107 protein-coding genes, 4 tRNA genes and 1 pseudogene (2 of these 112 running past the window's edge) are annotated in these 113347 nt (G+C 65.2%); 51 read left to right on the top strand and 61 right to left on the bottom strand.

From position 1 onward, the window contains the following. From G6N55_RS18090 to G6N55_RS18105, 4 genes are all read right to left on the bottom strand, one after another. Positions 1–1483, bottom strand: partial view of an acyl-CoA dehydrogenase family protein gene (locus tag G6N55_RS18090; RefSeq protein ID WP_085224768.1) — the 5' portion only. It extends 290 nt beyond the left edge of the window; 1483 of the gene's 1773 nt are visible here — the first part of the coding sequence; it begins with the start codon at positions 1481–1483; the stop codon falls past the left edge of the window. Between the two features lie 58 nt (positions 1484–1541). After that, on the bottom strand, positions 1542–2048 hold the full coding sequence (locus G6N55_RS18095) for a hypothetical protein (protein WP_085224769.1): 507 nt from the start codon (positions 2046–2048) through the stop codon (positions 1542–1544). A gap of 175 nt (positions 2049–2223) precedes the next feature. After that, positions 2224–5442, bottom strand: coding sequence for an arabinosyltransferase domain-containing protein (locus tag G6N55_RS18100; RefSeq protein ID WP_085224771.1), 3219 nt, complete (start codon positions 5440–5442; stop codon positions 2224–2226). Further along, positions 5439–8756, bottom strand: a complete 3318-nt coding sequence (locus tag G6N55_RS18105) for an arabinosyltransferase domain-containing protein (protein WP_085224773.1) — start codon at positions 8754–8756, stop codon at positions 5439–5441. The genes G6N55_RS18100 and G6N55_RS18105 overlap by 4 nt, the downstream gene beginning before the upstream one ends. A gap of 147 nt (positions 8757–8903) precedes the next feature. Here G6N55_RS18105 and G6N55_RS18110 point away from each other — a divergent pair, with 147 nt between their 5' ends. Further along, a complete protein-coding gene (locus G6N55_RS18110; RefSeq protein ID WP_085224775.1) occupies positions 8904–10037 on the top strand; it encodes a BTAD domain-containing putative transcriptional regulator in 1134 nt (377 codons plus the stop codon). A gap of 3 nt (positions 10038–10040) precedes the next feature. On the opposite strand, the gene G6N55_RS18115 is transcribed toward G6N55_RS18110, so the two are convergent. The 3 genes from G6N55_RS18115 to G6N55_RS18125 are packed head-to-tail and all read right to left on the bottom strand — an operon-like array spanning position 10041 to position 11472. Then, the gene (locus tag G6N55_RS18115; RefSeq protein WP_085224777.1) at positions 10041–10667 is read right to left on the bottom strand and encodes a maleylpyruvate isomerase family mycothiol-dependent enzyme; all 627 of its coding nucleotides are present in this window, start codon (positions 10665–10667) and stop codon (positions 10041–10043) included. After that, positions 10664–11149, bottom strand: coding sequence for an SRPBCC family protein (locus tag G6N55_RS18120; RefSeq protein ID WP_085224779.1), 486 nt, complete (start codon positions 11147–11149; stop codon positions 10664–10666). The genes G6N55_RS18115 and G6N55_RS18120 overlap by 4 nt, the downstream gene beginning before the upstream one ends. Next, positions 11146–11472, bottom strand: coding sequence for an ArsR/SmtB family transcription factor (locus G6N55_RS18125; RefSeq protein WP_085224781.1), 327 nt, complete (start codon positions 11470–11472; stop codon positions 11146–11148). The genes G6N55_RS18120 and G6N55_RS18125 overlap by 4 nt, the downstream gene beginning before the upstream one ends. 194 nt (positions 11473–11666) lie before the next feature. On the opposite strand from G6N55_RS18125, the gene G6N55_RS18130 reads away from it, so the two are divergent. After that, the gene (locus tag G6N55_RS18130) at positions 11667–11906 is read left to right on the top strand and encodes a hypothetical protein (RefSeq protein WP_085224783.1); all 240 of its coding nucleotides are present in this window, start codon (positions 11667–11669) and stop codon (positions 11904–11906) included. Between the two features lie 568 nt (positions 11907–12474). Then, positions 12475–12825: a hypothetical protein gene (locus G6N55_RS18135; RefSeq protein ID WP_085224785.1), complete on the top strand. Its 351-nt coding sequence runs from the start codon at positions 12475–12477 to the stop codon at positions 12823–12825. On the opposite strand, the gene G6N55_RS18140 is transcribed toward G6N55_RS18135, so the two are convergent. Genes G6N55_RS18140 through G6N55_RS18165 form a run of 6 tightly spaced genes read right to left on the bottom strand, consistent with a single transcriptional unit; the run spans position 12826 to position 21186 of the window. Then, a complete protein-coding gene (locus G6N55_RS18140; RefSeq protein ID WP_085224787.1) occupies positions 12826–16083 on the bottom strand; it encodes an arabinosyltransferase domain-containing protein in 3258 nt (1085 codons plus the stop codon). Then, entirely contained in the window at positions 16083–18062 is a 1980-nt protein-coding gene (locus G6N55_RS18145) for a galactan 5-O-arabinofuranosyltransferase (RefSeq protein ID WP_085224788.1), read from the bottom strand. Before G6N55_RS18145 ends, G6N55_RS18140 begins: the two co-directional genes overlap by 1 nt. A gap of 2 nt (positions 18063–18064) precedes the next feature. Next, complete coding sequence (locus G6N55_RS18150) at positions 18065–18829, bottom strand: decaprenylphospho-beta-D-erythro-pentofuranosid-2-ulose 2-reductase (RefSeq protein WP_085224790.1); 765 nt, start codon at positions 18827–18829, stop codon at positions 18065–18067. Then, positions 18830–20212, bottom strand: coding sequence for an FAD-binding oxidoreductase (locus G6N55_RS18155; RefSeq protein ID WP_085224792.1), 1383 nt, complete (start codon positions 20210–20212; stop codon positions 18830–18832). Between the two features lie 32 nt (positions 20213–20244). Beyond that, the gene (locus G6N55_RS18160; RefSeq protein ID WP_085224794.1) at positions 20245–20667 is read right to left on the bottom strand and encodes a GtrA family protein; all 423 of its coding nucleotides are present in this window, start codon (positions 20665–20667) and stop codon (positions 20245–20247) included. A gap of 39 nt (positions 20668–20706) precedes the next feature. Beyond that, the gene (locus tag G6N55_RS18165) at positions 20707–21186 is read right to left on the bottom strand and encodes a GreA/GreB family elongation factor (RefSeq protein ID WP_085222022.1); all 480 of its coding nucleotides are present in this window, start codon (positions 21184–21186) and stop codon (positions 20707–20709) included. 313 nt (positions 21187–21499) lie between these two features. Between G6N55_RS18165 and G6N55_RS18170 the strand changes: the two genes are divergently transcribed. After that, positions 21500–22462, top strand: coding sequence for a hypothetical protein (locus tag G6N55_RS18170; protein ID WP_139826825.1), 963 nt, complete (start codon positions 21500–21502; stop codon positions 22460–22462). Positions 22463–22692: 230 nt separating this feature from the next. Here G6N55_RS18170 and G6N55_RS18175 read toward each other — a convergent pair whose 3' ends face one another. Together G6N55_RS18175 and G6N55_RS18180 are read right to left on the bottom strand one after the other, a co-directional pair. Continuing rightward, positions 22693–23817, bottom strand: a complete 1125-nt coding sequence (locus G6N55_RS18175) for an SPFH domain-containing protein (protein ID WP_085222024.1) — start codon at positions 23815–23817, stop codon at positions 22693–22695. Between the two features lie 42 nt (positions 23818–23859). Continuing rightward, entirely contained in the window at positions 23860–24069 is a 210-nt protein-coding gene (locus G6N55_RS18180; RefSeq protein WP_085222120.1) for a hypothetical protein, read from the bottom strand. Positions 24070–24356: 287 nt separating this feature from the next. Between G6N55_RS18180 and G6N55_RS18185 the strand changes: the two genes are divergently transcribed. After that, a complete protein-coding gene (locus G6N55_RS18185) occupies positions 24357–25088 on the top strand; it encodes a C39 family peptidase (RefSeq protein WP_085222025.1) in 732 nt (243 codons plus the stop codon). On the opposite strand, the gene wzm is transcribed toward G6N55_RS18185, so the two are convergent. From wzm to G6N55_RS18210, 5 genes are read right to left on the bottom strand one after another with little or no spacing between them, the layout of a single operon-like run. After that, positions 25085–25915, bottom strand: a complete 831-nt coding sequence (wzm, locus tag G6N55_RS18190) for a galactan export ABC transporter permease subunit Wzm/RfbD (RefSeq protein ID WP_085222026.1) — start codon at positions 25913–25915, stop codon at positions 25085–25087. The genes G6N55_RS18185 and wzm overlap by 4 nt on opposite strands. After that, positions 25912–26826, bottom strand: coding sequence for a galactofuranosyltransferase GlfT1 (glfT1, locus tag G6N55_RS18195; RefSeq protein WP_085222027.1), 915 nt, complete (start codon positions 26824–26826; stop codon positions 25912–25914). The genes wzm and glfT1 overlap by 4 nt, the downstream gene beginning before the upstream one ends. Then, positions 26819–27667, bottom strand: a complete 849-nt coding sequence (wzt, locus tag G6N55_RS18200) for a galactan export ABC transporter ATP-binding subunit Wzt/RfbE (protein ID WP_085222028.1) — start codon at positions 27665–27667, stop codon at positions 26819–26821. The genes glfT1 and wzt overlap by 8 nt, the downstream gene beginning before the upstream one ends. A gap of 12 nt (positions 27668–27679) precedes the next feature. Beyond that, complete coding sequence (locus G6N55_RS18205; protein ID WP_139826826.1) at positions 27680–28213, bottom strand: bacterial proteasome activator family protein; 534 nt, start codon at positions 28211–28213, stop codon at positions 27680–27682. A 12-nt stretch (positions 28214–28225) separates the two neighbouring features. Then, on the bottom strand, positions 28226–30199 hold the full coding sequence (locus G6N55_RS18210; RefSeq protein ID WP_085222029.1) for a DUF6541 family protein: 1974 nt from the start codon (positions 30197–30199) through the stop codon (positions 28226–28228). Positions 30200–30317: 118 nt separating this feature from the next. On the opposite strand from G6N55_RS18210, the gene G6N55_RS18215 reads away from it, so the two are divergent. Then, positions 30318–31514, top strand: coding sequence for a cysteine desulfurase-like protein (locus G6N55_RS18215; RefSeq protein WP_085222030.1), 1197 nt, complete (start codon positions 30318–30320; stop codon positions 31512–31514). Between the two features lie 158 nt (positions 31515–31672). Here the strand turns inward: G6N55_RS18215 and G6N55_RS18220 are convergent, their stop codons facing one another. Continuing rightward, on the bottom strand, positions 31673–32641 hold the full coding sequence (locus G6N55_RS18220; protein WP_085222031.1) for an NAD(P)H-quinone oxidoreductase: 969 nt from the start codon (positions 32639–32641) through the stop codon (positions 31673–31675). 36 nt (positions 32642–32677) lie between these two features. Between G6N55_RS18220 and G6N55_RS18225 the strand changes: the two genes are divergently transcribed. Next, positions 32678–32764: transfer RNA gene (locus G6N55_RS18225), tRNA-Ser, on the top strand. 6 nt (positions 32765–32770) lie between these two features. Here G6N55_RS18225 and G6N55_RS18230 read toward each other — a convergent pair. From G6N55_RS18230 to G6N55_RS18245, 4 genes are all read right to left on the bottom strand, one after another. Then, positions 32771–33820, bottom strand: coding sequence for a baeRF2 domain-containing protein (locus tag G6N55_RS18230; RefSeq protein ID WP_085222032.1), 1050 nt, complete (start codon positions 33818–33820; stop codon positions 32771–32773). 69 nt (positions 33821–33889) lie between these two features. Then, complete coding sequence (locus G6N55_RS18235) at positions 33890–34912, bottom strand: baeRF2 domain-containing protein (RefSeq protein ID WP_085222033.1); 1023 nt, start codon at positions 34910–34912, stop codon at positions 33890–33892. A gap of 105 nt (positions 34913–35017) precedes the next feature. Then, positions 35018–36253, bottom strand: a complete 1236-nt coding sequence (lipE, locus tag G6N55_RS18240) for a lipase LipE (RefSeq protein ID WP_085222122.1) — start codon at positions 36251–36253, stop codon at positions 35018–35020. A gap of 46 nt (positions 36254–36299) precedes the next feature. Then, entirely contained in the window at positions 36300–37124 is an 825-nt protein-coding gene (locus G6N55_RS18245; RefSeq protein WP_085222034.1) for a crotonase/enoyl-CoA hydratase family protein, read from the bottom strand. Between the two features lie 23 nt (positions 37125–37147). On the opposite strand from G6N55_RS18245, the gene G6N55_RS18250 reads away from it, so the two are divergent. After that, positions 37148–37732, top strand: coding sequence for a TIGR03086 family metal-binding protein (locus tag G6N55_RS18250; protein ID WP_179968084.1), 585 nt, complete (start codon positions 37148–37150; stop codon positions 37730–37732). 1 nt (position 37733) lies between these two features. Here the strand turns inward: G6N55_RS18250 and G6N55_RS18255 are convergent, their stop codons facing one another. The 3 genes from G6N55_RS18255 to G6N55_RS18265 form a co-directional block, all read right to left on the bottom strand. Then, positions 37734–38636: a LysR family transcriptional regulator gene (locus tag G6N55_RS18255; protein WP_085222036.1), complete on the bottom strand. Its 903-nt coding sequence runs from the start codon at positions 38634–38636 to the stop codon at positions 37734–37736. Positions 38637–38797: 161 nt separating this feature from the next. Beyond that, complete coding sequence (locus G6N55_RS18260; protein WP_085222037.1) at positions 38798–39256, bottom strand: DUF4334 domain-containing protein; 459 nt, start codon at positions 39254–39256, stop codon at positions 38798–38800. Then, positions 39253–40326: a pyridoxal phosphate-dependent aminotransferase gene (locus tag G6N55_RS18265; RefSeq protein ID WP_085222038.1), complete on the bottom strand. Its 1074-nt coding sequence runs from the start codon at positions 40324–40326 to the stop codon at positions 39253–39255. The genes G6N55_RS18260 and G6N55_RS18265 overlap by 4 nt, the downstream gene beginning before the upstream one ends. 90 nt (positions 40327–40416) lie before the next feature. On the opposite strand from G6N55_RS18265, the gene G6N55_RS18270 reads away from it, so the two are divergent. Further along, positions 40417–40505, top strand: a tRNA-Ser gene (locus tag G6N55_RS18270). A gap of 34 nt (positions 40506–40539) precedes the next feature. Next, positions 40540–40612, top strand: a tRNA-Arg gene (locus G6N55_RS18275). 20 nt (positions 40613–40632) lie between these two features. On the opposite strand, the gene G6N55_RS18280 is transcribed toward G6N55_RS18275, so the two are convergent. The 5 genes from G6N55_RS18280 to G6N55_RS18300 all read right to left on the bottom strand — a co-directional run bounded on the left by G6N55_RS18280 (position 40633) and on the right by G6N55_RS18300 (position 43284). Beyond that, positions 40633–41040 (bottom strand): hypothetical protein, encoded by a 408-nt coding sequence (locus G6N55_RS18280; RefSeq protein ID WP_085222039.1) that lies wholly within the window; start codon positions 41038–41040, stop codon positions 40633–40635. Between the two features lie 102 nt (positions 41041–41142). Beyond that, positions 41143–41370 (bottom strand): hypothetical protein, encoded by a 228-nt coding sequence (locus G6N55_RS18285; protein ID WP_085222040.1) that lies wholly within the window; start codon positions 41368–41370, stop codon positions 41143–41145. Between the two features lie 21 nt (positions 41371–41391). Beyond that, positions 41392–41868, bottom strand: a complete 477-nt coding sequence (locus G6N55_RS18290; protein WP_085222041.1) for a hypothetical protein — start codon at positions 41866–41868, stop codon at positions 41392–41394. An 11-nt stretch (positions 41869–41879) separates the two neighbouring features. Beyond that, a complete protein-coding gene (locus tag G6N55_RS18295; RefSeq protein WP_232079074.1) occupies positions 41880–42875 on the bottom strand; it encodes a phosphotransferase family protein in 996 nt (331 codons plus the stop codon). 61 nt (positions 42876–42936) lie between these two features. Then, the gene (locus tag G6N55_RS18300) at positions 42937–43284 is read right to left on the bottom strand and encodes a nuclear transport factor 2 family protein (RefSeq protein ID WP_085222043.1); all 348 of its coding nucleotides are present in this window, start codon (positions 43282–43284) and stop codon (positions 42937–42939) included. A gap of 126 nt (positions 43285–43410) precedes the next feature. Between G6N55_RS18300 and G6N55_RS18305 the strand changes: the two genes are divergently transcribed. After that, positions 43411–44352: a class I SAM-dependent methyltransferase gene (locus tag G6N55_RS18305; protein WP_085222044.1), complete on the top strand. Its 942-nt coding sequence runs from the start codon at positions 43411–43413 to the stop codon at positions 44350–44352. Here the strand turns inward: G6N55_RS18305 and G6N55_RS18310 are convergent. Then, positions 44349–45299 carry a quinone oxidoreductase family protein gene (locus tag G6N55_RS18310; RefSeq protein WP_085222045.1) on the bottom strand — a complete coding sequence of 317 codons (951 nt, stop codon included), beginning with the start codon at positions 45297–45299 and terminating at the stop codon, positions 44349–44351. The genes G6N55_RS18305 and G6N55_RS18310 overlap by 4 nt on opposite strands. A 94-nt stretch (positions 45300–45393) precedes the next feature. Here G6N55_RS18310 and G6N55_RS18315 point away from each other — a divergent pair, with 94 nt between their 5' ends. From G6N55_RS18315 to G6N55_RS18335, 6 genes are all read left to right on the top strand, one after another. Continuing rightward, positions 45394–45804, top strand: a complete 411-nt coding sequence (locus G6N55_RS18315) for a MarR family winged helix-turn-helix transcriptional regulator (protein WP_232078778.1) — start codon at positions 45394–45396, stop codon at positions 45802–45804. 10 nt (positions 45805–45814) lie between these two features. Next, positions 45815–46225 carry an MmcQ/YjbR family DNA-binding protein gene (locus G6N55_RS18320; RefSeq protein WP_085222046.1) on the top strand — a complete coding sequence of 137 codons (411 nt, stop codon included), beginning with the start codon at positions 45815–45817 and terminating at the stop codon, positions 46223–46225. Between the two features lie 118 nt (positions 46226–46343). Further along, complete coding sequence (locus tag G6N55_RS29890) at positions 46344–46580, top strand: hypothetical protein (protein ID WP_085222124.1); 237 nt, start codon at positions 46344–46346, stop codon at positions 46578–46580. 10 nt (positions 46581–46590) lie between these two features. After that, positions 46591–46746, top strand: coding sequence for a DUF6131 family protein (locus G6N55_RS29415; protein WP_169718489.1), 156 nt, complete (start codon positions 46591–46593; stop codon positions 46744–46746). A gap of 112 nt (positions 46747–46858) precedes the next feature. Then, positions 46859–47563, top strand: a complete 705-nt coding sequence (tcrX, locus tag G6N55_RS18330) for a two-component system response regulator TcrX (protein ID WP_085222047.1) — start codon at positions 46859–46861, stop codon at positions 47561–47563. Beyond that, positions 47541–49058: a sensor histidine kinase gene (locus G6N55_RS18335; RefSeq protein WP_085222048.1), complete on the top strand. Its 1518-nt coding sequence runs from the start codon at positions 47541–47543 to the stop codon at positions 49056–49058. Before tcrX ends, G6N55_RS18335 begins: the two co-directional genes overlap by 23 nt. On the opposite strand, the gene G6N55_RS18340 is transcribed toward G6N55_RS18335, so the two are convergent. Further along, the gene (locus G6N55_RS18340) at positions 49051–49527 is read right to left on the bottom strand and encodes a lipoprotein LpqH (protein ID WP_085222049.1); all 477 of its coding nucleotides are present in this window, start codon (positions 49525–49527) and stop codon (positions 49051–49053) included. The two genes, G6N55_RS18335 and G6N55_RS18340, sit on opposite strands and share 8 nt — an antisense overlap. A gap of 168 nt (positions 49528–49695) precedes the next feature. Between G6N55_RS18340 and G6N55_RS18345 the strand changes: the two genes are divergently transcribed. Then, entirely contained in the window at positions 49696–51576 is a 1881-nt protein-coding gene (locus G6N55_RS18345; RefSeq protein ID WP_085222050.1) for an alkyl/aryl-sulfatase, read from the top strand. A gap of 3 nt (positions 51577–51579) precedes the next feature. Here G6N55_RS18345 and G6N55_RS18350 read toward each other — a convergent pair whose 3' ends face one another. The 8 genes from G6N55_RS18350 to G6N55_RS18385 form a co-directional block, all read right to left on the bottom strand. After that, positions 51580–52548, bottom strand: coding sequence for an NADPH:quinone oxidoreductase family protein (locus tag G6N55_RS18350; RefSeq protein WP_085222051.1), 969 nt, complete (start codon positions 52546–52548; stop codon positions 51580–51582). Continuing rightward, the gene (locus G6N55_RS18355) at positions 52548–53159 is read right to left on the bottom strand and encodes a TetR/AcrR family transcriptional regulator (RefSeq protein WP_085222052.1); all 612 of its coding nucleotides are present in this window, start codon (positions 53157–53159) and stop codon (positions 52548–52550) included. The genes G6N55_RS18350 and G6N55_RS18355 overlap by 1 nt, the downstream gene beginning before the upstream one ends. Continuing rightward, on the bottom strand, positions 53156–54463 hold the full coding sequence (locus G6N55_RS18360; RefSeq protein WP_085222053.1) for an acyl-CoA dehydrogenase family protein: 1308 nt from the start codon (positions 54461–54463) through the stop codon (positions 53156–53158). The genes G6N55_RS18355 and G6N55_RS18360 overlap by 4 nt, the downstream gene beginning before the upstream one ends. Positions 54464–54481: 18 nt before the next feature. Continuing rightward, positions 54482–55240, bottom strand: coding sequence for an SDR family NAD(P)-dependent oxidoreductase (locus tag G6N55_RS18365; protein ID WP_036465374.1), 759 nt, complete (start codon positions 55238–55240; stop codon positions 54482–54484). Between the two features lies 1 nt (position 55241). Then, a complete protein-coding gene (locus tag G6N55_RS18370) occupies positions 55242–56288 on the bottom strand; it encodes a phosphotransferase family protein (RefSeq protein WP_085222054.1) in 1047 nt (348 codons plus the stop codon). A 174-nt stretch (positions 56289–56462) separates the two neighbouring features. Further along, on the bottom strand, positions 56463–57134 hold the full coding sequence (locus tag G6N55_RS18375; RefSeq protein ID WP_085222055.1) for a class I SAM-dependent methyltransferase: 672 nt from the start codon (positions 57132–57134) through the stop codon (positions 56463–56465). Positions 57135–57207: 73 nt separating this feature from the next. Next, positions 57208–57708, bottom strand: coding sequence for a hypothetical protein (locus G6N55_RS18380; RefSeq protein ID WP_036465371.1), 501 nt, complete (start codon positions 57706–57708; stop codon positions 57208–57210). A 184-nt stretch (positions 57709–57892) separates the two neighbouring features. After that, positions 57893–58372, bottom strand: coding sequence for a hypothetical protein (locus G6N55_RS18385; RefSeq protein ID WP_139826827.1), 480 nt, complete (start codon positions 58370–58372; stop codon positions 57893–57895). A gap of 181 nt (positions 58373–58553) precedes the next feature. Between G6N55_RS18385 and G6N55_RS18390 the strand changes: the two genes are divergently transcribed. After that, positions 58554–59162, top strand: coding sequence for a histidine phosphatase family protein (locus tag G6N55_RS18390; RefSeq protein WP_085222058.1), 609 nt, complete (start codon positions 58554–58556; stop codon positions 59160–59162). 9 nt (positions 59163–59171) lie between these two features. Then, positions 59172–60218: a phosphotransferase family protein gene (locus tag G6N55_RS18395; RefSeq protein ID WP_085222059.1), complete on the top strand. Its 1047-nt coding sequence runs from the start codon at positions 59172–59174 to the stop codon at positions 60216–60218. On the opposite strand, the gene G6N55_RS18400 is transcribed toward G6N55_RS18395, so the two are convergent. Beyond that, on the bottom strand, positions 60211–60630 hold the full coding sequence (locus G6N55_RS18400) for a LapA family protein (RefSeq protein ID WP_085222060.1): 420 nt from the start codon (positions 60628–60630) through the stop codon (positions 60211–60213). The genes G6N55_RS18395 and G6N55_RS18400 overlap by 8 nt on opposite strands. Positions 60631–60732: 102 nt before the next feature. Here G6N55_RS18400 and G6N55_RS18405 point away from each other — a divergent pair, with 102 nt between their 5' ends. The 5 genes from G6N55_RS18405 to G6N55_RS18425 are packed head-to-tail and all read left to right on the top strand — an operon-like array spanning position 60733 to position 64825. Continuing rightward, positions 60733–61680 carry an ABC transporter substrate-binding protein gene (locus G6N55_RS18405; RefSeq protein ID WP_085222061.1) on the top strand — a complete coding sequence of 316 codons (948 nt, stop codon included), beginning with the start codon at positions 60733–60735 and terminating at the stop codon, positions 61678–61680. A 22-nt stretch (positions 61681–61702) separates the two neighbouring features. Continuing rightward, positions 61703–62794: an ABC transporter ATP-binding protein gene (locus G6N55_RS18410; RefSeq protein WP_085222062.1), complete on the top strand. Its 1092-nt coding sequence runs from the start codon at positions 61703–61705 to the stop codon at positions 62792–62794. Positions 62795–62796: 2 nt separating this feature from the next. After that, positions 62797–63483: an ABC transporter permease gene (locus G6N55_RS18415; protein WP_085222063.1), complete on the top strand. Its 687-nt coding sequence runs from the start codon at positions 62797–62799 to the stop codon at positions 63481–63483. Further along, positions 63480–64223, top strand: a complete 744-nt coding sequence (locus G6N55_RS18420; protein ID WP_085222064.1) for an ABC transporter permease — start codon at positions 63480–63482, stop codon at positions 64221–64223. Before G6N55_RS18415 ends, G6N55_RS18420 begins: the two co-directional genes overlap by 4 nt. 47 nt (positions 64224–64270) lie before the next feature. Beyond that, positions 64271–64825, top strand: coding sequence for a putative glycolipid-binding domain-containing protein (locus G6N55_RS18425; RefSeq protein WP_085222065.1), 555 nt, complete (start codon positions 64271–64273; stop codon positions 64823–64825). On the opposite strand, the gene G6N55_RS18430 is transcribed toward G6N55_RS18425, so the two are convergent. Continuing rightward, positions 64788–65732, bottom strand: a complete 945-nt coding sequence (locus tag G6N55_RS18430; protein WP_232079075.1) for a prephenate dehydrogenase — start codon at positions 65730–65732, stop codon at positions 64788–64790. The genes G6N55_RS18425 and G6N55_RS18430 overlap by 38 nt on opposite strands. A 131-nt stretch (positions 65733–65863) precedes the next feature. Between G6N55_RS18430 and G6N55_RS18435 the strand changes: the two genes are divergently transcribed. The 4 genes from G6N55_RS18435 to G6N55_RS18450 all read left to right on the top strand — a co-directional run bounded on the left by G6N55_RS18435 (position 65864) and on the right by G6N55_RS18450 (position 68766). After that, positions 65864–66385 (top strand): tRNA adenosine deaminase-associated protein, encoded by a 522-nt coding sequence (locus G6N55_RS18435; protein WP_085222067.1) that lies wholly within the window; start codon positions 65864–65866, stop codon positions 66383–66385. Between the two features lie 16 nt (positions 66386–66401). Continuing rightward, positions 66402–66860, top strand: coding sequence for a nucleoside deaminase (locus G6N55_RS18440; protein ID WP_085222068.1), 459 nt, complete (start codon positions 66402–66404; stop codon positions 66858–66860). A 29-nt stretch (positions 66861–66889) separates the two neighbouring features. Beyond that, a tRNA-Ser gene (locus G6N55_RS18445) sits at positions 66890–66979 on the top strand. Between the two features lie 332 nt (positions 66980–67311). Next, on the top strand, positions 67312–68766 hold the full coding sequence (locus G6N55_RS18450) for a serine/threonine-protein kinase (RefSeq protein WP_232079076.1): 1455 nt from the start codon (positions 67312–67314) through the stop codon (positions 68764–68766). 101 nt (positions 68767–68867) lie between these two features. On the opposite strand, the gene G6N55_RS18455 is transcribed toward G6N55_RS18450, so the two are convergent. Next, on the bottom strand, positions 68868–69692 hold the full coding sequence (locus tag G6N55_RS18455; protein WP_085222126.1) for a mycofactocin-coupled SDR family oxidoreductase: 825 nt from the start codon (positions 69690–69692) through the stop codon (positions 68868–68870). A gap of 240 nt (positions 69693–69932) precedes the next feature. On the opposite strand from G6N55_RS18455, the gene G6N55_RS18460 reads away from it, so the two are divergent. The 18 genes from G6N55_RS18460 to G6N55_RS18545 all read left to right on the top strand — a co-directional run bounded on the left by G6N55_RS18460 (position 69933) and on the right by G6N55_RS18545 (position 91489). Further along, positions 69933–71057, top strand: a complete 1125-nt coding sequence (locus tag G6N55_RS18460; RefSeq protein WP_085222069.1) for an LLM class flavin-dependent oxidoreductase — start codon at positions 69933–69935, stop codon at positions 71055–71057. Positions 71058–71064: 7 nt separating this feature from the next. Next, on the top strand, positions 71065–72435 hold the full coding sequence (locus tag G6N55_RS18465) for a phenylacetate--CoA ligase family protein (protein ID WP_197747362.1): 1371 nt from the start codon (positions 71065–71067) through the stop codon (positions 72433–72435). Positions 72436–72437: 2 nt separating this feature from the next. Continuing rightward, the gene (locus G6N55_RS18470; RefSeq protein ID WP_085222071.1) at positions 72438–73673 is read left to right on the top strand and encodes a cytochrome P450; all 1236 of its coding nucleotides are present in this window, start codon (positions 72438–72440) and stop codon (positions 73671–73673) included. 188 nt (positions 73674–73861) lie between these two features. Continuing rightward, positions 73862–75310 carry a thiolase C-terminal domain-containing protein gene (locus G6N55_RS18475; RefSeq protein WP_308206486.1) on the top strand — a complete coding sequence of 483 codons (1449 nt, stop codon included), beginning with the start codon at positions 73862–73864 and terminating at the stop codon, positions 75308–75310. Positions 75311–75338: 28 nt separating this feature from the next. Then, positions 75339–76448: a hypothetical protein gene (locus G6N55_RS18480; RefSeq protein WP_085222072.1), complete on the top strand. Its 1110-nt coding sequence runs from the start codon at positions 75339–75341 to the stop codon at positions 76446–76448. Then, positions 76448–77473 (top strand): phosphotransferase family protein, encoded by a 1026-nt coding sequence (locus tag G6N55_RS18485; RefSeq protein WP_085222073.1) that lies wholly within the window; start codon positions 76448–76450, stop codon positions 77471–77473. The genes G6N55_RS18480 and G6N55_RS18485 overlap by 1 nt, the downstream gene beginning before the upstream one ends. Continuing rightward, positions 77470–77970 (top strand): hypothetical protein, encoded by a 501-nt coding sequence (locus G6N55_RS18490; RefSeq protein WP_085222074.1) that lies wholly within the window; start codon positions 77470–77472, stop codon positions 77968–77970. The genes G6N55_RS18485 and G6N55_RS18490 overlap by 4 nt, the downstream gene beginning before the upstream one ends. Continuing rightward, on the top strand, positions 77967–79400 hold the full coding sequence (locus G6N55_RS18495) for an aldehyde dehydrogenase family protein (RefSeq protein ID WP_085222075.1): 1434 nt from the start codon (positions 77967–77969) through the stop codon (positions 79398–79400). The genes G6N55_RS18490 and G6N55_RS18495 overlap by 4 nt, the downstream gene beginning before the upstream one ends. A gap of 17 nt (positions 79401–79417) precedes the next feature. After that, on the top strand, positions 79418–80302 hold the full coding sequence (locus G6N55_RS18500; protein ID WP_085222076.1) for an SMP-30/gluconolactonase/LRE family protein: 885 nt from the start codon (positions 79418–79420) through the stop codon (positions 80300–80302). Beyond that, positions 80302–80835 (top strand): flavin reductase family protein, encoded by a 534-nt coding sequence (locus G6N55_RS18505; RefSeq protein ID WP_085222077.1) that lies wholly within the window; start codon positions 80302–80304, stop codon positions 80833–80835. The genes G6N55_RS18500 and G6N55_RS18505 overlap by 1 nt, the downstream gene beginning before the upstream one ends. A gap of 58 nt (positions 80836–80893) precedes the next feature. Beyond that, the gene (locus G6N55_RS18510) at positions 80894–81985 is read left to right on the top strand and encodes a 3,4-dihydroxy-2-butanone-4-phosphate synthase (protein WP_085222078.1); all 1092 of its coding nucleotides are present in this window, start codon (positions 80894–80896) and stop codon (positions 81983–81985) included. 337 nt (positions 81986–82322) lie between these two features. Next, positions 82323–82952, top strand: coding sequence for a hypothetical protein (locus G6N55_RS18515; protein ID WP_085222079.1), 630 nt, complete (start codon positions 82323–82325; stop codon positions 82950–82952). A 52-nt stretch (positions 82953–83004) separates the two neighbouring features. Next, the gene (locus G6N55_RS18520; RefSeq protein ID WP_085222080.1) at positions 83005–83601 is read left to right on the top strand and encodes a cytochrome c oxidase subunit 3; all 597 of its coding nucleotides are present in this window, start codon (positions 83005–83007) and stop codon (positions 83599–83601) included. 8 nt (positions 83602–83609) lie between these two features. Next, the gene (locus tag G6N55_RS18525; RefSeq protein WP_085222081.1) at positions 83610–83900 is read left to right on the top strand and encodes a cytochrome C oxidase subunit IV family protein; all 291 of its coding nucleotides are present in this window, start codon (positions 83610–83612) and stop codon (positions 83898–83900) included. Positions 83901–84044: 144 nt separating this feature from the next. Next, entirely contained in the window at positions 84045–88628 is a 4584-nt protein-coding gene (locus tag G6N55_RS18530; protein WP_085222082.1) for a protein kinase domain-containing protein, read from the top strand. 8 nt (positions 88629–88636) lie between these two features. Then, on the top strand, positions 88637–89272 hold the full coding sequence (locus G6N55_RS18535; RefSeq protein WP_269474061.1) for a response regulator: 636 nt from the start codon (positions 88637–88639) through the stop codon (positions 89270–89272). Between the two features lie 341 nt (positions 89273–89613). Then, a complete protein-coding gene (locus tag G6N55_RS18540; RefSeq protein ID WP_163667397.1) occupies positions 89614–90660 on the top strand; it encodes a thiolase family protein in 1047 nt (348 codons plus the stop codon). A gap of 67 nt (positions 90661–90727) precedes the next feature. After that, positions 90728–91489: an SDR family NAD(P)-dependent oxidoreductase gene (locus tag G6N55_RS18545; RefSeq protein ID WP_085222085.1), complete on the top strand. Its 762-nt coding sequence runs from the start codon at positions 90728–90730 to the stop codon at positions 91487–91489. 214 nt (positions 91490–91703) lie between these two features. Here G6N55_RS18545 and G6N55_RS18550 read toward each other — a convergent pair. The 14 genes and pseudogenes from G6N55_RS18550 to G6N55_RS18615 form a co-directional block, all read right to left on the bottom strand. Beyond that, positions 91704–92749: pseudogene (locus G6N55_RS18550) on the bottom strand (enoyl-CoA hydratase/isomerase family protein). A gap of 115 nt (positions 92750–92864) precedes the next feature. Then, positions 92865–93554, bottom strand: coding sequence for a CAP domain-containing protein (locus G6N55_RS18555; protein ID WP_085222128.1), 690 nt, complete (start codon positions 93552–93554; stop codon positions 92865–92867). A gap of 204 nt (positions 93555–93758) precedes the next feature. Further along, entirely contained in the window at positions 93759–95198 is a 1440-nt protein-coding gene (locus G6N55_RS18560; RefSeq protein ID WP_085222086.1) for an MCE family protein, read from the bottom strand. Further along, positions 95199–96356 carry a virulence factor Mce family protein gene (locus G6N55_RS18565; protein WP_085222087.1) on the bottom strand — a complete coding sequence of 386 codons (1158 nt, stop codon included), beginning with the start codon at positions 96354–96356 and terminating at the stop codon, positions 95199–95201. It abuts the gene before it with no gap. Continuing rightward, positions 96356–97681 (bottom strand): virulence factor Mce family protein, encoded by a 1326-nt coding sequence (locus G6N55_RS18570; protein WP_085222088.1) that lies wholly within the window; start codon positions 97679–97681, stop codon positions 96356–96358. Before G6N55_RS18570 ends, G6N55_RS18565 begins: the two co-directional genes overlap by 1 nt. After that, positions 97678–99018, bottom strand: coding sequence for an MCE family protein (locus G6N55_RS18575; protein WP_085222129.1), 1341 nt, complete (start codon positions 99016–99018; stop codon positions 97678–97680). Before G6N55_RS18575 ends, G6N55_RS18570 begins: the two co-directional genes overlap by 4 nt. Next, positions 99015–100043 carry a virulence factor Mce family protein gene (locus G6N55_RS18580; RefSeq protein ID WP_085222089.1) on the bottom strand — a complete coding sequence of 343 codons (1029 nt, stop codon included), beginning with the start codon at positions 100041–100043 and terminating at the stop codon, positions 99015–99017. The genes G6N55_RS18575 and G6N55_RS18580 overlap by 4 nt, the downstream gene beginning before the upstream one ends. Before the next feature lie 34 nt (positions 100044–100077). Then, on the bottom strand, positions 100078–101442 hold the full coding sequence (locus tag G6N55_RS18585; protein WP_085222090.1) for an MCE family protein: 1365 nt from the start codon (positions 101440–101442) through the stop codon (positions 100078–100080). A 4-nt stretch (positions 101443–101446) separates the two neighbouring features. Then, a complete protein-coding gene (locus G6N55_RS18590) occupies positions 101447–102322 on the bottom strand; it encodes an ABC transporter permease (protein ID WP_085222091.1) in 876 nt (291 codons plus the stop codon). A 9-nt stretch (positions 102323–102331) separates the two neighbouring features. Then, positions 102332–103045: an MlaE family ABC transporter permease gene (locus G6N55_RS18595; protein ID WP_232078780.1), complete on the bottom strand. Its 714-nt coding sequence runs from the start codon at positions 103043–103045 to the stop codon at positions 102332–102334. 734 nt (positions 103046–103779) lie between these two features. Beyond that, the gene (locus G6N55_RS18600) at positions 103780–104745 is read right to left on the bottom strand and encodes an SMP-30/gluconolactonase/LRE family protein (RefSeq protein WP_085222093.1); all 966 of its coding nucleotides are present in this window, start codon (positions 104743–104745) and stop codon (positions 103780–103782) included. Between the two features lie 133 nt (positions 104746–104878). Next, complete coding sequence (locus G6N55_RS18605; RefSeq protein WP_085222094.1) at positions 104879–105622, bottom strand: SDR family NAD(P)-dependent oxidoreductase; 744 nt, start codon at positions 105620–105622, stop codon at positions 104879–104881. 110 nt (positions 105623–105732) lie between these two features. Further along, positions 105733–107340 carry a flavin-containing monooxygenase gene (locus tag G6N55_RS18610; protein WP_232078781.1) on the bottom strand — a complete coding sequence of 536 codons (1608 nt, stop codon included), beginning with the start codon at positions 107338–107340 and terminating at the stop codon, positions 105733–105735. A 398-nt stretch (positions 107341–107738) separates the two neighbouring features. Next, positions 107739–108875, bottom strand: a complete 1137-nt coding sequence (locus tag G6N55_RS18615) for an acyl-CoA dehydrogenase family protein (protein ID WP_085222096.1) — start codon at positions 108873–108875, stop codon at positions 107739–107741. Positions 108876–109017: 142 nt separating this feature from the next. Here G6N55_RS18615 and G6N55_RS18620 point away from each other — a divergent pair, with 142 nt between their 5' ends. From G6N55_RS18620 to G6N55_RS18630, 3 genes are all read left to right on the top strand, one after another. After that, complete coding sequence (locus G6N55_RS18620; RefSeq protein ID WP_085222097.1) at positions 109018–110205, top strand: CaiB/BaiF CoA transferase family protein; 1188 nt, start codon at positions 109018–109020, stop codon at positions 110203–110205. Then, complete coding sequence (locus tag G6N55_RS18625) at positions 110202–111953, top strand: class I adenylate-forming enzyme family protein (protein WP_232078782.1); 1752 nt, start codon at positions 110202–110204, stop codon at positions 111951–111953. Before G6N55_RS18620 ends, G6N55_RS18625 begins: the two co-directional genes overlap by 4 nt. Before the next feature lie 214 nt (positions 111954–112167). Next, positions 112168–112473, top strand: a complete 306-nt coding sequence (locus G6N55_RS18630; RefSeq protein WP_139826832.1) for a hypothetical protein — start codon at positions 112168–112170, stop codon at positions 112471–112473. Between the two features lie 49 nt (positions 112474–112522). Here the strand turns inward: G6N55_RS18630 and G6N55_RS18635 are convergent, their stop codons facing one another. Then, entirely contained in the window at positions 112523–113122 is a 600-nt protein-coding gene (locus G6N55_RS18635) for a TetR/AcrR family transcriptional regulator (protein ID WP_085222100.1), read from the bottom strand. A 155-nt stretch (positions 113123–113277) separates the two neighbouring features. On the opposite strand from G6N55_RS18635, the gene G6N55_RS18640 reads away from it, so the two are divergent. Then, positions 113278–113347 carry the 5' portion of an enoyl-CoA hydratase/isomerase family protein gene (locus G6N55_RS18640; protein ID WP_085222130.1) on the top strand. 707 nt of this gene lie beyond the right edge of the window, so 70 of the gene's 777 nt are visible here — the first part of the coding sequence; its start codon is at positions 113278–113280; its stop codon lies off the right edge, out of view.

Here is a 113347-nt window from a genome sequence, read left to right on the forward strand (position 1 = left end):
CGATGCGGCGGGCCACCAGGGCGGTGGTCTCGTCGTCGTCGGAAACCGACACCGCATCGTGCAGCCGCGCCAACAACGTCTCGTGCGCCTGGGACTGCTCGATGCCGCGGCGCACATCGAGACACAGGATGTTGTCCGGGCCCTCCCAGATCGTGTTCACTTGCGCGTCGCGCAAAAGCCTTGCCACCGGCCAGGTTTCGATATAGCCGTTGCCGCCGTGGATTTCGATCGCGTCCGACGCCGCGGTGATGCCCAGCCGGCACACCTTGAGTTTGGTGACGGGTACCGCGATGCGCTGCCGGATGCTGCGCGGTTGGCGATGGTTGGCCGCGCCGGTGCCGTCGAAAACCATCGCCTGCGCGGCCTCGACGTCGATGATCAGCTCGGCCAGCTTGCGCCGCATCAGCGGCTTGTCGATCAGCGCCCCGCCGAACGCCTGGCGTTGCCGCGCGTAGCACAGGGATTCGACCAGGGCGCGGCGCGCGTTACCCAGCCCGAACAGTGCGATGCCCAGGCGCGCGGCATTGGTCAGCTCCATCATCCGGCCCAGGCCCTTGCCGTCGGACGGCCCCGCATCGCCGCTCGGTTCGCCGGACAGCAGGAACGCCTCGGCGTCGACGAACTCGACCTCGCCCGAGGCCACCGAGCGGGTACCGAGTTTGTCCTTCAACCGTCGCACTCGCACGCCGTTGCGCGAGCCGTCGCGACGGGTGCGCAGCACCAGAAAATTGGCGATGCCGCGGGTAGAATCGGGCGCCCCCTCGGGCTTGGCCATCACCACGAAGGCCTCACCGGCGCAATTGGACGCAAACCACTTGAAGCCGTTCAGCAGCCAGGCGTCGCCGCTGCGTCGGGCCGTCGTCTCCAGCGCGCCGAGATCGGAGCCGCCGGTGCGCTCGGTCAACAGCTGCGCGGTCTCGCCGGCCCACTCGCCGGAGGCGAACTTGGCCTGCACGTGCTCGGCCACGTCGGGCGGCGCGTACGCGGCCACCAGCGACTGGACCATGCCGCCGCCGGTGCCCAGCGCGCAGCCCATCCCGATGTCGGCCTGGTTGAGCAGATAGTTGGACGCGAACAGCGCCAGCCCGGAGCTCACCTTCGCGGCGCGCGCATCGCTGCGCAGGGCCTGCTGAGCATCGAGCACCGCGCGCTTGGACTGGGTGAACGATGCCGGCATGACGACCTGGCTGATGTCGTGCCCCCACCGGTCGTAGCGCTCCAGCCGTGGCGGGTTGCGGTCGGTCTCGTCGGCCCAGCGGGCCACCGGGCCGCCCATCAGTTCACCGATGCTGGTCAAATGTGGCTCTAGCACCGCCAATTCGTCGGGTTGCAGGTAGTAGGCCATCGTGAACTGCAGCGTCGGGTCGGTCAGGTACCAGTTCCGGCCGACGGCACCGGTGTAGCTGTCCGTTTGGTAGCGCCGCGACTTTTCCGGGGTGGAGAAGGGCAGCCGGTCCACGGCCTCTACGTCGTAGTCGCTCATGCCGCGACGGTATTACAGCCGGGACGTCCGGTGAAGACGCTGCGCCGACCGGTCCGTCTCATACCGGTGCGACAAACTCCGACGTGTAGAACTCGGCCGGGTTTTGGGAATTCGGATTCGGGCGCTGGATAAGTACCCACACGCCCGTCGTGCCCGGCCGAATGGTGTCCGAAACGGTGACCGTTCCGCCGCCGGCCGCGTCGGTGTCCAATCCCGAAAAGGCGGTGCCCGGATCTCCGGGGCCGCAGTTGCCCGCGGCCGGTCGGGGTTCCTGAATCAGGACGACGTCGAAATGGGTTCCCGGGGCGGGCGCGTCCGACAGAGTCACCTCCGCGACCGCTTTGCCCCCGGAGGTATGAACGATGACCTGGCCGGTGCCCAGGGCGGACCGCGGGACCATCGGCACCGTGCTCACCAGGCTGAAATCACAACGCCTGAGCTTGCTATCCAAGACGACGATGGTCCCGCCTTCGGCCCCGGCGGTGGCGATCCCCGCGGTCGCCACCGTGGACATTGATGCGGTGAATGCCGCCCCGCACGCGGCTAGCCGCTTCCAACCGTGCATTGAGTCACCCTTTCCCCCTGTGCTGGGTGCACCACAGCGGAGTAGATATTGACCGTTATTTGCTGGAATTAAACCGATTGGGCCGAATTACTCGATCGTAAATTAATGCGTTTTATTCGACCGGTGACAAATTACTCTTTCCCTCAATTAGTAAACCGTTGCAATACAAGCCAATTTACGGCTTGATGCGGATCTGGCCGGGCGACCACCATCCGGTGCGGGTCGCGGTGCCGAGGTCGAGCTGCGCGGGCGCGGCATCGGCGATCGTTTCGAACCTGCGCAGCGACCCCCAGTCGCGGCCCCAGTCGTGGGACAGGTAGGTCGACATCACGTGGGCGCGCAGCAGCAAGTCGGTGATGCCGAGCAGGCCGCCGTTGACGCCGTCCTGCCAGGTGTCGGTGTCCTGCTTCTTGGCCGTGTAGTCCGGCGTGATGCGGAACTTCGGAATCTCGGTGACACCGTTGACGTGCAGCATCGGCTGCTGGCATGGGAACGCCAGCCCGACCGCCCAGTCCATCAGCACCGGCTGCGTCGAGCCGACGTACTCCTGCAGCGAGCGCAGCTCCGGTACCCGCGGCGGCGTCACCGCGATCCAGTCCTCCGCCGTGAGGGACAGGTCCTCGGCGACCACCCGCACCGCGATCGCGTCGGCGGGCATCTGGGATCGCGGGAAGCGCAGATTGCGCCATACCTTCGGCTGCTCCCCGTAGAGGTCATACGGCACCAGCCGGCCGCCGGGCAGCACGGCGCCGTCCGGGCCGGGCATGCCGAATTCCAGTTCCACGGTCTGCCCGGCGGTGTGGTGGTGCAGGATGCTGTTGCCGGCGATCGCGCCCGCCGCGGTCACCACCACCAGCGGATGCCCGGCATCCGGCTTGGGCAGCTGGTACCACGCCGAGGTGAGCCTGCTCTGCTGTTGTGGGCCGCTGGTGTAGCTTCCGGCCATCGGAACCTGCGCGGGGTTCAGGCCATACGGCAAGGGGAGTAGCGACCCGTTGATGCCCGGCGCCGTCAGCTTGGTCGGCCCGTACCAGTCGTAGTCGGTACCGGGCTGTGGCACCGCAGTCTCGCGGATGGCTTCCGCCAGTGTGCGTTCCGGTATTCCGTTGGGGCTGAAGCCTGTTGGGTTAGTCCCGCCCAGCGCGCCCAGCGCGGTGTAACTGCCGGGATACGGCGTCATGAAGCCGACATTGCTGTCCGGCTCGACGAGCACGTCGTCGGCCAGCCCGCAGCCACCGCTGAACTCACGCAGGTTGTCCCAGGCATTGGAGTAGGTGGGGTACTGACGCACGATGCCGGCCGTCATCGACGCCACGAACACCAGCGCCATGAAGCCGGCCGCGAGTGGTATCGGCGCCGCCGTCAACGCCCGCGCCAGCCGGCCCTGGCCATGGCTCGGGTCGGCGAAGTGCAACCAGGCCGCGTACACCGCCGTGATCACGAACAGCGCGAAAAAGATTGTGCTGATTGAGATTCCATCGATCTTCGGCATGGAGCTGTTGAACGGCACGCCGTAGCTCGAGACGTACCACCAACCGTTGGTGGTGGCGAAGCACAGTGCCAAGATGAACATCAGCGCCGCTAGGAACGCCATCCGGTTGCGCGACCAGCGCAGCACCTTCGGTGACACCAGCACCGTCGTCAGCGCGGCCATCGCCGCACCCACCGCGGCGAAGAGCCCGAAGTGGTGCACCCACTTGGTCGGGGTGAACATCAGGAAGAACATGGTGCCGAAGATGACACCCATCAGCCGCCACGCCGGCCCGCGTGCGACACCCGGAACTCGCTTGCGCCGCAACATGATAAAGACCGCGGTAAACAAGCACAGCGCGGTGATCAGGAAGCCGAACCGGCGCGACAGCGAACCGTCGACGGTGGGCAGGATCAGGTAGTAGTAGCGCAGATTCTCGGTGTACCAGGCCTGGCTGGGCCCGATGGCGGTGCGAATCCTGGTGGCTTCCAACACCGTTGACAGCGTCTGGTCGGCGAACACCACGGTGAGGATGACGGTGCCGGCAGCCAGCATCGGGGCCACCAGCGGCCAGGTCCCGACCAGCCGATGCCGTTTGACCAGAATGCGCAGGATCGGGCGGCCGCCGGCGACCAGCGCGGCCACCGCGATCAGGCCGGTGGGCTGCACGCCCAGGGTGAACGCCGCGGTGATCACCGCCAGCGCCGCCGGGGTCAGCCGCGAGGCGCACATCGAGCGCTCGATCAGCACGTAGGTGATCAGCGAACCCACCGCGATGATCGGCTCGGGACGCAGCCCGTTGTCGAACGGCATCCACGCGGTCAGTAGCACCAGGCCCGCCGCCCAGTTCGCGGCCTTGCTCGACGTCACCGCGGGCCCCAACCGGGGCAGCACCTCACGCGACAGCAGCAGCCAGCACACCAGCCCGGCGATCAAGTCGGGCAGCCGCATCCACAGGCTCGCGTCGCTGACGTGGGTCATCAGTGCCAGCAAGTTGTAGTACCAACCGAAGGGGTCCTCCGGGCTGCCGAACCAGCGGAAGTAGTTGGACATGTAGCCGGCGCGGTCGGCGACCCGGGCCATGCCCAGGATGTAGCCGTCGTCAGACGAGTTCGCCCCGATCACATGCCACAGCAGGAACCCGAAGATCACCGTGGCGTCGGCCAGGGTGAATTTCTTCCAGCGGGTGGGGATCAGCCGGTGCATCCGGCGACCGTCGAGTTGGTCCAGTCGCCACAGCGCGATCAGCGAGACGATGGTGGCCAGGATCGCGCCCACCATCGCCAGCAGCTTCAGTGTTGTCGGGGTGGTGGAGAACCGGGTGTCGATGGTCGACGAGAACCGCAGTCCGGGCGGGGCTGGACCGGTCAGGTCGGTGAACACCCCGACGATCTGCGGACGCAGGTTGGGGTCGTTGAAACCGCCGCCCAGCGGTTTGCCCGCCGGGTCGGTCAACCCGACGAAGGTGGCGAAAGTGCCGGCGCGGGTGGAGGTTATCTCGATGCGCTGGCACTGCGCGGACTCGGTCTGCTCGCGCGACGCACTGGCGATCACCACATTTCGGTCGGTGACGTCCACCCGCTTGGTGTTGACCACGACGAACAGCGCGTTGAGCGCCGCGTCCTTGCCCTTCTTGGGCGCGGTGCTCAGCACCACGCCACCCTCGGGCGCCACGCCGCGCACCGCGTCGCACGGCACGGTGGCCGTCACGTCGACCGGACTCAGCGAAATGAGCGGGGCCGTAACGCTGTTCAGTTGGCCGTTCTGCGGCCAGTTCAGCATCGCGGTGGTCTGTACGACGGGCAGCAGCGGTGTCGCGACCGACAATACGAAGCCGATCAGCCCGGCGATCGTGGCAACCCATCGCGTGACGCGGACGTCGTCGCGGGGGGAGGCCTCGGCTGGTCTGTCGACGACGCTCATGGCAGCGCCCGAATCGGTCCCTGGCGGCTCCAGCCGTTCACGGTCATCACACCCTGTTCGATCACGGCGTTGGGGGCCAGATCACTTGGCACCAGCGGGAAATACTGCTCGACCGATCCCCAGTCGCGATACCAGTCGCCGCGCAGGTAGGTCGAGATCGTCGACGTCCGCAGCATCACTTGGGTGAACAGGAACGGCCCGCCGGTCTCGCTGGCCTCCCACCCGTTCGACGACGAGGCCGTCTGCTTGTGGTCGGGCAGGATCCGGTAGCCGGGGAGTTCGGCAACGCCGAGGTGTTCGGAGAACGGCCGCTGGCACGGGAAGTTCGCCGCGGTGGCGATGTCCATCAGTACGGGCGTCTGCGATCCCATCAATTGCTGCAGGGTCTGCAGCACCGGGACACGCGGCGGCGTGAACGCGAACCACTGATCCTCACTGAGGTTCGGGTCGTAGGCGACGATGCGCGCCACGTTCGCCTCCGGCGGCGCCCACGTCAGCGGAAACCGCAGATTGCGCCACGCCGGCTCGGGCCCGATGTCGATGGGCTGCACCTCCGCGAGCGGCTGGGTGGTCCCATCGGGGCGGGTGACACCCCACTGCAGTTTCAGCGACTGCCCGTAGGTGAAGGTGCCGTCCTCCTTGTACGACCAGATGGCGCCCGCGGCCGAGACCACCACCACCGGCCGGTCCGGGGTGCGCGGCGGCAGCTGGTACCAGGAGGAGGTGGCGGTGGCCGACAGCGAATTCTCCCCGTAGCTGCCCATCACCGGGGTGCGGGCCGGGTCGAGGCCGAAGGGCAGTGCCACGTTCGACCCGTTCACCCCGACCGGGCCTTTCCCGCCGGCGGTGCCCGCGGAGTCACTCATGGCGGCGTTCGGCTTGTTCGGCGACGCGTCGGAATTCACCACGCCCGGTTTGGTCACCACCGGGTACGACCTCAGGTCGTCACCCACCCCGTCGGGTTTGAACCCGACCGGGTTGACGCCGCCGAGCGGGCCGTCAGGCCCGAACGTCTGACCTGGAACCGGTTGCAGCAGACCAAGATTGGGGTCGGGCTCGGTCAGCACGTCGTCGGCCATCGCGCAGCTGGTCTTCGAGAGCCCGGACTCCAGCGCGGCGAGGTTGGCCTTGCCGGTGGTGTAGAGCGGGTAGCGGAACACCGCGCCCTTGGCCAGCGAGCCGACCTCGCCGAGGACCATGATCGTCGCGACGATCAGCAGGGGAGTGGCGGCCAGTACGCGGTTGCGCCGGCTTTCCTTGATCTCGGTGTGCCCGGCGTAGTCCATCCGGAAGTGCAGCCAGGCGGCCAGCAGTCCGGACGCGATCGACAGAGCCAGGAACATCGACGTCACCGGGTGGCTGGCGACGACGGGCTGGATGTCGAACCACGGCACCCCGTAGTTGCCGACGTAGAACCAGCCGTTGATGCCCGAGGTCGCCACCGCCAGCACGAACAGCAGCGCCGTCACGTACAGCGTCAGGTTGCGGCGGCTGTGCAGCCCGATCCGGGCGAAGGCGAACGCGGTGACCGCGCCGAGCGCGCCGGCCAGACTGGCGAACGCGCCGAACTGCACGGCCCACTTCGTCGGCGTGAACGTCAGCAGCAGCAGTCCGAGCGCGGTGGTGCCGATCAACCGCCAGGCCGGACCGCTGGCCAGCCCCGGCACCCGGCCGCGGCGCAGCAGCACCATCAGCATTCCGAACAGGCAGAGGAACAGCACCAGGACCGCGAAGCGCCGCGCCATCGATCCGTCCGGGTTGGACTCGACCGTGAGAAAGTAGTAGCGCAACCAATCCTGGTACCACGCGATCGTCGGCCCGACCTTGTATTTGATGCGGGCCGACTCGGCGATCGTCGCCAGCGTCTGGCTGCGGAACACCACTACCAGGATCAGCGACAGCGACGCCGCCAGCACGGCCAGCGGCGCCAGTACCCCGTCGGTCGCCCGGCGGCGCCGGATGATCGTCGCGATGGCCCGGGCGCCGGTCAGCAGCGCGGCGACGGCGATCAAACCCTGCGGTGCCAGCGTCACGGTGAGCATCGCGACCACGATGGCGACCGCGGCGGGAGCCAGCCGCTGCAGTGCGATCGCGCGCTCCACCAGCATCCAGGTGACGATCACGCCGAGGGCGATCAGCGGCTCGGGGCGCAGGCCGTTGTTGAACGGCAGCCACGCGGCCAGGAACACCATGCCGCCGGTGAGCACCGCCACGGTGTTGGATCCCAGTCCGCCCTTCCCGGGTCCCAGCCGGCGCAGGCCCCAATGGCTCAGGACGAGCCAGCAGGCGATCCCGGCGAGCGTGGCGGGCAGCCGCATCCACACGCCCGCGGTGCTGACCGACGCCAGCTTGGCCAGCACCGAGAGATACCAGTCGAACGGCGCATCGGTGGTCCCGAAGTAGCGGTAGTAGTTGGCCACGTAGCCGGCCTTCGGCGCCACCCGTGCGATGGTCAGGTTGTAGCCGTCGTCGGACGAGGTGGCGCCGATGACGTGCCAGACCAGCAGCGTCGCGATCACGCCGGCGTCGGACAGCCAATTGGCCCAGCCGATCCGCCACCAGCTGGCCCGCCGTTCGTGCGGGCGGTAGCGGGACAGCCAGGCGATCGGGGAGCGCCAGTTGACCAGCGTGCCGCCGCGGCTATGGCGGTCCAGCACGGCCAACGCGAGGATCGCGACCAGCACCGCCAGCGCGCCCGCGATCATCACCAGCCTCTTCAGCGCGGTCGGCGTCGTGATGAACCGGGTGTCGATGTCGACCCGCGCCGACAGCCCCGGCTGGGCGGCCACCTTCAGGTCGGTGAAGATGCCGCCGACCTGCGGCTTCTTCTCGGCGGGCAGGATCCCGGTGGCGCCGGGTATGCCGACGAAGTCCGCGCCGGCCGCACCGGCGTCGGCCCAGACGTGCAGCACGCTGCAGGCGCCCGCGGCGATCGCCGAGCGCTTCGCGACCGCGGCGACCGTGTCCCGGAACGCGACGACGACCACGTCCTTGTCGGCGCGGACGAACAGGCCGTTCTTGCCGGGGTCCACGCCGCCCGTCGGCAGCGTCGAGACCACCAAGCCGCCGCTCTCCGGCAGGGTGGCCATCGCCGGGCAGGGGATGGAGATGTCGAGCGCGCGCGGCGCCCCGGACACCAGGGGAGCGGTGAGCTGGGCGATGTGCCCGTCCACCGTGCCCTGCGGCCACGCGATGGTCGCGGTGGTCTGCTTGACCGGGAGCAACGGAACGATGAGGCACAACAGCAGGCCCGCGAGCCCGGCGACGACGGCGACCAAGCGCAGGATCCGCTGCGGTCGCTCGTCGTGGGGCACGGGGTTCGATGGTAAGCGACGTCCCTTTATCGGGTGAGGACGCGGGGCCGCGCAACCGGCGGGTTAGCGTGCGGATGTCTCGCGGTCCTGCTGGGCGCGGTCAAAGATCCGCACATTTGCCTGCCGGGTCTGAAACCATTCAATGCGATGACGGACTCAGGTCTCGGGTTCGGTGTGTTGGGGCCGTTGCAGGTGACCGCCAACGGCGCCCGGATGAAGTTGGGCGCACCGAAGCAGCGGGCGGTGCTGGCGATGCTGGTGATCAACCGCAACCGGCCGGTGTCCGTCGACTCGTTGATCGGCGCGGTCTGGGATGAGGACCCGGTGCCGGCGGCCCGCATCAGCATCCAGTCCCATGTATCCAACCTGCGGCGGCTGCTGCGCAGCGCCGAGGCGAACCAGGTGCTGGCCAGCGTCCCGCCCGGTTACCAGCTCAGCATCGCCGACGCGGACTGCGACCTCGGCCGCTTCGGCACCGCGAAGGCCGCCGGCTCCCAGGCCGCCGCCGCGGGACGATTCGAAGAGGCCAGCGGCCACCTGTCCGCCGCGCTGAGTGAATGGCGCGGACCGGTCCTCGACGACTTGCGCGAGTTCGCGTTTGTCGACGCGTTCGCCACAGCGCTGGTGGAGGAAAAGGTCGCCGTCCACACCGCTCGCGCGGAGGCCGAGATCGCTTGTGGGCGTGCGGAATCCGTCATCGGTGAACTCGAGGCACTCACCGCCGAACATCCCTACCGCGAACGACTTTGGGCGCAGCTGATGACCGCCTACTACGTGACCGAGCGGCAATCCGACGCCCTCGGTGCGTATCGGCGACTGAAGACGGCGCTGGCCGACGGTCTCGGCATCGATCCCGGGCCGACCGTCACCGAGTTGCATGAGCGGATCCTGCGCCAGGAACCTCCGGCGGTCACCAGGGCGGCGCTGACCACCCTCAAGGTCAGCGTCGACGCGCCCGCCGTCGAGTCCGCGGCGATTCCCGTCGACGGCTCGGCCGTTGTGCTGTTGCGAGACAAGGCCGGACGCCAGTACCGGCTCAACGATTCCACCATCCGGATCGGCCGTTTCATGGACAACGACATCGTGCTCGACGACAACGATGTCAGCCGCTATCACGCCGTGATCACCGACAGCGGAACCGGTTTCGTGATCACCGATCTGCGTTCGACGAACGGCGTCGAGGTGCAGGGCAAGCGCATCCGCGGCAGCGTTGTCCTCGGCGATGGCGATCATATCAAAATCGGCAGCCGCGAGTTCACCGTCGAAATCCGTTCGGAATGAGCATCATTCGGGCATCCTCGCCCCCAGCGTCGCGCATCCCGGCCCGCTGAGGTCGGCCAGCGCCGCGCGGCGCCCGGACATCGCCATCAGCAGGGCTTCACCCGGGCCGGCGACCTCGGACCCGCTGCCGTGTGCCCAATCGATGTCGGTGGCCCGCAATTGCAGTCCCCGGATCCGGCGACCGGCGCCGAGCCGTGGATTGCCCGGCACCAGGCCGAGCACCCGTTCGAGCCGACCGGCCGGCACAGTGCGCGGCCGGCCGAGCGATCGGCGGATGTCCTGGTGATGGATCGTGCCGTCGACGAGGGCGATCATGCCGCCGAAACCCGCTGTCAATCCGCGTGGTTGGAGGTGGTCACCCAGAAATGCCAGCAGCTGTTGCGCGGTCAGTGGCGCGAATTCGTCGACCCCCACCTGGTTCGCCCGGACAACCCAGCCCTTCGCGAACCGCTTCAGCAGCCCGAGCGTGCCCAGCTCTTCATAGCTGATCACATGCGCGACAACGTCTTTGACGGTCCACCTTGAGCAGAGGCTGGGCGCATCCCAATCCTGCGGCCTCAGCGTGGTCAGGAAATCCGCGAGGTCGGCCCGTTCGTCGTGGGCCATGCCCATCAGGGAAGGGGCGGTCATTCCCGCGCTCCGGCGGTGAGGCCGACGTAGCGGTGCAGGTACAGCGGCCAGCCGGCCTCGCCGTCGACCCCGTCGGCAACCGCCTGCCAGCCGGGGCCGTGCCGGTCCAGGTGGCGGTGATCCAGGTCGACGCGCGTGCGCGTTTCGGACTCCGCGGTGAAGCGCACCTCGACCTCGCTGGTTCGCGATGGGTCGGGTTCCAGTTGCCAGGACGGGCTGATGTCCCAGGTGAACAGCAGCCGGTGCGGGGGCTCGTAGGCCAGCACGCGCGCCCACCGGCACTCGCTGCCGTCCACGCCACGGTCGTAAATGTGGCCGCCCGCATGGGTTTCGAAGACCGTCTCGGCGATCGGGACCGCCAGCAAGTTGTGCTCACGCGGCTTGAAGTCGCCGAACTGTTCGGTGAAGACGGCGAACGCGCGCTCGATCGGGGCGTTGACGATGACCTGATGCTGAATTTCGGGACTTCGCGGCGCGGTCATGACGCCTCTCCTTCGATCTCGGTGAACTTGGCCGCGTAGTTGGCCAACGCGTGCGTCCAGAACCGGTCCAGCTCGGTGCGCAACGCCTCGAGGCCGGTCGGGTCGAGCTGGTAGACGCGGCGGGTTCCGGCCGGACGATCGCTCACCAGCCCGGCGCATTTGAGCACCTTGAGGTGTTGGGAAACGGCCGGGCGGCTGACGGGTAGATCGCGAGCCAGTTCCCCGACGGCCGCCGGGCCGTGCGCAAGGCGCTCCATGATGGCCCGCCGGGTGCGATCCGCCAGGGCGCCCCACGCGTCACCGCCGCCTTGGTAAGTCTCCACGAACCGTAAGCCTACGCTTACCGATAGCCCCCGACAATGCCCACCAAGCCCTAAAAGCCCCGGTCAGCGGCGCATGAATTTCGCAAGGATCTCGCAAAGACCCGGCAAGCGACGCGCGTGAGACTACCGGCGTCGGCAACCAAACAAGGAAAGCGTCGCAAGCCGACGGCGACGAAAGCGCGAAGGAATCGATCATGAACCTGACTCAGAACTGGATGCGGCTGATCGCCGCGGCGCTGGTATCGGGCGGCATCGCGGCGGCCGGATGGGGCTTGGGCGCGTTCGCCACGTCCGGCGGACCGCACTACTGGTGCCCCGGGGATGCCTTCCCGGCCTCGAACCCCCCCATCAGCTGGGACATGACCCTCTGCCACCAGTACCACCAGCTATCCGGCGGGCAGATCGCCGAGGGGCCGGCACCCGGGGGCCGCTGAGTGTTCGGGATCGGTAGCGAACCGTCCCCGGTCTGCTGATTCGAGTAACCGATTACTCATGGGATGGGGTTGGTGCCGGTGAATACTGATTGGCAGCATCCAGTGTCCGAGAAGGGACTCGAGACGATGTCACACCATCACACCACCAAGAAGATCCTCGCCGGGCTGCTGATGTCCGGGGTTGCGGTCATCGGACCGGGGCTCATCCTGGGTACCGCACAGGCCCAACCGATATCAGGCCTGTTGCCGGAAGACGGACCGGTACCGCCCGGCGCATCTGGGCCATACACATGTTGCCCGGGGGACGAAGAGACCGGGCTTCACCCACAGACCGGTCGCGGATGTCCTGGGACGGATGTGAATTGGGACAGGAGTCAATGCCACACGTGGTACGGCGTCGTCTGGGGGCACGGGAACGCCGCCCCCGGAATATGGGAGGGATCTGGCCCACCGCCGCCGGAGGCGACGCGCAAGCCGTGGTGCGGCTTTCCTTTCATGTGCTCGGGGACACCGTGATCGGCCGTCGAGTTTGGGATCGGTAGCAATCCTGACCAGGTGCAGTGGTGGCATGAACACTTCTCACAAGATGAAGCGTGTGCTCGCCGGTGCGGTGCTGTCGGGCGGCTTCGCCGCCGTCGGGTTGGGCTTGGCCGCGGGAATCGGGCACGCTCAGCCCGCCCCGATGGTGTGCCAGGATCCCAGCCGCGGGCCAAGCCCCACCAACAGCTGCACCTATCAGTGGTGCCCGGGCTCACCGGTCATGAAGCACATGCCGGATTGGGACCGAAACACTTGCCACCCTTGGTATTTCGACAAGAACAGTCCACCGACCGACTCGATCATCATCGAAGGCTTTCCGCCGCCGTACCCGCCGTCGCCGCCCTGCATCCCGTTCATCAACTGCCTGCCGGGGCTGTAGCTAGCCCCGGCGAAGCGGCGCCGGGTCCCACAGGCCGCTGCGCGTCGCCGTGCCCAGCTGCAGACGGGCCGGCTGGGCGTTGGCGTAGTAGGGCGTCAGCCGTTGCAGCGAGCCCCAATCGCGCGACCAGTCGTCCTTCAGGTAGGTGGAGATCGTGGTCGCTTTCACCAACAACTCGGTGACGCCCAATGGGCCACCGCCGTTGTTGTCCATCACCGGCGAGTTGGCCTCGGCGCCGAACCGGTCCGGCAAGATGCGCCACTTGGGGGTTTCGTCGACCCCGTTTTGATGGCCGAACGGGCGCTGGCACGGGAACGCCAGACCCACCAGCCAGTCCAGGAACACCGGGTCGGCCGAGCCCACCACCTGCTGCAGCGTGCGCAGCTGGGGAATCCGCGGCGGGGTGACCGCGATCCAGTGCTGCGGCGCCAGGTCTTCGTCGTTCACCACCAAGCGAACCTGCGTCGCGTTGTCGGGTATCCAGGACAACGGCATCCGCAGGTTGCGCCACGCGGGCGAGGCGCCGACATCGAAGAACTGGAATGACCCACCCGGATGTCCGCTGGCCGCCTGCTCATCGGTGGCCCATTGCACCTGCACCTCGCGGGGATCGAACCGGCCGGCCGCCGATACCACCAGCAGCGGGCCCGCCTTGTCGCGCGGGGGCAAGCGATACCAGCCCGAACGCAGCATGGCGGGCACCTGGATGCCGGGCCGCCAGCTGCCCAGCACCGGGGTGTGTGCCGGATCGAGGTTGTAGGGCAGCTGGGCGCGCGAGCCGTTGATTCCGGGCGCGGCGCTGGTGCCTCCCTCGGTGCCGGCCTCGCTGGTGGTGGTCTTGCCGTCTTCGTTGACGAAGCTGCGGTCGCCCGGCCGCTCCATCACCGGGTCGGCCGAGACATCGGCGGGAATACCGTTGGGCGTGAAGGCTTCCGAGAGTCCAGCGCCCAGCGCATCGCCCACCGGGGCGGACATCGGCGACAGTATGCCGGGGTTGGGATCCTGCTCCACCATGACGTCCTCGGCCAGCCCGCAGGACTTTCCGGTCAGGGCCTCCAGGTTGGACCGGCCCACCGACCACGCGGGGTATTGCCCGATCATCGCCAGGGTCAGCGAGACGACTTCGAAGGTCACCAGCGCCCACCCCGCAATTGCCAACGGGGACTGGATGATTGCCGTCATCCGCCCACCGCTGCGGGTTCCGTTATCTGGGGCCACGAAGTGGAACCACGCCGACAGCAGCAACACCACCACCGTCAGCCCGAGCAGCGCGGTGGCGAACGCATAGTGCCATGCCGGGAACGAATTCGACCATGGCACACCGAAATTGGAGACATACCACCAGCCGTTGACGCTGGCGAAGGACAACGCCACCAGAAACACCACGGTGGCGGAGAACACCGTGCGGTTGCGGCGCGAGCGCATCGCCGCACTGGTCACCGCGACCGCGGCCAACGCGCCCAGCGAGCCCGCCAGCCCGGCGAACACGCCGAAGTGGTGCGTCCATTTGGTCGGGGTGAACATCATCGCGAGGAACGAGATGATCGTGATGCCGACGATGCGCCGGCTCGGTCCGGCCGCGGCGCCCGGAATTCGCCCCTTGCGCAACGACATTGCCACCGTGATGCCCAGCGCAAGCAGCACCGCCAGCACCGCGAAGCGGCGGGCGACGGATCCGTCGGGGCTGGCCATGAACAGCCGCTCATAGCGGATGTGCTCGTCGAACCAGCTCAGGCTGGGCCCGAGTGCCCGCTTGAGCGCGGTCGCCTGCAGCTCGCCGGCCAACGTCTGGTCGCGGAAGATCAGGATCACGGTGACGGTGGCCGCGGCCAGGATGGGCGCCAGCAGCGGCAGCACTCCGAACTGTCTGGATCGGCGATGGATGATGGTGCGCAGCGGCCCGATCGCGACCAGCAGGGCGCCGATGGACGCAATGCCGGTCGGCCCGGAGAACAGGGTCAGCGCGCCGATGATGCACGCGATCGCCACCGGCAACAGCCGGTTGGTGGCCACCGCCCGCTCCACCGAGCACCAGGTGAGCAGGATGCCGAGGGCGATGATCGGTTCGGGGCGCAGCCCGTTGTCGAGCGGCAACCACGTCGCCAGGAACAGCCCCGCCGCCGTCCAGGCCGCTGCGCGGTTGGTCTTCACCGCGTGGCCCAGCCGCGGGATGACCTCGCGACTGATCACCCACCAGCAGGTCAGCGCCATCGCAAGGGTGGGCAGCCGCATCCAGACGCTGCTGGTACTGACGTGCGCCCACACCGCCAGCAGGTCGTAGTACCAGCCGAACGGCGCCTCGGGGGTGCCCAGCCAGCGGTAGTAGTTGGCCATGTAGCCGGCGTGCTCGGACACCCGGGCCATGGTCAGGATGTAGCCGTCGTCGGAGGTGTTGGCGCCGACGAAGTGCCACCACACCAGCACGGCGATCACGAGCGTGTCCAGCGCGCCGATCGACCACCAGCGCGACGGCAGGAAGCGGCGGTGCCGGGTGCCCTCGGCGGTGTCCAGGATGTGCAACGCGATCAGGGCGACGGCGGTCAGCACGACCCCGAGGATCATCGCGGCCATCTTCAGCGGGGTGGGGCTGCTGCTGTAGCGGGTGTCGACGGTCGCCGAGAAGCTCAGACCCGGTGGTGTCGGCCCGGACAGGTCGGTGAAGACGCCGACGATCTGCGGCCGGAAGTCGTAGCCGCTCTTCTCACCGCGCAATGGCGTGCCGGGATGCTCGGCGTTGGGTCCGAACGTCAGCCCGACGAATTCGGCGGTGACCCGGTCGGCGTGCGCGGTGAACGTCAAGCGTTGGCAGGCCGGGCTCAACACCTGGCTCAGCGGCGCGGTGACCACCGGGACGTTGCGCACCACCAGCACCAGCTCGTCGTTGGCGCGCAGCACCAGCAGCCCGCGGTCGACGGCTTTGGGGGCCTGTTTGGGCACCGTCGACAACAGGACCGTCTTGCCGGCGTTCTGCGGCCCGGCCAGCCCGGCGGCGGCCGTACACGGCACCGAAATGTTGAGCTCGGTCGCCACATAACCGATCAGCGGTGCGTCGACGCTTTCGAAGGTGCCGTTCTGCGGCCAGTTGAGTTGGGCGGTGGTTTGGTTGACCGGCAGCAGCGGCGTGGCGATCGCGAGCAGGGCTCCGAGCAGACCGGCGACGACGGCCACGACGCGAGCGGTCCGCTGCCTTGCTCCCGCGCCCTTCACGGACCTAGATGGTAGTTCTTCGGCCAACTCGCGCGAGGTGTCGGTCGCCATCAGCGGCTAGCCGCCGGTTGCTCCGCCGGCCGGCGGATGGCCAGCACAAACGGGCCGATGCTTTGCACCGCGAACCGCGGGTCGTCGAACAGCGCGGCTCGCAGCTCCACGGTGTAGCGGCGGACGTTGGGCTGGTTGGGGTAGACGTCCTCGGCCAGCCGCAGCGTGTAGGTATTGTTCGCGCCCCGGCGCATCAGGAACACCGTCGGCGCCGGCCACGGGGAGGTGTCCAGCGCGTGGATGAACTCGTCGGGACTCCTGAGGTCCGACCACTTCTTGATCCGCGCGGCCCGCAGGTCGAACTGGGCCAGCGGGTTGGCGTAGTGCGACGTCAATCCCTGAAAACCCCAGTAGGGGTAGTAAGACAGGAAGCTGTAGTCGGCGGTCATCACCACGGTTTGATCGCGCGGTTTGCCGGTGACGCCCGCGATGGCGGCGTCGATAGCGGAGTAGAACTTCTCGGAGCCCGCCGGTCGCCGGTCGCCGCGCTGGCCGTGACCATCCGTGTCGGTGTAGGCGATCGTGAGGTCCGGCCGCAGCACGTCGGGGATGTCCTGGCTGAACGCGATGGCGGCGGCCAGCCCGATCGCCCCGGCCACCGGAACCACGGCCCGACTAGGGTGCCGCAGGGCAAGCGTGGCCTCGATGAAGCCGAATGCCCCGGCGGCGACCAGCAGCACGCTCAGCGTCGGCTGCAGCCGGAACGACAGCAGCGTGGTGCGCGCCAGCGTGGTCAGCATCGACAGCAACGACCACAGGTAGATGGCCAGCACGCCGGTCGTCAGGGCACCGGCTCGCACCGACGAACGCGCGCGCACGACCAGCCACAGCGTGCCCAGCAGGCAGATCGCTCCCAGTAGCGAGAACTGCAGCATCGGGAAGGTCAGCTCGGCGCCGTCGGCCGGCAGGTAGTGGAATGCGCTGCCGGAGTTGCTGACCGGGTTGTTCAGCGCCCGCAGCAGGAACGGCAGCCAGGTGGTGGCTGCGATGGCGGCGGAGATGCCGGCGATGACGGCCAGCCGGCGTAGCGGGTCGAGCGCGGCTTTCCACCCGGCCCGCCGCCAGCGTGACACCACCAGCACCAGCGCCATCAGCGCCATCGTGAATGCGGTGAAGGCGAACAGCAGCGAGTACCAGGTGGCGGTGAAGCCGAGGAACAGCCCGGCGCCGACCACCGCGGCCCAGCCTTGGGCCCGTGGCCGCTCGTCCTCCTCGCCGAGCGCCCGGCTGGCCGCACTTTCGGGCTCGGACGCCCGGCCGGCGGGGCTCTCGGTGCTTGCCGCACGATCGCCGGCGCGCAGGCCCGACCACGTCAGCACCAGCACCGGCGGCAGCAGCACGGTGATCATCGCCGCGTAGGGCTCCGGCGAGCTGTAGGCCAACGTCACCGCGGCGGTCGCGGTCGTGACGATCAGCGCGTACTCGAACCGGATCAGGCGCCACCACAGCACCAGCGCGACCGCGATGGCGATCGTGATCGAGGTGATAGCCCACGGCTTGTACAGCTCCCAGGCCGGCATTCCGGTCAGGGCCGCCGCGCGCCCGCCGATCCAGAACCAGCCCGGCGGATAGAAAGACGGCAGCCCGAGATAGGTCATGTCGTGCAGGGCGGGGCTGTCGGCCAGGCGCGTCAGGTACTCGGTGCGGAACTGTTGGTCGACGGAGATGCCGAACAGATACAGCTTCGTCGCCCCCAGCGGCATGCCCAGCGTGACGACGGAAAACGCGGACACGAACACCACCCCGCCCAGCTGTGCGACCAACTGCCACCGGCCCGAGCGCCGCGACAGCCAGCCGACGCCGAGAAGACCGGTCAGGCAACCGACTTGGCCGACCGTGGTCAGCGCGTGCAGCTGGTTCGACGACGGAAAGGCGGGCCACTGTACCCGGGCGATGGCGATCAGCGAGACCACCGAGACGACGACGGCGACGATCACCGCCGCGAACATCTGGCCGAGGCTGGCCAGTGCGTTACGCATGATCAGATGGGCAGCTTGCGGAAGATGGGCCGCGGGATGTGTCGCAACACCATCATCACGTACTTGAATGCTCCTGGTGCCCAAGCCAATTCCTTACCTTTCGCGGACGCGCTGACCGCGAGGTTGGCAACGTACTCTTTGTCGACGGTCAGCGGCGCTTCCTTGACATGCGCGCTCATCCGGGTACGCACCTGGCCCGGACGGATCACCAGTACGCGAACTCCATACTCACGCAAGGCTTCTCCGAGACCCAGGTAGAAGCCGTCCAGGCCGGCCTTGGTGGAGCCGTAGACGAAGTTGGACCGCCGCACCCGCTCGCCGGCCGCCGAGCTCATCGCGATGATCTGGCCGAAGCCCTGCGCGCGCATCTTCTCACCCAGCAGCACGCCCACCGAAACCGCTGCTGTGTAATTGATCTCGGCGGCGAGCACCGCCTTGTGCTGGTTCTGCCACAGCTCTTCGGCGTCGCCCAGGATCCCGAACGCGACGATGGCCACGTCGACGTCGCCGTCGGCGAAGGCCGCCTCGATCATCTTGGGGTGGCTGTCCGGTTCGGTGGCCTCGAAGTCGAGCAGTTCGACCGAGCGCGCACCGGCTGCCTTCATCTGCGCCACCGCGTCGTCACGTCCGGGGTCGCCGGGCATGGCGGCCAACAGGATTCGCGCGTGCGCGTTCTGCAGATAACGCTCGCAGATCGCGAGCCCGATCTCGGAGGTACCGCCCAGCAGCAGGATCGTCTGCGGGTTTCCCACGGCGTCGAGCACCATCTAGAGCAGCTCCAAACGTCGGGCCATGTCGGAGGCGAAAACCCGTAGCGGGTCGGCCTTGCGGCGCGCGGCGATCCATTCGTCGATGCGCGGGTACATGGCGTGGAAGGTTTCGGCGGTGGTGCGCGAGTCTTTGGCGGTATAGACCCGCCCGCCGAATTCGAGCACCCGGCGGTCGAGTTCGTTGAGGAACTCGTTGACCCCGGGCTTGTTGGGGAAGTCCATCGCGACGTTCCAGCCGGCCATCGGGAAACTCAGCGGTGCGCGGTTGCCCGGGCCGAAGAGCTTGAACACGTTCAGCGCCGAGTAGTGGCCCTGGGTCTGGATCCAGCGGATGATGGCCTTGAATTCGTCCATCGCGTCCGGTGGCACCAAGAACTGATGCTGCGCGAAACCCGTTGGGCCGTAAGCGTTATTCCAACCGCTGACCAGGTCGAGCATGTGGTAGAACTTCGACAGATTCTGGATCTTGCCGGTGTAGGTTCCGCCGAGCCGATAGTAGGTCTCGCCGATCGCCATGAACGACAGCTTGTTCATCGCGCTGATCGGAAAGATGTTGGGCACCGTCAACAGTTGCGGTGCATCGAATTTCAGCGGATTCTTGGCGAGTTTTTTCGGTAGCTGATCCAGCTTCGCCAGGCTGCCCCTGCTGATGGCGGCGCGGCCGAGCTTCGGTGGCGGGCTGATCAGGTCGAACCAGGCGCTGGAGTAGGTGTACCGACTCTCGCTGCCGTCGACGTGCGCGGCGACTGTTTCGTCGAGGTCGTTGGTGGACACGCCGTCGGCGATGAAGTACGCCGTCTCGGTCGGTGTCATCGCGATGGTGGCGCGCAACACGATCCCGGTCAGGCCGTTGCCCCCGACGGTGGCCCAGAACAATTCGGACTCGGGGCCCTCAGGGGTGATCGTGTGTATGGAGCCGTCGGCCATCAGCAGGTCCATCGAGCGCACGTAGCTGCCGAAGCTGCCCGCGCTGTGATGGTTCTTGCCGTGGATGTCGGACGCGATCGCGCCGCCGATGGTCACCTGGCGGGTGCCGGGCAGCACCGGCACCCACAACCCGAACGGCAGCGCCGCCTTCATCAATTGATCCAGACTGACGCCGGCGTCGACGTCGACCAACCGGGTGTCGGCGCTGATCGAGTGGATGCGGTTGAGCACCGTCATGTCGATCACCAGGCCGCCGCCGTTTTGCGCGTTGTCTCCGTAGGAGCGGCCCAGCCCGCGCGCGATTACGCCTCGGCCGCCGGAGTCGGCGATCCGGGCCACTGCCTTGGCGATCACCTCGGGATCGGGCGTCGAGAGCACGTGCGCCACCGACGGCGCGGTGCGGCCGAAGCCCATCAGCCGGGTCGGGGTGGTCGGAAAGTCGGCGCTCAACATCGTCAAAGAGGGTACCGCTTGCACGGTAGGGGTCAGTGAATGCGGAAGATCACGACTCGCTGCACGATGAAGTTGATCACCGTGGCGGTGCCCTGTGCGATCACGAACGCGACGATGGCCGCCCAGCCCGTGTAGTGCATCAACACCAGACACAGATGGTTCAGCCCGACCTGCACGGCGAAGGTGATGCCGTAGAGAACCATGACCGCGATGAAGCGCGCGGTGCTCGGCTGTGCCTGGAAGGTCCATCGCCGGTTGATCAGATAGGCGGTGATGGTGCCCACGATGAAACTGATGGCCTTGGACACGTCGACCTGAACGCCCAGCACCTTCCAGAGCAGCATGTATAGCCCGAAGTCGACGACGGCGGCCATCCCGCCGGTCACCACGAAACGCGTGATCTGCGTGGTCAGACTCAGGCGCGCCGGAGCGGTGTCGGACTCGGGGGGAAGCATTCGGGGAGTTTATCGGGGGCGGGCGGGCCCCAGCGGCGGCTAGCGGGGCAGCTTCAGGGCGATCAGCTCGACCTGGCTTTCGCCCTGGGGGGTCGAGTAGGTGACGGTGTCGCCGGCCTTGTGGCCGGCCAGTGCCTGCCCCAGCGGACTGTGGGAGGTCAGCGTCTCGGCCTCGCGACCGACAGGCGTCTCTTCGACGATGGAGATCACGTGCATCGTGACGACCTCACCGTCGGCGAACTTCAGGGTCACCTCGGTGCCGCTCGGCAGCGAATTGTCCTCTTCGTGGTGGGACGGCCCGGTCCGCAGCCGCCGGTCCAGTTCGTTGATCCGGTCGCCGAGGCCGACCAACTCCTCGGCCCGCTGGATCGCCTCCGCCGCGTCGCCGTGATCGCCGGTCATCCCGCGGTCGCCCTTGACCTCGGCCTCGAGAAGATCGCGCCGCTCCCGCAGCCGTTGCAGCTCGGCGGCAAGACTCTCCCGCGCCGCATCCGCCACTGATTGGACTTTTTTACTCACGTCCGTCGACCTTCCGCGGCGCCCCGTGTTAGTCGCGGGAGCGCACCAATTTGCTTGGTGATGAATTTGTGGTGCCTCAGTGTTGCACCACACGAACTCGGCCGCCACCGATATTCGGCGCGCGCTTCATCGGTTATACACGCGCGCCGCCACCGGACGGCAGCACTTTTGGCACTGCCTGGGAGGCCCCACGCTGCCGAGCACCATCACCAACGGGCAAACCATCACCATCGCGAATGGCTTTGCCTACGACGTCCCCGTAGGCGGAACCACGATCCAAAGCGGTGGCCAAATCATCGTCAACTCCGGCGGAGTGCTCACCGTCGACAACGCCCTGACGATTGACGCGGGCGGTTCCCTGACCGACAACGGCGGCATGATCATCAATGCCGCAACCACCCTGTCCGACAGCGGCAGCCTGAGCGTGACCGGTGGCGGCATGTTGACCGATGGCGGGACGCTCACGGTCAATAGCGGCGGCACACTGACCGTGAGCACTACCACCACCGGTGATACCGGCTTCCTCACCGTGACCGGCGGTGGTGCTTTGTCCGATGCCGGCCACTTGACTGTCAACACTGGCGGCTTGCTGACTGTAAGTCAGGGTGGCACCGACACGGGCACCCTCACCGTGAGCAACGTTTTTACAGACGCGGGCACGGTCACCGTCAACGTCGGTGGCGCCTTCACCGATGCCAACGGGGGCAGCGTTTTCGTCAACGCCGGCGGCACCTTCACCGACGCCGGCACCCTCAACGTGAATGGTGGCCTGCAGGTCTTCGGCACGTTGAACGTCGACGGCGGCGGGGTTGTCAACGATGCCGGCTCATTCTCGGTGGGTCTCAACGGCAGCCTGACGATCGACCACGGCGGCATTTTCACGGTCGAGAACAATGGCTTCCTGCTCAGCAACTCGGGCACCATCACCGACTCCGGCGCGATGTTTGTCGACAATGGCGGCCACGTGGGCTTTGCCAGTGCCGGCTTGAACGTCACCGATGGCGGCGCGCTGACCATTCAGTCCGGCGGCGCGCTCACCCTCAACGGCGACGCCGCCTGGACTCTCAACACAGGCGGCACGTTGACCGTCAACGGCGCCAGCATGGTCACACTTAACGACACCGGCATCTTGACCGTCGGCAACGGAACCACCCTGACGGTCAACGACGGCGGGTTCGTGACGGTGAATGCCGGTGCCACCCTGCCCATCCAAACCGGCGGAAGCTTGATCATCGGACCGGCGGCCCGGGGGGCTCGGCCGGGCCCCAGGGTTTGATCGGCACCGCGTTTATTGCTCCGGCGGTGCCGACGCCTGCCGCGAATCCAGCGCTGAGCGCACTGGCTTCGCCGGGTCTGGCGGGAACCTCGGGACTCTCAGGGCTCTCGGGAATCCAAGTTCAGGCCAATACGGACGTGCTTAGGGACGTGCGCTGGGACGCACTGTGGGATGTGCTGTTCGACGCGGTATAGCGAAATCAGTTGGTGCACTGCATCATTCGCGATGCTCTAGTGTGACGGCGCGTCCGTGGTCTCGGTGACCGTCGCGTTGTCGTCGTACTCGACGATCTCGCCGCGCAGCGCGTCGAAGATCGCCTTGCCCTGCGATACGAGTCCACTGGCCACCTGGCTGAGGCCGTCCGCCCCGTTGAGCACGGTGAGGTTCGCGCCGGCGAGCCCGGCCGCGGCCCGCTCCACGATGTCGGGCAGCTGGTCGATGAGCGCCTTGTCCAAGGCAACCCGGTTGTGCGACGCCGCCGCCTCGGCCAGGATCTTCATTCGCTCCGCATCGGCGACGGCCAGGATCCGGACCCGCTCGGCTTCGGCCTCCGCGGGCTTGACCACCTCGGCGACCAGCTCTTGCTGGCGCAGTTCGGCGGCACGCTGGGCCAGTTCGGTGCGCATTGCCAGCACCTCGCGCTGGGCCTCGGCTTCGGCCAGCGGGCCCGCCTGGGCGGCCTCCGCCTGCGCCTTGTCGACCTCCGCTTTGTATTGGGCCTTGACGACCGCGGTCTGACGGGCGAATTCGGCTTGCTGGCGCTGTGACTCCTGCTCGGCCTCGGCGGCCTTCTGGTTGGCCTGGGCCTGGGCGATCTGTGCCATCTGCTGGATGGCCGCGTTGTGCGGTGCCGACATCGCGTTGATGTAGCCCAGGCCGTCGTCGTCGATGGACTGGATCTGCAGCGCGTCGACGGCCAGGCCGATCCGGGCCATCTCCTCCTTGGAGCCGTCGAGGACCTCGGTGGCGAGCTTCTGGCGTTCCCGGATGATCTGCTCGACGGTCATCGACCCGATGATCGACCGGAGGTGACCGGCGAAGATCCGGCCGGTGAGTACCGACATCTGATCCTGCTCGGACAAAAATCGTTGGGCGGCGCTGATGATGCTCTCGGTGTCGTTGCCGACCTTGAACGCGATCACCGCCCGGACGTTGAGAGTGATTCCCTGTTGGGTGACGCACTTTTCGGCGACCTCGGACTCACACATGGCCAGCGTCAAAAAGCGCGCCTTGCGGAAGAACGGGAGGACGAAGGCGCCGTGGCCGGTGACCACCCGGAACGGGGCGTCGCCCTTGGCTTTGGCACCGGAGATCAGCATCGCCTCGTCCGGCGCGGGCACCCTATAACCGAGCATTTCTTAGACTCCTTAGGTTGTGGTGTTGTGTAGCAGGGGAGTTCACTCGTTCCAAGGCTCGACCACCACCGTCCGTCCGCCCCGGGTCTCGACCACCAGGACCATGCTGCCCTTCGGTAGTGGGTCGTCGGACCAGGCAAGGAAGGTCTCCTTGGACCCCCGCACGGTCACCAACACCTCGCCGGGGCCACGGTCGCCGCGGGTCGCCACGACCAGCTTCCCCACACAACCGATTGCCAAGGCGTCGCTCACGGTCGCATATTCCTCCATCGAGGGAGTTTCGGCACGTTTGCCGCAAGGATAGACGCCGGCGTCGCACTGCCGAACCGGATGCATAGGAAACCTTTCGCTGCGTGCCGACGTCGATCCAAATCACCTGTTATCCAGGGTTTTTCCTATCGACCCAGCGTCTGACCGGAGTCTTGGCGGATTCTCAAAGAATCCTTGGTGCCCCGCTTCCAAGGATTCGTAGAGGGCGATGGTCGAGCCTTTCCTCACGCACCTGAATCGCTAGGCGCAGATGAGCAAAGGAGCCCATCATGATCACGACCAAGCTTGGCGCCGTGGCCGGAAAGGCCGCCCGGACTGTCGGTCTCGCGGTCTTCGCCGCTGGTCTCGCCCTCGGCTTGGCGACGGGGTTGGCCCACGCCGACGACACCACCACCGGTGGGATGTACGGCGACCCGATCACCGCGGCCGCGTTCTGGAAGCCCCAGACCTATGACGACTGCGCGCTGATGGCCGCCGCCGACGTGATCGGCGAGGTGACCGGGCACCCGGTCTCGGAGCAGGAGATCATCGCGGTGGCGCAGAAGCTGCCGAGCCGGTCCCACCCCGGATCGATCTACACCATTCCCAAGGACACCAGCGACCCGAACTCCGGCCAGGGCACCAGCCCCGATGACCTGCCGCTGCTGCTGGCGCACTATGGCGTCACGGCCAAGCTGACCAACACCAGCGATGCGCCCACGACGGGAGTCTCCACCGGGATGGCCGCGCTCAAGCACTACCTGGCCGACGGTCGCAAGGTGATCGTCGAGGTGAACGGCGAAATGATCTGGGGCCAGCCGGTGGACGCCAAGGACCGCAATGGCCAGCCCTCCTCCGACCACGCGGTCGTCGTCACCGGGGTCGATGTCGTCAACGACAAGGTGCACCTCAACGACAGCGGCGCCGACGACGGTGCGAACGAGACGGTTTCCCTCGCACTCTTCACCAAGGCGTGGGCCACCAGCGACGACGAGATGATCGTCACCGACGCGGCCGCCTAAACCCAGTACGGCACCCGGGCGCGGTATTGCCGCATCGCGAACGCCGCCAGGATCCAGCCGACGACGGTCAGCACCAGCACCACCGCCCAGTGCCGCATCTCCTGGTGGGCGCCCAGCAGCGGCGCCCGCACGATGTCGAGATAGTGCAGCAGCGGGTTGAGTTCGACGATCTTCGACCAGCTGCCCGCGCCCTGCTGCCGCAACGTGTCGTCGTTCCAGATGATCGGCGTCATGAAGAACAGCAACTGCACAATCGAGAACAGCAAGGGACCGATGTCGCGGTAACGCGTCGCCAGGATGCCGAAGCACAGCGACACCCAGATGCAGTTGAGCACGATCAGCGCCAGCGCCGGAATCACCGAAAGATCGGCCCACGACCACGGCTTGGGGAAGATGATCGCGACGACGAGATAGATCACGATGTTGTGCGCGAACAGGATCATCTGTCGCCACACCAGCCGGTACACGTGCACGCTCAACGGCGTCGGCAACTGCTTGATCAGACCCTCGTTGGCGACGAACACGTCGGCGCCTTCCAGGATCGCGGCGTTGATCAGGTTCCAGATGATCAGGCCGAGCGTCACATACGGCAGGTGCACCGACAGGTCGAGGTGGAACAGCTTCGAATACAGCCCGCCCATCGCGACGGCCGTCGTGCCGGTCGCGATGGTGATCCAGAACGGGCCCAGCACCGAGCGGCGGTAACGCTGCTTGATGTCCTGCCAGCCCAGGTGCAGCCACAGCTCCCGGCGGCGAAATCCGTCCAGCAGGTCGGTGCGGGCCCGGGTAAAGGTCCGCGACTGTGCCGCGGCGTCGATGAAAGTCATGCCGATCCTCCAGGCTTGCCGAACTGCTCACGACGTCCCAAGCGGCGCAACCGAATCCACTCCATCAGGCCTCGGGGGTCGCGCTGGGATATCAGGAAGAACCAACCGAACCGCACCCACTCCTGGACCAGCAACTTGCGCAGACCCGGCTGAGACAACAGATAGCCGCGGTTGCGGTAGGTGTAGAACCGCTTCGTCGGGTTGTCGGGGTATTGCGTGTGCATGCGGCCGCCCAGGATCGGCCGGAACTCCTCGGATCCGCAGGGATGCAGGTAGATGGTGTCCAGGCAGGTCCCGAACGGCAGCCCGGAGCGCACCAGCCGGCGGTGCAGTTCGACCTCGTCGCCGCGGATGAACAGCCGCATGTCCGGGACGCCGACGGCGTCCAGGGTGGACGCCCGGAACAGCGCGCCGTTGAACAGCGACGCGATCCCGGGCAGTAGGTCTTGTCCCGTTTCGGTGCGTAATTCGCTTGTGCGCCTGCGCCATACCAGGCCACGCCGCAACGGGAAGGCCAGCCGCTCCGGGTCGTCCATATTGCAGACCATCGGCGACACCTCGGCCAGGCCGTGCTTCTCGGCGCAGGCCAGCAGCGTGGCCAGCACCTGTGAGTCCTGTGGGCGGCCGTCGTCGTCGGCCAGCCACACCCAGTCGGCGCCCTGGGCCAGCGCGTGCAGCATGCCCAACGCGAAACCGCCTGCGCCGCCGAGGTTGCGGCGCGACGCCAGGTAGGTGGTCGAGATCGGCTGGGCGGCAACCAGGTCACGGATCCGGCTATCCGCACCACCGTCGTTGTCGACGACGATCAGGTGATCGGGCAGCCGGGTCTGCGCGCTGAGCATGTCCAGCGACTTCGCGAGCTCGTCGGGACGCCGGTGGGTGACCACGACGGCGAAGATGGACTCACTCATCCCCGGAAGCGCTTTGCGCCAGCGGTTTATCGGCCTGAATCTGCAGCCGGGTCTCTTCCAGCACCTCGCGGACGTGCCGGGCCGCATCCTCGCCCTCGTACGCGCGCACCACGTCTTCGATGCCACCTGTCTGGCGGATCACGCCGTGGTCGATCCACATCGCGGTCTTGCACAGCCGGGCCAGGAATTCGTTGGAATGGCTTGCGAAGACCAGGATTCCGGACCGCTCCACCAGCCCTTGCAATCGCGACTGCGCCTTTTTCAAGAAGTCGGCGTCCACGGCGCCGATGCCCTCGTCGAGCAGCAGGATTTCGGGGTCGATGCTGGTGACCACTCCCATCGCCAGCCGGACCCGCATCCCGGTGGAGTAGGTGCGTAGCGGCATCGACAGGTAATCCCCGAGCTCGGTGAACTCGGCGATCTCGTCGACCTTGGCCAGCATCTGCTTTCGGGTCTGCCCGAGAAACAGGCCACGGATGATGATGTTCTCGTAGCCGGAGATCTCGGGGTCCATCCCGACGCCGAGGTCGAACACCGGCGCGACCCGGCCGGTGACCTTGGCCCAGCCCCGGGTGGGCTCGTAGATGCCCGAAAGCAGGCGCAGCAAAGTCGATTTGCCGGCCCCGTTGTGGCCGACCAGGCCGACCCGGTCGCCCAGCTCGAGCGACATCGTGATGTCCCGCAACGCCTCAACGACGACGACGTTGGAGTTGTTGCGGCCGATCGTGCCGCCCGCCTTGCCGAGGAAGGCCTTCTTCAGCGATCGCGACTTCGCGTCGAAGATGGGAAATTCCACCCACGCGTTGCTGGTCTCGATATGCGGACCGCGAGGACCTGACACCGACGCCTGCTCTTACAGGTACTGTCCGGTGCCCGAGCCCGGACCGTGACGCCCAATTCCGTGGGGAAGGGCGCCCTGGCGCATCTGCTCGAGCTGCGCGCGGGCGGCCATCTGTTGGGCGAACAGTGCGGTCTGGATGCCGTGGAACAGCCCCTCGAGCCAGCCCACCAGCTGGGCCTGGGCGATGCGCAACTCGGCGTCCGACGGCTCGGCGTCGTCGCCGAACGGCAGGGTCAGGCGGTCGAGTTCCTCGCGAAGTTCCGGCGCGAGACCGTCTTCCAGCTCCCGGATGCTGGTGGCGTGGATGTCGCGCAGCCGCTTGCGACTGGCCTCGTCGAGCGGTGCCGCACGCACCTCTTCGAGCAATTGCTTGATCATGGTGCCGATGCGCATCACCTTGGCGGGCTGCTCGATCAGATCGGTCAGGGAGCGCTCGTCGGAATCCTCGTCGTCGGCCGCCTGGCTCAGTGCCATGATCCGCGGATCGACGCCGCCGATCACCTCGACGCCGTCGTCGTCGTTGCCGTTAGTCAATCCGGTCACCATCCTCTCGTACGTCTATGGCCGGGGCGCGGGGGCATTTCCGCGCCATTCGTAAATTCTGGCGCCGCCGTTGTCGTAGATCAGCGCCCACGACTTCGACTTTTCCAGCGACACTAGTCCGTCGGGCACGGCGAACCCGCGAACCGTGGGCGAGCTGGTGTAGATGTACCGGATATTGAGCGCCTTGATCGCCTCGACCACCTTCGGATCGTCAACACCCTTGCGGGCGGACAACCAGAAGATGTAGCGCTGCGGCCCCGGCCCGGTCTGCTGCGGGAAGTCGTAGTGGGTCCAGAGCGGATGCAGATCGGCCACCGCGTACATCCAGGCGGTGCCGTCGGTGTTCGCGTTGCCGATCAAGGTGTCGCGCGCGCCCGGCAGTTTCGCCAGATACGCCATCGCCATCAGGTCGCGCTGGTCGATGATCACCGAGTCGTACTTATCGCCGAACAGCACGATGTGGCGATACAGATAGTGCCGCCCGATGAACACCGTCGAGAACACCAGCAGCACCGCGGTGGCCGAGACCCAGAAGGGTGAGGGTAGTTGCTTGAACCGGCCGGTGATTCGTTTGGCGATCGCGACCGCCAGCACGACCGCTCCGAACAAGGCGATGGCCGCCATCGGCGTCACCAGCATCGTCACCACTGAGGTGAGCCGGCGCGGATCGTTGTAGAAGAACTGACTGAACTCCTCGATCACCGCCCCGGCCGCGTTGTGAAACGGGGCCCCCGAGTAGATCGTCGCCACGGTCAGCACCAGCCAGACCGCCACCGGCCACCAGATCCGCTTGTACAGCAGATACGCCATGCCGAGATACATCAGCACGACCAGTCCGTACTGGGTCGGAAAATCGTTGAGGTGGCGAGTGTGCAGCAGCAGCGCATCGATGACGCCCTGCTTGGCGCTCTTGAAACTGGGGAAGGCGTGCCCGGCGATGATGTCGGCCTGCCGGAGCACCCCGATGAACTGCGGCGCCAGGATCAGCCCGGTCGGCACCGCCGTCGCGGCCAGGATTGCGGTGTCGGCGAGCCGGCCCCGCACCGGATGCCACAGCACGTCCAGCAGCCACCAGCCCAACAGGAACAAGACGACGATGAATCCGCCGGTCAGGTGTACCGACAGCACGCCGACCAGCGCCAGCACGGCCATCGGGATGCGATCGCGATGCCGCAACGTCGAGGTGGTCAACAGGAACGTCGGGATCGCGACTCCGTAGGCCGCCAGGTTGGGCATCGCGGCCACGCCGAACTCGACGTAGGGCACCGAAGTGAACGACGCCGACAGCGCGGCCGCGGTGGCCGCGATCGCGGCCGTGCGGCCCGGCGTCACCACCGGGCGCAGCAGATGCCAGGTGAGCATCGCCGCGCTGGTCGGGAACAGCCAGATCGAGGCCGCCACCGAGCTCAGGGTGTAGCCCGTGGTCGGTGCCGCACCCGTGAGCTGGCAGAACACGGCGGTCAGGGCGTGGAACACCGAGGGGTAGTACAGCGCCTGGTGGGTCTCGACGTTGCGCAGCTCGCCCATGTGCGTGGAGGACGCCTGCCCGGTGTCGAGCATGAAGCGCACCTCGTTGGCGTGCCACACCGCATCCCAGGTGCTGGGGACGGTCTGCCAGTGGGCAGCCAGGCCCCGGTAGGCGGCCCACATGATCAGCAGCGTGCCCAGCAGCACCCCGGCCGCGACTGTCAGCGCCGGCAAGCGGGAGATCCCACGCGCCTCGGCGTCGGTGTCGCGGTAGCGGGCGAGCAGCAGCTGCAAACCCGTCGCCACCACACACACGACCGCGAGCGCCGCGAGCGCAGTCCAACCGTTCCAAGGAATTCCGAGCGCACCGTAAGGAATGATCGCCAGCGCGACGACACCGTAGGTCAGCGCCGGGCCAACTGCGACCGCGATTGGCCACCTTAGCTGGGCGATACGCGCAACGATTGTCCCCGGAGCGATCAGCAAAAACAGTGCGAGCAGCGTTCCGATCCACAAGCCCACTCGACTAGTATGGCTGGCCGGGTGACCTGGCTCGGGAAGCCACCGGCTGGCTCCAACGTCTGCGGCACCCGTTACCGTCACAATTTCGCTCAAGTGCGGAAGCTCTAAGGTGGCTGGCATGGCTTATGACGTCGCCCGGGTGCGCGGACTGCATCCGTCACTGGGTGACGGATGGGTGCACTTCGACGCGCCGACGGGGATGCTGATCCCCGATTCCGTCGCGACCACGGTCTCGACGGCGTTCCGCCGCTCTAGTGCCACCACCGTGGGCGCGCACCCGTCGGCGCAGCGCAGCGCGGCCGTCCTGGATGCGGCGCGCGCGGCCGTAGCGGATCTGTTCAACGCCGACCCGACGGCCATCGTGCTGGGCGCCGACCGCGCGATCCTGCTGTCTTCGCTCGCCGAGGCATCGTCCTCGCGGGCCGGCCTCGGCTACGAGGTGATCGTCAGCCGCCTGGACGACGAGGCGAACATCGCCCCGTGGCTACGGGCGGCGCACCGGTATGGGGCCAAGGTGAAGTGGGCCGAGGTCGACATCGAAAACGGTGAGCTGCCGACGTGGCAGTGGGAGAGCCTGATTGGGAAGTCGACGCGGCTGGTCGCGGTCACCTCGGCGTCGGGAACGCTGGGCACGGTCACCGATCTGCGGGCGATGACCAAGCTGGTGCACGACGTCGGCGGGCTGGTGATCGTCGATCATTCCGCGGCCGCGCCCTACCGACTGCTCGACATCAAAGAGACCGAGGTCGACGTGGTGGCGGTGAACGCCCTCGCCTGGGGCGGCCCGCCGGTCGGCGCGATGGTGTTCCGCGATCGGGCGCTGATCAACTCGTTCAGCTCGGTTTCCACCGATCCCAACGCCACCGGCCCGGCCCGCCTCGAGGTGGGCGCGCATCAGTTCGGTCTGCTGGCCGGCGTCGTTGCCAGCATCGAATACCTTGCCGCGTTGGATGAGTCGGCCCGTGGCAGCCGGCGCGAGCGGCTCTCGGTTTCGATGCAATCGGCGGCCTCATATCTCAACCGGATCTTCGACTACCTGATGATCTCGTTGCGGTCGTTGCCGTTGATGATGCTGATCGGTCGCCCGGAGGTACGGATCCCGCTCGTCAGCTTCGCTTTGCAGGGCGTGCCCGCCGAGCGGGTCGTGCAACGCTTGGCGGACAACGGAATTCTGGCCGTCTCCAATGAGAGCTCACGCGTGCTGGATGCCCTGGGCGCCAACGATATTGGTGGTGCGGTGACGGTCGGGCTGGCGCATTACTCGACGATGGCCGAGGTCGATCAGCTGGTGCGTGCGCTGGCGTCGTTGGGCTAACCCGGCCTCGCGTTTACGCCGCCGCCCGCCCTCGACTGTGCGGCGACGGCCTTGAGTGTGCGGTCACGGCGGAGACACGCCGAGAAATGCCGTCCTCCGCGCACCGTCAAAGCCACAGGCGCACACCGGAAGCCGTGAGCGCACACTCAACGGCAAAGCTAGACGGCCAGCACGATCTTTCCGTGCACGTCGCCCGACACCAGCTTCTGATGCGCTTCGCCGGCCTGCTGAATCGGCATGCGTGCGCCGATGATCGGCCGGACCCGACCGTCGGCGATCATCGGCCACACCGACGCCGTCACCGCGGCGACGATCTCCCCCTTGCTGTTCGGACCGGTCACCGGCCGGCCCCGCAGCGTCGTGCCGATCACGCGTAAACGCTTGGGCAGCAGCTTGCCGATGTTGAGCTCGCCCTTGAGACCCCCCTGCATGCCGATGATCACCAGCTGCCCGTCGGTGGCCAGGGCGTCGAGATTGCGGTCCAGATACGAGGCGCCCATGATGTCGAAGATCACGTCGGCGCCGCCGGACTCCTGTACCCGCGCGACGAAATCCTCGTCGCGATAGTTGATGGTGATCTCGGCACCCAGGTCGCGGCAGATGTCCAGCTTGGCCGCCGAACCGGCGGTGACCGCCACCCGGGCACCCAACGCGCGCCCGACCTGAATCGCGTGGGTCCCGATGCCGCTGGCCCCGCCGTGCATCAGCAGTAGCTGGCCCTTGCTCAGGTGCGCGGTCAGCACCAGATTCGACCACACCGTGCAGGCCACCTCGGGTAGCCCCGCGGCATCCTCGAGGGTGACGCCGTCCGGAATCGGCAGCACCTGGGGGGCGGGGACAGCGACGTATTCGGCGTAGCCGCCGCCGGCCAGCAGTGCGCAAACTTCTTGTCCGACCGACCATTCCGTGACAGCGGAGCCAACTTCGGCGATGACGCCGGATACCTCCATGCCGATGGTGTCACTGGCTCCCGGCGGCGGCGGATACTTGCCGGCGGCCTGCAGCACGTCGGCGCGGTTGACGCCGGCCGCGGTGACCTTGATCAGCACCTCGTCGGCCGCCGCGGTGACATCGGGGACGTCTTGCCAGACGAGTTGGTCGGAGGATTCGGCGACGATGGCGCGCATGCGGGCCACGGTACTAGCCCCGTTACCCTTGTCTGCGGTGGCGTGGCAGAGCGGCCTAATGCACTCGCCTTGAAAGCGAGAGACGGCTAAAACCGTCCGGGGGTTCAAATCCCTCCGCCACCGCAGTGTTCAGCGGCGACCCTGATCGGGTGTCGGCGCACAGCGAAGAATCGCGCCGATACCGTCGGCCGGGGCGAGTCGCTCGTCGGTACGAACCACCGTCGCACCCGCCGAAATCGCGAACACGGGCAGCGCCTCGTCGGCGCGCAGCGTCTTGGCGCCGGCGGCGCTTTGCGCCGGCAGTGCCGCGATGGTGGGAGCGACCGTTGTCATCCCCTCGTCGGCGGCCACCGTGGCGTCGTCGATGTTGCCGATGATCAGGGTGTCGATTGTGCCCTGACGCAGGGCAGTACAGACCGCACCGAGTCCCTCGGCGGCCAGCCCGGATCGCCGGCCCAGCTCGGCGCTGAAGCGCGCAGCCGCGGTGTCCATCGCGCCCTGCCGTTGCCACAGCAGTGTGGTGTCGATGGCGCGCTGAATCTCCTCGAAGTCATATCCGCCGCGCCGGTCCGCGATCGGCAGCGATGTCGCCCGCTTGCGAATGGATTCCGGCAGCGCCGCGAGCAGGCTCGAGCGCGCGTCGGCATCGCCAACCATGTACAGCGCGCCGAACGCCGTGTCGTGAGTGAGTTCGATGATGCGATCCGCGACCGTGCGCAATTGCTGGCCCGGCGTGTGGCGACTATCGACGGACTCGGAGAACCGCGTCGCATCGAGGTGGCTGGTAATGATGGCGCCGGTGCGGTCGGCCACTACCAGCAAGTAGTCCGAATGGGCGACGCCGAACTCGAGAATGGGGACGATATAGGGCAATTCGGAGACTCGGACAATTGGCGCCGCGGTGGGCCGGAGCAGGTATTCATTGAGGACGACGCCGCCGGCGGTGGCCACTACCGCGCGCCCGCCGCGGCCGATCGGCAAACGCAATTCCATGACGGCGTGTTCGAGTGCGGCGGTGATCGATTCGGCCGCGCCCTGCCGCTTGAGCTCTTCGTGCAGTGCGCGCCATTTCAGCTCGAGCGCCGGGCTGGGGTCGTCGTCATCATCGGAATCCTCGAAGTAGACCGACGCGAATGGTCCGGGCGCAGCGAGCAACTCGCGGAAGCGGTCCGAATCCATGCATCATTGTTGCCCGAATCGCTTGGAGGTAAAGCACATTTGCATTTGCGCGCCGTTGTGCCGTCCCGCCTAATACGGCGCATAGCGCAGGACGGCACCGATTCCGTCGGCGGGAGTAATGCGCTCATCCGTGCGGACCAGCGACGCCCCGACGGAAATCGCCAACAGCGGCAATGCTTCGTCGGCCCGCAGCGTCTTGGCGGGCGCGGCGCCCTGTTCCGAGAGCGCGTCGGCGCTCGGCGCGACGGTCTTCATGCCCGCGTCGGCGACTACGGTGGCGTCCTCGATCTCGCCGATGATCATCGTGTCGACCGCCCCGTTCCGCAGCGCCGAACAGACGGCGCCGAGGCCCTCGGCGGCCAGCCCGGAATTGCGGCCGATCTCGGCGTTGAAGCGCGCCGTCGCGTTATCGATCAGACTGAGCCGTCGACGCAGCAGCGTTGTGTCGACGGCTCGTTGAATCTCCTCGAAGTCGTATCCGCCGCGACCGATGCCGACCGGTAGCGATGTGGTGCGGTTTCGGAGCCCTTCCGGCAGCGCGGCCAGCAATTTCGCCCGCAACTCCCCGTCGCCCACCAGGAACACCGCTTCCAATGACCAGTCATCGACCAGTTCGCCGACGCGGTCGGCGATCGCGCACCGCAGCGGGGTATCGCTCCCGTCGACCGTCTCCGAGCGCCGGATGACCTTGTGGATGGTGATCAGGGCCCCTCGGGGATCGACCACCACCAGCAGATAGTTCGAATGCTCGAGCCCGTTTTCAAGGATGGGGACGATGTAGGGCAGCTCGGACACCCGCACGATCGGTTCTGCTGCGGCCCGCAGCAGGTACTCGTTGAGCACGACCCCGGTGGCGCCCGCGACCACCGCGCGCCCACCGCGGCGTATCGGCGGATCCAGTTCCGTCACCACGTATTCGATTTCGGCGACGACCGAATCGTCGGCTCCCTGGCGCTTCAGTTGTTCGCGCAATGCCGGCCACTGACGACGGGCCTGTGCGGCCGCGCCATCGGCATCCGCCGCGTCCGCGAAAAACACCGAGGCGAAGGGTCCCGGTGTGGCCAGCAGTGGCCGGAAGCGGTCGGATTGCATCCTGCTTGTTTGCCCGGCGCGTCCAGATGCAAAACACTTGGACGGTTGACCAGGCACGTTCGGTGTTGTCGGTCGGTGTTCCCGCCGGGCACCGTGGTACGCGGGCTAAACCGTCGGGATCTGTGCCGCGATGGTGTTCATCAGCGCCGTGTGACGGCGCAGTTCCGGGTCGCGGCCGGGTTTGCCGCTGCTGATCAGTCCGGCGGCCAGGCCGCGCTCGGGGTCGGCCCAGATCGCGATGTTGCTCAAGCCCAGACTGCCGAAGGCCGCCGGTGCGTTCCGCCCGAACGGCCCCCATCGGTTCGTGCCGAGGATGAAGCCCATACCCCAGCGCGCCGGCATCAGACCCACCGCGAAATCCGGCCGCAGCCGCCGGCATTCGGTCACCGCGCCGCGCAGCGTTTCCGCCTGCAGTACCCGCACACCATCGAGTTCGCCGTAGCGGCGCCAGATTTCGGCGAAGCGTGACATCTCGTTGGCGGTCGACACGGTGTTCGACGACGGGATCACCGTGGTCAAGTAGAACGGGGTGTTGGTCACCGGGATCATCTCGTGCACCGTTCCGCCGATCGCCTTGCGGAATATCTGCGCGATCACCGGCGGCAACGGCTGGCCGGTGGCATGGCTCGGCGCGACCAGGGCGAGGTCCTGCTTTGCGACGCCGAAGTTGGTCCAGCGAAAGCCCAGCGGGTCGAGGACTTCGGTGGCCAGGATCTCGCGGATTTCCTTGCCGGTGGCCGTGAAGACGATCTCGCGGATCAGCGGGCCCCAGGTCAGTGCGTGGTACATGTGCATCAACCCCGGCCGGTACAGCGGCCGCAAATTGCTCAGCATCTCCTGCACGTACTCGTGATCGTCGGTGCGTTTGAGGTCCGGCAGCGGCCCGGTGGGAAACGGGAGGCCGGCGCTGTGGGTCAGTACGTGCCGGATCGTGATGCGGTGCTTGCCGTGGCTGGTGAAGCCGGGCATGTATTCGCAGACCCGGTCGTCGAGGGAGAAGACACCTCGCTCGACGAGCATGTGCACCACGGTCGCGGCGATGCTCTTGGCCGCGGAGTACACGCAGAACGGGGTGTCCGTCGCGACGGGTATCTTCTCGGCGTCGGGCTCGTCGGTGGGCGCATTGCCCCAGCCGTGGCCGATCGCGCGGTTGAGCACGACGCGGCCGCGATGCCGGATGCACAACTGGATCGCCGGGTGCATGCCCGCCTGGTACCAGTGCCGGGCGGCCTGCCAGATGCGGTCGACGGCCGCGCTGTCGATTTCCGAGTGGTCCTCGTCGCCGACCGCGGTCACCGCGTCCAGGTCGGCCGGGACGCGGATCCTGCCGTCCGGGGTCATGTGCGTGGTTGTGTTCGCCACCCCAGCGAGGGTACGTGGCGCCCGGCTACTCCCCGGTGAACTGCGGCGGACGCTTGGCGAACGTGGCCGAGATGCCCTCGGTGAGGTCTTTGGAGGGCAGGAATGCGGCGTTCCAGGCGGCGACATAGCGCAGGCTTTCCGAGACGGCGGCGATGCGCTGCTGGTCCAGTACGTCCTTGATGCCGTGCACCGTCAGCGGCGGGTTGGCGGCGATCTCGGCGGCGGTGGCGTGAGCGGCGGCCAGCGTGGCATCGGCGTCGTCGTACACGTCGTTGACCAGGCCGATCTTCTCGGCCCGGGCGGCGCCGATGTCCTTGCCCGTCAGCGCCAGCTCGCGCAGGTGGCCGTCGTTGAGGATCAGCGGCAGGCGGGCCAGGCTGCCGACGTCGGCGACGATGGCCAGTCGGACCTCACGCACCGAGAACTTGGCGTCGGCGCTCGCGTAGCGGATGTCGACCGCGGAGATCAGGTCGACGCCGCCGCCGATGCACCAGCCGTGCACCGCGGCGATCGTCGGGGTCCGGCAGTCGGCGACCGCGGTGATCGCGCCCTGCATGCGCTTGATCTCGGCGTGGAAATGCGCGCGCGGACCGGCCAGCGCGTCGCCGGCCAGCAGCGGGGTAAAGGTGCCGCCCATCGCGGGCACGTCCAGGCCGTAGCTGAAGTTCTTGCCGGAACCGGTGATGACGATGGCCCGCACCTCGGGGTCGGCATCCAGGGCTCCGAACAGCTCGGGCAACTCCGACCAGAAGGCGGGCCCCATCGCGTTGCCCTTGCCCGGCCCGATCAGCGTCACCTGCGCAACGTGATCTCTGATCTCGACGGTGACGGATTCGTATGTATCGCCCATGTCGAGACCGTAGCGTGGCGAATATGCCTCGTGATCTGCGACCCGGACCGGATTCTCCACCGGCCGACGAGCTGCAGGGCGCCGAAGACACCCTCGGGGTGCTGCAGCATGTATTGCACACCATCGCCGGCGACGACATGTGCCGGCAGACCGGCTGCTCGGACTACGACGTGACCCAGTTGACCGAGCACCTGCTGAAATCCATCACCGGAATCGGCGGCATGGCCGGCGCGCAGTTCCCGGAGCGTGACCCCGGCGATTCGGTGGAAGGACAGATCATTCGCGCGGCGCGGCCCGCGTTGGACGCTTGGCACCACCGCGGCCTGGACGGCACCGTCCCGTTCGGCAAGACCGAGATGCCGGCCAAATCGGCCTGCGGCATCTTCTCGATCGAATTCCTGGTCCACGCTTGGGATTATGCGGTGGCAGTGGGTCGCGACGTCGAGGCTGCGGAGCCGCTGGTCGAGTACGTGCTGGACCTGGCGCACAAGACCATCAGGCCGGAATTCCGTGGCGCCGCCGGGTTCGACGACCCGGTCGACGTGCCCGCGGATGCGAGCACGCTGGATCAGCTCGTCGCGTTCACCGGGCGCGATCCGGCCCGATAGTTCACACGGTCGATTCGGCCGCGCTGCGGACCATCTCTCGCAACCAGGTGTGCGAGGGATCCTGATCGAAGCGCGGGTGCCAAACGGCGTAGAACTCGAGCTCGGTCAACTCCCGCGGCGCCGCCAGGATGCGGGTCTGCGTGGGGTCGGCGTTCTTGTGCGCAACCCGGGCCGGAAGGGTCAGCACGAGGTCCGTGCCCGGCAAGATGCTTGGCGCCAGCCCGAAATACGGCATGCTGACCGCGACCCGGCGCGTGCCGCCGAGCGGCTCGAGCGCCCGGTCGATCCACGGCCGGCCGATGTCGATGGCCAAGTGGGACAGGCGCAGATACGTCGACAGCGATACGGATTTCTGGTCGGCGAGCGGGTGCTCGGCGGCGACAACGCAGACGAAGCGATCGCTGAAAAGATGTTGACTGCAATATTTTTCGGGTGCGACCCGGCCGTAGATCGCCAGGTCCAGCGTCCCGGCGTCAAGTTTGTCGAATGCGTGCTCGTCGAGAACTTCGCAACTCACCGTCGAATTGGGTGATTCGGCCAGGATCGTCCGCACCAGCTCGGGGCCGAAGGTCGCGACGGTGTAGTCGCTGACGGCGAGGCGAAACGATTGCGTGGCCGTGGCCGGGTCGAACGTCTCGATTGCGAACAGCTGCTCCAAATGCGTTACGGCCGTGCTGAGTCGGTCACGCAGACGCTCGGCGCGCGGGGTCAGCGAGTAGCCGTCCGGCCCGCGCACCAGCAGCTCGTCGCCGAAGTGCCGGCGCAGTCGCTGCAGCGCCCTGCTCATCGCCGGCTGGCTCAACCGGACGCGCTCGGCCGCACGCGAGACGTGTTGTTCTTCGAGCAGCGCCACCAGCGGCGGCAACAGATTGAGATCGACCTGATCGATATGCGTAGTACGCATGCATGCCATGCTAACGATTCACATCACAAATAGCAGCAGGTGTCATATCGGCGGAACATCCGCCCGACGCGTCGAGTGCGCACTCAGGGCGGAAAAACCGCCGAAATCCCGCCATGGGCGCACACTCAAAACCCAGAGCGCACACTCAAACGTCAAGGAGCCTATACGCGCTCGAGGTAGAAGTAGTAGTAGCGGCCGTTGTCCAGCACGCCCTTGCCGTTCATGATGCCCATCACGGCGTCGTCGTCGATCTTCTTGAAGTGGTCGTGCACGGGCTGCCCGTCGTAAACCATTGTGGCGGTGACCTCGCCGCGGAAGTCTTCGAGCCAGAGGCTGGCCTCGCCCTTGCCCATCTCCTTGTTGGAGAACTTGTTTCCGTCGGCGTCGAGGCAGACCAATGGCTGCACGTCGCTTACCGACGTGAACGTCTTGCCGAACCAGCCGACCTTCTCCAGCTGGCCGTTCATCATGTGGCCGGTGCGGAATTCGCCACCCTTCCACTCGCCGATCATCTCGTCGATGGTCGTGGGCGGCAGCGTCGCCCAATAGTCGTCGAGCTCGGCGTCGGCGATGTCGCTGCGTTCCTTGAACTCATTGAAGTGCTTGCGGGCCAGGCTCATTCGTCAACCTCCGGGTGGGTAATCCAGTCGCGGGCAAAAGCCAGCAGCGCATCGTTTTCCGCCGGCGCACCGATGGAGACGCGGACCCCGTCGTCGCCGTACGGGCGAACCACGATTCCCGCGTCGGCCGCCCGCGTGACGAAATCCCGGGTGCGGGCCCCCAGCGGCAACCAGACGAAGTTCGACTGCGACGGCGGCAAGGTGTACCCGGCGGCCCGTAACTGCGCGCTCACCCGAACACGGTCGGCGACCAATGCGTCGGTGCGGGCCAACAACTCGTCGGCGGCGTCCAGCGACGCGATCGCGGCGGCCTGCGAGATGTTGGTCACCGAGAACGGCACGAACACCTGGTCCAGTGCGGTGATCAGATCGGGGTGGCCGACGGCGTAGCCGATACGCAGGCCCGCCAGCCCGTATGCCTTCGAAAAGGTGCGCAGCACAACGACGTTGCGGCGGGCGCGGACCAGGCCCAGGCTGTCGGGCAGCATGCCGTCGCGGATGTATTCGACATAGGCCTCGTCGATCGCAACCACGATGTGCGGCGGAACGGCCTCGACGAAGCGGGTCAGCGTGTCCGGGTCGACGACGGTCGAGGTCGGGTTGTTGGGGTTGCAGACGAAGATCAGCCGGGTACGTTCGGTGACCGCGGAGAGCATCGCATCGAGGTCGAAGGTGTGATCGGTCAGCGCCACACGGATCGAGGTCGCGCCGGCCACCTGGACCAGCGGCGGGTAGAGCTCGAAGCTGCGCCAGCCGAAGATCACCTCGTCGCCGGCCGAGGCGGTGATCTGCACCAGCTGCTGGCACAGGCTGACCGAACCGGCGCCGACCGCAATGTGCTCGGGATCGAAGCCCGAACCGAGATGCTTGGCCAGTGCCGCCTTGAGCTGCACGCAGCCGTTGTCGGGATAGCGGTTGACGATGTCGGTCGCGTGTTCGATGGCGGCACGGACACTGGGCAGCGGGCCGAATACCGTCTCGTTGCTGGCCAGTTTGATCGAACCCGGCACGGTCTTACCAGGAACGTAAACCGGCAGCCCGGCCAGCTCCGGCCGTAGGCGGGCAGTCACTTCGACAGCATATGTCCCGGCTGTGTACGCTATGCCTCCGGCGGTTCAGGGACGCCCGGGTTGTGTCGGGTACCCTTCATGAAGTCCAAGGGAGGCGTGCCAGAGCGGCCGAATGGGGCTCACTGCTAATGAGTTGTCCCCCTCAAAGGGGACCGGAGGTTCAAATCCTCTCGCCTCCGCTGAAGTCCTTTCGGGGACACAACTGAAGTACCGGCGCCCGTAGCTCAACGGATAGAGCATCTGACTACGGATCAGAAGGTTAGGGGTTCGAATCCCTTCGGGCGCGCTCAGGACGAAGTCAGTCCTTCACTCCGGCGCCTTTTCGCTGAGGTTGACGACCTCGGACTCGGCCAGCTTGTCGCCGGTGTCAGCGCCACGCGCCTCTAGTTTCCATTCGCCGGAGGTCACGCCGCTGCTGTCCAACCATCCCCGGCATGCCTGGGTTAGCCCGGGCGCACTGTCCAGTTCGCGGCGCGTATACGGGTCGTGGTCGTACTCCGTCCAGCCGGCGCCGTCACGGCGCATCAGCACATGCGTCACCAGCAGATGCGCTTGGCACAGCGCGGCACGGTCGTTGGCACTCCCGGGCTTCGTCGGGAAATATCCGCCGCAGACTCCGCAGGTCCGCATGATGTGGTCGGGCTCTTCGTCGGCCGCGATCGGCGTGAACCCCAGCGCGTCGGAGGAGAATTCGAAGTCGTCTTCCGTGCTCATCAGCAGCTCCTCGAGCCGGGCGCCTGGGGATTTTGACCTTACCCCGGGCGCGCGCCACGGCCGATGCTGTAATCCGTTGTTTCACAGCGCGTTAACGGCGGGCTATGAATCGCCTCCGTCGCGCTCGGCGGCGTCGGTGTCGGTCGGCTTGTCAGGCATCGGCCCAACCGTGGCGATCATCGGGATTCTCAGCGTCTTACCGCCGGCGATCGGCAGGTGGATCGCGACGAACACGATCTTCAGCTCCAGGCTCACTTGCCGCAAGGGCTGCTCGTACAGGTCAAAGCGCAGGTCCCGTAACCGCGCCAGGCCGCGCTCGAGCCGACTCATGTCCTTGACCCTACCGATCCGCTAGGGGCGGGGCTCGAACGGCCGGCGCGTCGGCACGGTGACCGTTTGGGTAACCGTGCTGGTCTCCGTGCTCGGCGACAGCGTGACGGTGCTCGTGGTCGGCGGCACCGTCGTCGTGGGAGTGTCCGTGCTCGGCGGTGGCGGCGTTTCGGTCACGGTCTCGGTCGGCGCGGGGCCGCCGCCACCCGGTGGGTGATGCCGGGTGGGCTCCGCGGCCGTGGTGGTCACCGTCGTCGTCGGGGATGGCGTCGTCGTGGTCGTCGGACTCGGGGCCGGCGAACCGCTGACCAGCGTGACGATCGCGTAGATCGCCAAGCCGAGCACGATCACGCCGACAGCGCCCGCGGCGACCAGCGCCAGCGGGCGCCGGTACCACGGTGTCGGGGGCTCCGGCTCGGGCGCGGGGTCATAACCGCCGTATCGCGCCGCCGCCGTCGGCTCGGAGTAGTAGTCGGGTTCCTCGGGGTAAGGAGGCACGTCAGAAGATGCTAGCCGTTACCGATCTGGGTCAGCGCGCGCTCGAACAGGTGCACCGTCGCCGCGTGCAGTTGATCGCCGACTTCCTTCTCGGCCTTGCCGGCACACGCCCGGGCCAGCGTGCCCTCGATGACGATGCCCAGCTTGAAGCGGGCCAGCACGGTGTACCAGGTGATGTGCGACAGGTCGCGGGTGGTGTTGGCGGCGTAGCGCTCGAACAGCTCGTCGGTGCTGGCTAACCCGTCCTGACCGCCCAGCGCGTGGCTGAATACGCTGGCGCCGTCCGGCTGGCGCCAGGTGGCCAGCAGCCAGCCCAGATCCAGCAGCGGGTCACCGATCGTGCACATCTCCCAGTCGACGATCGCGACCACGTCGGGCCCGGTCCGGGAGAACATCACGTTGGCGGCGTGGTAGTCGCCGTGCATGATGCCCGGTGTCCAGGTCGCCGGCCGGTGGCGTTCCAGCCAGGACGACACCTCCTCGATGCCCGGGATGTCGGGCCCCGGGTAGCCGTCGTACTCGCTATAGGAGTCCAGCTCCGAAAGCCAGCGCGGCACCTGGCGTTCCAGGAAGCCCTCCGGCTTGCCGAAATCGGCCAGCCCTACCGCGACGTGGTCGACGGCGCCCAGCTTCGCCAGCGCGTCGGCCATCGACAGGCCCATGCCGTGGCGCACTGCGGCATCGCCGGCGTGTAGCGGCAGCAGCCCCTCGCCGGCGTTGAATCCGTCGACGGGGTCCATCAGGTAGAAGACGGCGTCGCCGAGCACGCTGGTGTCGTCGCAGGCCGCGATCAGGTGAGGGTGCGGCACATCGGAACCAGCCAGTGCCGCAAGGACTTTGGTTTCCCGCAGGATCACGCTGTTGCTGCGCGGACGCAGGTGCCGTGGCCCGCGCCGCAGCACATAGGGCCGGCCGGATCGGGTGAACCGCAGCATCACGTTCTGCGTTCCACCCGTGACGGCCGAAACGTCCTCGAGCGGTCCCTCGCCCAGACCCTGTTCCGACATCCAATCGGCGACGGCGTTCAAGTCCACGTGCTCCACGTGGTGTGAACCTACTCGGGGGCGATCAGCCCTTGGGTTTCGGTGTGTAGCGGACGGTCTGCGCGCGGATCATGCCGTCGCGGAAGACGAAGGTGTCGACGCCGTCGTCGACCCGGTTGAGCACCGAATCGGCGGCCCATTCGAGGAACAACACATCGCCGTCGAACAACTGCGTCTTCAGGTCCCAGTCCGCGTTCGGCAGGTCGGCGAGCAGGGCGGCGAAGACGTTGCGGATGCTGTCCTTGCCGCGCGCGATTCCGGCGGGGCTGATCAGCACGGAATCGTCGGCGTAGTCGGCGACGATCTCGTCGAGATCGCCCGCGCCAAGCGCTTGCCCGTGGTGAGCGAAGACTTCCTCGGGCGTGCGTGTCATCGTGGCGCTCCTTACCTGTGGGCCCTCTGTGAACACAGCGTAAGTCACCGTTCGCGGGTGCCAAGAGGCATCGGCGGCTGGAACAATAGTGAACGGAACCGACTATCAAGGTGGAGAGGACTGACGATGCCGCGTACCGACAACGATTCCTGGGACATCACTCAGAGCGTGGGGTCCACCGCGCTCGGCGTCGCGGCAGCCCGCGCCGCCGAGACCGAGAGCGCGAACCCGCTCATCAACGACCCGTTCGCGCGTGTCTTCGTCGACGCCGCGGGGGCGGGGATGTGGAGCATCTACGCCGATCCCGCGTTGTTGGCCAAGGCGGTCGAGATCGAACCCGAGGTACGCACCCGGACACAGCTGATGGTCGACTTCATGGCGACCCGGACGGCGTTCTTCGACGAGTTCTTCCTCGGCGCGGCCGACGCCGGTGTGCGGCAGGTGGTGATCCTCGCGTCGGGTCTCGATGCTCGCTCGTGGCGGCTGCCGTGGCCCGATGGCACCGTGGTGTACGAACTCGACCAGCCCAAGGTGCTCGACTTCAAGACGGCCACCCTGCGAGACCACGGCGCGGATCCCACCGCGAAGCTGGTGACCATACCGATCGATCTGCGTCAAGACTGGCCAAAGGCGTTGCAGGAAGCTGGTTTTGATGTGTCGAAACCGACCGTCTGGTCCGCGGAGGGCTTGGTCCGCTATCTGCCGTCGCAGGCCCAGGACCTGTTGTTCGAGCGCATGCATTCGCTGAGCGCGCCGGGCAGTTGGCTGGCGTCCAACGTGCCGAGCCAAGGCTTTAACGACCCGGATCGGGTGCGGCGCCAGCGCGAAGACATGAAGCGCATGCGCGCCGCGGTCGCCGCGGTGGTCGACGCCGAGATCACCGATGTCGAGGACCTCTGGTATCCCGAGGAGCGCACCCCGGTCGACGAATGGCTGCGCGAGCGTGGCTGGGATGTGGCGGCCGCGACCTTCCCGGAGCTGATGGCGCGCTACCACCGCACCGTCCCGGACGGCGCCGACGACGCCATGCCGCCCACCCTGTACGTGTCCGCACAGCGCCGGCGCTAGGGCGTGATGACGATTCGCTGATCGGCGTCGGTGTCGTTCCACGCGGCCTCGACGTCGGCGAGCGGCACGGCGCGGGCGTCGAGTTCGAAACCGCCACTGCTGATTTCGGTCACGATGGCGGGAAGCTCGGCCAAAATGTCGCGGGTCGGGACCGAACCCTGTCCGCTGCCGACGATCTGCAGGCGCACGGCACGCAGTGCCGCGGAGACGATCTCGGCCGAAGGGCCCGCGACCGAGCCGATTTCGATCCAGGTGAGTGGCTTGCCGCGATCGGTTCGGTGGCCGGCGATACCGGCCATCACGTCCGCCGTGACCGGACCCCACAGATAGTCGATCACCACATCGACGTCGCGTGCTGCCCGCGCGAGATCGTCTATCGCCGAGGCATTGTCGATCGCAGCGACGGTGTCGGCGCCCAATGCCGGCAGCGTCGCGAGTCGCCGCGCGTCGCGACCGGCTCCGATGACGTGACCGGCGCCAAGGTGTTTGGCTACCTGGACGGCCATGCGGCCCGAGCTTCCGGTCGCGCCCAGAATCAACACCGTTTGACCAGGCTCGAAATCGATGCGCCGGCGCAGGGCGAGCCAGGACGACATGACCGGGTTCATCGCCGCGGCCACCAGGATGGGGTCGGTGCCGTCCTGGAGCACGATGCTGCGGCGCTGGTCGATGACGGTCTGTTCGGCCATCGCGCCCATCGTGGTGTCGGGCAGCACGAAGTAGCGGATGGTGCCGTCGGGCGCGCGTCCCACCCCATCGATGCCGGGGACCAGGGGTAAGGCCCCGGTGCTCGTGTAATGCGAGCCGTCGGCCTGAGACCGCACCCGCGGATGTAGGCCGGTGGCGATCACGTCGACCACGAGTTCGTCGTCGGTTTGTGGAGTGGGACTGGGGAACTCGCGATAGGTGGGCGGGTGAGCGAATGTGATGACGACGGCTGCGTGCACGATGACTCTCCTGATGCGGGTGGCTATGGATTTAGGTGGTAACACGAATCAAATTAGATGGTATTACGAACTTTTTCAAGGTATAGTCGACGGCGTGGAGACGGACGACGATCTCAGGGACAACCTCGTGCAGGTGTCGTTCGGAGTGATCGCGGTGCTCAACCGCGTTGCCGCCGAGCATGATCTGTCCCTGACCCAGTTGAGGGTGCTGGGGATACTGCGCGATCGCGAACCCGCGATGGCCGAACTTGCGACGTACCTGGGGCTGGAACGCTCGACCGTCAGTGGCCTCATCGACCGCGCGGTCCAACGTGGACTGGTCCGCAAGACCACCGACGCCGTCGACGGCCGTTCGGTGCGGGTCAGCCTCACCGCACAGGCGCGGCGACTCGAGGGGCGGATCATCGCCGAGATCGGCGAGCTGATGGAGCCGATGACCGGCAGGCTCAACGCTGCCGACCAGAAGCGGCTCACCGAGCTGTTGGCGAAAGTGCTTGAGCGCTAAGGTCGCCGCTATGGCCGATCGACGTGCTCGGGTAAGCGATGTGCATCAGATTGTCGCGTCGATGCCGCACGTGAAACGGCTGGAGGGGCCGAAGGGCAACGCGATCTATCAGGTGGGCGGAAAGTCGTTCGTGTTCTTCCGAACTCCGCAGCCCGATGCGACCGATCCGGATACCGGCGAACGCTATGCCGACGTGATCATGCTCTGGGTGGACTCGGAGAGCGACAAGCTGGCGCTGGTCCAGGATCCCGGCTCGCCGTTCTTCACCACCGGGCACTTCGACGGGCATCCGTCGGTGCTGGTGCGCGCCGCCCGGCTGTCGGAAATCACGACGACGGAACTGGCCGAGCTGATCCAGGACGCGTGGCTGGCCCGGGCCTCCAAGAAGCGGGCCGCGGAATGGCTGGCCGCCCACTCGTAGCGCGCGGATCCGCGGATTGAGAGCGGTGCAGAAGTTAGCCAGCGCGATGTTTAGACATGAGTCCAACGGGTATCGCTACGCGACGAGAAAATTTTTCTCGGACACAACGGAGGTCACGATGCGTGGGCGCGGAATAATCGGCGCGATCGTCTTGATTTGGCTAATCGTTGGAGTCTTCGCGGCGTGGCAGCGCGACTACTTCAAAACGGGGCAAACGAACTGTGTCACAGCGGGAAACATCGCACTGACAGTGATCGCAGGGCCGCTGAACTACGGGGGTGTCAACCCCAAAGTCAAGGATTGCCATGTGCCGCAACCGAGTTCAATGCCAACTGGTTTAGTGCCCCTCACGTAAAGGAAATGTCATGATCGTTTTGGGCGTCGTCTTGCTTATTCTCGGATATCTGTTCGCTATTCCTTTGCTGTGGACGATCGGCATTGTTCTGATCGTCATCGGCGCGGTGATGTGGATCCTCGGCTCGGTCGGCCGCCCGGTCGGTGGCCGGCGGTACTGGTACTAAGCACCACCTGCGGTTTCACAGGACACACAAAGGAATGTCATAGCGTCGGCCCAGTCGGACGCGGATACTGGGATATGTGACGCAGCCTCGAACCTCCGTGGAGCGCGTTGTCATGTGCCGTGCGGACGGCAATCCGATCAACGTGCTGGTCGTGGACGACGAATCCGTCTTGGCCGAAATGGTGTCGATGGCACTGCGGTACGAGGGCTGGAATATCGCGACCGCCGGTGACGGATCATCGGCAATCGCCTCAGCCCGTGCCCAGCGACCCGACGTCGTCGTGCTCGACGTGATGTTGCCCGACATGAGCGGGCTCGACGTCTTACACAAACTGCGCGAAGAGAATCCGCAGTTGCCGGTGCTGTTGTTGACGGCCAAGGATGCGGTCGAAGATCGGATCGCGGGTCTGACCGCGGGCGGTGACGACTATGTCACCAAGCCGTTCAGCATCGAAGAGGTTGTACTGCGATTGCGAGCGTTGTTGCGGCGCACCGGCGTTACGACGGTGGACAGCGGCGCGCAGCTCGTGGTCGGTGATTTGGTGCTGGACGAGGACAGCCACGAGGTCACCCGCGCCGGTGAGCCGGTGTCGTTGACCTCCACCGAGTTTGAACTGCTGCGGTTCATGATGCGCAACTCCAAGCGCGTACTGAGCAAGGCGCAGATTCTCGATCGGGTATGGAGTTACGACTTCGGCGGCAGGTCCAACATCGTCGAGCTGTATATCTCCTACTTGCGCAAGAAGATCGACAACGGCCGCGAACCGATGATCCACACGTTGCGCGGCGCGGGTTATGTCCTCAAGCCCGCCAGCTAGGGCACGGCGAGTCTGGTCGCTTCGGCTACGGCTCCTGGTTGGGCAGGTCATTGTGCTCGCCCTGGTTTGCATCGGGATCACTGCGGCGACCGAACTCTCGCTGAACCACCACTTGGTGCGCCAGCTCGACGGGCAGTTGGGCGGCACTTCGCATCGCTCGGCGTTGATGTACCCCGAACCGAACCGTCCCGGGTGGCGTCACGACCACGGTTTCAACCCGCGGCCGGGCCCGGGCCCGCGGTTCCTCGACGCTCCCGGCCAGCCGGCGGGGATGGTCGCCGCGGTGGTCAGCGACGGCAAGACGGTCGACGCCGGCTACCTGACCAGCATTGGTTCGCGGGCCGCGCTGAGCGACAAGGCCCAGGACCAACTGGCGGCGATCGCCGGCAGCCGCAAGCCGGTGACCGTGGATCTCGACGGCCTCGGACGGTACCGCGTCGTGGCGGCCCCGAGCCGGCGCGGCGGCGATGTGATCGTCACCGGACTGTCGATGGACGACGTCGACGCCACGCTGATCCAGATGGCGGTGATTTTCGGGATCGTCACCGTAATCGCCTTGGCTGCGGCGACGATCGCCGGAATGGTGATCATCAGGCGAGCACTCGCGCCGCTGCGTCGCGTCGCGCAAACCGCGCGCCGGGTTTCGAATCTGCCGTTGGACCGCGGTGAGGTCGAGCTGCCGGTGCGGGTTCCCGAGTCCGATGCCAACCTCTCCACCGAGGTGGGCCAGCTGGGATTTGCGCTGAACCGAATGCTCGACCACATCGCGGCCGCGCTGTCGGCACGGCAGGCCAGCGAGACCCGGGTCCGGCAGTTCGTCGCCGACGCGAGTCACGAACTGCGCACCCCGCTGGCCGCGATCCGCGGCTACACCGAACTCACGCAACGGATGGGCGACGATCGCGAGGCGGTGGCACACGCCATGAGCCGCGTCGCGTCGGAGACCGAGCGGATCACGCGGCTCGTCGAGGACCTACTGCTGTTGGCCCGGCTGGACTCGGGCCGCCCACTGGAACGAGAACCGGTCGACCTGTCGCGGGTGGCGGTCGATGCGGTCAGTGACGCGCACGTCGCGGGGCCCGACCACCAGTGGGAGCTCGACCTGCCCGAGGAACCGGTGGTCGTCGTCGGCGACGCGGCCCGGTTACATCAGGTGTTGACGAATCTGCTTGCTAATGCCCGGATCCACACCGCTGCGGGGACTGTTGTCACGACGCGGTTGAGCACGGAGCCGACGCACAGCGTGTTGCAAGTGATCGACAATGGCCCCGGTATTCCGGCGGATCTGCAGTCGGAGGTGTTCGAGCGGTTTGCCCGTGGCGATACCTCGCGGTCCCGCAAGGGTGGTAGCACGGGGCTGGGGCTGGCGATCGTCTCCGCCGTCGTCAAAGCGCACGACGGGACGATCACCGTCAGCAGCTCACCCGGTCATACCGAGTTCACGGTGCGGTTGCCACTCAACGGGTGGCAACCGCCCGCGGCCTCGCCTAGCTAGTGCAGGTGACGTCGATCTCGAAGGGCTTGTTCACCGGCTGTGTGGGGTTGGCCATGTCAACGCCAGTAGCCGTCCCGGTGATCTTGTAGCTGTTGCCGTTCTTGGTTGCCGAGGCGTTGCCGCCGCCGCCGGCCGACGCGTAGGCGAGCGTCACGCCGTTGACATTGCCCAGCCCGACCGAGGTCACGGTGGGCGGGTTGCCGTCGCTGAGCACGGCGGCGATGCCGGTCGCGGCCCCGCCGATCGCGATGTTGACCGTGCCGCCCACGGTTGTGCACACGACCGAGCCGCTGACGTTCTGGTCCTTGCCGTCAATGATCACCTTGGTGCCGCCACCCCCGCTGGAGCTGGCCGAAGTGCTTGCGCCCGACGAGGACCCACTCGAACTTTTCTTGTCGCTTGAACAGCCAGAAATGCCGGCGACCAGAATCGCCGCTCCGGCTATCGCGACCGTCAGTTCACGCTTCACCTGTTCTCCTTTGCCCGATCGTTGCGGCCCTCAGCATTGAGGGCCGTCAACGCAGTATGCCGGGTTTGCCGTGCCGCATAAAAGAGGTTCACCGAAATTGTTTCGTCCGGGTTAACCGGGCGGCCCTGCGCACGTCCTTTCGGGCAAGGGTGGGTTAATGGCAAGGTATTGCCGGTGGACCACAAACCTCCCACCGCGGTCATCGAGTCGGCGCAGCGCGAACATGCTCTGCCCTGGGATGACACAACGGATTTCGACAACGCTGATCGTGGATTCATCGCCTCGTTGTCTCCCTGCGTGATCAAGGCGGCCGACGGACGGGTGGTGTGGGACAACGATGTCTATGCCTTCCTCGAGGGTCCCGCGCCGACGTCGGTGAACCCCAGCCTGTGGCGCCAGTCGGGGCTGAACGCCAAACAAGGCCTGTACGAAGTGGTGCCGGGCATCTATCAGGTCCGCGGTTTCGACATCTCCAACATCACGTTCATCGAGGGCGACACCGGGATCATCGTCATCGATCCGCTGGTGTCCACCGAAGTCGCCGCCGCGGCGCTGGACCTCTACCGCACCCACCGCGGCGCCGACCGCGCGGTCGTCGCGGTGATCTACACCCACAGCCATGTCGACCATTTCGGCGGCGTGCTGGGTGTGACCTCGCAGGCGGACGTCGATGCCGGCAAGGTCGCGGTGCTGGCGCCGGAAGGTTTCACCGCACACGCCGTGCAAGAGAACGTTTACGCGGGGCCGGCGATGACTCGCCGGGCGACCTACATGTACGGCACTCTGCTGGAACGTGGGCCCCGGGGGCAGGTCGGTTGCGGCCTTGGTCAATCGCCGTCTACCGGCGAGGTGGCGATTATCGTGCCGACCATCGACATCCGTGAGACCGGTGAGACGCACACGATCGACGGTGTGGAGATCGAATTCCAGATGGCGCCCGGCACCGAGGCTCCCGCCGAAATGCATTTCTACTTCCCGCGTTTCCGCGCACTGTGCATGGCCGAGAACGCCACCCACAACCTGCACAACCTGCTCACCTTGCGCGGTGCGCTGGTCCGCGACCCACACGCCTGGGCGGGCTACCTCACCGAGGCGATCGATACATTCGCCGGTCGCGCCGATGTCTTGTTCGCCTCGCACCACTGGCCGACCTGGGGCCAGGAAGCCATCGTCACGTTCTTGTCGTTGCAGCGCGACCTCTATGCGTACCTGCACGACCAGACGTTGCGCCTGCTCAACCAGGGCTACACCGGTGTAGAAATCGCCGAAATGTTCCAGATGCCACCGGCTTTGGACCGGGTGTGGCATACCCGCGGCTACTACGGATCGGTAAGCCACAACGTCAAGGCCGTCTACCAGCGCTACATGGGCTGGTTCGACGGCAACCCGGGCCGGCTCTGGCCGCATCCCCCCGAGGCCCTCGCGCCCCGCTACGTCGACGCGATGGGCGGGATCGACCGCGTCGTCGAGCTTGCCCAGACGGCTTTCGACTCCGGCGATTTTCGTTGGGCCGCAACGCTGCTTGACCACGCCATCTTCACCGACAGTGAGCACGCTCCGGCTCGCACGCTGTACGCGGACACGCTGGAACAACTCGGCTATGGCGCCGAGAACGCGACGTGGCGCAACTTCTTCATGAGCGGGGCAACCGAGTTGCGCGAGGGCAACTTCGGCACCGCCACCAATGCCACCTCAACGTCGATGCTCAGTCAACTGACTCCCGAGCAGATCTTCGACAGCCTTGCCATTAGCGTCAACGGGCCGCGCAGTTGGGATCTCGACCTCACCATCGACATCACCTTCGCCGATCTCGCCACCAATTATCGGCTCGCCCTGCGCAATGGAGTGCTGGTTTACCGCAACGTCGCGGCAGACCCCGCGACGGCGACCGTTACGGTCAAGCTGGACAGCAAGTCTCGCCTGTTGGCGGTGGCAATGGGTGATGTGACCTCGGCCGGGCTCGACATTTCGGGAGACCGGTCGGCACTGCAGTCGTTGCTGAGCGTGCTCGACAAACCGGACCCGAAGTTCAACATCGTCACGCCATAGCTCTCACGCGACGTCGATGACCACCTTGCCCAACACCTTGCGGTCGGCGACGTAGCGCAATGCCGCCGGAGTTTCGGCCAGCGGGAATCGCGCGCCGATGTAGGGACGGACGGTGCCCGCGGCGAACATCGCCGTCAGTTCTTCGATGTCGCGGACAAACTCATCGGGGTAGTCGGCCATGAAGGTGCGGATCTCCATGCCGCGCACGCAAATATCCTTGAGCATCACGAGATTGAGCGGAATCGCGGGTATGCTGCCCGCCGCGTAGCCCAGGGTGACAAAGGTGCCGCCGCGTGCCAGGCCCCGCAGCGCGGGCTCGGCATACGAGCCGCCGACCGGGTCCAGCACCACCCGCGCCGCATCGCCGGTGAGTTCGCGGATCCGCAGCTTGAGGTCCTCCCGGTCGTAGTCGACGACGGCCTCGGCGCCGCGCTGCCGGCACAGCTCGAGCTTCTCCGGGCTGGACGCCGCGGCCAGCACCCGCGCTCCCATTGCCACGGCCAGGTCGACGGCGGCCAGACCCACTCCACCGGCCGCGCCCAGCACGACGACCCAATCGCCTTGTTTCACAGCGGCAGTCGTGCGCAGCGCGTGGTACGCGGTGCGGTAGGTGACGCCGAAGGCCGCGGCCGAGGCGAAGTCGGCGTCGTCGGGTACCAGGGCCGCCTGGGTCGCGTCGAGCAGTGCCTGCTCGGCGAACGCTCCGAAGGTGGTCCCGGCCACCCGCTGGCCCTTCCGAAACGGCGCGCCCTCGCCGACCGAGATCACTTCCCCGGCCATCTCATTGCCCGGAATGAACGGCGGCGGAATCTTGACCTGGTACTTGCCGGCGATGAACAGCACGTCGGGGAAATTGACCGCCGCGGCGTGCACCCGGACCAACACCTGGCCGGGCGCCGGGACCGGTTCGGGCACGTCGTCCAGCACCAAGCTCTCCGGAGGACCGTACGAGCGACAGACGACGGCACGCATCAATTGACTCCCAATCCGTTGAGACAGAACCGCACCACATGCGCGATGTCGTCGGGCTCGGGCCGAACGGCCGATCCCATGTATCGGCGCATCGTCGCCGCCGTGCAGCAGAACACCGCTTCGACGTCGCGCTCGACATCGGTACTTCCCAGCGCCGCAACGGGTTCGACCAGCAGGTCGCGCAGGGGGCCCATCATTGCGTGATCGACAGTGCGCCAGTTCGCCGCGGCCGACATCTGACCGGCCGCGGCGCGGCTTTTCCTGATCAGGTCGGGCTCGGCGACCTGTGCCAGCGTGCCCTCGATCCAGCGGGCGATCTTGTCCCGCGGTTGGGCCTCCTTGGCCATCTGGTGTTCGAGGTAGGACACCACGATCCCGACGCCGCGCTCCATCACGGCCAGGATGAGATCGTCCTTACCGGCGAAGTATCGGTAGAACGCCTTGTTCGACGTCCCGGCCTCGGTGACGATATCGCTGACGCGAGGCTCCTCGGGCGCCACGCGTTCCATCACCCGCACCGCGGCCGCGAGTATGCGTTCGACCTCCGCGGTCGCCCCCCGCTGCCGCTCGTCGAGGGCGCGTTCGACGGCTGCGGTGACCCTGTTGATCATGGCGAATGTGGGTGTGCCGGAACGCTACCGACCAGGGCGCCGTATTTTTCCCGGGCGGCGTCGCGGCGGACGTCGAGCATCTCGCTGGGCCATTCGCCCTCTTCGGCTTCATAGCCCTTGAGCAGCATCCGGGCCAGGTTGACCTTGTGCGCCTCGGTAGGCCCGTCGGCGAGGCCGAGCGCGATGCCACCCAACAGCACGTTGACCAGCGGCAGCTGGTCGGTGAGTCCGAGCGCACCGTGCACCTGGATCGCACGCAGCGCAATCGATTTCAGCACTTGCGAGGCAAGTATTTTGCAGGCGCCGATCTCGGTGCGGGCGCCGTGCTCGTCGCCGTTGTCGATCAACCAGGCGGCGTGCAGCACGGTCAGCCGAAACGGGATCAGCTCGGTGTAGGAGTCGGCGACGAACTCCTGAACCAGTTGCTTGTCGGCCAGCGGGCTGCCTTGGGTGAAGCGGCTTTTCGCGCGTCGTGCCATCATGTCGACGGCCCGCTGCGCCATCCCGATCGACCGCATCGCGTGATGCAGCCGCCCGCCGGCCAGTCGGGTCTGCAGGATCAGGAAGCCCTGACCGGGCTCGCCCAGCAGCGCGTCGGAGGGAACCCGGACCCCGTCGTAGTGCACCAGCGAATGCCCGGGCTCGTGCGGGTCCGCTCCCACCAGATGGTGGTTGGCCTCCAGCTTCAGCCCTTCGGCGTCGGCGGGGATCAGGAACGTCGAGGCGCCGCGATGGACGGGCACGTCGGGATCGGTGATCGCCACGACGATGAAGAACGACGCGACAGCGGCGTTGGAGGAGAAGTACTTTCGCCCGGTGATCACCCAGTCGTCGCCATCGCGGACGGCGCGGGTGGTGAACACGCGCGGATCGGCGCCGCCCTGCGGCTCCGTCATCGAGAAGCAGGAGAAGATCTCCCCGGACAGCAGCCCGGACAGGTAGCGATCCTTCTGGTCCTGGGTTCCGAAGCGCGCGATGATCTCCGCGTTGCCGGTATCGGGCGCCTGAGTTCCGAACACGATCGGGGCCCACGGGCTGCGGCCCAGAATCTCGTTGATCAATGTCAGCTTGACCGCACCGAAGCCCTGCCCTCCGAGCTCCGGTCCCAAATGCGGTGCCCACAAGCCATTGTCGCGAACCTGCTGCTTGAGCGGGTCGACAATGCGGCGGCGTTCGTCATTGAGCGGCAGGAACTCGCAGCCCGGGAACAGCACCTCGAGTGGCTCCACCTCTTCGCGCACGAACTCGCGAACCCAGGCGAGCTTCTTCTCGAACTCGGGCTCGGTAGAGAAGTCCCATGACATTTCGAATACTCCTACCTTTTAAGGAATTCCGCCGTCGGTGCGCAGAATCGATCCGGTCGTGAAACTGGACGCGTCGGACGCCAAGAACAGTGCGGCGCCGACAACTTCGCGCGGGTCGCCGGCGCGTTTCAGATGGAGGTGGCTGAAGTTGTTGCCGCCGGACAGATCCCAGGACTTGCTGACGTCGGTCAGGTAGGGCCCGGCCATCAGGGTGTTGACCCGCACCGCCGGCCCGAACGCCTGCGCCAGCCCTTCGGTCATCGCGTTGAGCCCGGCCTTGGCGGCCGAGTAGGGGATGATGCCGCCGTTGGGCCGCAGCGATCCGGTGGAGCTCACGTTGATGATCGAGCCGCTGCCCGCGGCCACCATCCGTTCACCCACCAACGCCGATAACCGAAACGGTCCTTTGAGGTTCAGGTTCACCACGGCGTCGAACAATTTCTCGGTCACGTTGCTCAGCTTGTCGTACAGCGGCGACATGCCCGCGTTGTTGATCAGGGTGTCGACCTTGCCGAACCGCTCGTAGCTGGCGTCGACCAGGCCGTCGAGTTGGTCCCAGCGTCCGACGTGCACGCCGTAGGGCATGGCGGAGCGTCCGGTCTCGGCCTCGATTTCCTTGGCGACGGCGACGCAGTTGTCGAAGTTGCGGCTGGCGATCACCACGTCGGCGCCGCAGTGGGCGGCGGCGAACGCCATTTCCCGACCCAGGCCGCGGCTGCCTCCGGTGATCAGCACCACGCGATCGGTGAGGTCGAAAAGCTGGTCGGCGTAACCCATTTCAGCGGCACCTCGTCGGCAGGCTGCGAGCCAATTCGGCCGCTGTCGCGATGAGCCCAAGGATCATCGGCCCGAACGCGTCGGTGATCTTGGGGTCCACCTTTCCGGTGCGCACGCCGGCGGCGTAGGTCTTTTCCAGCACGATGCCGAGTTTCCAGTTGGCCAGCACCAGGTAGTAGTCGATGTTCTCGGTGGAGAGCCCGCTGACTTTCTCGTAGTGCGCCAGCAATTCGCCGCGTGTCGGCATCCCGCTCATGTCGAGGTAAAAGCCGTCGCCCTTGGGGTTTTCGCCGTCATAGCCGAGCAGGCACCAGGCGAGGTCCAGCAGCGGATCGCCGACCGTCGTCATCTCCCAGTCCACGATCGCGGCGAGTCGAGCCTGGCTGCCATGCGCGAACATCACGTTGGCGAACTGGTAGTCGCCGTGCATGATGCCCGGCTTGTACTGCGCGGGCCGGTTGCGGCGCAGCCAATCGGCGGCCTCGTTCAGGCCGGGCAGATCGCGCACCTTGTAGGCGTCGAGAAACGCCAGCCAACGATCGACCTGCCGGTCATGGAATCCGTCGGGCCGGCCGAAGCCGTCGAGTCCTTGGCCGCGCCAGTCGACCCGGCCCAGCTTGGCGGCGCCCTCGATGAGTTCGAACGCGAGCCCGCGCCGCGCATCGAGGTCGGTGTCGAACGGTGGCTGCCAGCCGCCGTCCATCGGGCTCCATCCGTCGATCGCGCGCATGACGTAGAACGGCATGCCGAGCACGGTGCCGCTGTCGTCGGCGGCGATCAGCTCGGCGTGCGGCACATCGGTGCCCGAAAGCGCCCGCACCAGCCGGATCTCGCGCCGCAGGCCGTCGATGCGGGCCGCATCCGCGCGGGCGCCGGGCATCCGCAGCACCATGCGCTGGCTGCCGCGTCGAATCAGATACAGCGTGTTCTGCGAACCGCCCTTGAGCTGCTCCAGGCGCGGTTCTTCGCCATGTCCCGGAGCGTCGTTGTCATCCAGCCATCGACCCAGCACACCCGGGTCCAGTTGGGTTTCACCAGCAGTCGTCATTGTCCGCACACCCCACTCTCTGTGTGGAGAATAGCATTCTCCGCGGGTGCGCTAGTCCGGCTGGTGCACCGGCATCGGCGTCGAACGTGCTCTGAGGGTGAGAAATTCGCCAAAAAGCCGCCATGAGAGCACGTTGGGCGAACGGCGGGCCGCCTGCCGTGGCCAATGCTGCCGCTAGTCCGGCTTGTGCCCGCTGAGCAGGAACCCCGGCACCATGAAATGCCCGTCGCCATCGTGTTCGGCGTTCGGCAATTCGGTGTCGAGGGCAGCGTCGTTGCCGTAGACCTTTGCCGGCCGGACATCGTCGACCTGCCACAGCGTCGCGACCGCGTCATGCAATTCGGCCTCGGTGAAGCCGCGCGGTCCGGGCCGGTCGCCGGGTTCGCCGAGTGCCCCGGCCGCGAACGCCAGGATGTAGAGCGCCGCACCGGGTGCGGCCGCCCGAAAGATCGACTGCAGATAGCCCGGTCGCCCCTCGGGCAGCAAGGCGTGGAACAGTCCGCTGTCGACGATGGTGGAGAAGCGGCCTTGGGAACCGGGTGGGTAGCCGCCGAAGGAAGTGACGTCGGCTTGCGCGAAAGTCGCTGTTGTCAATCCTTGTTCGGCGGCGGAGGCGGTTGCCGCGTCGATCGCGGTCGCGCTCGCGTCCAGTCCGACGACCGTATAGCCGCGCGCGGCTAGGGCCAGCGACAGGGCGGCGTGGCCGCAGCCGGAGTCCAGCACGTCGCTGCGAATCTTGCCCCGATCGATGAGCGCCGCCAGCTCGGGCTGTGGCCGGCCGATGCTCCATGGCGGTGGTGATTCTTGTCGGTAGGCGGCGTCCCAATCGATGCTCGGCTGGGTCATCTGTCCTCCTTGAGTGGGCCTCCCTTGCAGACTAGGCGGGGGCCGCGCCCGGGGCAGCGGAGCCAGCACCCGATTACTGGCTTTTCACAACCGAGTCAGCCAGTTGGATGATCGAGTCGAATTTACTGTCGACGAATTTTGCGGCGCGCCTCACATTCGCGAGCATGCGGGCTTGTGCAATCCTGCGCGATAGTAGCTCGGCGTCGATTTGAGCGCCATGGAATTGGTTGATCGCCGATTCGGTCAGACGGACCACGCGTGCCATGGCCTCCACAACACGTTCGTTACCGAGGACCTTGGTTGCCGGTAGGTGTCCGACATTGCCGATTATCGTCGCCACGAACCAGCGATTGACGACGTCGTCGGGATCTTCCAACACGCAGAGAGCCGCCGGCGAGTAGAAACCATTCTCACCGTTGGACAGCAGTTCCATCACCGAAGGCCATGTCTCCTGAAAGGTCTGCAGGATCGCGGGTTGGCTGTCGGGATGCGCGGCAACGTACGCATCGACGATGTACGCGAACGTATCGAGCATGCATGCGCACGCAATAAATGACTTGGCGTCGCGCGGCATGAGATAAACAATTCCGAACGACCCGTCGGCTAGAGGTACCTCGAACTCCGTATACGAGGGTGTCTCGAGGTACCGTATGCCGTTCGCGCCGCTGCGATACGCTCCTGACGACTGCCGTTGCTGCAAAAAATACCGCACTTCTACCCCTGGTTGTCGGTCATCCGCGCATTCTCTGCGGGCTTAACTAGTATCCGAACACCCTCTTGCAAATAGAATTCGCAACGGACGAACCCTTTTTCCCGTCGTACCAAATCTGCTCGAGGCTCTTATGCATATCGAAGACCCGTTCACGGTCATACCCGAAGAGTTGATACTCCTGTAAAACTTGCTCGACCTTAAATCCTCGGTGGACCTGCTTATTTACCTTGCAACCGCTCCGCCAGTAGCGCGTCCACCTGTCGTTGTCGTCGTCACTGCGGACCGTGGAGGAAAGAATGCCTCGAGTCCGTGTGACGAGTGATTCTGCCTCGGTCGGGCTGACCGGGATATGGCTGCCTTCCGACAAAATTTGACCGGCCAGCGGACGGAATTCGTTGATGACAACGTCCAGTGCATCCCAGCCGCTCGCCGAGGCGCTGCCGCAGGTAAATACCGCACCGCCGGTCAACACTGCGGAGACCGCGGCGGTCGCTGCTGCTTTTCGCAATAGCGCGTTGAGATTCATGAGATATGCCTTCCCGCCGAGTGCTGCGATTGTCGAAATGAACGTAGGCAGCTGACCCATGGGTGGGCACGAGTAGTTGGCTACTCGACTTGTCCCTCCGGGATGGGCCGGCCGCACGCGGCGGCGTCGCGCGATGAGAAACTGCGAACCGGCCACCGAACACCCGACGACAGGGAGAGACATGCAAGTGCTTCTGGTCCGGCATGCGTTGCCGCTGCGCAGCGAACACGGCCAGGGTTCCGATCCGGACTTGTCGGAAGAGGGGGTGGCCCAGATCGCGCGCCTGCCCGAGGCGCTAGCCAGATTCCCGATCTCCCGCGTGATCAGCAGCCCACAGCGGCGTGCCATCCGGACCGCCGAACCGGTCGCGGCGGCCCGGGAACTGTCCGTCGAGATTGATGATCGCTTCGCCGAATACGATCGCGACCTTCCGGTCTATATCCCGATCGAGCAGATCCGTCAGGAAAACCCGAAGGAGTGGGAGCGGCTGGCGCAGGGCCACCTGCCCAGTGCGGTCGACGAAGACGCGTTCCGGGCGCGGATCCGCGCGGCGATCGACGATCTGGTCGCCTCGGCCGATCCCGACGACACCGTCGCGGTGTTCAGCCACGGTGGGGTGATCAACCTGCTCCTGCACGAAATCCTCGGCACGGCCCGACTTTTGTCGTTTCCCGTCGACTACGCATCGGTGACCCGCCTGCTCTACTCGCGGACCGGCCAGGCGACCGTGGCGGGCGTCAACGGCGTCGAACACGTATGGGACCTGTTGCCGCGCAACCAGCGATGGTAAACAAGTGCGGTGACTTCGGCTGATCGACTCGACGGGCTGGACCTGCCCGCCCTGGACCGGTATCTGCGTTCGCTCGGTATCGAGCGCGATGGTGAACTGCGTGGGGAGTTCATCTCCGGCGGCCGCTCCAATCTGACGTTCCGCGTCTATGACGACAAAACGAACTGGCTGGTGCGGCGGCCACCGCTGCACGGGCTGACCCCGTCGGCGCACGACATGGCCCGCGAGTACAAAGTGGTGGCGGCACTGCAGGACACGCCCGTTCCGGTGGCGCGTGCGATCGCGCTGTGCGAGGACGAATCGGTGCTGGGCGGACCATTCCAGATCGTCGAGTTCGTCGCCGGCCAGGTGGTGCGACGCCGCGCTCAACTCGAAGCCTTCAACCACACCGTCATCGACAAATGCGTCGACGCCTTGGTCCGGGTCCTGGTCGACTTGCACAACGTCGACCCGAATGCCGTGGGACTGGCCGACTTCGGCAAGCCCAGCGGTTATCTAGAGCGCCAAGTGCGCCGCTGGGGGTCGCAATGGGAACTGGTGCGGCTGCCCGACGACCATCGCGATGCGGACGTCGAACGATTGCATTCCGGTCTGCAGCAAGCGATTCCACCGCAAAGTCGCACCTCGATCGTGCATGGCGACTACCGGATCGACAACACCATCCTGGACGTCGACGACCCGACGCGGGTGCGCGCCGTGGTGGATTGGGAGCTCTCGACGCTCGGGGATCCGCTATCCGACGCGGCCCTGATGTGTGTCTACCGCGACCCGGCGCTGGACCTGATCGTCAATGCGCAAGCCGCCTGGACCTCACCGCTGCTGCCGACGGCCGACGAGCTGGCCGACCGGTATTCGCTTGTCTCCGGATTGCCGTTGGCGCATTGGGAGTTCTACATGGCGCTGGCGTACTTCAAGCTCGCCATCATCGCCGCCGGCATCGACTTCCGCCGGCGCATGTCGGATCAGGCCAGCGGTAAAGACACCGAGCACATGCCCGAGGTCGTCGCGCCGCTGATCTCCCGCGGCCTGGCGGAACTGGCCAAGCTTCCTAGCTAGCTGTCTGGCGCGCGGCAGCGGCGTGCTGTTTCTTGGCTACGCGACGCAGCTGCAGGATTCGAGCGGTACCGACGGCCACGGTAAGCAGACCGCCGACCACTGCCGCCAGCAGGATGGCCACACCCAGTGGCAGGCTCCAGTGCCAGCCCAAGAACTGAAACGCCGTCGACGTCGTGTTCTGGGTGATGAAAATCAGCAACAGGATCAGGATCAAGAAACCCGCGATCAGTGCCGACCACAGCGCGCCGGCGCGGGTGAACCCGATGGCCGGTTCCTTGGGTTGCCCACCGGCATGGGGCGGTTTCGCCCCGGCAGGGGGCGCTGGAGGAGGCGGTGGGGCAGGCTTGGCGGGAGGCGCCGGAGTCGGCTTCGGCGGCGGGTTACCCGGCGAGCCCGGGTTGGTGCTGCTCATGTCTCCATCTTTGTCCCCTCCTGCCCAGAATGAAACCAAACCACGCAAACCGCTGCGTCATGGCCGCAGCGCCCGGCCGATTCTGCCGTTACTGTCAGCGTTATGAGGATGCTGCGGCGTCTGCACCGCGCGATCATCCCCGCAGCAGTGTGCTTCGTGGTCACCTGCTTGGTTGCGGCCTGCAGCAATTCCGACCCGCTGGCGCCGGAGATTCGCAGCATGAAATCCATCGTTGTCGGATCCGCTGACTTCCCGGAATCTCAGATCATCGCCGAGATCTATGCACAAACGTTGCAGGCCAATGGTTTCGACGTGGGAAGGCGCATGGGCATCGGCAGCCGCGAGACGTATGTCCCGGCGCTCAAAGACCATTCCATCGATTTGGTGCCGGAGTATGTCGGCAATCTGCTGCGGTACTTCGCCCCCGATTCGACCGCGACGATGCTCAACGCCGTGGAGTTGGAGCTCTACCAGAAATTGCCGGGGGACCTGTCGGTTCTGACGCCGTCTCCGGCCTCCGATACCGACACGGTCACTGTCACCGGCGGTACCGCTGCCGCGTGGAATCTCAAGACCATCGCGGACCTGGCCGCCCATTCGCCCGAAGTGAAGTTCGGCGCACCCTCAGACTTCGAGAACCGCCCATCGGGCCTGCCTGGGCTGCGGCAGAAGTACTCGCTTCACATCAGTCCCGGCAATTTCATCGCGATCAACGACGGGGGCGGCGCGGTGGCGGTCCGCGCACTGGTGCAGGGAAAGGTGAACGCGGCCAACATCTTCACAACGTCGCCGGCAATTCCGCAAGACCATCTGGTGGTGCTCGAGGACCCCGAACACAACTTCGTGGCCGGCAACATTGTGCCGCTGGTGAATTCGCAGAAGAAGTCCGATCGCCTCAAGAATGTCCTGGATGCGGTCTCGGCGAAGCTGTCGACATCCGGCCTGGCCGCACTCAACGCGGCCGTGGCGGGCAACTCCGGTATCGATCCCGACCAGGCGGCACGAAACTGGGTGCGGGACAACGGCTTCAACCACCCGATCACACAATGACGGTAGGCTGGGGGGTGGCACGGTGATCGTGTTCGACGATGTCTGCAAGACATTCGCCGACGGGACCACCGCTGTTCATCGGCTGAGCCTGGTGGTTCCCAACGGTAAGTTGACGGTCTTCGTCGGTTCCTCGGGAAGCGGCAAGACCACCGCGCTGCGCATGATCAATCGGATGATCGAGCCGACGTCGGGCACCATCACCGTCGACGGGGCGGACGTTTCGGCCGTCGACCCGGTGAAGCTGCGGCTCGGAATCGGTTACGTGATCCAGCATGCCGGGCTGATGCCGCATCAACGGGTCATCGACAACGTCGCGACGGTGCCGGTGTTGCGCGGGCAGTCCCGCCGGGAGGCCCGCAAGGCGGGCTACCAGGCGCTCGAACGCGTCGGGCTGGACGCCAAACTCGCCAACCGTTACCCGGCGCAGCTCTCCGGCGGTGAACAACAACGCGTCGGCGTGGCACGAGCACTTGCCGCGGATCCGCCAATCCTGTTGATGGACGAGCCGTTCTCGGCCGTCGATCCGGTGGTTCGTCTCGAGCTGCAGAACGAAATCCTGCGCCTGCAAAGCGAATTGCACAAAACCATCGTGTTCGTCACGCACGACATCGACGAGGCGCTCAAACTCGCCGACCAGGTCGCGATCTTCGGTCGCGGCGGCGCGCTGCAGCAGTACGACGAACCCACCCAACTGCTTTCGCAGCCGGCCAACGATTTCGTGTCGAAATTCATCGGCCTCGGCCGCGGCTACCGGTGGCTGCAGCTGATCGATGCGAATGGTCTGCCGCTGCACCCCGTCGACACCGTACCGGTCGGCGACCTGACCGATCGTGTGCTCACCGGATGGGCGGTGGTGGTCGACGACGACGGCCTCCCGCTGGGCTGGATCGATGCCGAGGGTCTGCGGCGGCACGTCGCCGGGGCGCCGTTGACCGACAGCTTGAGCGGCGTCGGCGCGTTGTTCCGGCCCGGCGGCAATCTCAGCCACGCGCTGGACGCGGCGCTGTCGTCGCCGTCGACCGTGGGGATCGCCGTGGACGCCGACGGCAAGGTCATCGGCGGGGTGCTGGCCGCGGACGTGCTGGCCGCGGTGGAATCGCAGCGGCGGAGCTGACCATGCACTACCTGCTCAACCACCTGGGCGACGCCTGGACGCTGACCATCATCCACCTGCGGCTGTCGTTGGTGCCGGTGCTGATTGGCCTCGTCATCGCGGTGCCGCTGGGAGTGCTGGTGCAGCGCGCACCGATCCCGCGGCGGCTGACGACGGCGACCGCGAGTGTCGTGTTCACCGTTCCGTCGCTGGCGTTGTTCGTGGCCCTGCCGGTGATCATCGGAACCCGGATCCTCGACGAGGCCAACGTCCTGGTCGCGTTGACCGCCTACACCACCGCGCTGATGGTGCGCGCGGTGCTGGAAGCACTCGACGCGGTGCCAGCCCAGGTGCGTGACGCCGCCACCGCGGTCGGCTACTCGAACGTCAAACGCATACTGAAAGTTGAACTGCCACTGTCGATCCCGGTCATGATCGCGGGGTTACGCGTGGTCGTGGTGACCAATATCGCGATGGTCTCGGTGGGTTCGGTGATCGGGATCGGCGGCCTGGGCACCTGGTTCACCGAGGGGTATGCGACCGACAAGAGCGATCAGATCCTGGCCGGCATCATCGCGCTGTTCGTGTTGGCCGTCGTCATCGACATGTCGATCATGCTGGCCGGCCGGCTCGCCACGCCCTGGTCCCACGCGGGTGCCGCGCCGCGCCGGCGGTCCGTGCTGGCTCCCGTCGTCGGTGGTGCGCGATGAACTTCATCCAGCAGGCGGTGTCCTATCTGCTGACCGTCGACAACTGGACCGGTCCGGTCGGGCTCGCGGCGCGCATCTTGGAGCACATGGAGTACACCGCGATAGCGGTGGGCGCCTCGGCGCTGATCGCGGTCCCGATCGGGATGGTGATCGGCCACACCGGCCGCGGCACTCTGCTCGTCGTGGGCGCCGTCAACGGACTGCGCTCACTGCCGACACTCGGCGTGCTGCTGCTGGGCGTGCTGCTGTTCGGACTGGGTCTCGGGCCGCCGCTGGTCGCCCTGATGCTGCTCGGTGTGCCGTCGCTGCTGGCCGGCACCTATGCGGGCATCGCCAACGTCGACCCGGTGGTGGTCGACGCCGCCCGGGCGATGGGCATGACGGAGGCCCAGGTGCTGCTGCGCGTCGAGACGCCCAATGCGATGCCGTTGATTCTCGGCGGGCTGCGCAACGCGACGCTGCAGGTCGTCGCCACCGCCACCGTGGCGGCCTATGCCAGCCTGGGCGGCCTGGGCCGCTACCTGATCGACGGGATCAAGGAACGCGAATTCCAGCTCGCTCTGGTCGGCGCGCTGATGGTGGCTGCGCTGGCGCTGATCCTCGACGGCCTGCTGGCGATGGCGGTCTGGATCTCGGTGCCGGGCACCGGACGGTTACGCAGGCCTCATCGGCGCGAGGATGTGACGGTGACCCCAGTTGCCGACCAGCCTGCCGCGTCCGGTGGGCACGTTTTACGGTAGGGGGTGTGAACAGCCCCCCTGACCCGACCGCGGGCGTCTGGCCCGCGATGCTGACCTGGCGCGCGCCAGACATCTCCCGCATGGAATCGGTGCGAGTGCAGTTGTCCGGCAAGCGAATTAAGGCCACCGGACGCATCGTGGCCGCGGCAACCGCGACGAACCCGGCATTCGGCGCCTTCTACGAAGTGCAGACCGACGAGAGCGGCGCCACCAAGCGGTTCGGGCTGACGATCACCCTCGCCGAGCGGGAACGCCAACTCGCCATCGCCCGCGACGAGGAAAACATGTGGATGATCACCGACCACCAGGGCGAGCGGCGCGAGGGATACAACGGCGCGCTCGACGTCGACGTGGTGTTCAGTCCGTTCTTCAACGCGCTGCCCATCCGCCGGCTGGGGCTACACGAGCGGGCCGAAACGATCACGCTGCCCGTGGTCTACGTCAACGTGCCCGACATGACCGTCACGGCGGCGACGGTGAGCTACACCGGGCAGGGTGGCCCCGCCGGGATCAAGCTGCGTTCACCGGTCGCCGACACCACGGTGACCGTCGACGCCGAGGGGTTCATCGAGGACTATCCCGGATTGGCAGAGCGGATCTGATCACCCCACCGGCCCGGCCGGCGGCGGCCAGCTCCTCGCGCCAATTGTCCGCGCCGATCGTGACGGTGAAGATGTCGGAGCGGGGGAAGCGGTCGTAGCGCGTTCGCGCGGCATGGCCCGCCTCGACGAGGTCGGCCACCGAATTGTCCCAATCCAACGAGTCGCGCGCACGGCTGAGCAGGTCCATCACGCGGTCGACCGCCGTGAGCAGGTGGGCGGTGTTGCTTTCGCACATCGCACGCACCAGGTCCGGGGCGCTGCCCGCCACCCGGGTGCCGTCCCGGAAAGACCCGGCAGCCAGCGCGAAGGCCAGCGGAACGTCTGCGGCCGTCACCGCCAGCGCCTCGGCGAGCAGGTGCGGCAGATGCGAGATGGCGGCTGCCGCGGCATCGTGCTCGTCGGATTTGGCCGGCACCACCACCGCGCCGCAATCCAGGGCCAGCGTCATCACCATCCACCACACCACCGGGTCGACGTGGTCGTCCACGCTGACCACCCACGGTGCCGCCGTGAACAATCCGGCGTGGCCGGCCGCCCAACCCGAGCTCTCGGTGCCCGTCATCGGATGACCGCCAACAAAGCGGTCCTGTAGACCGGCAGCGACAACCTCATCGAGGACCGCCGTTTTGACGCTGGTGACGTCGGTGAGCGGGCATTTCGGGGCCAATTCGCTGACATGGGCGAGCATCGCCGGCAGGGCGGGCATCGGCACGGCCAGCACGATCAGGGCGCCGGTATCGGCGGCGCGGTTCAACGTGTCCGAGAGCTCGGTCGTCGCCGCAAAGCCGTCGACGAGTGCTCCGCGCGCACCCTCCACCGAGCGGTTGTAGCCGAACACTTCGCGGCCGGCGGCCGCGGCCGCCCGCATCACCGAACCGCCGATAAGTCCCAACCCGAGAACACACACCGGGGTCCTCGTCGCAGTCCAAGACACAGTCCAAGGTTTGCACAGTTGAATCGGCAACCGCGGCCCGAGGTCCCGTCGCCGGCTGGCGCTGTCTGGTCAAGCCGCCAGGTCAGCGACTAGCGTAGGCGCCCATGGGACGAGAGCGGGCCGCAATGCAAGGCCCGTCCGTGGATACACCGGACGGCTTTGGCGTCGCCGTCGTGCGCGAAGAGGGCCAGTGGCGGTGCTCGGTGATGGCCCCCAATTCGCTGACGAGCCTGGCTGCCGCGGAGACAGAGCTGCGTGAACTGCGGAGTGCGGGAGCGGTCTTTGGGCTGCTCGACATCGACGACGAATTCTTCGTCATCGTGCGGCCCGCACCGTCGGGAACGCGGTTGCTGCTGTCGGATGCCACGGCGGCATTGGACTACGACATCGCCGCCGAAGTTCTGGACAACCTGGACGCCGACATCGATCCCGAGGACCTCGAGGACTCGGAGCCGTTCGAAGAAGGCGACCTCGGGTTGCTCTCCGATATCGGTCTGCCCGAGGCGGTGCTGGGCGTCATCCTCGACGAGTCCGACCTCTACGCCGACGAGCAACTCGGCCGCATCGCTCGCGAGATGGGCTTTGCCGACCAGCTTTCGGCGGTGATCGACCGTCTCGGTCGGTGACCGCTGACGAACATCGGTGACCACTGACGAAGATCTGATCCGAGCCGCGCTGGCGGCTGCCGCAACGGCGGGCCCCCGCGATGTGCCGATCGGCGCGGTGGTTGTCGCCGCCGACGGAACCGAACTCGCCCGCGCGGTGAATGCCCGTGAGGCCCTTGGTGATCCGACCGCACACGCGGAAGTCTTGGCGATGCGCGCGGCGGCCACGGTGCTGGGTGACGGGTGGCGGCTGGAGGGAGCCACGCTGGCGGTCACCGTCGAACCCTGCACCATGTGTGCGGGCGCCCTGGTGCTGGCGCGCGTCGCGCGGCTGGTGTTCGGTGCGTGGGAACCGAAAACCGGCGCGGTCGGATCGCTGTGGGACGTGGTCCGCGACCGCCGGCTCAATCACCGCCCCGAGGTGCGCGGCGGTGTGCTCGCCGCGGAGTGTGCCGCGCCGCTGGAGGAGTTCTTCGCCCGCCAGCGATTGGGGTGAGCGGGTCCCGGTTGGGTAAGCTGCTCGGCGGTGGCGTGTCCGAGCGGCCTAAGGAGCACGCCTCGAAAGCGTGTGACGGCTAAAACCGTCCGAGGGTTCAAATCCCTCCGCCACCGCCACAGCTACCGGCGAGAAATCGCAGGTAGTTGAATATTTTGCTGTTTGCTACGGTCGGCCGTGCGTACCTGGTGGCCACATTTCGGCCACCATTTCGGGTGAATACCGGTGATCCAGAGTTGTAGCGAGCGCGTCAAGATCGCCGTCGAACAAGTCGCTGTCGGTGTCGAGGGGTCGACGCTGTCGACAAGCTGCGATCCGAATCACCGAAACGACCCCGCCAATGGTGGGCTGAAGTTACTGTTTTGCACGATTGAGGCTCAGGTCACCGGGGGAGGCAGGGGAACGCTTGGTCGTGGATGAGGTCGCGTTCGGGCGTTACCGGCTGATCGAGGTGATCGGCCAGGGCGGCATGGGCAAGGTGTACAAAGCCCACGACACCGTCATTGACCGCGATGTCGCGGTCAAGGTGTTGTCCACCGAACTCGCCACCGAACCCGGATTCCGAGAACGCTTCCGCCGTGAGGCTCATACGGCGGCTCGGTTGACCGAACCGCACATCATCCCCGTCCACGACACTGGCGAAGTCGACGGCCGGTTGTATCTGGTCATGCCGATCATCGACGGTGTCGACGTAGGAACCTTGCTCGAGCGCGAGGGCCCGATGGGCCCGCGGCGAGCCGTGCTAGTCATCGAGCAGCTGGCATCCGCACTAGACGCCGCACATACCGCGGGACTCGTTCACCGAGATGTCAAGCCTTCCAACGCATTAATGACCAACCGCGACTTCACTTACTTGATCGACTTTGGTATAGCCCACGACGTCGCCGCCACCAGAGTGACCAAAACCGGTGCCATCATTGGGACATTGGCGTACATGGCCCCCGAACGTTTCACCACCGGGGTCGCAGATGCCCGGTCCGATGTTTACTCGTTGGCCTGCGTGCTGCACGAATGCCTCACCGGCACACAGCCATATCCCGGTGACAGCGCCGAGCAGCAGATCACCGGCCATCTCACCCTCAACCCTCCGAAACCCTCGATGCTCAACACCGGTGTTCCGGCCGCCTTTGACGATGTCGTTGCCCGCGGCATGGCGAAGCAGCCGACGGAGCGTTTCGCTTCAGCGGGCGAACTCGCCAGGGCGGCAAGTGCTGCGGCGTCGTTGTCGGAGTCACCAACGATGGTTGCCGCCGGCCTTGGCCAGCAAGTCGGCACCCGCCAGTTCTCAGATCACTGGCCTAATCCGGAGGGGACCGGATACACCCCGTACGCCGAGCATGTTCGCGCCCCCGAATCAACAGAACGCAAATTCGGGACCGGGCGACTCGTGCTGGTCGGCGGGGCAATGACTGCGTTCGTGGCAGCCGCGCTGATTGCCGGGTTGCTGATCTTCCGGGACAATCAGGGATCCTCGAGCACTTCCGACTCAGCGGTGTTGACGGCACCAACTACTAGCGTCGTCACGGCCGAATCGCCCAGTACCCGAGCGTCTTTGACGACGAGGGCGAAGCCTCAACTTAGCTTGCCAGATACCGATGCACAGGGGTTCGTGGGTTATCCCGCCGGTCGTTGTGACCCGGGAAGTACGCCGGCGCTGATGGGACGCAGCAGCCAATCGTTAGTTGTGGTGTGCGAGGACGGGCCAGCCAATTACTACTATCGCGGTCTCCGGCTCAGCGACGGTGCCAGCATTGAATTGGCCAACGCGGTGCGATCTTCGGGCGGATTCGATGTCACCAATCCCGTCGACGGAACCCGATACCAGGTCCGGCCCACCGGCATATCCATCACATCGCCGAACGGTCAGGTGTTTTCCGAACCAATGATTGAGTACGCGGCAAGGTGATCCCTAGGATGCGCCCAGGCCTTTAGCCAGCGGGCAGACCTTCGCCGGGTGCACAATTATTCGCGTGCTGGGCGCCGCGAGCACATGAATCAGGTGTGATATCACGTGCGAACCAGGAACCCTGCGTCGACGGGCAGCTCCACCCCGGTAACATAGCGCGATCTGTCCGAGGCGAGCCACACGACGGCATCGGTGATGTCTGCAGCGTCCAGCAGGGGCTTGGGTAGCGCATTGCGCAGTTGGCCGACGAGATCGGGGTGCTCTGCGGTGAAGCTTTGGAACGCGGAGTTGCGAACCATTGGAGTATCGACCCCGGTCGGGTGCACGGTATTAACTCGGATGCTATGTGGCGCGAGAATATTGGCGTACATGCGCATCAAGCCGACGACTCCATGTTTGGCCGCTACGTAGCCGGCCGATCCCGCCTCGAGATGGGTGTGCAAGCCCCGCATGCCGGCTGTCGAACTCGTGATGATGATCGACCCGCCTTCACCTCCGTCAACGAGGGCAGGTGCGGTAGCGCGCAAGGTGTGCCAGACACCGTTCAACATCACGTCGACGGAGTCGTAGAACGCTTGATCGTCGTCGCCGTGTTCGCCGACTGTCGCCATAATGCCGGCATTCGCCACCACGATGTCCAGCCTGCCCAGTTCGGCGATGCAATGATCAACCGCCGCAAGCATTGTCGAGAGACTGCGCACATCGCCCTCGACAGGCAACGCCCGGACACCTAGACGCTCGATGCGCTCGACAGTTTCGACGAGGTCCGCGCGCGAAGACATGGGATAGCCGACCGTGTCGATCTGCGAGCAGATGTCCAACACGACGACGTCCGCCCCACCCGCAGCAAGGCCGACGGCGTGTGAGCGACCCTGTCCCCGCGCGGCCCCCGTCACGAACGCGACCTTGCCCGACAGATCTGTCACGTCGACACCTTCCCGTGGCAATGACTGGGTTGATTCGATTGCCGGCGTGGGCGATTCGGTCACTCAAACAGGTTCGCCGCAAACCTGGCCTGGTGCGAAAGATAACAGCCGAAGCGCTACCGGCCGTCAGCAGTAACTACGACAGCCGCGGGGAACCAGCCGTACGTTGCACGGATGACAGGCCTTTTGGAGTGGGGCGACGATGGAATCTCGCGGCCCCGTTGACGAAAGGCGGACGACATGCACTTTGGCGTGCTGTTGCTCCTGGCAAATGCCAGCTCCGGAAAGACAGACCCCGAACTGTGGAAGGAGGAGATGGAACTGGGCGTGCGCCTCGAGGACCTCGGTTACGACTCGGTATGGGTCCCCGAGCATCACTTCGACCGGCCTTACTGCATCTCTCCCGACCCGCTTCAGGCGCTGACGTACCTGGCGGCGAAGACGTCGACAATCAAACTAGGTACCGGCGCCATCATCCTGCCTTGGTGGAAGGGCCAGACCGATCCGATCCGGCTAGCGGAGCGGATATCGATGCTCGACGCGCTCTCGGACGGCCGACTTCTACTTGGCCTCGGCCGCGGTCTCGCCCGCGATGAGTATGAGGGCTTCGGCGTGGAGATGTCCGAATCCCGCGAGCGGTTTTTCGAGGCTGCGACCATGATTCTCGACGGGCTGGAAAACGGTTATATCGACCATGATGGCAAGTACTACAAGCAGATTCGTCGTGACGTATTCCCCAAACCTGAGCGGGGTTTCCGGGACCGGATTTACAACATCGCGATGTCCCCCGAATCGACCCTGGCTTGCGGCGACTTCGGCGGCACGATGATGTGTTTCAACTACCAACATGAGATCGACAAGCAGGCCGAGCAGTTCGAGACCTGGCGCGCGCGCTTCCGCGAGAAGCAAGGCAGCGAGCCGCCACCACCGGTCCTGCTCGACTTCGCCTACTGCCACGAAGACGCTGAGATCGCGGATCGGACTATGCGAAATCATCTGGCGCCGTTCTACTCGGCGATGGTCGACCACTACGAGTTCGACGGACTGCACTTCGGCAAGAGCAAGGGGTACGAGTCCTACCAGGAGGGCGCGACGCTGTTGCTCGAATCCGGGCGCGAGGCCGGATTCGAGAAGTTCTACGGCCTCCAGTGGAAGGGCACGCCCGAGGCGATGATCGAGCAGATGCGTAGGCGCATCGCACTCATCGGGGAGTTCAAGCAGATGCTGCTCGTTTCCTACGGTGGCCTTCCGTTGGAAACCGTCCAACGGAGTCTGAAGCTGATCGCCGACGAGGTCATTCCCGAGGTGAACAAGATCGCCGCGGAGGCCGCGAGGGCCCGGACTGAAGCGCCCGTCGGGGCGTAGTGAGTCGATGACCGGACACGGACACGTGCGCGACGAGGCCTCACGCTATTGGAATCCCGAACGCGAACTTCGCGATCCCAAAGAGCGCAACGAGGCAGCACTAGCACAACTCGTCATCCAGCTCGAGCGATGCTACCGGCTGCCGTTCTACCGAAAGCTATGGGATTCCCATGGCTTTCGGCCAGAACAGGTTCGTGGCTTCGACGACTTCACCAAGCGCTGCCCTGTGGTGACCAAGAAGTTGCTGATCGCTGATCAGGTCGAAAACCCGCCGTTCGGTTCGTATCTGGGCGTCCCGCCAACGGAGATATGTCGCATCCACGGATCCAGCGGTACCTCGGGCACACCCACGATATACGGCGTCTCACAAGCGGACTGGGATAGCGCGCGGGAGATATTTGCACTCACGCACTGGGCGGCGGGTGTAAGGCCCTCCGACATCGTTCATTTCGCGTTCCCATTCGGGATGTTCTTCGGAGGCTGGGCCATGCTCTATGCGGCGCAGTCCGTCGGTGCGGCCGTTTTTCCAATGGGCGCTGCGGATACCCGCCGGCACGTTGAGATGATCTACAAACTCGGTTGCACAGTCATTGAGGGCACGCCGTCGTATCTGCTGCACATGGGCGAGGTGGCCCGGGAGATGGGATACGATCCGGCCGCTTCGCCGCTGCGGGTCTTTCTCAGCGGCGGCGAGCCGGGTGGGTCCATCCCGTCTACGCGCAAACTGCTACTGGATACGTGGGGTCTGCAGACAGTCTGTGACGCGGGCTCATCCTCAGAGATGTTCCCGTTCGTCAGCAACGCTGAATGCGCGGAAATGACTGGGATGCATGTGTATAACGACGAGGTCTGGACCGAGATTGTTGATCCGGACGATCCACACAAATCGGCGGCGGAGGGGGAGGTCGGCAACCTCGTCTACACGCATTTGCGACGGGAGTCGCAGCCGATGATCCGGTTCGCGGCGAACGACCGTAGCTTTATGACTTCCGAGCCGTGTGCCTGCGGAAGGACATACCCGCGGTTGCCGTTGGGGCTGCTCGGTAGAGCGGACGACATGCTTGTGATACGCGGTGCGAACATCTTCCCGTCCGCGGTGGAACACGCGCTACGCAACGTTGACGGGCTCGGCGTCGAGTTCCGGATACGAGTCACCAGCAGGGGCCGACTCGACGAGATCATCGTGGAAAGCGAGATCGATCCGGAGTTCTCGCAAACCGAACAAAGCCTCGCCGACTTGCGACACAGGGCGGAGGAAGAGCTCAAATACCGGTGCCTGATTCGCATTCCGGTCAAGTTGGTTGAGTCGGGAACATTCCTGCGAGCCAATGGCAAGGCTCGGCGCGTCATCGATGAGCGAGAGCTGGTGAATAGTTAGCCATGACAGCGTCACTATCTGATGTCAACATTCTCAGTCCGGACGCGGTAAGCGATCCGTACTCGTATTTCGCACCCTTGCGTGATACGCGTCCGGTGTTCTGGGATGCCCGCTACAAGTCGTGGCTTCTCACCAGCCACGACGTAGTGTCGAGAGCTCTTAGAGACGACCACTTTTCGTCGAACCGAATTGTGCCGTTCATCGACAACAAGCTCACTGGGCCCGATGCTGACCCGCTGATTCTTCAGGCGTTCACAGTTCTGAAGGACTGGATGGTGTTCCAGGACGAGCCAGGCCACGCGCGGTTACGCGGCCTGGTGCGAACGGCTTTCACGCCGCGGGCGATCGCGAAGATGGAAGAGGGCGTGCGAAAGCTGTCCGAGCAACTTCTCGCCGCCATCGACTACGGTTCGGAGTTCGACCTCATCGAACACTTTGCCTATCCGCTGCCGGCCATGGTGATCGCCGAAATGCTCGGCGTACCACTAAAGGACCGAGGTATGTTCCGCCGATGGGCGGAGGACATCGGGCCGCTGGTTTCGGGCGGCCTCGACGACCCGGACCGCTATCAGCGTGCCGCGGGCGCAATGGCGGAACTGGTTGAGTTCTTCGCCGACATGTTGCGTCATTACCGCGCGCAACCTGCCGACAATCTGATCACCGCGCTCATCCGCGCCCGCGACGCCAATGACAGCCTGACTGAGGCAGAGGTCATCGCGACCTGCACGCTGTTGATGTTTGGCGGACACGAGACTACGGCCAACCTGATCGCGAATTCCGTCCTCGCACTGATCCGTCATCCCGACGAGATGGACGCATTCTGTGAGGGTTTGATCACCCCCGCTGATGCGGTGGAAGAGTTTCTCCGTTATGACGGACCGGGCAAGGCCGTCGTGCGGCTGGTCGGTGAGGAGGTCGAGTACGGCGGTGAGGTGCTGCGTCCTGGTCAACGCGTGTTCATAGTGCTGGCCGCGGCCAATCACGACCCCGCGGTGTTCGGCGATCCGGACGCTCTGCGCCTGCGCCGAAACGCCAAACAGCACTTGTCATTCGGATTCGGCTCACACTTTTGTCTGGGCGCCCCCTTGGCCCGACTGGAAGGCCGGATTGCGTTGCCATTGCTGGCCAACGCACTTCGTCGATTTGAGCTCGCCGACCGGGAGCTGAAGTGGCAACCTGTTTTCCTGACCCGGGGCCTGCAGGAGCTTTGGATCAAACCCGGTCGGGGAGCGGTGTGAGCGCTCCGAAGATCCCCGCGGAACTCGCACACCGGATTCCGGTCGGTCCGGGGCTAGGGAATGCCTTCTGGACGGCCGGTTCGGTTGGTCTGTTGCTGGTTCAGCGCTGTAGTTCGTGCGACACGATGGTGCATCCGTCGCATGAGTTGTGCCCGTACTGCAGCTGCGCGGATCTATGCCCCGCTCCAGTGTCAGGCGATGCGACGGTGGTGGCCGCGACGGTGAACCACCAGCAGTGGATTCCGGAACTCACCGAGCCTTATGTGGTGGCCGTAGTGTCGCTTGACGACGCTGCACATCTGCGGCTCGCGACCAACATCGTTGACTGCGCGCCCAACGAGGTGCGGATCGGGATGCGGGTACGTGTGCAGTTCCGCCGACTCGACGACGTCTGGATTCCGGTATTCGGACCCACTCGCGACGCGCCGTCTGCAGCGACCATCGACGAACCGATGACACTGAGGCCACCGACGCCGTCGCGCCGACGTTTCGAACACGAGGTTGCGATCACCGGCCTGGGCAAGTCAGAGTTTGCTCGCCACGCAGAGAGCCCGGCAGCTGACTTGGTGTTGTCTGCGTGCCGCGCCGCGATCGGCGATGCCGGGTTGGAACCCGCTGACATCGACGGGATCTCGGCATATCCCGGGCGAGCCGATTTGGCAGCCGTTGAGATCGGAAAGCTGGCTGGAGAGCTCGGTATCGATCAGGCCTGGCACGACGGGGCGCACGAGGTTGCGGGGCAGACCGGCGCGGTGATCGCAGGGATGTTGAGTGTGGCCGCCGGCTTCTGTCGTCATGTCCTGTGCTGGACCGCGGTGACCACGCACACGCGTCCTGGCCTGTACACCTGTAGCGATACCGGACGGGTGAGCGGAGAACCGCAGTGGTACGAGCCGTTTGGCGCGTTATCCCCAGCGAACTGGATCGCTTTGGCAGCGTCGCAATACCAGCACAGGTACGGAGTTTCACGCCAAGCGCTGGGGTGGGTCGCGATCTCGGCCCGACGGCACGCCGCACGCAACCCGGATGCGCTGTATAGATCTCCGCTAAGTATGAGTGATTACCTTGCAGCACGCCCTATTTCGACTCCGTTCGGTCTATATGACTGCGACGTGCCGTGCGACGGCGCGATCGCCGTGGTGGTGTCCAGCGCCGCCACCGCAGCAGATCTGCGACACCCAGTGGTCGGTGTCGACGCCGTCGGCACCCGGATTACCGAGGAACAGTCGTGGATCAGCGGGACATTGACCCACCAACCGAACCTGTTTGGGCCAGCCGAGCATCTGTGGAGCCGGGCCAGCGTGGGACGAGACGATGTCGACTTCGCCAACCTTTACGACGGCTTCACGTTCAACGTGCTCTCCTGGTTGGAGGCGCTTGGGTTCTGCGGACTTGGCGAGGCCGGCGACTTCGTCTTGGGCGGAACCCGAATCGGACCTGGGGGACTGTTACCGGTCAACCCGCACGGCGGTCAGCTGACCGCCGGACGAAGCAACGGCTTCGGCCAGCTTCACGAGGCTGTTGTCCAGCTTCGTGGGGACGCCGGCGCCCGTCAGATCGATCGCGCGCAGGTAGGGCTGGTGACCAGCGGTGGGGGAATACCCGCGAATTGCATGCTACTAACCCGGGCGAGCTGAAAATGGCTGTGAGATGGGGAGTTCCACGATGATCGGACCCGCGGACGACTATCTGATCCATCAGACCCACGAGCCCGTCCGATACGTGGGCACCAGCGACCGGCGGTTCTATGACCGACACTTCCTCACCGGCCACTGTCAAGACCAGCCCATCTTCTTCCTCCTCGGGATGGGGTGCTACCCGAACCTCGGCGTGATCGACGCGTTCGCCTCCGTCGCCACCGCCGACGCCCAGCACACCACGCGCGGTTCGCGGGAACTGACCGCCGACCGGTTCAACACCGCCGACGTCGGCCCACTGACCCTTGAGGTAGTGGAAGGACTGCGGCACTTGCATTTTGAGGCGAAGCCCTGCGGTCAGACGGTCGAGTTGGACCTGCGATGGCAGGCAGCCGCAGTCCCACTCGAAGAACCGCCGCTGTTCAGCCGCGTACTGGGCCGGGTCATGGACCAGGGCACTCGCATCATCCAGACCGGAACCTGGAGCGGGCATCTGAGCGTAGCCGGGCAGCGTTACGAGGTGACGCCGGACAAGTGGTGGGGAGCGCGGGACCGGTCCTGGGGTGTGCGATCGATGGGTCTAGAACGTGAACCCGCCGGTATCGCCCAGGCGCACCAGGTCGGTCGAGATCGACCTCCGCTGTGGATCTGGTCGCCGATGCAATTCGAAAAACGAACAATACATTTCAGCCTCTCGGAGCACGCGGACGGTCGCCGCGAGGTTGAAACCGTGCTGCAGGCACCGACGTCGGATTCCTCGGTCGGTGATGTGATCACCCTCGGCGAACCCGAACACGATCTGAAGTTCGACGCCGAGACCCGGGAACTGCTGGAGGGATCCTCGGTGTCGTTCCGCGACGTCGACGGACGACGGTGCACCGTCGCGCTGACTCCGTTGCATCGCGCGTACCTGCGCGCCGGCACCGGATACGGCGGTCCAGACCCCTGGCGACACGGCGCGTATCGCGGGCAGTCCTGGACAGATTCGGTGTCCTTTGACATCACCGATCCGGCAGTGACGGCCAAAATCGGCCCCACCCACGTCCTGTGCCGCATGGAGGCAAGCACCGGTGAGGTCGGCTACGGCACGTTCGAGACCCAGGTTTTCGGATCCTTCCCCCGTTACGGGTTGTACTGATGACCACCACGGTGTGCGGGTCGGTATCGCGGACCTACGAGACTGAACTTGCCGGTGCGCTAAAGGATTACGTCCGCAGCCGGCTGGGTCGCAGCGTCGAGATCGCCGGTCTGCGCAAGCTCTCCGGCGGCACCTCACACGAAACTTGGGCGTTCGACATGCACGACACCAGGGCCAGCGAAGTGCGCCATCTGGTTCTGCGCCGAGACGTCGAAGGTGGAATGCTTGACGGGGACCTCGGCACCGAATTTGACTTGCTCACAGCGTTGACCAGATCCGGGTTTCCCGTCCCGCGGCCGTGGTGGTGTGAGGCCCAGGCGTCCCCACTGACGACACCATTCATGATCATGGAACGGGTTGACGGCACCGACATCCGCAAATACCTGGCCGCTCACCCCAAAACTGACCGTGGATGGCTTGGCACCGAACTCGTCACGTTGCAGAGCCGGCTTCACCGACTTGATTGCCGCCAGCTACCGCTGCCGGCCGGTTCGCACGCCGGGGCCGTCGCCGAACTAGATAAATGGACCAGGGCGATCGACGCCACCGATATCGACCCCGGACCGCTGATCAACGCTGCGACGTCGTGGCTGAGCCGAAACCTGCCGCACACACCACGGCTGACGTTGGTGCACGGCGATTTCAAGTCGAACAACCTGGTGTTCGGGGTGGACGGCACTGTCACCGTGCTCGACTGGGAACTGGCGCATATCGGTGATCCGTTGGAGGACATCGCCTGGACGTTGTTGTGGACAACCCGCTTCGACCTCGTGGGCGGACTGCTCACGGCAGCCGACTACCAGGAAGCCTACGAGAAAGCCACCAACGTCACAGTGGATCCGGCGGCGCTGCTGTTCTGGCGGATCCTGGCACTCGTCAAACTCGCCGCGATCTTCCTGACCGGCGTCTCCCGCGGTTCAGCGACCAGCCCAACGCTGGCGCTGATGGGTCGTGGGGTCTACCGCCTCGAAGCCGATCTCGCCGATTTACTAGAACTGTCGCTGGACGAGGCGCAACACCGATGAGCATCGACGCCCTCGCGGCCTTAGGGGTGGTCAGGACGTTCCTTAGCGCCGACATCGTGCCGGTGGTGCCTGAGGCTTCGGCCGGTGAACTGCGCGCTGCGGTGAAACTGCTTGAGACAGCAGCCATTGAACTCGCCGACCGGCACAGTTCCGTTCGTGCCGAGAGCGTCGATCTCATTGGCTTGTGTGCGCGGGCAGCCACATTGCTCGGTCTTGACACGGTGTCGCTGGAGGCGACCGCACAGGGCCGCCGTACACAAGCCGAGCCGAGCAGTCCCGCGATGGAGCTGCTGTGGGCCGACGCCCGGTCGTTGACGACAACCGTCGTGTCCCGACTACAAGACCAGGCCACCGCATCCGAGCAAGCCCGTTGCCTGCTCAGACAGTTTTACCGCTGCCTGGGTGACCACGCCCGGTCACGGCTGGCCTGGCAATCGGTGTTCCCGGCGGCAGGGAGCAACACGGGCGTCGAAGAACCTCTAAAAGGAGGCGCATGACCACGATCGAAACGGACACCCTGTTGGTGGCCGGAACCCAGGTGCGTGCGAAAAATCAGACCGCTGTGGTCAATCCGGCAACAGGCCGGGCATTCGCGCAGTGTCCCGTCGCATCGGATGCACACTTGCAGCTGGCGGTCGAATCTGCCGACGCAGCGCGGGCTGCCTGGGCTCGCGATGCCGATCTGCGCCGTCGCGTCCTCCTCGGGATGGCCGAGATGCTCAGCAAGAACCGGGACCTGCTGGCCAAGACGCTGACCCAGGAAATCGGTGTTCCGTTGCGCGACACCACCATCGAAGTAGCCGGTGCCGCGGCCTTCGCGAAGTTCCGAGGGGCCGCCCCGCTGCCCGTGGAGCAGATCCACGACGACGCCCGCCAGAGCGTCCAGGTAAACCGCGCCCCGGTCGGCATCGTTGGTGCGATCGTGCCGTGGAACGCGCCGCTTCTCATCTCCGCCGAAAAGATCGCCACCGCGTTCGCGGCGGGCAATGTTGTAGTGCTCAAGCCCTCGTTGCTGGCTCCACTGACCACCGTCTTGCTCGGGTCACTGCTGGCCGACATCGTGCCGCCGGGCGTACTGCACGTGCTACCCGGCGACGACGACCTCGGCAAGGCTCTGGTGGCACACCAGAAGGTCGGCATGATCTCGTTCACCGGAAGTATCGCCGCCGGCCGCGCGATCATGGCCGCGGCGGCCCCCAGGCTCAAGCGGTTGTCACTGGAACTGGGCGGCAATGACGCCGCGATCGTGCTGCCCGATGTCGACATTCCCCGGGTTGCCTCGCAGATCTTCCGGAGCGCCTTCTACCGCAGCGGGCAGGTCTGCGCGGCGATCAAGCGGCTATACGTACACAAGGACATTCGCGACGAGTTCGTCGCAGCACTGGCCGACGTCGCCGACAACGCCGCCGTCGGCGACCCATTCGATCCAGACGTCACCATGGGCCCGATCTCCAACCGGCCGCAGTTCGACCGTGTCCGTCGCCTCGTCGCCGATGCGGTCGCCGCTGGCGGCACCATCGTCGCCGGCGGGCACCCCATTGCGCGCGACGGCTATTTTCACGCGCCGACCCTAGTGACCGGCGTGGGTCCCGGTATCGCGGTGGTCGACGAGGAACAGTTCGGTCCGGTGCTGCCGATCCAATCGTTCACCGATATCGACGCGGCGGTGGCGGCCGCCAACGACAGCGACTACGGGTTGGGTGCGTCAGTGTGGACCGCCGACACTACCGCTGGCGCCGCGATCGCCGCCGATCTGGACGCCGGGTCGGTGTGGGTGAACCGCCACGGCATCGTCTCCCCGGAGGTTCCGTTCGGCGGAATGAAGCAAAGTGGCGTCGGCCGTGCCAACGGAGCTCCCGGCCTGGACCAATACAGCGAACTCAAGACCGTCAGCGTGGCGATCCACGCCAGGAAACCCACACCCTAGACGAAGGCGGTGCAGCCATGGACAAGCTACTTGACGGGGGGATGTTCTTCGAGGGTCCTCGGTGGCGCGACGGCAACTGGTACGTCTCGGACCTCTACGCTCGTCACGTACTGCGGGTCACCGTCGACGGAATCGCTGAGCAATTCGTCGAAGTGCCCAACCAGCCTTCGGGGTTGGGCTGGCTGCCCGACGGGTCGCTCGTGGTGGTCTCGATGAAGGACCGGCGCATACTTCGCCGGCTCCCGGACGGCACCACCATCGAACACGCTGACCTATCGCCCCTGTCCCCGTACTTCATCAACGACATGGTCGTGGACGGACGGGGTCGCGCTTACGTCGGCACCTTCGGCTTCGACCTATTCGCCGGTGGCAAGCCAGAACCCGGCGAAATTGTGCGCGTCGATCTGGACGGCTCGGCGCACGTCGCCGCGAGCGGTCTGCGATTTCCCAATGGGATGGCGGTGACGCCCGACAGCGGGACCCTCATCGTCGCCGAGTGCTTCGGCGGCCGGTTCACGGCATTCGACATCGAGTCTGACGGCGCCCTGAGCGGCCGTAGGCAGTGGGCCCGGCTGGCGGACGCGCCATCTTACGAGTCGGTCGAGACCATCGTCGCAACCGACTTTGCCCCGGACGGCTGTGCCCTCGACGCCGACGGGCACATCTGGGTGGCCGACGCCCTCAATGGCCGGGTCTGCCGGGTCGCGCCGGGCGGCGAGATCACCGACGAACTACGTCCACCAGGAGAACTCGGGCTTTACGCGTGCGCACTCGGCGGTCACGACGGCCATACGCTGCTGGTCTGTACCGCACCGAGTTTCGCCGAGCACGAACGAAAAGCGGCCAAGGAGGCCGAGTTGTACATCCAGCGGGTGGACGTGCCGCGGGCAGGCACACCGTGATGGCCACCGGCCCCAAACCCAAGACCATCGGTGGGCTTCAGATCCGAGCCGTCGCGGAGGACCCCACAGAAATCCGCCGCGCCTTCGCGTGCTTCCCAAGCGGTGTGACCGCGTTGTGCGGCCTCGCTGACGGGATCCCGGTGGGAATGGCGGCGAGTGCATTCACTGCGGTATCGATTGCGCCGCCGCTAGTTTCGGTGTGCATGCAGATCAGCTCGACGACATGGCCCAAGCTTCGGCAGCTACCCAGGCTGGGCGTCAGCATGCTCGCCCGCCACCAGCACAACGCCTGTCGCGCTCTGTCGGTGAACGATGGCGACCGGTTCACCGACGTGCCCTGGGACGCGTCAGAAAACGGCGCTGTATTCGTCAATGAGGCCACTGCATGGCTGGACTGTTCGGTGGACGACGAGGTGGCCGCCGGCGACCACGTCATCGCCCTACTGGCCATCCATGGACTGCGCGCCGACCCTGACCAAGACCCGCTGGTGTTCCATCTCAGCCGATTCCGCCAACTGACCCCGACGTCCTAACGGTGTCGCAGTGAGACATTCACCAATCCAAGCGGAAGCCCGCAACCCTGACACAGCGATGGGTAACCCGCACAACCGCCGAGTCCGAGTGGCGCGCGCGCTAGACGACCTTCGTGCGGGCCGACCTATCCTCATCTTCGGCGAACCCGTCACGCCCGGTGGCGCGCCCGCGACCCTCGTGTTCGCCGCGCAGTACGCGACAACGGCGACGCTGGCGTTCGTGATCAGGCACACGTGTGGTTTCGTGTGTATTGCGCTGCCGGACAGGGAATGTGACCGACTCATTCTGCCCGCGATGTCGACACTCGGCGCCCGACTGCCCGCCACCCAATTCAGGGTGAGCGTAGACGCCGCCGACGGCGTGACCACCGGAATATCGGCGGCGGACCGGGCACATACCATGCGGGTGCTCAGCGACCCGACGGCCACCCACCAAGCTCTCACGCGACCGGGTCATGTCGTGGTATGTGGCGTCGCCGGACGGGCCCTGTCGAGGCCGCTCTTGCCCGAACACGCAGCGTTAAAGATGGTTGCGGCCGCAGGCCTGCGGCCGGCAGCCGGGTTCAGCGCCATCGTCAACGACATCGACCACGACGAGATTCTGCCCGCGGAGATGGTCGATCGCTTTGTGGCCGAGCACGATCTGAGCATGATCAGCATGGCCGATCTATGGGGACAAGACCGACTCCACAACTGCACGCCAGAACCGCGATGTCACGCACGGCCACTGGGCATTGTCCAAACACAGTCCGGTGCCTTCAACGCAACCGGCTACCGATGGGGTTCACCGCACCACGTCGAGGACCTCGTGTTCACCTTCGGCGATCTGGCCGGCGCTGCTCAGATACCAGTCGCAGTGCATGCTGAGTGCGCATTCGCCCCAATCCCAGATGTGCTCGGCTGTCAATGCGGACCCCGGCTGAACGAGTCCTTCGACCAGATCGCCGCGGCCGGGCGGGGGGTCCTCGTCTACTTGCGTAGCAACGCGGAAGCGCTGTGTCCGGTCAGCGCGGCGAGCCGCCGCGACCACATTCTGGCAACTATCGGCCTTTCCTCCGTGCACCTGTTGCGCGACAACGCGTGCGGCGCTCAGCGGTGCATCCGGTTGGAGTCGCCCGACGTATCCGGTCTGTCGACGTTCAGCCGTTGACCGCCGAGACAGACGCAGGTCATCGCCGGCGCATCGTCCGCGATCCGTACTTCATACGACCCCAAGTTTGGGCCGGTTACGTACTTTCCCCGGTTGTTGGTGACTCAGGACACAGCAACGATATAAACGCGTAGTCAGAATATGACCGGCTTGAATCGAATGCCGTGCACTTTCGTATCGGCGAAACGGCCGTGGAAAATTGAATCCCGGAGGGATAGCGATGGATAGAATCACACAACACAGGCTTAACCTCGCGATTGCCTGGTGTGGACCGGCATTCGTGCTCGGATATGTTATCTTCTGGGGGATTTTCGGACATAACGTACCCCCGCCAAATATGATCGGGCTGAGTGGCCAGGAACTTGTCGCGCAATACTACGGCGCGCACCAGCAATCGATCATGATCGGTATGGCGGTCTCTATGGTCGTGGCTTTCCTTTACCTGCCCTGGTGCTGCCTACTCAGTGGTTTGATCAACGATGAAGAACGCGGTGCCACCAACGTCCTGAGCCGGATGGAACTGACCGGCGGCGCGCTCACAGCGTGGTCGCTCGGTTTCTGCCCGGGTTTATGGCTGCTGGCCGCCACTTTCGTCCACGACCTGGACCCGAATATCGTCAAAGCCTTCCACGTGTTCGGCTGGTTCACCTACGACATGACGTTCGGGATCACAACCGTCCAGTGCGTGGGCGTAGGGCTATGGACCGTGCTGAACAAGCGCCAGACGATGTTCCCGGCGTGGGCAGGTTGGTGCACCATCGCCGTGGGAACCATATTCCTGACGCTTGTCGTCCTGCCCTGGATCAAAGCAGGACCGTTCACCGTGTCGGGCACGTGGAACTTCTTCGTAGTCTTCGGCTCCTGGTTGTTCGCCTTCTTCGGCTTGTATAGCTACTTCATTGTCAAGGAGCTGACCGGGCGGCTGAAGGACGCTACTTCACCATCGGCCGCAGTGAGCGTGGCGTAGCCCAATTCGGTGGTCTGATATCGCGCCCGCAATATAGGCGGAGGGAGCAAACATGGACGGCGACATAGCCGAAGAACTTGCCGACGAGCCTCGCGCAAAGACGTTCCCGGTGGGGAGTGAAGGCATCTGGACCTTCGTCTTCATCGACATGATCGTGTTCCTGCTGATATTTTTCGTCTTCACCACGCAGCGGATTGATCAATACTCCCTGTACCGAGATGCGCACCACCATCTCAGCGTCATATTTGGATTCGCCAATACCATTATCCTTTTGACAAGCTCTTTATTTGTGGTGCGTGGTGTGCGCGCCGCACGCGCGGGAATTGCGACGAAAGTCATGAGCCAGCTGCAATTTGCGCTTGGATGTGGGCTTCTCTTCTTCGCCAGTAAGGCGATCGAGTATTATGGCAAATTCGCGGCGGGGATCGGTATCGCGACATCGTCCTTTTTCACATTCTACTTCTTCATCACATTCTTACATCTGCTGCATTTGTTCGGCGCCGTGATATTCGTAATCGCATACCGACGGGGCGCTCGCGACGGAGTTATGGATCCGCGCTATGTGACGGGTGTCGAGAATGTCGGACTGTTCTGGCATTTCGTCGACCTGTTGTGGGTCTTTATATTCACGCTGCTCTATCTGATGTGAGGACACGCATGACTGACAACGGACCCACGAGCGTCGCGGCCGATCCTGCCGTTTCAGTGTGGCTAGGACTTGTGCTGCTCAGCGGGGTCTCGTTCGCGGTGATCGAAGGCGGACTGGTCACCGCAATCGCGTCGGCGGTGGTCGTGCTAATCGCCGGATTAAAGGTTCGGCTTATCATGGTCTATTTCATGGAACTGAAGTCGGTTCCCCGAAATTGGCAGGTGATGTACACGGTCTGGATCATCGCCGCATCAGCGCTACTGATGATCGGCAATGTTGTTGCCATGGTGAAAGGCTGACACCACGGCGCCGTACTGTCGGTCATTCCTTACCGCCGCCTGCGCTCGGCGGTCACGATCGTGGTTGCTCATCGCTGACTCAAGACTGGGGGATGCACTGCGACTTTACGTTGATCGCAACGGATTCCATCGGGGGTCTTCCGGGTGCGTGCCGGCTGTTGCGAATCCTCACGCGGGGCCGGTCGTGACGACACAATCAAGAAGATCCACAATGCGAAGCGACGCATCATCGTGATGCCTCACGTCCGCGGGATGACCCTTTGCGAGCGGCTGGAATTGGGCCCGTTGAAGATCGATGAAGCACTGGTCGTAGCACGTGGCCTGCTGACGTCCTTGGCAGCGATCCACGCACGCGGGCACGTGTATGGAAACGTCAAGCCCACCAATGTCATTGTCGAGTCTGGCCCGCCGGTCCGTTCTGCGGCGCTCGCCGACGTCGGTTCCGCTGACGTGCCCTCCGAACCAGCGCACGACGACACAACTGACTGCTCGGAGCTTCGTTATATGGCTCCCGAATTGGCTGGCGTCCTGGACCGCCCGGTGGACGTCAGGGCCGACCTTTATTCGGTGGGCATCGTGTTGTTCGAGTGTCTTGTCGGCCGGCCGCCTTTCCAGGGGGATGTCGCACAGACCCTCCGCCAGCACCTTTCCGAGCCGTCGCCGCGGTTGCGCAGCCTTGGGGTACCGATTCCCCAGGCTCTCGAGGAGATTGTCCGGCGGCTGCTGCTCAAAGATCCCGACGACAGATATGGGTCCGCCGAGGCGGTGCTGGCCGATATCGACGCGCTGGACGCCGGATTGCGCAATGGCGAGATGGAACCCGTGGTGGCGGTGGGAGCGCACGATTCCCGGAATACGCTCACCGACCCGTCGCTGGTAGGCCGCGAAACTGAGCTACTGGCACTGGCGCAGCGGCTCGCTGAAGCCAACCGAGGGAGAGCCGCGCTCGTCGCAATCGAAGCGGGTTCGGGCGGCGGCAAGTCCGCGGTGCTGACGGAATTCACTGAGCGCGCCAGCGCATTCGGTGCGCGCGTGTTCCGCGGCCGCGGCGTCGAGCATGCGGTACCCAAGCCTTTGCAGATGCTGACCGGAATTGTGCACGACCTAGTCGGTTTCGGTGCCGACGACCCAGCGCTCGTCGAACGGATCAGTGCGGCATTGGGCGATGCCGCCGCTCGGCTCTGTGCGGCGTTGCCAGAACTGAGCGCCATCATCGACGCCCCATCCGGTGATGAAGGGCACTCCGAAGCTCATGCCCGGTTACGCCTCGTCAATGCGATTCTGGTGCTGTTGGAATCTCTCGGGGAGCCCAGTCGGCCGGCGATCATCGCCCTCGACGACTGTCAGTGGGCGGACGAGCTGACGTTGCAGGCACTTGAAGCCTGGAACACCCGACGCATACGGACTGGCACCGCACCTTGTCACGTACTCATAGTCGCCGCCGTTCGCAACGAGCCCAGCAGTCAATACCGCCGGCTCATCGCGATTCCCTGCGCACAGTCACTGGTGCTGCCGCCGCTGAACGATCGCCAGGTATGCCAGGTGATCGAGTCGATGGCGGGGCACGTGCCGGCACCGGCCAGCGACGTCATCGTCGAACTGTCGCGCGGGAATCCCTTGATGGTCTCAGCCGTGTTGCGTGGCCTCATCGAGGCGGGCGCGTTGGCCCCCGGCGAAGGTGGCTGGCAGTTTGTGCCCAACTCGGGGAGCTGGCAGGCCTCGCGTGAAGCAGCGTCTTTTCTCACCCGCCGATTCGCCCTGCTCAGTCCCCAAACCCGCGAACTGCTGGACGCGGCAGCGATTTTGGGTCGTGAATTCGACCTCGACCTGGCCGCAACGCTGGCGGGCCAGGATTACACGCAGGCCCGGTACGCGATGCGACCGGCAGTCGAGCGGCATCTCGTCTGGGCAAGCACCGAAGGACGCTTCACCTTCGCCCATGACAAGCTGCGCGACAGCCTCTTGGCGCAGCTGGATCCCCTGCAGCTGTCCGCGTTGCACATGGCCGCCGCCGAGCACATCGAGAACCGCGATGCCTCGCAGACTTTTGAGATCGCGTATCACTTCGACGCGGCCAGCGCCCCCGCGCGGGCGTTCGATTACGCGGTTCAATCTGCACATTCGGCGCGCGCGCACCACGACTTCGAACTCGCCGAGCGCTTGTATCGCATCGCCGAGCGGGGCCTGCCCCACGCGGACGAACGGACCCGCTATCGCGTGCTGGAAGCCCTCGGCCAGGTTCTGATGCTGCGCGGCCGCTATCCCGAGGCCGCCGAGCGCTTCGAGAAGGCGCGTTTGCTGGCGACTGACGATATAAGTCTGGCTGGTATCGAGGGGCAATTGGGCGAGGTGCTATTCCGTCAAGACGATCTGGAGGGGTCAGCACGTCTGATTGAGAACGCCTTGCGCGTGCTCGGCGAATCGGTATCGTCGGGCGGCAACATCCGAATCCTGCTCCGGATCCTGATCGAAGTTCTGGGCCGCGGGTTGTCCGCATTGCGTTTGCGTCGAAGGTCCTTGAGCGACAGCGCGCGGCAACGGGACCGCCTGCGCGCACACCTCTACACCCAATTGCAGTATCCCAGCTGGTTCGACTCCCGGCGGCTGCGGAACCTGTCTCTCATGATGCGACAGGTCAACGTAGCCGAACGATGTCCGGGGAGCCCAGAGCTAGCCCATGCATACGCTGTGTGGTCCGCCGCGCTCGCGCTCACCTTTCCGTTCACCTGGCGCTACGCGTTGCGGTTCGTTGACCGAAGTCAGCGCATCTACACCTCACTTGGAGACCTGCGCGGCGAAGGGCACACAGCGAGTATGCGAGCCTGCATCCTGCACGCCGGCGGACGCTATGTTGAGGCCGCGGAGTCGGCCACTTCTGCAGTGCAGATCCTTGGGCAGTTCGGCGACCGCTGGGAGGTCGGGTTCGCGACTCGCACCAACGCGGTGTGCCTGTACCGGCTAGGCCGCTTTACCGAGGCTCGCGCTGAAGCTCGACGCCTTGCCGAGATCGGCGCGAATAGCGCTGACGCGCAAGCCAATACGGCGGCGGCGGAAGTCCTGGCAAAAGCGGGTGACGGCGACGTTCCAGCCGCGTTGACACAGCCCGAACTCGGTGTTCACACAGCCGATATCGAAGTCACGGTTGCGGCCTTACAAGCCGAGGCGCTGCGCCTTCGGCGGGCTGGTCAGCTCACCGAAGGCATCGCGAAACTGGAAACCGCAGTGTGTCTGGTCCGCAGTTCGCAGCCCACGAGCACCCACCTCGTTCCGGTGTTCGCCTGGCTGGCGACACTGCAACGCGAGGACGCCGAAGTGCTGCTGCTGCCGCACGTACGCCGCAGAAGGCTTCGGTTGTCCCTGCGGTCGGCACGACGGGCGGTCCGATACGGCCGGTTCTATCCCAACGATCTGCCTCATGCGCTTCGCGAACTCGGTGTGGTGCATGCGTTGTTGGGACACAGGTGGCGGGCCAGGCGTTGTCTGATGGGCAGCTGCGCCGCCGCGAAGAGGCGCAGCGCATGGGCAGAGTTGGCGGACACGCTCTTTCAGCTGGATCGTGTGGCGTTTACCGAGCGATCCAAGGCCGACTGGCACAGCCGAGACCTGGACCCTGACGCCAAGGTTGGCCGACTGGCGTCGACAAACTGGGGTCGGGCGGATCGGTTCTCCGCGCTACTACATGCCGAAGTGGTCCTAGCCTCGGCGGACAGCCCGGACGCAGTAGGCATCGCAATCGACCAGGTGGTGCGGTCGTTGTTGCGCGCCGAGCAATGCCGGCTCATCGCTTTGCGGCCGCAGTGGAGGCTCATCTCACCGGAAGTGTCCGACGTCGAGCAAGAGGTCGCCGAACGTGCCGCGCAGTACGGTCGGCCACTGGTGATGGGAGATTCGGCCAATCGCGATCACGTTGCCACCGGTGGGCTTACGGTGGCGGGTGCCCGATCGGCTCTTTGCGCCCCGATTTTCGTGCGAGGCGAGGTCGCGGGATGTTTCCTGGCAGTCCATTCGCAGGTGGGAGGCTTGTTTGGCGAGGTCGAGATCCAGCTGGCCGAGTTCGTGGCCCGATTGGCGGGAAACGTGGTGGAGCGGCTGGAACTGCAGCGTGAGGTGCGTGCCGAGGTGATTTCTGCCCAGGAGGCTGAACGAGCGCGAGTTGCCCGAGACCTACACGACGACATTGGTCAGGAACTGACGTCGGTGCTCCTCGGAGTGCGACTGGTCGAGACCGCCGCGCCGATCGACGTGCATGCCCGCGTCGCAGAACTGCGTCAGGGTGTGGCTCACGCGCTGGAATCAGTGCAAAGACTGGCTTTCGATCTTCGGCCAACTGTGCTGGACGACCTCGGACTGCTGGACGCGTTGCGCCGACTGGTCGGCAACATCTCGACCGTCGGCACCCGAATAGAGCTGGAATCCGTTGGGCTACACGGCGGTGAGCGGCTGGCGCCCGACATCGAGACCACTGCTTACCGGATAACCCAGGAAGCGATCACGAATGTGATCCGCCACGCGCGAGCGTCCAAATGCAGTGTCGTCGTCGGATTGACCGAGTCGACACTACGAGTGGTTGTCGAAGACGACGGGGTCGGCTTCGAACCCGGGGCGACTCGGCCCCGCGGGCTCGGACAGCTCGGCATGCACGAGAGGGCCGCGTTGGTCAACGGCGTCTTAGTGGTGGCGTCGGCCCCTGGAGAGGGCACTCAGGTGCTGTTCGAGGTGATCGTGTGATCCCACCCGTGAGAGTTGTCATCTGCGACGACCACAAAGTGGTGCGCGCCGGCCTGGCTCGCGTCTTGGGCGAACAGGAAGACATCGAAGTCGTTGCCGATGTTGGCACTGCATCCGAAATGGCAGCTGTAACAGCTCGTCTACATCCGGACGTGGTGGTTCTGGACATCGCCCTGCCCGACGCCAGCGGGATCACCGCCATCGAAGGAGTGATTCGATCGAGTCCACAGACCAAGGTTCTCGTTCTGACGATGCACGACGACGTCGCCTACCTGCGTGAAGCGTTCGCGGCCGGAGCGCTGGGTTACGTCCTCAAGGCGGCCGCCGACGTGGAGCTTATCCACGCCGTCCACGAGGTCGCCGACGGTAAGCGGTACGTGCACCCCGAGCTGGGCGCTGCCCTGTTAGGGGCAGGCACGACTCCGACCGATGCATCCCGTGACCCTCAACTCGGTTTGTCGGAGCGTGAAGTCGAGATTCTGCGGCTGTTGGCCCTTGGGCACACTAATCCCGAAATGGCTGGGCTGCTTAATCTTTCGGTACGAACTGTGGAGACGTACCGGTATCGGCTTCAGCAAAAGGTCGGTCTGCGATCCCGAGCCGAACTTGCCAGGCTGGCAAGGGATTCGGGGATTCTGAACTAACTGATGTGACGGACAGAATTCGCGAATCGCCTTCCTGATACGTAGTTTCTACGTTTGCGCCGAGCCGAAACGTGAGTAGTTGCCGCGCTTGTCGGGCTACGCCGCCGAGGACAGACTCATCGAGCAGGTCTGTTCGTAGAACCCGGATTCCTCGGAGGCGGCGACATGTTAGGCGCGGCGGTCATTCGTGACGTCCGGTCCGGTACCGACTTATCGCGCGCCTTCCCGCACCGGCGATCCCAGTGATAACCGATAAGGGCGAACCCTTCGAACACCGGGTCGCACTCACCGGTCTCGGCGAGTTCGTCGCCGGATCGGATCGCGCGTCATCCTGGGTCCGGATGGCGACGTCAGCGTCGGCCAGGGCGATTGACGACGCGGGGCTGACCGTCGCCGATATAGAGGGTGTCTGCGTGTGCGACGGCTCGCGCGGATTGCCAGGATTGTCCGAGCGCGGAGTACGGGGCTTGGAGCAGGAGTTTCAGATCCGGCCGGTGTGGCACTGGGGCGGTCGTACCGCGGGAAGGCTCGGTGCCCTCGTCGACGCAATGCTCGCCGTTGCGGCCGGAATGTGCCGGCATGTGCTGTGCGTCAGCGTATCGACGGACGCGCCGGCCCCACGACACTCCCACCACGCGGCGGCGAGCGGGTTTGGTCACCGGTCAACTGAGGCACTCTGGGCGGCGCGCGCCAGCGCTGACTACCTCGCGAGGTTTGGCTACTCTCATGCCGCGCTCGGGTGGGTCGCGATCGCGTCGCGACGCCACGCCGTCCGCAATCCCGCCGCTGTCGTGCGTGCCTCGCTCAGCATGGACGAGTACCTGAGCGCGCCGATTGTGTGCGCACCGCTACGGCAACGCGATTTCGCTGCGCATCGGCCGGACGCAACAGCGGTGATCGTGTCTGCAGCATCCGGGACCGCCACCCGGCCGGTCTGGGTCGAGGCGCTGGGCGCCCGTCAGCCGGCACACGCCGGTACGCCATTTGACTTTCCGGGCTACCTGGACGGGTTCCGGCCCGCATCGAAACAGATGTGGGATCGGACATCCCTGACTCCCGGCGAGGTCGATTTCGCGGCGATCGACGATTCGTCGACATTCAATGTGCTGTGCTGGCTGGAGGCACTCGAATTCTGTCGTCGTGGCAAAGGCGGTGCCTTCACTCAGTGCGCTTCGCGGATCGGCCCGGACGGCGAGCTGCCGATCAATCCCGACGGTGGTGGCCTTGCCGGCGCAGGTGGATCTGCTCTTTCCCGAATACGCGAAGCAATTCTGCAACTGAGAGGTCAAGCTGGCCGGCGCCAGATTCCAAATGCGCGGATCGCTGTAGTTGCCAGCGGCACTTTCGATTCGAATTCGGCCCTGATCGTCAGGACCGGCGGGGGTTGAGCGGGCCCAGTCGATGGGTGTTCCGCGAGCTCAGAGAAATCCGTGACCAAACGTAGTGGAGGTAGTTGTGGAGCGACTTGAAGGCAAGGTGACGATCGTCACCGGCGGTGTCCAGGGCATCGGCAAGGCGACGGCACTTCGATGCGGTGCCGAAGGGGCATACGTGGTGATTGCGGATCTGCAGGCTGATGAAACCACCGCCAAGGAGATTGTCGCCGCGGGCGGCGAAGCCATCCACGTGGAGATGGACGTGCGCGAGCGCCGCGATTGGAAACGCTTGCTTGACGAAACGCAGAAGTCCTTCGGGCCGGTCGACCATCTCGCGAACGTGGCCGGCGTCGTCAACATGTTCAGCGCCGACAACGTCGTGGATCTCACCGACGAAGGTTGGGACTATGTCATCAATTCCGACTTGCGTGGTGTGTGGCTTGGCATGCAGGCCGTCATCCCCGGCATGATCAGCCGCGGCGGTGGCAGCATCGTGAACGTGGCATCGATGGCCGCCTTGAAGGGCCTCAACAACCTTGCCGCCTACTCTGCGGCAAAAGGCGGAGTTGTCAGTTTGACTCAACAAGTGGCAATGGAGTACGGCGCGAGGGGAATTCGCTGCAACTGCGTATGCCCCGGTACGATTGATACTCCGATTTTGGCGAATCTACCGACCAGCATGAGGCAGAAATATGCCGACGCACACATAATTCCTCGCCTCGGCAAGACCGAAGAAATAGCTGCCGCGGTCGCATTCTTTCTTTCCGACGACGGCGCGTTCTGCACCGGAGAGGTGCTGCCGGTAGACGGTGGCTGGAACACCAAGGGCAACGAAAGCTAGCCCGCCGGCGATGGCCAAGAACTGGACCATCTTTTCGCTGCCGCTACGCATCTGGCTGCGCCACAGCGGCGAGTCGTAGCTTCGTTTCATCTCTCGGCGTGCAGGCGCCGTCAGATACCTCAGCTCACCGTCACCAGCTCCGTGACGCCGGCGGGCTGATTACGCTCGACGAGCGATGGTTTCGTACCTGGTAGCTGTCACCGAAACCGCTTCTCTAGAAATTCAAGTCGTCGTCGACCGGCTCGAAATTCGCCTCGACGTCGGACGCGGTGACCGCGGCCAGTGTCGGGGGCGACCACGTCGGGTTACGGTCCTTGTCGATGAGTTGTGCGCGGATACCCTCCACGAAGTCGTGTGTGCGCAGCGCCGCGGATGACACCCGGTAGTCCTGGACCAGAACGTCTTCCAGCGCTTCAAGTCTGGCCGCCCGGCGTACAGCTTCCGATGTCACCGACAGTGCGATGGGGGAGCGGTTGGCGATCAACGTGGCGGCGTCGCTAGCCGGTCCCGTCCCTACTCCGTGGTGTTGCTGCAACCTGCCAACGATATCGCTGACTGTTTCGCCCGAATAGCACTCGTCGATCCAATCGCGTTGTGCCATAAGTTCACTGGCGGCGGTTCGATGGCATGTCGGGCGAGCGCGTTCGCCACGCCCTCGGCGATGATTGCGCGGGTGAACGCCCTGACATCTGTGTGTGGCACGTAGTGGTCGGCGAATCCCATTGCGATGGCGTCGGCTCCGGAAAACGGTCCTCCGGTCAGCGCGGCGTGCAATCCCAACGCGCCGGGTGCCCGCGATAGCGGAAACGCGGCACCAACGTCTGGGATGAAGCCAATGCCCACCTCAGGCATCGCTATCTTCGAGGCGTCAGTGACCACTCGGGTGTTCGCATGGGCACCCAGGCCGACGCCGCCGCCCATCACGATGCCGTCCATCAACGCCACGTACGGCTTAGGGGAGTCGGCGATTCGGGCGTTGAGACGCTACTCGTCGCGCCAGAACTGCCGTGCCTCGACCCCGCCCTTGCGGGCGCTGTGGTAGATCGCGACCACATCGCCGCCGGCGCATAATCCGCGTTCGCCAGCGCCAGACAGCAAGACCGCACTCACGGCGTCATCGTCCTGCCAACGGTCCAGTGCGGCGCTTAGCTCGTCGACCATCTTCTGGGTCAGCGAGTTGAACGCCTTGGGTCGGTTGAGCGTGATCAACCCGACGGTTCCCTCGACGCGAGTCAGAACCGCGTCGTGTTCTTCGCTGATGTCCTCAGCCACGCTTTAGCCTCCCGTTCGTCGGAATCGCCTCTACTCCACTGAATTTCATGTCTACGGCCGCGTCAGACTTCCGCCGGAGCGGCGAGACGTACGCGCGACGTCGCTATTGAGCCGGCGTGGCCGGTGGCGGGTAGACACCTCGCAGAATCCAGGGGAGCCAATTGAGGCCGAATTCAAGTTCGTCGCTGGCGTCGTAGTCAGGGCTGGGGTCCAGGGGGACGTTCTCTTGTGCGGCCGCGATGGGTGCGGGCCCTGTTGGTGCTGCTTTTGGTGCCGTCGGATGGGGTTGGCTGGGTTGGCCGTAGACGGCTACTACGACGGTGCGGCTCGGGCTGTTTTCCGACCACACGCCCATTTGGGAGTTGGCGCAATCGGACATGATCGCGTAGTCGGCGGGATTGCTGAACCACTGGTTGATCAATTCGATGCCGCTGATTGCCATAGCGGGGTTGATGGCCACCGTCTCGGCGACCTGACCTTTGTAGCCGGCGGCATTGGCGCGGTCTTGTGGGGTGGATCCGTCCGAACCAACGTCGCCGCCGAGGTTTTGGTTGTGCAGGACGTCGAGGGTATGCCGTTGGGCGGCAAGTTGTAGCTGAGGGTTGATTCTGACATCGTTGGTGCAGCCGGCCTGGTGCTGGACTGTAAACACATTGGCGACGACGCCGTTGTTGAGTCGTTGGTTGTTGGGTATGAGGGTGTTGTTGTCGCCATCGGCATGTGCGGTGGGCGTGCCGAGTAGGGCGCCGGCGGCGACTACCACGACAGGCAGCGTGAGCCGTTGATGCTGCATGGCGTTTTCCTTTCCGTCAACCGCCAGCATCGGCTGGTGGCCGGTAGGGGGCTATTCCGTTGCACAACTGCGAGATTGGGGCGTCACCCAGCACGGTGAAACTGCGGCGTCGTGGTGGTCAGACAGGCTCGAATTGCGAACTAGCGATCACCGACCTCTCGTCCTCCATGTGTTGAAACTCATTGGGGTTGTGCATCATTGCGGTCACGAACCCGGCGGGAGCATCATGTTTTGCCATGTCTTGGGGCCGGTATGACCCAAGTCGGATTGGGTGTAGACCTTCCCGTCAGGTCCGGTGTAGGTGCCGGTGGTCGGGTCATAGTGGGTGGCCGCGATCGGTGGTGGAGGGGATGGCGCTTGTGGGGGCGAGCCGGGCGGCAGCTGTGGGACGCCTTGCCCGGACAGGGTGGCGTTGGGATCGCCTTTCCAGTTGAAGCCGTCGTTGAGGGGCACATACTGCTCGTCGCTTTCGCACATCTTCACAGTGGGTGCGCGCTTCCCGGGCACGGTCTCGCAGGGGATGTTGCGTGCGCCACGCACATTCAGTGGTGAATCTTGGGGGACCCTGCAGTACAAGTCGCCCGGTGGGCGCTGCGGATAATCGACGAAAGTAGCGCTGCGCTGCTGCTGGGCAGGCAGAAACCCGGTCGTGCAGGCCGGGGGCAAGTTGATGTTGAGGTTGAAACTCAAGTAGGCGCCCCGGTAGGGCTGTTTGGTGTTGGCGTTGGCCACCAGGGTTGCGCCCATGATCGAGATACCTTGGGGCACAAGCACCAACAGCTGTTCGAGGTCATTGCGGTAGGCCAGTGCGACCTGGCCGACGCTAACGAGGTTAGCCATCAGGATGGGCAGCGTCGGTTGCAGGCGCTCGATAAGTTGGCGTGCCTCGGCCGCCGCTGGGCCGCTTTTGGTGATGCTGCCGGCGACGGCTTGGTCGTGGGTTTGCAATTCGGTGGTCACCGTGGCCAGATGCGACGCCCAGCCCTGAATGGCAGCGGAGGTATTGGTCTGCGATTCGGCCACTGGCCGCCATTGGTCGATCAGGGCGATCAGCGGGTCGAGGTTGTTGCGGGCCTCGATCGACAGGTCGGACGAGCCCTTGACGAGGCGGGACAGTTCAGGTCCCAAACCACCCACGGCCGTGTAGGACTCGTCGATGACGGTCTTGAGGTTGTCGTGCGGGATGGCCCGCAATGCGGTGTTCGCGGCGGAGAGCAGGGAGTTGATGTCGGGCGGTACGGACGTCGCCGCCAGCGGAATGGTGTCGCCGTCTTTGAGTGGCGGCGAGGTGGCGTTACGGGGGAGCAACTCGACGTATTGTTCGCCGATCGCTGATTGGCTATGTACCTCGGCCCTGAGATCCCGGGGGATGTCGATGCCGGATTTCAGCGAAAGCACGGCTTCCACTCCGGTGTCGGTCAGCCGAACCGATTGCACCCGACCCACTTCGGTACCACGGTAGGTGACGTTGCTGGTGTCGTAGAGACCGCCGGTTTTCGGCAGTTGCATCTTCACCGTGTAGCGCCCGACGCCGAAGAACATGGCCGGCAGTTTCATAAAGTGCAGCGACATGATCGCCACCGCCACGACGGCGACCGCGGTGAAGATGGCCAGCTGGATCCTGATCTGTTTGCTGAGATACATCTAGGGTCCTTGGTCCTGGCGGTAGGGAATTACCAGCGGATTGCCCGGCGTACCGCGGAAGCCCGCCGTGCATGGGCTGGGGAATTGACCGATGGTGCGGCCCCACTGCAATTCCAGCTGCGTCAAATGGCACTCCCAGCGGGTGCCGGTGAACATGCCTTGGTCGATGCGGCTCAGCGTGAGGTCGACTATCGCGGTCATGTTGGCGTAGTCGCCGCGCATCCATTTCTCGATCTCTTCATTCGGAAACGGGAAGGTGGAAATCAAGCTCAGCGACCGTGTCAGGCTCGGGCCGGCATTAGCCAGCGACTCCAACACCGGCCCGACTTCGTGCAACTCTTTGACCAGATTCTCTTTGGTCTTGTTGACCGTGTCCGTGGTCAGTGCGCTGAATTTGCTCAGCGCATCAGCCGCGTCGACAAGGTTTTGCCGCTCGTTGTTGAGCACCCCGAGCGCGTCGGGGATGGTCGCAAGGGCCCGGTCCAGCACGGGTTTGTCTGCGGCGAACTTTGCGACCAGCCGGTTGAGACTTTCGGTGGCCGCGATGATGACACCGCTTTGCTCGTTGAGATTCGTACTGAATTTGTCGAGTTGCCCGATCAGGCTTCGCAGATCTCGGCCGCGGCCCCGTAAGGCTGTACTGAACGCCTCAGTGATGTCCTGGATATGGCCCAGGCCGCCCCCGTTGATCACCAACGACAGCGCCGCCAACGTCTGTTCGGTGCTCGGGTAAGCCCCAGCATGGGACAGCGGGATCAGTGAACCGTTAGCCAGCTTGCCCTGCGGTGCAGCGTCTTTCGGCGCTGCCAGCTCGATGTGCAACGAACCGAGCAGGCTAGTCGTGCCGATCTCGGCGGTGGTGTTGGCCGGCAGGCTCACGTCTCCGTTGAGGCGCATCGTTACCAGCGCATGCCAACCCTGGCGCTCAATTTTGGTCACGTGACCGACCGTGACGTCAGCTAGCCGCACCCGAGAATTCGGCTGGATGTTATTGACGTCGGGCATCTGGGCTTGGATCACAAAGGAGCCCGGCCCATTGCCTTGCGTGCCCGGCAACGGCAGGGAATTCAGCCCGTGCCAGCCGCAGCCGGAAACCGCGGTCACGACAACCGTCACCGCAAGGGCGGTACGCGCTCTGCGCCAGCAGTTAACTGTCATCAACTACCTCCGGGGGGCAGCATCAAGCCGGTCAGGCCGGCGGTCGGGTCGGTTTGCACGGGGGCGCCGCCTGGCTCGGATGTCGCCGGGGGGCCAGCCGTTGTGGGCGGGGGTGCCCCCGGCGCCGGCGCCGCAGCGGAGGCGGGTGGGACGTAATCGGGCCGCATCCAAGCTTCGCTGTAGGTCACCTCATTGGGCCTGGCCTGCGCTCCCACCAGTAGGTTCTCGCCGATCGGCGGGTAGTTGATCTGCCGGTTCTTGAAGATCGGCGCCATGTACTGCACGCATAGTTTCGCTGCCTGCTCACCGCCCAATCGGGAAGCCGCCTGCACCGCTCCGCACAGGAAGTTGATCGGGTTGGCCATGTTGTTGACCGCCAGCGCGCCGGTCAGCGACCCATTGGACGCTTCGTAGATGTTGTTGAAGTTGACCAAAGTCGTCGGGGCGATGTGCAGCGTCTGCTTGATGTCGTCGAGGCTGGCGACCAGCGCGTTGCTGATCGACGCTAGTTTGTCCGACGTGGTGCCCAGCGCCTCCCGATTGTCGGCGATGAAGCTCTGCACGTCGGCCACGACCGCATTGATGTCTTCGGCCGCCTGACCGACCTTGGTGGGGTCGTCGGCCAGCAGGGAGGACACCGAGGCCATGTTGTGGTTGAGCTGTTCGAGCAGGTCGGCGCTGTCGTGCAGCGCCGTGACCAGCGTGGACAGATTTTTCATCGTGCTGAAGATGTCTTTGCTGTGATCCCCGAGCGCCGATACTGTCTGCGACAGTTTGATGATGGAGTCGCGGACAGTGGCACCCTGCCCGCGCAGATTGTCGGCGGCGGTGTTGATCAGAGCGCCCAACGTGCTCACCCCACCAGGCTGGGCGGGCTTGAGTAGCTCGGTCAGCCGCTGCAGCTGCGACCGCAGGTCATCCCACTCGACCGGCACCGCGGTCCGGTCGAGGGGTATGACCGCGCCGGTGGCCATGGTGGGGCCGCCACCGTATGGCGGGGTCAGCTGGATCGCTCGCCCGGTGACCAGTTGTGGAGACAAGATGGCGGCTTTCGCATCGGCGGGGACTTTGTATTTGCCGTCGATCCAGAAGGAGACCTTGGCGCGCTGTGGTTCGGGCTCGATCTTGTCGATCTTGCCCACCGGTACGCCCCGGATGCGCACGTCATCGCCCGGAAATACCCCGGTGGTGTTGTCGAAGTAGGCGACCACCTTGATTCGCGCGGACGTGTCGGGGGCCCGCATCGCCATCAGAGCCCCGCCGGCGAGGACCAAGGCCAACGTCGTCGCCAAGATAGGGCGGGCCCGCCGCAGTCTGGCCGTCATGGGTGACCCGCCGGCTGCTGGCTGGGCGCTACCTCACCAGGGGCCGGCACATAGACCGGTGACGGTGTGGGTTCCGGGGTCGACGCCAGCCCCGGCGGGGCCAGCGCGGGCGGGCCGGGCGGGGGACCGCCCGGCGGTGGGGCTGGCGGCGGCTGCCGGTAGGGGTAGCAACCCGGCCCGGGCAACGGGCACGGGTGGTCACCCGGGTTGCCGGTGATCGCGTCGGGAATGTTGAGCCTGGGCTCCCCGCCCTGCCCGGTCCGTGGGTAGGGCGGCGGCAACGGCGGGGTCCCGGGCTGCCCGGTTTGCGGATCATTTAGCTGTGAGGGGAGCAAGGTGGCCGGGTCCAGTCCTAGGTCGGAGAACGCGGCACTGACGAACGGCTGGACGAACTGACCGGGCAGCAAGTTCACCACGTAGGCCTTGAAAAACGGGCCCGAGCCCACTGATTCACCCAGCGACATGGCGTAGGCGTTGAGCATCTTGATGGATTGCTGCACGCGTTCCTTGCGAGTGTCCACGATCGCCAACACCCCGTTGAGCTTGTCTAGCGCCGGGCGCAACTGCTGGCGGTTTTCGGCGATGAATCCCTTCAATTGCTGCGACACCGCGGAGATATTGGTCCAGATTTGGTCCAGGGCAGCGCTTTGCGTGCGCAGTTGGGCCAGCAACGCGTTGGTGTCCTTGACCAGACTCACAACCTCGTCGGTGCGATTGGCCAGCACGGCGGTGGCCTTTGCGGCGTTCTCGAGCAGACTGCGTAGTTGGGTGTCGCGGGTGTCGAGGACTTGGGCGAACCGGGCCACTCCCTGCACGGCGTTCTTCAGATCGGTTGGGGTGTCGGCGAAGGTTTGCGCAAGGGTAGCCAGTGAGTCGGACAGTTGGTCGGTATTGAGACCGCTGATGGTAGTGGCCAAGTCGCCCAGGGCATCTGGCAGCTGGTAGGGAGACACCGTGCGGTCAAGGGGGATGGCACGGTCAAGGGTGCCGGCACCGCGCGGTGTCACGTCGAGGATCTTGCTGCCCAGCAAGCTCTTGGTTTTGATCGCGGCTTCGGTGCGCTCGCCCAAGTGGACCGTCTTGTCGATCTTGAAGGTGACCAGCACGCCGGGCCCCTCAAGATCGACGCCGGATACCTTTCCGACCTGGTAGCCAGACACCTCAACCCCGGCGCCGCTGAACAGCCCGCCGGCGTCGGCGAAATAGGCCGAATACGTTGTGCCCTCGTTGAAAAAGGGAAGCTTCTGGTACTGCAACGCTGCCATCGCCACCGTGGCCACCGCCATGAGGCCAAGCGCGCCGATGACCAGCGGGCTGCGTTCAGAAAACGATTTCATTTCGGCGTGCACCGCCCCGTGCTTTGACCGGCCAGCTTGACGTAGACCGGTTGCCCACCCTTGCCGTTCACCTTGAGAACGAGGTTGCACAGATAGAACGTGAAGAAGTCGCCGTAGATCGCCTGCCGGTTCAGCGCCTGATATTTATCGGGCAGTGAGTTGAGCAGATTGTCGAGATAGTCGTGGTCGGCCACCGCGATGCCCGCGACACGATCAGTCTGTTGAACCACGTGCTGGAACGGCGCCCGGGCGTGCGATAGCAGATCGGCGACCGAGCCGGCGGCAGCGTTGGTGTAGGCCACCGCGTTGGAAATGTCGGTTTTGCGAGCGGCGAGTCCGTGGATGAGTTGCGACAGCGAGGTCACCGCCTTGTCCAACTTGTCGCTCTGGCCGCCCAGCGAGCCCAGCACCACGGTGAGGTTGTCGATGACTTGACCAACCAGCACGTCGCGGTCGGCCAACGTGTTGGTCACTGCGGCGGCCTGATCCAGAAATGATCCGATCGCGGGGCCCTGGCCTTGGAATGCCTGCAGCAACTGCGCGGTCAGCTCGTTGACCTGCTCGGGGTTCAGCGCCCGAAACAGCGGTCGGAAGCCACCGACGAGCGCGTCGAGATCCAGCGCGGGCTTGGTGCGGGCCAACGGAATTGACTGACCGGGATGAAGAATCGTCGGTGGCCCCGCGCCCTCTTCCAGGGCTAGGTAGCGGCCGCCGAACAAGTTGTCGTAGCGGATCGCGGCCTGGCTTGCCTCGGTAAGGACGACCGAATTATCGGTGGAGAACTCGACTCGCACGGTTGCGTCCGGATTGACGGAAATACCCTCGACCTTGCCGACTTCCACCCCTGCGATGCGCACTAGGTTGCCCTTTTTGAGACCCGACACATTACTGAATTCGGCGTTGTAGGTCGTGCCAGAGCCGAACCGGAACTGCGCAAAAATCGTCAGCAACAAGAACGCGCCGAACGCGCACACCGTCAAGAAAACGCCAAGGCGCCACACGACGGCTCTTAGCTCACTACGCACAGCGTCTCTCCTGCCTGGTGTAAATCGTTGGCGGTCATGGTGATGGGGGGCCCGAGGGACCTGGCGGCGGCGGGGCGGGAGGCACGCCCGGCCATAGCGGCACCCCATTCGCGCCGTACAGCGCCGCCCCGTAGGGCGGCCCCCCGGGGTTGGGTCCGACCGCTGGCCCCGGGATGCATTGACGGATGCTGGGCGGCTGGGGGGTACCGCGGGTGACGGGTCCGTAGTCCACCCAGCAGGGATGCCCGATGCCGGGGTTGGGCCGAACGTCGAGCCCGGTTCCCCAGCCGGTGTCCGTGATCAGCTGGCGCACTGGGAAATTCTTCGTGGGATCCGGCAACGACCCGCATCCCGGCTTGCCGCCTGGTCCCCCCTTGGCCGCGACGATGGGCAGGTTGTCGGGGTAGGCGTAGGGGTCGTTACCCAGCAGCAGGGCAATGTCGAAGTCGAAGCCCTGCCCGCTGGTACCGCCGCCGTACGCAGACCTGCCCCCGTTGTCGAGGAACCACTGGGCGCCCTGCAACATGCAGGCGTATTCGGGGCTGTACGTCTGAAGCAGGCTCGTTGTCGGCTCCAACGTGTTGACGGCGCCGACAAGACTGTCCCTGCTGGTGCCCAGCAGATTTGTTCCGGCATCGGACAGGCCAATGACGTTGAGCATCAACGCATCCATTGCATCCGAATGATTTACGAGGGTGGTGCTCGTGGTACTCACGGCGTTGAGAATCGCCACGATGTCCGGGGCGGCCGCGGCGTAGGTGTCGTCGAGGTCTTTGAAGGTGCGCCAGTCATCGCGAAGCGTTTCGTTGCGTGAATTAAGCGCTGACAGAACCTCATTGAGATCGGTGGTCGCCTCGCCCATCCGTTCGCCTTGGCCACGCACTCCCTCGGCCACCGCGGTCAGCACGGCGTTGAGCTTGAGCGGATCGACCATTTTGAGTAGGTCGACGACGTTTTCAAAGACCGTGTTGATCTCGGTGCTGGCGTTCGTCGAATGCAGCACCGTCCCGCCCGTCAGCCGCGCGGCACTCGGATGTTCGGGGTAGACCAGTTCGACGAACTTGGCGCCGAACGCAGTGGTGGCCTTGATCTGCGCCTCGACGTTGGCTGGGATGTAGCGAATCTGGTCGCCGTCGATGTTGAGCTGCAGGCTGATTCGTTTGTTGCCGGTCGAGCCGACATTGCTGACTTGGCCCACTTGCACGCCGCGCAACTCGACCTTGGCGCCCGGTTCCATGACCAACCCCGCCCGGTCCGATGTCAGCGTTACCGGCACGTAAGACTTGTAGGCGCCGCTGAAAGCCGCAGTGGTCACGAAGAAGAACGCGCCGATGGCGGTGAACAGAATCACCGTCCACCACGCGGTGTGGAGTTGGCGCCCCCGCAGCCCGAGTCTCATCCTGCTAGCTCGCCAGATGGAAGTTGCCGGAATGGCCATAGACGGCAAGGGTGATCATCACGATCACTACCGCGGCTACCACCATCGAACTCCGCACGGCCCGACCCACCGCTTCACCCACCCCGGCGGGTCCGCCGTGGGCGGTGTACCCGTAGTAGGTGTGGACAAGCATGACGACGATGGTGATCGCCACCGACTGAAAGAACGACCAGATCATGTCGCGGGGATTGAGGAAGGTGTTGAAGTAATGGTCGTAAACGCCCGAACCCTGGCCGTAGATCGAGGTGGTGCCCAGGCGCGCCGCCAGAAAGGCCATCATCATCGCCACGCAGTACAGCGGGATCACCACCACCACTGCGGCAGCGACCCGGGTAGATGCCAAGTAGCTGATGCTGCGAATTCCAATGACCTCGAGCGCGTCGATTTCTTCGTTGATGCGCATCGCCCCCATTTGAGCGGTGGCGCCGGCGCCGATGGTGGCCGACAACGCGACGGAGGCAGTGCCGGGCACGATCAGCCGGACGTTGAAGTAGGACGATGCGAACCCAGTCAGGGCTTCGATGCCCACCGACGCCAATTGGTTGTAGCCCTGCACCGCTACCAGGGCGCCGGTGGTCATCGTCAGGAACGCGACGATAACCACGGTGCCGCCGATCACTGCGAGTGCCGCTGCACCCAAGCCCATTTGGGCGATCAGCCGCAGTAATTCGGTGCGGTAGTTGATGACGGCGTCTGGTATCGCCGCCAATGTGCTGGCATAGAACCGTGTTTGCGCTCCGACCCGATTCCACCCGCTGACCGCGTTCTCGACGGTGCGCCGCAACCGCGGGTGCAGCGCCGCGGGAACCGTACTTGCCGGGCTAGGAGCGACCTGTGTCATCGGTTCACCTCATTGCACCGTGAACTGGACGCCGACGGCGGTAACGATGACGTTGATCGCGAATAGCACCATGAAGGTGAACACCACAGTCTCGTTGACCGCATTGCCGACACCGGCCGGTCCGCCGCCCACCGAGATGCCCTTGTAGCAGGCAATGAGCCCTGCCGCCATCCCGAACAGTGTCGCCTTGGCGAGCGATACCAACACGTCGCCGGCGCCGGTCAATGTGGTCAAACCCGTGACGAACGCGCCGGCCGAGACGTGCTGGATATATACGGTGAAAAAGAATGCGCCGCTAAGGCCCACGATGGTCACGGCCGACGAGAGCGCCAACGCGACCGTGGTGGCCGCCAGCACGCGGGGGATCACCAGCGCCTGAATGGGGTTGATACCCATGACTCGCAGCGCATCGAGTTCTTCGCGAATGGTTCGCGCTCCCAGGTCGGCACACATAGCGGTCGCGCCTGCCCCCGAAATCACGAGCACTGTCACGATGGGGCCGATTTGATTGACTGTGCCAATCGCGGCCCCGGTGCCCGAAAAATCGCCGGCACCGATCTCGGTCAAGAGAATATTGAAGGTGAAGGTCAACAGCACCGCATACGGCAAGGTCATCATCACCGCGGGCACGACCGATACCCGCGCGACAAACCAGCTCTGAAACAGATACTCGCGCCAGGCAAACGGAGGCCGGAACAGCAACACGAAGGTGTCGAGCGTCATGGCGAAAAAGCCACCGACGGCGCGGACTGGTTTGGTAGCTGGGTATGCGGATGTTGCCAGCTGTCCAGCGAGAGCAATTGCCAGGGCAGTGCGTGGCGGCCGGACGGCGGCGGTTGCGTTGGCGGCGGGTGGTTTTAGCGAGCGCGCCGTAGTCATCGGGGTTCTGTCCTGGTGCCACTTAGGATGACGCGTGTTTCGAACGACATTGCAGTGCAAAGCATTAATGTCACCTCCGCATTGAGGACGGCTGCCGGTCGTCTGCCGGCAAGGTGTGCGTCGCCTCTGCTAGTGGAGCCACCCCGCGAGTCGAGTTTGGTCGCAGTGGCAGGCCACGAACTAGCGCAACTACTACTGAAGGTCGCTGCAGTTGGCGGCGTAGAAAATACCTACATAGCGACCACCACCACTCTGACGACGACCCGCGCCGGTAGCAGGCATTCGCCAGGGCGTCTACGCCGGACGGCTTATAGGAGTGGACTGTGCTCATCGGCGTGTCACCCCGTGACTGCGATCGACTCGGTGGGGCAGTCGTATGCCGCGCCCCGAAATCTGTTCTGACACAAAATTCCCTGGTTCGCACAGTCCGCCATGTTCCCTCGCGTTCGCAGAAAACAATCACTTGTTTCCGCGACGCTATAGTGTGACGTGAGACCCGTCAAGAGGTTTCCGCCGGCCAGATCACTAAGCGCGCGGATCGCGCCATCAGATCCGGGAAAACTGAGCCGAGTCGGGCCTCATCGCCAGTGCTCCATGGGCATCCCCGGTACCGGAGACCGCAACATCTGCACCTCTGAGATGCCCAGCCCACCCAAATAGAGCGTCTTCAGATCCGGTCCTCCGAAGGCGATGCTGGACAGGTTGGACAAACGAGACCCACGGCTTTGCGCTATTTGATCCCAGGTCAGGCGCCTCTCGGCATGGGTCGCGGAGATCGTATCCAGCTCACTAGGTTCGAAGTCTTCGAACAACACGGTCCAAGTCAGATCCGGTGCGACGCGGATCAAGCGGTTGGATATGACGCAGGCGATCCAGAGAGCGCCCTCCGTATCGAAGGCCATGCCATCGGGGAAGGTGTCTCCCGGGTAGGTGAGCCGGGCGGGATTGCGCAACAAGCCGTCTGCCGTCACGTCGTACCGGGTGGTGCGGCACGCGAAGGTTTCATTGACGAAAAGGGACTTGCCATCGGGCGAGATCCGTAGTTCGTTCGTCCAGTTCAGCCCATCTGCCGCAACGCTGACTTTGCCATCCTGCACCAACAGAATCTGCCCGGTGTTCTCTTCCGCGGTGAAGTGCTCGTGTTTGCGTGCCGACGAGCTGATTGTGATCCAGACCCGATCGCCGTCCACCAGTACGAAATTGGTTCTCGGAATCGGATTCCCCGCAACCTCTGTCGCGAAGGGGTGGGCCTCACCACGCCGTCCGACCCGCCAGACGCCACCCGCCCTACCCATGTTGGCGAACAAGAATTCGCCGTCTGCCGTCAACGCGATGCCGTTCGGCCGGAAGCCTTGCGCAATCAGATCTGCCTCGACAGCGGGGCCGGTGGTCCCATCGGGCGCAATTCGCGCGATGCCGAACGTCCAATCGCCGGTGTAGAGCGATCCATCTCGTGCTGCCAGAACACATTCCGGCCGATTCAGTCCACTGCCGATCTGCGTGAGATCCGCCGGCAGGAACGGCTCGATCTTGGTCAGCGCCATGTAGCTTCTCTCCGGATTGCGATGGACAGCAGGTCGCGGTTGGATGGCGATAACTTCAGCGCTCCAATCGCCGCGATTGCTGTTGTGTGGCGGCTCTATTCGTAGTGGGACGCGCCCAATGCGCCACTGCCGATCAGAGCGCTAGGTAGCCGCCATCGACGGGGATCGTCACCCCTGTCACGTAGGACGACATGTCGGAGGCGAGGAACACTGCGGGACCGGCGATCTCATCGGTCTCGCCGACCCGACCCAGCGGCAGTCGTTGAAGGAATTTATCGCCCGCTGCGCCTTCGACCGTCATCAAGTCACTCTTGATCCGGCCCGGTGCCAGCCCGTTGGCTCGGCCACCCGTCGGCCCAAGCGTGCGCGCGAAATACTGGACCAGCGAACGGACGGCAGCCTTGGAGGCGCCGTAGGCAGCACTTGATCTCGGCGCGGTGAACCCGGCGATCGACGAAAGGAAGATCACGCTTGCGCCGGCGTGCTGCAGCGCGGGGAGCAGGGCAACAGTGATGTCCCACTGTGCGGTGAGATTCACATCGATGACCTGATCCCACTTTTCGGCCTGATCGGGGTCGTTCGGTCTGATGCGGGGCGCGATGCCCGCGTTGTTCACCAGAACATCGATACTTCCGAATTGCTCCAGCATGCGACCGCCAAAGGCCTTGACGCCCTCACGGTCACTGATGTCCAGGGTCTCGGCAGAGGCCGAACCGCCGGCGGCCTTGATGCTTGCAACCACGACATCGGCCGCCTCCGTGTTTCTGTCAACCACTAGGACGCGGGCCCCTTCGGCTGCCAATGCAGTTGAGATGGCAGAGCCCAAACCTCGCCCGCCTCCAGTCACCACCGCCGTCTTCTCGGAAAGTCGAGCCATAGCCTCTGCTCCTCCTTGATCGAATCACCGGCCAACGCTGCTGGCTGCAACGTGACTTCTTTGCGCACTTGGCGCCATTGCCTCACCGTGAGAGCCGAAGCCCCGCAGAATCACGACATGATGTAGCCCTTGTAATCGTGGTTGCTCACGTCCTCGCAGTACTCCCGGAACTTGGGAATGCCGCCGGCGAACAGCAACACCTCGCGCTTGTCGCGACCCTCGATGTTTTTGTTGATCCCGGTGAACCAGGAGTTGGTCTGGCCCAGCAACAGCTTGTCCAGCAGCTTCGAGCAATAGAGCGAATAGCTTTCGGCCGCGGCAAGTTCGGGTTCGATGCGCTGGATGCCGGCTTCTTTCGCGTGGGCCATCATGTCGCTCAGCCAGTCGACGGCGAGCGCGGAACAGCGCGGAATGTTGCAGAAGGTGGCGCCACTCTGCGGCCCGACCAACAGGAAGAAATTGGGAAATCCAGGGCACTGCATGCCCATGTAAGTCGTGATTCCGTCAGCCCATGCGTCTTTCAGGTCAACGCCGCCCGGGCCGCGAATGTCGATGCGGTTCCACGAGCCCTTGACCGCGTCGAAACCTGTGGCGTAGATGATCACGTCGAACTCGTGCAAGGCATCGGTAGTCAGGATGCCTTCGGGCGTGATTCTGGTAATCGGCGTCGTGTTCAGGTCGACAACCGCGACATTGTCTTGGTTGTAGACCTCGTAATAGTTGGTCTCGAGCGGAACCCGCTTCGTCCCGAAGCCATGATCCTTGGGTATCAGTAGTTCAGCGATGCGCGGATCCTTGACGCGTTCACGGATTTTTTGCGCCACGAAGTCCGAGACGTATTTATTCGCTGTCGGGTCGGATAGCGCATCCTGATACACACCGAGCCACAGCGAGAAGCCTGGCCCCTCATACAGTTCCGCCAGCTTGGCATCGCGCTCTTCTTCCGGAACATCGAACAGGTTTTCCGGAATGAATTCGTGTGGGAAGCCGGCGATGGACGCATCGCATTTGGCGGTGAACTCGTTGTAGTGCGACTTGATGTAGTCCATCCGCTCCTGCGTCATGGGGCCGTTGCCCAGCGGGGTACACCAGTTCGGTGATCGCAAGAACACCGTCAGGTTCTTGGCTACCTTGGCCATTTCCTGGATCACCTGCACACCCGTCGATCCCACACCGATCACGCCCACCCGCTTGCCGGAGAAGTCGAGCTTGGCCGGACCGAACCCGTTGGGGTCGCGCGGCCAATTCGCCGTGTGATAGCTCTCGCCCTTGAAGGTGTTGATGCCGGGCACGTTGGGCATCTGGGGCGCAGACAGGGGCCCGAGTGCCGAGAAAACGAACCGTGCCGTCACAGGCGCGCGGTACTGCTGCTCGAATTCAAGTGTCCAGACATTGTTTTCGTCGTCGAACACCGCCCTCTTGACCCTGGCGTTGAAGATGTAATCCTTGCGGATGTCCATGATCTCGACCGCGCGATGGATGTATTCCAGGACTTCGGGCTGTGCGGCGAAGCGTTCGGACCAGTTCCATTCCTGCTTGAGCTGTTCGCTCCAGAAGTATCCGTAGACTTCGCTCTCCGAATCGATGCGGCAGCCTGGATAGCGGTTGTGATGCCACACACCGCCCACGTTGTCTGACCCCTCAACCCCCAGTACCCGGTAACCCGTCTCGCGCAGACGATAGGTCTGATACAGGCCCGTCAATCCCGCGCCGATCACGACAGCGTCGAAGTCGGGTTCTCTCGTCATCTCAACCTTTCCTCTCATGGCCCGGCGCCGAACATGGTCGTCGCGGACCGCTCGTGCCGGCGGTGGCCGGGCGCGCGCGTAATGGGTCGGTGGGGCGTCGGTCGGTCGGCCTCGGTCAGGACGGTGCGGATCGGCTTGGCTCCTAACCGGTTTCCGTGCGTGTCGACGGTCACCGGCGGGAGCTGTCGCGTTCCCGGAACGTCAATCGATGCGCGGTGGCCCCGCCGCAACGGCTATCTGGCCCGATGCTGTACGGATGCACGACCGCATCGACGACGACGGTGCTATCCAAATCTAGACTCCTCCACACAAGCGTTTGTTTTCTGTCGAAGCGGGCAAGCCACCCGGCCGGCGCCGAATGGCTTGGGCTAGAGGCCCATCTCTCGGGCGATGATGGTGCGCTGGATTTCGTTTGTTCCGCCGCCGACCATGGCGTGTTTGGCTTCGCGGAAGTAGCGCTCCATGTCGTATTCGGGCAGCTGAGCGTAGCCGCCGAGGGCTTGCATGCCGTTGAAGGAAACTTTGAAAGCCACATCGGCCGCGAACACCTTGGCCATCGAGACGTCCTTGAGAGCGTGTTCGCCGCGGGCAAGCTTGGTCGCTGCGCTGTAGACCAGCAGTCGTGCGGCTTCGACCTCGCACTCATTTTCGGCCATTCGGTGCTTGAGCACTTGAAACGACGACAGCGGCTTCCCGAACTGCGTCCTGTTCTTGGTGTAAGTGATTGTGTCGTCGAGCGCGGTGCGCGCGTTGCCGACATAGGTGGCCGCCAGCGAAAGTCGTTCCCAGGCAAGGTGACTGTTAACCACCGACCAGCCGTCGCCCGGGGCGCCTATCATGTTCTCGGCGGGTATACGCGCGTCGGTGAAGAAGATCTCGGTGGTGCCCAAGCTGCGGCGCACGATGGTGTCGAGCTTGCGAATGTCCACCCCTGAGGTGGCGTTGGGAACCAAGAACATCGACAGGCCCTTGTGCTTGTCTTCGCCGGTGCGGGCCATCGTGGCGATCACCGTATTCGGCAAGTGAGCTCCCGAACAAAAAACCTTGTTGCCGTTGAGAATCCACGAGTCACCATCGCGCACGGCTTTGGTGCGCAGACCCGCGGCATCGGAGCCCGCGCCCGGTTCGCTGATCGAGATCGAGAACTTCAGCTCGCCGTCCAAAAACGGTGGCAGGTATCTGCGTCGCTGCTCGTCGGTACCGTGGTTGGCGACGTTGGTGGCGGTGAACATCGACGTCATCACCGCGGCGGCGAAGTCGAGGCTGTACTTGGCGATCGCTTCGCAGAAGATCGCGTACATGATCGGGTCAGCCGCAAGGCCACCGAACTCTTCGGGGATCAGCAACCCCAGCCACCCACGGTCGGCAATCTTCTTGTAAGCCTCATTTGGGAATTCACGGGCTTCGTCGTGCTTGCGGGTGTACTCGACACCGACTTCTTTCTCCATGAAAGCGTGCACGGTGTCGTGCCACAACTGCTGCTCGGCAGTAAACCGAAAATCCATTAAGGCTCCCTGATTAGCCGCGTCGGCGGGGGTGTGCGCTGTTGACCACGTTAACAACTTCTGGTACCAAGAACAAGTGATTGTTTTTTATCGCGGGTGCATACGGCGACGCGTCGCGACAACACAAGGAATGTGAGAGTCGATGCCTCTGCAGGGCTGCTACCGCAACCTTCGCGTTCTTGATGTCAGCGAAAATATCGCCGGCCCTTTGGCGACCATGATCTTGGCTGATTTGGGTGCCGACGTCATCAAGGTCGAACGTGCCGGCCGGGGAGACGCCACCCGGTGGCTTCCGCCGCGGCTCGGTGACACCAGCACCGTGTTCGCCACCGTCAACCGCAACAAACGCAGTGTGGCCCTGGATCTTTCAACTCCGCTCGGTCGCGCTGGGCTGGTGGACATCGCCCGCGGATGTGACGTGGTGGTGGAGTCTTTTCGCCCCGGTGTGGCCGAGAAGCTGGGATTGGGATTCGACGACGTCAAAGCGGTGCGTCCCGACGTCATCTACTGCTCGATCAGTGCCTTTGGCCGCGGCGCCCTGGGCCACGACCGGCCCGGATACGATGCGCTGGTGCAGGCCTTTTCCGGCATCATGAGCCTGACGGGATCCCCGGAGGGTCCGCCCGCCCGAACGGCCCCCTCCGTGGTGGACATTTCCACGGGAATGTGGGCGGCGATGTCGATCATGGCGGCCATGGCCGACCACCCCGCGGGTTCTGGGCCGATGCGCTTGGATGCCACACTTGTCGACAGCGCGCTATTTATGATGTGCCACCAAATCGTTGGGCTGCTGGGTGCGGACTACCATCCACAGCGACTGGGCTCCGCCGCCCCCAGTGCGGTGCCCTACCGGGAGTTCGCCACCAGCGACGGCTCCATCATGGTCGCCGCGGCAACCGATGCATTGTTCGACAAACTCTGCACCGCTATCGGCGCTGACGATCTGCGGGGTGATGCGCGCTTCGCGACCGCGGAGCAGCGCGTGGAATCCCGGGAAGCGCTCGACGCCGAATTACAGGCCATTTTCCGCGCGGAGCCCTCGCAGCATTGGCTGTCGGCCGTCGGCAGTGCCGGCGTGCCGGTCAGCGCAGTCCAAACTTTAGAGGCCGCGGTCGGCGATCCGTTGACCCGGGAGCGTCGGCTGATCACCACCACCGACGCCGACGCGGTACCAACACTGCGGCTTCCGTTGGACCAGCACCGCGCGTTTCCGCTCCGTCCGCCACCGGCGTTGGGGCAACATACCGAAGAGGTGCTGCGTGAGATCGGCTATACCGCCGACGAGGCTCATACGCTGGCCACAACACACATACCCCAGGTGGCAGGTTGAACCAATCGACGATGATGGTCCGCCGAAAGGCACTGGAAGACAAGTACTCCCCGTGGCGGTCGCGGACAACTGCTCAGCTCTTTGATCTGGTGGCTGCCTCAGCTCCGGATCGGCCCTTTGTGCTGGGCGATACGGACTCGATCAGCTATGCGCAGATGCGTGATCACAGCCGGCAGCTCGCGGGTGGCTTGCTCGCCATCGGGATCCGACCCGGTGACCGGGTCGCGATGGACATGGCGAATTCCGCCGAATTCATCGCTCTCAAGCTCGCCACCGCGCGCATCGGAGCCGTGTCCGTGGCCATCAATTTCATGTTGCGCCGCGACGAGTTGGCTTACCAGTTGGAGCAATCCGGCGCCAGCGTCCTGATCACGATGGATCAGTTCCGTGGACTGGACTACTTAGAGTGTCTGGACTCGATCGCACCGGGCTGGGAACACGGTGTCAACACCAACCGGCTCCCCGAACTGCGGCATATCTTCGTGCACCCGGTGGACAACCCCACACCGGCGCGCGGCGCGCCGCTGTCGTGCCTGGCGCAGGCCGGCGCGACGGTCCCACAAGGCCTGCTCGACCATCTAACACAGGGTGTCGATCCGGCCAGCGTCTCTGACATAATCTACACCTCGGGCACCACCGGTCGGCCCAAAGGCGTTATGCTGGTGCATGATTCGGTCGTACGGATGGCGTACGGTTCGGCCTACGCCCGGGCCTTCCAGGATGGCCGCCGGATCGCCACCGCGCTGCCGATGTATCACGTCTTCGGCTATGTCGAAGCGATGATCGCCGCTGTGATAGTCGCTGGTGCGGTGGTCCCGTTCGCCGCGTTCGAGCCGGCGGCGATGCTGCAGGCCGTCGCCCGTCACCGGGTCGATGAGCTGATCGCGGTGCCGGCGATGACCTCCCGCCTGCTCGATGAGGCTGAGACCGGCCGCTACGACCTGTCGCATTTGAGCACCATGTTCTCCTCGGGGACCCGCCATGCCCCGCAGATGTGGCAGCGGATGATGGACGTCTTGGGTGTCGACGAGCTGTTCACCGCCTACGGGCAGACCGAGACCACGGCATCCACGGCGTGCACCCTGCCCGGGGACCCGCTGAGTCGGCTGCAGACCACCAACGGCACGATCAAGCCCGCCGGAGTGGCCGGCGACCCCGCCGTCGGTGGAGGACTCGCGGCGTACAAGGTGGTTGCGCCCGACACCGGCGAAGAACTCGGCGCAGGCCAGATCGGGGAATTTGTCGTACGCGGCCCCGCGGTCAGCCCCGGATATTTCGACAAGCCAGCCGAGACGGCGCAAGCTTTCACCGCCGACGGATGGCTGCGCACCGGCGACCTTGGCCGCATCGACCCCGACGGATATCTGGTGCTGACCGGCCGCATCAAAGAGTCCTACCGCTTCGGCGGCGAATTGGTGCTGCCCTCCGAGGTCGAAGAGGTGCTGGGCCGCCACGCTGCCGTCAAGGCCGCCCACGTCGTCGGGCTGCCCCACGCGCGGATGGGTGAAATCGGTTGCGCGTTCATCGTGCCAGCCGAGGGTGCCGTGGTAGAAGAGGCCGAGCTGCTGGCTTACTGCGCAGAATCTCTGGCGCGATTCAAGGTTCCCGCTCACGTGCTGGTGATCGATGAGTCAGAGCTCCCCACCACGGTGACGGGGCGGGTGCAGAAATTTCGTCTGCTACAGCGCGCAACCGCGACACTGGGCAACATTCCCGGTACGTGCACAGGCACAATGGAGCGTGCGTGAATCCCCAACCGCCACAGGGAATTACGCTCGTCAGCGGCGGCCCGGCCGCGGTTCGCACTGCTCGAAGTCTGCGCCCGCTGGGCTGTGCCAAGCCGTTTGCAAATCTTTTCCGGGGTGGTGCGGTGACGTGGCCAGGCGCATGATTTCCGACGCAGAGCTGGCGTGGCTATTGGCCGATGCGACACGTCCGTGCTTGAACAGACACGAGTGTCAGATGGCCTACATTGACCTCGGCAGCGGCGACGAACTTCTAGCGATCGAACGTATTTTGCGCGCTGTCATCGCTGCGGGCCACGAACTTCCTCCGTCTCTAATCACGTTGGTGGAAGGCTGGATTGAGCGGTACCGGGGCAGCGGCTTCGAGCCGACGCTCGATGCCCTGGTCGGCCGGCTCGTTTCAGCCAGACGCGAGTTGGTTTCGGGGGGTGTCGCGATACCGATCAATGGGCCTCATCGGCCCGGTGTTCAGCGTCACGCGCGCACCGATTCTCACCAATTCCAACCCGCGCATAGCGCTTAATGCTTCTGCGATCAGCTGTGGTCACGTTCCTGTACGCCACCGACTGCGGTTAGCTGAGCACGCCGGCGAGGATGACCTGCGCCAGGCCTTTGCTCACCGCCGCCGCCGGATCACGCCTGGTGGGGGAGAACCACTCAGGGACCCAATTGAGGATGCCCAAAATCGTCAGTACCGCCATGTGGGGGTCAATGTCGCCGCGGAATTCGCCGCTCTTGATGCCGAGGTCGACGATGTCGCGGATGCGCTGTTCGTAAGCGCGGCGCTTGGCCACGATCCTGTCCCGGTCTGGGCCCTCAATGTGACGCCATTGGTGAAAAACAACCAGCGCCAGGTCAACGTTTGCCGCAATCACGTTGAGGTGTGCCTCGATAAGGGCGCACAGTTGCTCCTCAGCGGTGCCGGACAGGTTGGCACTGCTGGCCAGGTATTGGTCCACGCCGTCTTCAACCAGTCGCACCAAGATGGTGTGTTTGTTGTCGATGTGGGCATAAACGCTGCCCGGCAGAATGCCTAGGGCGTCACCGAGGTCGCGGATCGACGTGCCGGCGTAACCCTGCTTGTTGAACAGCTGCACGGCCTCCTCAAAAAGGCGCTGCTGCCGCGATTTCTTCGGGCCTCTGTCGGCGGCCGGCGCCGCGCTTTTTGCCACTTTTTTCCTCTCGGTGGCCGCTAGATTCGGTTGTCACGGGAATCGGATAACAAGCGTTCGTATGTGATGGTAGCCGTAGGGGCCGGTGGTTGTGGGAATCGCACCTCGATGCTAGCGTAAAAAACGAATGATTGTTCTGACAGGAGGGAGTGGTGATGGCAGGGTTGCCGACACCCTTTTCCGAGTACTCCAAAAAGTACGCTCACATTGCACTCGAGCGTGACG

Origin of the sequence: Mycobacterium florentinum, from assembly GCF_010730355.1 — a bacterium.
Classification (GTDB): Bacteria; Actinomycetota; Actinomycetes; order Mycobacteriales; family Mycobacteriaceae; genus Mycobacterium; species Mycobacterium florentinum.

Excerpts from the sequence above, each read along its gene's own strand:
- G6N55_RS18095 (WP_085224769.1), bottom strand. The coding sequence starts at position 2,048 with ATGCACGGTTGGAAGCGGCTAGCCGCGTGCGGGGCGGCATTCACCGCA.
- G6N55_RS18100 (WP_085224771.1), bottom strand. The coding sequence starts at position 5,442 with ATGAGCGTCGTCGACAGACCAGCCGAGGCCTCCCCCCGCGACGACGTC.
- G6N55_RS18110 (WP_085224775.1), top strand. The coding sequence starts at position 8,904 with ATGACGGACTCAGGTCTCGGGTTCGGTGTGTTGGGGCCGTTGCAGGTG.
- G6N55_RS18115 (WP_085224777.1), bottom strand. The coding sequence starts at position 10,667 with ATGACCGCCCCTTCCCTGATGGGCATGGCCCACGACGAACGGGCCGAC.
- G6N55_RS18120 (WP_085224779.1), bottom strand. The coding sequence starts at position 11,149 with ATGACCGCGCCGCGAAGTCCCGAAATTCAGCATCAGGTCATCGTCAAC.
- G6N55_RS18130 (WP_085224783.1), top strand. The coding sequence starts at position 11,667 with ATGAACCTGACTCAGAACTGGATGCGGCTGATCGCCGCGGCGCTGGTA.
- G6N55_RS18135 (WP_085224785.1), top strand. The coding sequence starts at position 12,475 with ATGAACACTTCTCACAAGATGAAGCGTGTGCTCGCCGGTGCGGTGCTG.
- G6N55_RS18140 (WP_085224787.1), bottom strand. The coding sequence starts at position 16,083 with ATGGCGACCGACACCTCGCGCGAGTTGGCCGAAGAACTACCATCTAGG.
- G6N55_RS18145 (WP_085224788.1), bottom strand. The coding sequence starts at position 18,062 with ATGCGTAACGCACTGGCCAGCCTCGGCCAGATGTTCGCGGCGGTGATC.
- G6N55_RS18150 (WP_085224790.1), bottom strand. The coding sequence starts at position 18,829 with ATGGTGCTCGACGCCGTGGGAAACCCGCAGACGATCCTGCTGCTGGGC.
- G6N55_RS18155 (WP_085224792.1), bottom strand. The coding sequence starts at position 20,212 with ATGTTGAGCGCCGACTTTCCGACCACCCCGACCCGGCTGATGGGCTTC.
- G6N55_RS18160 (WP_085224794.1), bottom strand. The coding sequence starts at position 20,667 with ATGCTTCCCCCCGAGTCCGACACCGCTCCGGCGCGCCTGAGTCTGACC.
- G6N55_RS18175 (WP_085222024.1), bottom strand. The coding sequence starts at position 23,817 with ATGCTCGGTTATAGGGTGCCCGCGCCGGACGAGGCGATGCTGATCTCC.
- G6N55_RS18185 (WP_085222025.1), top strand. The coding sequence starts at position 24,357 with ATGATCACGACCAAGCTTGGCGCCGTGGCCGGAAAGGCCGCCCGGACT.
- wzm (WP_085222026.1), bottom strand. The coding sequence starts at position 25,915 with ATGACTTTCATCGACGCCGCGGCACAGTCGCGGACCTTTACCCGGGCC.
- glfT1 (WP_085222027.1), bottom strand. The coding sequence starts at position 26,826 with ATGAGTGAGTCCATCTTCGCCGTCGTGGTCACCCACCGGCGTCCCGAC.
- G6N55_RS18205 (WP_139826826.1), bottom strand. The coding sequence starts at position 28,213 with ATGGTGACCGGATTGACTAACGGCAACGACGACGACGGCGTCGAGGTG.
- G6N55_RS18215 (WP_085222030.1), top strand. The coding sequence starts at position 30,318 with ATGGCTTATGACGTCGCCCGGGTGCGCGGACTGCATCCGTCACTGGGT.
- G6N55_RS18220 (WP_085222031.1), bottom strand. The coding sequence starts at position 32,641 with ATGCGCGCCATCGTCGCCGAATCCTCCGACCAACTCGTCTGGCAAGAC.
- G6N55_RS18230 (WP_085222032.1), bottom strand. The coding sequence starts at position 33,820 with ATGGATTCGGACCGCTTCCGCGAGTTGCTCGCTGCGCCCGGACCATTC.
- G6N55_RS18235 (WP_085222033.1), bottom strand. The coding sequence starts at position 34,912 with ATGCAATCCGACCGCTTCCGGCCACTGCTGGCCACACCGGGACCCTTC.
- lipE (WP_085222122.1), bottom strand. The coding sequence starts at position 36,253 with ATGACCCCGGACGGCAGGATCCGCGTCCCGGCCGACCTGGACGCGGTG.
- G6N55_RS18245 (WP_085222034.1), bottom strand. The coding sequence starts at position 37,124 with ATGGGCGATACATACGAATCCGTCACCGTCGAGATCAGAGATCACGTT.
- G6N55_RS18250 (WP_179968084.1), top strand. The coding sequence starts at position 37,148 with ATGCCTCGTGATCTGCGACCCGGACCGGATTCTCCACCGGCCGACGAG.
- G6N55_RS18255 (WP_085222036.1), bottom strand. The coding sequence starts at position 38,636 with ATGCGTACTACGCATATCGATCAGGTCGATCTCAATCTGTTGCCGCCG.
- G6N55_RS18260 (WP_085222037.1), bottom strand. The coding sequence starts at position 39,256 with ATGAGCCTGGCCCGCAAGCACTTCAATGAGTTCAAGGAACGCAGCGAC.
- G6N55_RS18280 (WP_085222039.1), bottom strand. The coding sequence starts at position 41,040 with ATGAGCACGGAAGACGACTTCGAATTCTCCTCCGACGCGCTGGGGTTC.
- G6N55_RS18285 (WP_085222040.1), bottom strand. The coding sequence starts at position 41,370 with ATGAGTCGGCTCGAGCGCGGCCTGGCGCGGTTACGGGACCTGCGCTTT.
- G6N55_RS18295 (WP_232079074.1), bottom strand. The coding sequence starts at position 42,875 with ATGTCGGAACAGGGTCTGGGCGAGGGACCGCTCGAGGACGTTTCGGCC.
- G6N55_RS18300 (WP_085222043.1), bottom strand. The coding sequence starts at position 43,284 with ATGACACGCACGCCCGAGGAAGTCTTCGCTCACCACGGGCAAGCGCTT.
- G6N55_RS18305 (WP_085222044.1), top strand. The coding sequence starts at position 43,411 with ATGCCGCGTACCGACAACGATTCCTGGGACATCACTCAGAGCGTGGGG.
- G6N55_RS18320 (WP_085222046.1), top strand. The coding sequence starts at position 45,815 with ATGGCCGATCGACGTGCTCGGGTAAGCGATGTGCATCAGATTGTCGCG.
- G6N55_RS29890 (WP_085222124.1), top strand. The coding sequence starts at position 46,344 with ATGCGTGGGCGCGGAATAATCGGCGCGATCGTCTTGATTTGGCTAATC.
- G6N55_RS29415 (WP_169718489.1), top strand. The coding sequence starts at position 46,591 with ATGATCGTTTTGGGCGTCGTCTTGCTTATTCTCGGATATCTGTTCGCT.
- tcrX (WP_085222047.1), top strand. The coding sequence starts at position 46,859 with ATGTGCCGTGCGGACGGCAATCCGATCAACGTGCTGGTCGTGGACGAC.
- G6N55_RS18335 (WP_085222048.1), top strand. The coding sequence starts at position 47,541 with ATGTCCTCAAGCCCGCCAGCTAGGGCACGGCGAGTCTGGTCGCTTCGG.
- G6N55_RS18350 (WP_085222051.1), bottom strand. The coding sequence starts at position 52,548 with ATGCGTGCCGTCGTCTGTCGCTCGTACGGTCCTCCGGAGAGCTTGGTG.
- G6N55_RS18355 (WP_085222052.1), bottom strand. The coding sequence starts at position 53,159 with ATGATCAACAGGGTCACCGCAGCCGTCGAACGCGCCCTCGACGAGCGG.
- G6N55_RS18360 (WP_085222053.1), bottom strand. The coding sequence starts at position 54,463 with ATGTCATGGGACTTCTCTACCGAGCCCGAGTTCGAGAAGAAGCTCGCC.
- G6N55_RS18365 (WP_036465374.1), bottom strand. The coding sequence starts at position 55,240 with ATGGGTTACGCCGACCAGCTTTTCGACCTCACCGATCGCGTGGTGCTG.
- G6N55_RS18370 (WP_085222054.1), bottom strand. The coding sequence starts at position 56,288 with ATGACGACTGCTGGTGAAACCCAACTGGACCCGGGTGTGCTGGGTCGA.
- G6N55_RS18375 (WP_085222055.1), bottom strand. The coding sequence starts at position 57,134 with ATGACCCAGCCGAGCATCGATTGGGACGCCGCCTACCGACAAGAATCA.
- G6N55_RS18380 (WP_036465371.1), bottom strand. The coding sequence starts at position 57,708 with ATGCCGCGCGACGCCAAGTCATTTATTGCGTGCGCATGCATGCTCGAT.
- G6N55_RS18385 (WP_139826827.1), bottom strand. The coding sequence starts at position 58,372 with ATGAATCTCAACGCGCTATTGCGAAAAGCAGCAGCGACCGCCGCGGTC.
- G6N55_RS18390 (WP_085222058.1), top strand. The coding sequence starts at position 58,554 with ATGCAAGTGCTTCTGGTCCGGCATGCGTTGCCGCTGCGCAGCGAACAC.
- G6N55_RS18400 (WP_085222060.1), bottom strand. The coding sequence starts at position 60,630 with ATGAGCAGCACCAACCCGGGCTCGCCGGGTAACCCGCCGCCGAAGCCG.
- G6N55_RS18405 (WP_085222061.1), top strand. The coding sequence starts at position 60,733 with ATGAGGATGCTGCGGCGTCTGCACCGCGCGATCATCCCCGCAGCAGTG.
- G6N55_RS18415 (WP_085222063.1), top strand. The coding sequence starts at position 62,797 with ATGCACTACCTGCTCAACCACCTGGGCGACGCCTGGACGCTGACCATC.
- G6N55_RS18420 (WP_085222064.1), top strand. The coding sequence starts at position 63,480 with ATGAACTTCATCCAGCAGGCGGTGTCCTATCTGCTGACCGTCGACAAC.
- G6N55_RS18425 (WP_085222065.1), top strand. The coding sequence starts at position 64,271 with ATGCTGACCTGGCGCGCGCCAGACATCTCCCGCATGGAATCGGTGCGA.
- G6N55_RS18435 (WP_085222067.1), top strand. The coding sequence starts at position 65,864 with ATGGGACGAGAGCGGGCCGCAATGCAAGGCCCGTCCGTGGATACACCG.
- G6N55_RS18460 (WP_085222069.1), top strand. The coding sequence starts at position 69,933 with ATGCACTTTGGCGTGCTGTTGCTCCTGGCAAATGCCAGCTCCGGAAAG.
- G6N55_RS18465 (WP_197747362.1), top strand. The coding sequence starts at position 71,065 with ATGACCGGACACGGACACGTGCGCGACGAGGCCTCACGCTATTGGAAT.
- G6N55_RS18470 (WP_085222071.1), top strand. The coding sequence starts at position 72,438 with ATGACAGCGTCACTATCTGATGTCAACATTCTCAGTCCGGACGCGGTA.
- G6N55_RS18480 (WP_085222072.1), top strand. The coding sequence starts at position 75,339 with ATGATCGGACCCGCGGACGACTATCTGATCCATCAGACCCACGAGCCC.
- G6N55_RS18485 (WP_085222073.1), top strand. The coding sequence starts at position 76,448 with ATGACCACCACGGTGTGCGGGTCGGTATCGCGGACCTACGAGACTGAA.
- G6N55_RS18490 (WP_085222074.1), top strand. The coding sequence starts at position 77,470 with ATGAGCATCGACGCCCTCGCGGCCTTAGGGGTGGTCAGGACGTTCCTT.
- G6N55_RS18495 (WP_085222075.1), top strand. The coding sequence starts at position 77,967 with ATGACCACGATCGAAACGGACACCCTGTTGGTGGCCGGAACCCAGGTG.
- G6N55_RS18500 (WP_085222076.1), top strand. The coding sequence starts at position 79,418 with ATGGACAAGCTACTTGACGGGGGGATGTTCTTCGAGGGTCCTCGGTGG.
- G6N55_RS18505 (WP_085222077.1), top strand. The coding sequence starts at position 80,302 with ATGGCCACCGGCCCCAAACCCAAGACCATCGGTGGGCTTCAGATCCGA.
- G6N55_RS18510 (WP_085222078.1), top strand. The coding sequence starts at position 80,894 with ATGGGTAACCCGCACAACCGCCGAGTCCGAGTGGCGCGCGCGCTAGAC.
- G6N55_RS18515 (WP_085222079.1), top strand. The coding sequence starts at position 82,323 with ATGATCGGGCTGAGTGGCCAGGAACTTGTCGCGCAATACTACGGCGCG.
- G6N55_RS18520 (WP_085222080.1), top strand. The coding sequence starts at position 83,005 with ATGGACGGCGACATAGCCGAAGAACTTGCCGACGAGCCTCGCGCAAAG.
- G6N55_RS18525 (WP_085222081.1), top strand. The coding sequence starts at position 83,610 with ATGACTGACAACGGACCCACGAGCGTCGCGGCCGATCCTGCCGTTTCA.
- G6N55_RS18540 (WP_163667397.1), top strand. The coding sequence starts at position 89,614 with ATGGCGACGTCAGCGTCGGCCAGGGCGATTGACGACGCGGGGCTGACC.
- G6N55_RS18555 (WP_085222128.1), bottom strand. The coding sequence starts at position 93,554 with ATGCAGCATCAACGGCTCACGCTGCCTGTCGTGGTAGTCGCCGCCGGC.
- G6N55_RS18560 (WP_085222086.1), bottom strand. The coding sequence starts at position 95,198 with ATGTATCTCAGCAAACAGATCAGGATCCAGCTGGCCATCTTCACCGCG.
- G6N55_RS18565 (WP_085222087.1), bottom strand. The coding sequence starts at position 96,356 with ATGACAGTTAACTGCTGGCGCAGAGCGCGTACCGCCCTTGCGGTGACG.
- G6N55_RS18570 (WP_085222088.1), bottom strand. The coding sequence starts at position 97,681 with ATGACGGCCAGACTGCGGCGGGCCCGCCCTATCTTGGCGACGACGTTG.
- G6N55_RS18575 (WP_085222129.1), bottom strand. The coding sequence starts at position 99,018 with ATGAAATCGTTTTCTGAACGCAGCCCGCTGGTCATCGGCGCGCTTGGC.
- G6N55_RS18585 (WP_085222090.1), bottom strand. The coding sequence starts at position 101,442 with ATGAGACTCGGGCTGCGGGGGCGCCAACTCCACACCGCGTGGTGGACG.
- G6N55_RS18590 (WP_085222091.1), bottom strand. The coding sequence starts at position 102,322 with ATGACACAGGTCGCTCCTAGCCCGGCAAGTACGGTTCCCGCGGCGCTG.
- G6N55_RS18595 (WP_232078780.1), bottom strand. The coding sequence starts at position 103,045 with ATGACGCTCGACACCTTCGTGTTGCTGTTCCGGCCTCCGTTTGCCTGG.
- G6N55_RS18600 (WP_085222093.1), bottom strand. The coding sequence starts at position 104,745 with ATGGCGCTGACCAAGATCGAGCCGTTCCTGCCGGCGGATCTCACGCAG.
- G6N55_RS18605 (WP_085222094.1), bottom strand. The coding sequence starts at position 105,622 with ATGGCTCGACTTTCCGAGAAGACGGCGGTGGTGACTGGAGGCGGGCGA.
- G6N55_RS18615 (WP_085222096.1), bottom strand. The coding sequence starts at position 108,875 with ATGGATTTTCGGTTTACTGCCGAGCAGCAGTTGTGGCACGACACCGTG.
- G6N55_RS18620 (WP_085222097.1), top strand. The coding sequence starts at position 109,018 with ATGCCTCTGCAGGGCTGCTACCGCAACCTTCGCGTTCTTGATGTCAGC.
- G6N55_RS18630 (WP_139826832.1), top strand. The coding sequence starts at position 112,168 with ATGGCCTACATTGACCTCGGCAGCGGCGACGAACTTCTAGCGATCGAA.